Here is a 115,343-nt window from a genome sequence, read left to right as displayed (position 1 = left end):
ACCACCGTAACCGCCTTCTGCTCACCGCGCCGCGCCAGGCGGTTGTTCAGCGCCTGTTGGATCAGATAGCCGATCCCGCCCTGCGTATCGGCGACGCAGTTTGCCAGCGGGGTGAGCGGCAACCCTTCACGCTCATGCGCGATTTCCGCACGCCGTAGATCCAGCCCCACCTGCGGCCCGTTTCCGTGCGTCAGCACAATGTTGTAGTCCGATGCCAACATCTCCAGCACCGTATCCGCCACCGCTTTCACCGCTTCAGCCTGGTGCTCAATCGACTGGCTGGCGTTATCTTTGATAATACTGTTGCCGCCAATGGCAACGACCACAAGTTCTTTCATAGTGTTATCTTCCGCTTACAGGCGATTCAGGTCGTTTTCGTCGGTTCCTGCTCAGGCGCAGTCACCGCTTCACGGCTATCAAGAACATGCTTGAGGACAAACATGCCGCTCATCATCAGGTAGGCCACAACAAACATCATCGAACTGCCTTCTGCAAAGCCAACCGCCGGAGAGTGGATCACACCAAACAGCGATAACAGCGCGCCAAAAGCTGCGGCAATCGCCCCACGCAGCGGCTTATTCATAATGGCGAAGATAGCGACGCAGCCCCACAGCATACTGGCCAGCGGCGCGCCGCTTCCCAGATGCACCAGCCCATCGTAATAGACACCTTTGCTGTGCAGCAGGTCGCTGCCCAGTTTCCCCGCGGATGTTCCGGCGGCGCCCATCACGCTGTTGACGATGGTCAACGCCCAGTTAGCGATCCACGGGAACAAGCAGATAAAGATAACGGGAACCTCGACTTTGGGCGTCTCTCGCACCACCTGGTTGGCGGTCACCACGCCGATAAACACCAGAATCGGCACTATCGCAGTCATCGGAATAATCGCGAGCATAAACGCCCCCAGCCCAAACAGCGGTACCAGGAACATGGTGATGCCTGAAGCGAGGGTATAACCGATGCTGGCCCCCATCGCTTTCCAGCCCGCATGCCCAACATATACGGTCACCGGGAATGGGTTGCCCAGCATGCAGCCGAGCATGGAGGCAAAACCGTTCGCCATCATGACCTTACGGGTGTTGTACTCATCACCCGCCGCATGCGCACTTTCAATGTTCTCAAGGTCAAAAATGTAGTTCGCCAGACCCAGAGGAACCGCAGAAGCCAGGTACGGCAGCGCGTGCGGCAACCCCTGCAGGAAGCTGTCGACATGGATTTCCGGCGGATTGAAGCCAAAGGAAGACATCGAAGATTTAATGGCTTCCGGGCTTTGCAAACCGGAGATCCACGCCAACGCTGTACCGGCAATCAGCAGCAGCAAACCGGTGGGGATGCGGGCAAAAATCGGCTTCTTACCGAACCAGTTAATGAAGATCAACAACAAGACGATGAAAGAGACGGTCGGCGCTTCAAATGCCTGCAGCATCGGGTTCATCGCCAGCAGCAACAGTCCCAGACCGGACAGACAAGAAAGTAATACCGTACGCGGGATCATCTTGCGGATGGTCTCGCCCAAGAAGGAGCCGCCGACCAGGATCAACGCTTCCACAAAGCACCACACCAGGGCTATCTGGATAGCAAAGTTGGCATCTTTGGTTTGCTGATATACCGGCATTAGCACCAGGAAGGTCACGGTAAAAATTGACGGTGCGCTCGGCCCGGACGGCAGCGCCGTCACGTCTTTACGCCCGGTGTGCTTTGCCATCTGCAGGCCAAACCAGGCGTAGCAGACGCTGGCCACCAGCACCGCCAGACCAAAGGCAGGCGCAATGCGACCATAGACAATTTCGGTAGGGATCCCGACGACAAAAATGAGCAGCCCCATCATTGTCAGCAGGTTAGTCAGGTTGTTGGTCATCAGCCCAAAGTAAGCAGCCCAGTCACCACGTTTCCATTCTAGTTTTATGCTGTTCATGGAATATCCTTAACAGGTTAAGCATCGTTTGCGATCCCGGGGATCGCCCAGCCCTGCAGGTAAGCAACGTTTTTTGCTTCGCTACTGTGGGGCTAACAGCGTTAGCCCCGATTGTTGTTATTGGCAGTAGCGGTCGCGCCAGTTGAGGATCGCCTTTTCAAAACAGGCGAACGGCGGATGGACTATTCCGGCGCCGATCATGCCGATCCCCGCATCTTTGTGCGCAATTGCGGTGTTAATCACCGGCAGAATGCCGGTGCTACCCACGCGCGTAATGTCGATAGCGGTCGGTACGCCCATAAAACCAAGTAACGGAATAGTAACGTTGGGGTTTTCGCCGAGAGTGATTTCACGCATCTGGCGAGAGAAATCGACCGCCTCTTCAACCGTACCGCCCACCAGCGCCACGATGGCCGGTGCCGTGGCCATGGCAAAACCGCCGATGCCGTAGGTTTCGGTAATTGCGCTATCACCGATATCACGTCCGGAATCTTCGGGCTTATAGCCCGCAAACATTGGGCCAATCACCTGCTGCGCCGGACCGGTAAACCACTGACCCGGTAAGCCGCTGATGCGCAGACCGAATTCAACGCCGTTACGCGCCATCGTCGTGACTACGGTGCTGTATTCGATCCCGTGTGCGACGTCCATTGCGGCTTTACACATCGCCATCCAGGTCGGTCCGGAGAAGTAATCGCTGCTGAGGACGAACTCGAATACCTCACGCTGCTGCTCAACCGGATAGCCGGTCTGAATAATCCACGGCGTCAGTGCCTGTATCAGTAGCGCCGTCCCGGCGTTATTGCGGTTATGACACTCATCGCCCATGTGCAGCGCCTGCGCCAGCATCAGGCGCAGATCGATTTCGCCCGCCAGCTTCATGGCGTCGCGCAGCATCGGTCCCATCACATCGCGCATCCAGTTCAGGCGATCGATAACGCTCTGATCGTTCGCGCCCATGCGCAGGATCTTCGCCATCTGCTCGCTCATATTGGTATATGCGCGGTTGCCGTAGGTTTTGTTCTCGACGATGTGCATAAACATCGACGCCGACGTCACACCCGCCATCGAACCGACACAGTCATGCTCGTGGCACGGTGAGAAGATGATTTCACCCGAGGCGGCCAGGTCGGCGGCTTCATCCAGATCTTTTGCCAGCCCTTCAAACACCAAAGCCCCGGTGACCGCGCCCTTCATTGCGCCGCACATTTTTTCCCAGCAGATGGGCGGTCCGGCGTGCAGGATGGTGTGGCGGGTCATGCCCGGCACGACGTTGATCGCCTGGTCATAGCCAATCAGCACCGGATGCGACTGGATAATGCGTTCCAGCGCCTGCTGGTTAGCGGCAGCGATTTTGTCAGCCAGCGGCGAATCGGCAATTTCGTCCAGTGCGGCCACGACCTGCATGTTGCCCTGGCCCGGCGGCGTCCAGTCGAGCTGGGTCACGGGAACATTCTGCTTTTTCAGGTCATCGCTGAACATCGCGATGCCGACGTTAATCACGTTCAGCGGCTGGTTAAACAGTGTCTGGCTCATCAGGCTTCCTCCCCTTTACAGATAAATTCACGCGCCAGCAATCCGGTATTGGTGCTACTGCTCGCCCAGATCACGCCTGCATCGGTCAGCATCTGGCACTGTTTTTCCAGCGACGGCGTATCGAGATCGGTTCCCAGCACGTAGCCGAGGATCTCAAGCGGACGCCCCTCTGCGGCGGCGATCGCTTTGGCTTCGACGATCGCCTCGATCATCACGCCAACCGGATCTTCATGTGATCCATATCCAAGAACGAAGTCCATAACGATCACGCCGACTTCAGGATCGCGTGCTTCCTGCAACAGACGACTAATGCGGTTGGTTGGATCGATCATCGGGTGCGGTTTACCGTTGGTAAAATCGTCATCTCCGAAATCAAGGAAGGTATGTCCCACGCTGCGGTTGAGATCTGTCAGGCGAAAAGCCGGATCCGGATGAATGTTGCTGTAAACTTCTGCATGTTTTTCCATGGCAGCAAACATCGCCTCATCGCACAGCGTGCCGCCACAGAACAAGCCGCGAATGTACTTTTGCTGCGGGGTCAGGCGGGCGCGGACCTCTTCAATCAGCGGCCAGTTGAGCGGATGCAGATCCAGACTCTCTTTTTTCACGCCAGTCAGCAGTACCGCTTTCAGCGCCGCCTCTTTAGTGCCGCGTGCAAACAGCAGACCGTTTTCATCCGCAGGCGCGGCTTCACGTCCGAGGAAACACACCACGACGGGCTTATGGCAGGCGCGCGCACGTTCCAGCACCTTGCGCGCCACTGTTGGCGCAGGAGGTTTGGAGATAAGCGCGATGATCTCGGTTTGCGGATCGGCCTCCAGCATACCAATCGCGTCAAGCATCATCAGGCCGCCAATCTTTTCGCTCAGATCGCGTCCACCGGTGCCAATCAGTTGGGAAATCCCGCCGCCAAACTCGTGAATGCGTACGCTCAGCTCCTGGCTACCGGTACCGGAGGCGCCAACAATTCCGATGTTGCCGCGACGCACCGCATTGCCAAAACACAGCGCCGCGCCGTTAATAATGGCGGTTCCGCAATCGGGCCCCATCATCAGCAGCCCTTTTTCATGCGCCAGCTGCTTGAGCGCCAGTTCGTCTTCAAGAGAGACGTTGTCAGAGAACAGCATCACGTTGAGGTTATTTTGCAGCGCCTGACGCGCTTCACGCGCGGCAAACAGACCATTGACCGAGATCACCGCCAGGTTGCTGTCAGGAACATGCTTCTTCGCACTGGCAAGCGTGGCATAGCGCGCTTCATGCTGCCCCCCCTGCTCTTTATGCGTAAACAAGTCTTCAATCGCCACCAGCGTCTGATCGTTCGCCGCCTCGCTGGCACCTTTAATGACAATCATCAGGTCGCCACTTTTCGCCTCTTCAAGTTCAGGCGTGAGCAGACCGAGATTCTTCAGTACGCCCTTATTCATTTCTGTCGCCATAGCCACGAACGCCTGCTCAACGCCATCGAGCTTATTTGCGCGTGTGGAGATAGACATCAGTGAGACAGAATCAAAATACGTGTTCTTTTTAACAACTATCCTGATCGACATAATTCCCTCCGGACCTGTGGCTCAGGGCGCAGGCATCCGCCATGCCATACAGCATGTCGCAGCCAGAACTTGAGCCGATATTTTTAATGTCAGTAATATATTGCGTAGAAACGGGTTGTTGCTCAGTAATAATATGGTTCAGCAGCCGTCCGACGCTTTCCCGATAACGTTGATGAAAGGCTTCCTCTAGCGTTATTTTGCTGAGTAGCGTGGTATTATTTCCGGCACGTTGTAAGGCTGCTAAAAAATCATCACGATATTTCCCCAGCGGATGTCCAGGAATAAATAAAATAGTGCTTAAACCCACTAAATAGTCATCAGATGAGGGCGTCAGACCAATCCCCAGACCAATTAAATGGCTGACCGCTGTAGAGATATTTTCTCCTGTATGCAACGCCGCCAGTAATGTTTGTCGGCGATTAAGTAATTGGCGGGTGATTTCCAGATAAAACGGGTTATCCCCCTGGTACAGAAATAATGTGTCAGCGCTTCTTAGCTGTTGGCGGATAACCTCTTCCCAGCGCAGCCAGCGGATTGCAGCAAGGCTTATTGCATCAAGCCTCCACCGTGGTATGCGCCACGGCAGACAACCGGAAGTTTCTATCCATTTATCGTTGCCAACGGCTATCCCCGATTCGGTAAAACTGACTCTCTCACCGGGGTGAAACAGTTCTTCACAATGCGTCAGCGCCAGCCGACAGCTGTTAGGCGCGTTATCACAACCTTCACTCAGTAACGTCAGCAACCGCTGCTGTTCAGGTATCAACAGGTTTACCGCGCGGGAAAAAACCTGTTCAACCCGTCCCGTTCCCCGGAAAGCGAGAAACGCGCCGTCTGCGGTTAGCGCCCGTACGCATCGCCGTGATGGCGTGGCGATAGTGGCGCTCCTCTGTCAGGCTCCGGCCGCAATCAGCAGCTCGGCAATTTCGTGGTATCCTTTCTCCCGCGCCAGCTCCAGCGGGGTTTTACCGTATTTATCCGTCATGTGCGGGTTTGCGCCATACTCGAGCAGCAGCTTGACGATTTCCTGCTGTTTCGCGCCGCCGTCATTAAGCACGATGGCTTCCAGTAACGGCGTCCAGCCGACAAAGTTGGTATGATTAACATTGATATCGGTACGCAGCAGCAGTTCGCGCACGATCTCTACATGACCTTTTTCGCTGGCTGGCGTAATACCGACGCCGCCAAAACGGCTCAGGCAATTAAGATCGGGATTGGCCGGTAATACGGTACGCAGCAGCGTTAAATCGTTAGTCAGACAGCTAATCAGGAATGGATTAAAACAGGTTTGATCCTGTTTATTAATATCGGCACCGGCAGCAATCAATAAAGAAACACAGTCATAATGTTTATTCAGGCTGGCAATAATTATGGCAGTGCGCCCCTGGCGGTTAGTGGCATTAATATCCACATTTTTTGCCAGGCAGGATTTTAATCCATCGGCATCACCCTGCTCTGCCGCCAGCAGAAATTCAGTAATGAGTTCTTTCTCTGACATAATCGCTCTCCTGCAGTTTTTTAGACTTTTTAAATATCCGATAAGTTGAGAATAGCAACAGAGTGCAGAGAATAATATCCGCTTAAATTTCATTCATCGTAAGCGTGTCGATTATTGAATCAAATTTAACAATGAGAACAAAACGTGCTGTAGTGCAATCTTTTCCTTATGACAGAGCCGCTTTTAGCCATTAATCAGTTGTCAGGAAAATCAGGCGTGATGCTACACGGATAGCGGCCTGCAATTAATATACAGAAGTGTGATTGCCTTCAAATCAATTGTAAAACTAGTGTTAAATTCTGTTCAAAACTGATTGCTCTGCATAAGGATTACAAATACATTCAACAATCATCGCGTCGCGGATGTGCGTTTGTCGCCGGAGGGGAGGAAGATGAATTCAATTTTTACCGAGGAAAACCTGCTGGCATTTACGATGGCAGCCCGCTACAGCAGCTTCAGCAAGGCGGCTGAGGAACTTGGCTTAACCACATCAGCAATTAGTTACACCATTAAGCGCATGGAGCTGGGGCTCGACGTGGTGCTGTTTACCCGCAGTACACGCAGCATTGAGCTGACTGAGTCCGGACGCTATCTGTTTCGCAAGGCGACCGACCTGCTCAACGATTTCCACGCCATCAAGCGCAGTATTGATACCATTGCTCAGGGCATTGAAGCCCGGGTACGCATCTGTATTAATCAACTGTTGTATACCCCTCAACATACGGCACGACTGCTGCAGGTACTCAAGAAACAGTTTCCAACCTGCCAGATAACCGTCACCACCGAGGTGTATAACGGCGTCTGGGATTCGATCATTAACAACCTCGCCAACATCGCTATCGGCGCGCCGGATACGTTACTGGACGGCGGGGGGATTGATTACACCGAGATCGGCGCGATCCGTTGGTCGTTTGCGATTGCCCCGGATCATCCGCTGGCTTTTATGCCTGAACCAATTTCTGAGAGCCAGCTGCGCCTGTACCCGAACATCATGGTGGAAGACACCGCGCACACCATCAACAAGAAGGTTGGCTGGCTGTTACACGGACAGGAGTCGATTCTGGTTCCTGATTTTAATACCAAATGCCAGTGCCAGATCCTGGGTGAGGGCATCGGTTTTCTGCCGGACTATATGGTACGCGAGGCGATGGAAAAGTCGTTGCTGGTCACGCGGCAGATCCACAACCCGCGTCAGGATTCAAGGATGCTGCTGGCGACCCAGCATTCGGCCACCGGTCGTGTAACCCAATGGATTAAAAAAGAGTTTGGCCCACAAGGTGTATTGACGGGAATTTATCAGGATTTGCTGCATCGGGAGTGATGCGCCGGACGGCGGTCATGCCTTCCGGCGTACGTAAGATTATCAGGCGCGAATATCGTCATACTCGCGGGTTTTATCAAACTCATGTTTGGCAAACGGGCACAGCGGAATAACTTTGCGGTTTTCGGCGCGCATTTTCTCCACCACCTTCGCCACCAGCAGTTTACCGACTCCCTGGCCTTTCAGGCTGGGGTCGACATCGGTATGTTCAATGATGCTCAGATGCTCACCCGTCGGCACGAAGACAATCTCGGCAACCTGATTGCCTTCGGCATCGTTAACATAAAATTTGTTGTGGCCTGCAAGAATTTCCATGGTCCCCTCACTCATTTCTGGCGATATTTCAGCGCACCGCTCGGACAGGTATCAATTACTTTAATGACCGTCGCGACATCCACTTCATCCGGAATGATCCACGGTTTACGTTTCAGGTTAAAAAGCGCTGCGCTTCCCCGTACGCAGTTGCCCGAATGTTGACATATCGCCGTATTGAAGTAGACGTCAATCTTCTCGCCGGTATAGGCCCGGTAACCGGCATCCAGTAGTTCCTTATCCACGACATTGCCTCGCATTTTTTTATTGTCTGGGTCTAATCATAGACCTGTGCGAGGCTGAAGGAAGCAGCTGAAAGTAGAAATATCACTCAGGCCTTTTCTGCCACGACGGCTGCGGCTCAGGCGGCAAATACTCCAGCATCGCAGGCGTCGGCGGCGGTAGACGGTTATCGGCGATGTCCCTGTCCACATCGATATGACTGATTTCACCACTTTCATGATGGTGAACCGTCAGCACCCGCGCTTTGTTCAGCTCTGTCACCAGTTCCCGGGTAATACGTAAACTTTCCGCCAGCTCATGATCTTCCAGTCCGGGCCTGCGACTGCGACGTTCCACCCGAAAACGAAACTGGTTGTACTTCGCCCAACCAATCAGCACCAGTCCGTTGACCAGCGCGACAAGGATGTAAAACGTGACCGTATCCAGCGTGGTGAAAAAGGGTCGCACGCCTATATAAGGTGAGTGCGCCAGAGCGGTGATCAGCCCTTTATAGATCAAATATAAAAAGCCAACCCAGGCAAAAAGCGTTAACAGCACGTCAATGATGCGCGGCAGCAAACGCTGCTCCGTAAAGATCAGCGGCTGGCTCATGATTCGATCCTCCCAATTCCACGATCGGGACTCACCCAACGCGCCCTGCCGCGTTTGCGTTTGAGCATTACTTTCGGGAAAGCGACCAGCGTGGTGAACAGGCTTAACATCCAGTACACCACCGGGAACCAGATAATCCAGAACAACGACGCGCCAATGCCTTTTTCATAGCGCCGCTCAATCATCAGACTCACCGCAAACTGCAGCAAGCACACCACGCCGAGGATTAGCCCAGTAAAGGCCGGCGGGAACAGATGTTGTACATACAGCGAGTCCGGCATCGGGATCATCAGCCCTAACAGGAACAGCACGATACTGATCGCATAGGCAAACGCCCAGGTGGTAGAAAAACAGAACTCAAAAAACAGCGGCCACATACGGCGATATTCCCATGACCACAGGCGGCGCATGTTCACGATAAACACCTCCGCACCGCCTTGCGCCCAGCGCAGTCGTTGTTTCCATAACCCTCTTAACGTTTCAGGCATCAGGATCCAGCACAGTGCGCGCGGCTCAAAGAATATCGACCAGTGGCGCAATTGCAGCTTCCAACTGATATCGATGTCTTCGGTGATCATGTCCGGGCTCCAGTAACCGACCTCGGCCAGCGCGCGACGACGAAACGCAGCAACCACGCCGGAAACGGTAAAGATCTGCCCATAAACTCGCTGAGTGCGCTTAATCAAGCCGATAATGGAAGAAAACTCCCCGACCTGCACCCGACCGATTAAGGTGGAGCGGGTTCGAATACGTGGGTTCCCGGTCACCGCACCGACGCGCGGGAACTGGATCAGCGGCGCCACAATATAGGCAACGGCATCACGGTCCAGTAACGCATCGCCATCAATACACACCAGGTAATCACTGCGCGCCGCTGCTGCCCCGGTCTTGAGCGCCAGCGCTTTGCCCTGGTTTTCAGCCAGATGAATCACCCGCAGACTGGGGTATTCCACCGCCAGTTGTTCCAGCACGTCGTGGGTGTCATCCGTTGAACCATCGTTGATGGCAATCACTTCAATATTTTTATATCGCTGCGCCAGCGCGGCCTCAATGGTTTCGCGCGCATTGATCCCTTCGTTAAAACAGGGGATCAGAATGGAAACCAGCGGATTCCCCTCCAGCGTCGGTGGCGGTGTGTCATCTCCCCATTTCCAGTGACGCTCACGGTAGAACCAGAAATAGACCCCGCCGCTTATCCACAAAGCAGACATAAACAAAGGCCAGAAGAAGACGAAGTTCAACATCACTTCACCTGTAAAGATGACCGCCACGCCAAACGGCAGGCTGAACATCAGGCAAAGTATCAGGAAAGCAATTATGCGATCGGTCATTTTTGCGGGTACCAGTATGAGGAGAACGTCGAGCGAATCTCTGACATCTCAGGTTTGTCGCTGATGAAATCATCCGGGTAATAGCCGTAGTTACCTGCACCGCTTAATTTCAGCTGGCGCATCCATTCGGCTATTTGTTTTCCGCTGATTTCAGCCTCGTCCCCGGATTTACGCCAGTCTCGTGCCTGTAGTTCAAACACGGTTTTGTCCAGCGCGCCGGGCGTTTGTGCAACGGCATTCACTAATCTGTCGAGCCAGGCGTTGGCATCATTAGCCGGGATCTGCTCCATGAAAGGCATCGCCATCGGTGCTGTCCAGTCATAGGTATTGAGGAAATCATTCAGGTTCTGCGCAAACCAGGCTTCACTCTCCGGCTCTAGTACCGGCATCGCGTAAATATTGCGCGCCGTTTGCACCTGCGGACCGCGAATATTACGCACCGCCTGAGTCAGTTGTTTGGTGAAGTCGATCAGCACCTTACTTTTCAGTCGCGTCCAGCGCTCGAACGCCTGTGGATTGCTACGGATTTGCTCAATGCTTCCGGGAAGCCCTGCGGCGCGGTAGGCAGCCAACGCCTCCGGTGACGCGTCTTCAAAGTCCGTCAGGAAAGCATCGTCATGGAACAAAATCCCTTTGAAGCTGGCGTGTTTGGCCAGGTCTTCATAGATTTCAGTGATGCGCTGACGCGCTTCGCTGCTCCAGGGGGACAGACGGACATAGTTCTCGCGGTTGATCGCTGTACGTCCCGTTTTCGGATCCCAGGCGGTTACGCGTGGGATGGAAGCGTCGAGATCGAAAGCCAGAACCGGCATCCAGGCATACACCGTCACCCCTGCCCGCGTTTGTAACTGCCAGGAGATATAGTTAAAGAGGTCGGCACGCATCGGCAGCCAGCGGTTAGGGAAATAGAGCTCGCGAATATTTCCGTCACCCTGCGGATCGGCGTAGGCCTGCAGGAAGACATGAGAAATACGCATGTCATAAACGCGCTGGATAAGCTTGTCGATGTTTCGCTTCTGCTGAGCAGGGTCCTTGTCATACACGTAATCCAGATCGACATGCATCACGCGCATCGTCTGCGGTTCACGTACCTGAGCGACCTGGCTGGCAAAGCGCTTAAGAGAGGGGTTATCAGAGATTAGCACGCGCGGGATGTCATCAAGAAACGCGGCATTCGCCAACCCTTCGTTGAGCGTGAAGGCCATCTTATAGCCATGCTCTTTAGCCAGGTTTAACGTTGTGCCGTTGGCTGCCCCGTAAGGCCAGACCCACGCGCGCGGTGATTTCCCGGTCACCGATTTGATCTTGTTGGTGATGAGAGAGATATCCGCGTTTATACGGCGCGTGTACTGTTCATCCGTTTCGTAAGTGCCGGTTTTCTTATCATACAGGCGGTTCGCCACCGCCGGTTCTTTACTTCCCTGCGGGTTGGCTTGTGCACCGAAATGCGAATTCCAGGTGTGCGCACCGACTTCCACCAACGGTGATTTGCCCATCTCTTCGACCATTTTCCAGGTGGCGAATTTATCTCGCGCCGTCATTAAGCCGCCAAAATCGACTTTTTTGTTGGCGGGAGCATCAACCCAACTCCCCACCGGCGCCCAGAGCGCAGGCCAGTTATAGGCTTTCAGCAGCGGCCAGACGCGGGTATAAAAACTGCTATATCCGTCATCAAAGGTGAGTAATACCGCTTTTTCCGGCAACACGATTTTACCGTCATGGGCGTCCAGGATTTGCTGCACGCTGATCGGGTTATAGCCATTATCACGCAGCCAGGCCATTTGGTCGCTCAACGCGCTGGTGCGCACAGAAAGATAGCGTTGGTCGGCGGCACCATCCTCGACATCGTGGTAGCCGAGCACCAGGAAGCTATTTTTCGGCCACGGATGATCCGCCGTCAGCGGCGTTCTCTCTGCGGGAGGAACGTAGCGAGGCGTTGTATTGTGCGCGCTACTGCACGCGGTAATCATCAACCAGCCAGCGATTAATGCGCTAAGCCACAGGCATCTTTTCAGCATGAACAATCCTTAAAACCTGACATTTAAATCGAAAGCGAGGGAGATATTCCGCTCACGTTTACCGTCGTAGGGGCGTTTATCCCAAATCAGCATCACCCCGCCATCTACGACGTTGTTCCATTTGAGCCGTTGTCCGTATCCCACCTGAACGATGGCACCAGCGTCCTGGCCTTGCTGCCAATAGCCACCTACGCCAGCCAGACCTTGCTGCGTCCACACGGTGTCATAATGGCGGTAAAGAACCTGCTCCGCGCTCAGACCCGGTACCACGGAAAAATCACTCTTCGGGTTGTAATACGGCACATTCTCTTTGGTGTTGGTGCTCCCGCCGATGCCCGGGGTAAAGTCCAGGGTGAAGCGCGGCGTTGTCCACATGCGCTCTTTTCCGCTGAGTCCGTATTCGATGCGATCGTTACCATCTGAGAAATGTGATGCGGCAAACGACAGTTGATATTCACGTCGTTCGTTTTGATACCAGCGAACAAACATATCGCCGCCGTTGGCATACACGCCGCTACGCAGCGCGCGCAGTGGCGTATTACGCGACAAGCGCTCGGCCGAACCGCCTACGCGCCAGTTGTCATTGAAGTCATGCCAGCCGGAAAGACGACCGCCAATTTTCTGACCATCGCCATAATTTCGGCCAGAGACTTCCATTTCTGCCCAGTAGTCGCGGGAAGTCCATTCCGCCCCCGCCGCCAGATCGCGGCTGATGCCTTTACCTTCCTCAAATTCGCCAGTAGCAAAGTTGAATCCAGTAAACAATCGCCAGTTGTCGTTAATTGGCGGACTGTAAATGGCAGTATTGATGTTGAAGTCATTCTTACCGCTGACCGGGCTATCGGACGAGATCCCTTGTGTGCCGCTAATGCGCACTTCCGACATTTTGTGGACATCACGAATACGCGCGAGGCGCAGCGTCGCTTCATCATCCGGGCTACGAGCGATGACATCATCCGTCAGTTCATCGGCCTGCCTCCATTCCTGGAGATCCAACGCAACATAAGCCTGCTGACGTTCCAGTTCCAGGTTACTTGGCTCAATCACTTCCGCCAGCTTCAGCTCTTTCTCCGCCGCATGCGGCAAGCCACGTGCTTCAAGAACGGAGGCATAAGATATGCGCAGCCCCTGGTTACCTGAACCTGTTCGCGCCAGATGCTCTGCGAGCTTTTCAGCCTCAGGTAGTTCATTGGCAGCAATATAATATTGCGTCAGCATCGACTGTCCGAGCAGCCAGTTATCGTTAGGCTGCGGCGTTGGCGAACCATAGATGCGTCGCAGGTACGGACTCTCTTTGATTAAGTTTTCGGCCTGTTTTTTAGCGGCATCAAAGTTTTCATTATCGATATGCGCGTAGAACAGATCCTGTTGATCCTCAGGGCCAAGCGGCGTAACGGGAATCGGTCCATTCGGGTAGTAGATGCTCATCAGCATCGCTTCGGTTTTTTCTGGCTGGCGTTCGCTTAACCATGCCGATGCTACCCAGCGTTTTGCGTAGTTTGGCACTTCGCCGCTCGCAGAAAGCGATTCGTATTCCTTAATCACTTCAGACGTTCGCTTACGAACCAGCAAAGCCCCCATGCGGTCAATTCTCGCCCGACGGACATCATTCTGCGCGGACGGCTCATCCTTCCAGGCAGCCAGCAACTGGTCATAGCGGGCCAGCGCTTTATCCGCCACGATAAACCGCTCTTCTTCATTACGTGCGGACGTATAGGAGGAACGTACCATTTCGGCGGCCGCATCAAGCTCAAGGCGGCGCTTCACAGGATCTGCCGTAGGCACTACCTCCGCCATATTTAAGGCGGGCCCGGAAACACGGTTTGCTGACAGAGCAGACAGCAGCGTAGATTTTGCATTTTTGTTGCCAGGATCAACGTCATCCGCCTGGCTGGCAACCAACAGCGCGTCCCAGTTTTTTCCCTGAGAATGATATACGTAGGCAAGTAGTGCATCGGAGTCAGCACCCGGATGTGCCTGTGCCCATTTATTCGCTTCAGTAAGGGCTTGCTGATTGTAGCGAGCATCTGCCAACGTCATTATCCAGCCGGTGCGTACGTCAACGTTGTCAGGCTCTTCCTGTAAAACGCTTTCCCATACCGCCAATGAATCATTCCAGTTTTTCTGGTTACGGTACGCACGTGCAGCGGCGACTTTGCCGCGTGCAGGCACATCCATCTGCCCACGATAGCGCTGCCAGATTTCAATAGTGGCTTTATCGTTGTTATCAACCCAACTGGAAACTTGCAGCCAGTCGGCAACCTGATTTGGCGTTAGCGCGCTTTGCTTTCCCTGATCCTCTAGATAACGCAATAACGGTGCACTATTACCACCCCGCGCTTCAATAACCAAAGCGTCATAATCTGATGTCGCTGCAGAGATTTGCATAGGGAAAAGAACGCTTGCCGTAAATAAACAGCTTAAAGACTTAAAACGTTTAATGAAGTTGGCATGTCGACGCATACTTAACATATCTGCCCTTATAACTTACATCAGAGTAAAAATAAGCGTTTTCAATATATTACAGTCGGTTACTAACGATACCCGACCATGTAAGATGCACTGCCGCTTATTTTGCAATAGGGTTATGAAGCAATTAACTCTTTCGTCTTATTGACTACCCGCGCCTCGCCCTCTAATCGTGGGAAAGCAGGCGTAAACTCGAAAATTTTATCACTCAGCGTAGTTCGTGGCTATGCGATACGAAAACTCTTAGACAAAAAAGTATTTTAGACTAAATAATCCTAATACTCTTGGGATTGAATTCTGGATTTAGATTAAGTTTGCATGACGAAACCTTGTGACGATGATAACTATTGCTGGTTGGCATAGCTACACCGCGCAACTGTTTGCATGGTAACTATTGTGTGCGGATAGAGAAAGTTCTGATAATAATGCCCCTGATAACAACAAAGCTCACAATGTAAATAATATAACCTAATTTTAAGTTTCGAACAGGGTCGATAAAATGAAATTAAAGGTACAGTCATAAGCAGAACTAAGTACAGTAAAAACTCAATAAAATCAAATGACTTCTTGACCTATCCTTGAAATCTACCAAAATTGGTATTTTGGTATCCGCCATAATACGTGCGCGAAGAATTGTGCATTGCTCAACTCGCTAATGTATTTACCAACCTTGCGTATTATTGACAGTATCAACCCCACTCACTTTACCCTTACAATTTGAAAGCTTATTTGCATTGAAAATAATTTATATACCCTAAATAATTCGAGTTACATGAAGGCGGCAAGTGAGTAAATCCCCAGGAGCATAGCGAACTATGTGACTGAAGTGAGCTAGCGTAGCCAACGCACATGCTTCTTAAAGAATGACGGGTATAGACGCATAATTTTTTGCACTTACCTTCCCTCCAGCCTTTGAGGTAATTTGGACAAAGATGCCAATGGGAGCTGGTCAATGAAAATCGTTAACGCTGAAAAAAAACACATCCCCGCCATACGCGATATCTACGCCCATCATGTTATTCACGGTACCGGCAGCTTTGAAACTGACCCGCCGGATACCCGCGAGATGCAGGATCGTCTGGAAAAAATCCGCAGTCTGGGACTGCCGTGGGTTGTCGCATTGCAAGAAGATAAGGTCATCGGGTATTGCTATCTCACCCGCTACCGCGAGCGTTATGCCTATCGCTATACCCTCGAAGATTCGATTTATATTGACCCGACGGCACAGCGTCAGGGGGTGGGAAAAGCGTTGCTACGCCATGTAATTGAGTGGGCTGAAACGCAGGGTTATCGGCAGTTGATCGCTATCGTCGGCGACAGCAATAATCAGGGATCGCTGAAAGTCCATCAGCAGGCCGGATTTACGAAAATAGGCACGCTGACGAACATTGGATTCAAGCATGGGCTCTGGCTTGATACGGTATTAATGCAACGCAGCCTGGGTACAGGTAACAGTACGCTACCAGCGGATTTCGATGCCGCTATTTAACATCGCTAAGGGATGACTTCAGGATACTGTCTTCTGGTAGCCCTCAGACAAACAGAACCACAATCAGGTATAACGTAGCTATTATATAATTCTCCGTTTTTCAGCTCGTTAGAACGAAAAAAGCACCCGAACGTTAATGAACGGATGCTTTCTAAATCGAATAACTCAGTTTTACTTAGCGGGCGGCCCCGCCTGGTGCGCCAAAGGCATCGCGGGGCAAACATCTTTTCAGCCCGAAGATGATTCATCCCTGCGCGTGATATTTCGCCAAATCCCCCCCGACAGTCTCAGATTTTCAGGCCCGCTATTCAGGATTTGGGTTACACATTTCAGGTAATTGTCTTTCCAGCGCTCAATAAAAGAAGACTGCCTTTCGAACCTCTGCGGATCGACCATTTTCTCCAAAACAAAATGGATGCGCCCGTCTCGCCACACCGGAACACCAAATACGGTGGGTAAGTGCATTTTCCAGGCAAGTCGAGAGCAAAAGGTGGAGTAGGTAATCTGCTGGCCGAAAAAGTCGATAGTCGGCGCGCTCAAATTCAGCGCGCCGTCGATCGCCACAACAAGCGACTGCCCACTATGTAAGGTCTGTATGCAGGCCCTGACCACGTCCGCTTCGCTTTTGTCACTAACCGAAATCAACCGCTCACCGTAGCCCCCTTTGAGCACGCCAGGCGTGGAAGCCACCCATTTGCTGTTCATTTCCAGCAAGGAGAGGATCATCGGCCCGGCATACATTGCGCCCATATGAGCCGATACAACAATGCAACCACGCTTATCGAGCTGCAGCCGTTGGAAAAACTGCTCGACATGCGATATATCGGCCAACCGATACATCGGTTCGTCGGCTTGCTCTCCACGGCATTCAAGCCAGTCGAGGAGATAATTATCGGCAAGATACCCCCACTTCGCCCGGAGTTCCCATTCATCGCGCTCGATACCGGACTGTCTGCCGGCAACTTCCCATGCCCAGTCAAGGCGCTCAGGCGGTAGATTAACGGCAGATATTTGCCCATCAAGGGCCAGCAGCCCCTCTTCGAATGACTGAGGCAGATGGCTTGCTCTGGCCTGAATATAGTGCTCAAAGACGCTTTCCGCTTCGCTTGTTTTCCCCGCCTGTAACAACGCCGCCGCGGCATAACGGTTCCATTTACTGGTCGCCCCTTTTTCCCTTGCCAGTTGTACAAACTCATCGCTGGCAGCAGCGTATTGCCCAACCTGGCGCAGTGCTCGGGCATACATGGCTCTGACATAAGGAAGATCAGGATGAGTCGCGAGCGACTGCTGCAGTAACGGAATGGCTTTCTCATTCTGACCCGTTCTGATTAAGGCATCGGCATACAGGGTCACGATCCGTAAATTATCAGGATTAAAATCCAGGGCATGACGCCAATGCTCAGCGGCCTGAAGCTTCGCTTCCCGGCTGCGGCCGGATTGATAGTGGGCAAGCCCCAGGCTACGACGCAGCGCCGCACCATCCAACCCACGGCCTAATGCGGACTCCCCAGTCTGAGTGGCTTCCTGATATTTACCGACAGCGCACAGCGTATCAACCGCCAGCCCCGCTGACTCCTGGCTTTCTAACACGAAGAAAGGGAGCAATGCGCGGGCCAGGTCATGATCTTCTGGTAGGCGGCTTTTATTTAAGAAACGGAGGCAGGTCTCAATCATATCTCCCCGCGGGGGAACTTCCTGCGCCTGTGTTCTGGCCAACGAGATTGCCTGTAACTCTTTATCCACCAGCGTCAGGCTGCGCAGATGGAGGGCAAAAATTTTGCTATTGCCCGAAAAAGCGAGCCATGCCCGCTCGGCTAAGTCAGCAACAGTCGCATATTGTTTACTCTTAAGCAGCACGCTTGCGACCAGCAGGACATCCTCCGGCTGGCACACATTCACCGCCAGCAGTTTGTTAACCACCTGTAGTACAGCGTCCCGATGATGTGATGCCAGCGGCGAAATAATCCAGCGTCGCAATAAATCACGGCTATTCTTTGCTGTCAGCACACGGTCGGACAACAAAGTCAGCGCGGCATCTGTTTCATCTTTACGCAAACACGCGATAGCGAAGAGAAGAATGTTTTGCTCATTTCCAGCACTATCTCGCACTTTTTCGGGATGCTGCCCGAAATAGTGACATAGCCCCTCCCAATCCTCTTGTTTGAGCAGGGTGGTTGGCGATTTTTTTTTACATGTAGAGTGCAAGCTCATCGTATTTCCTTACTCCGCCTTATTCACGCATCCGCCTGATAGTTATCAGGAGAGAAGTCACCAGGTACGCGATGCCCAGCAACACGAAGAACAGTAACCACTTTGTTCCATCGGCATAGCGAGTGGTGTCAGACACCACCATCGGTTGAGAAATGATCAGCAAATACCGTCTCTCACGTAACGCTTGAAGCTTCCCTTGCTGTAAGGTCTGTAAGGCAGATTCCCAGCGTGTTTTGGCGATCTCACTCTGCAGGCGAAGATCTTCAAACAGGGACAGACTTTCTGAAGAACCTTGCGACCCTAACTTATTTGACAGGCGGTTACGTTGTTCGCCGATCTGCTTTTCCAGGACCTTGATTTTGGCCGACAGGCGAGGAATAAGGGGGTTCTGATCCAAACCATTAGCCATTAATTGCGCGTATTCCGCTTTCGCCTCCGCCAACTGCGTTTCAAAGCCAGCAATTAATTGATAAATCGCGGTCACGGTTTCCTGCGGTTCAATATCTTTCTGTATATGCTGTATTTTTAGCAATTCAAGCCGAGCGGCCCCCAGATTTTCCTGGGCCGATTTAACATCGTTTTCCAGCCATAAAATCCGTTCCTGCTGCATCCGCGCTGAAACGGTATTAACGTGCTGTTCAGCAAAAGCCAGAATGCGCTGGGCAAAAAACTCAGCCTGTTTCGCACTCCGCGCCTTGACGTTTAAACGCAGCATGCCCTGTTGAATATCGACAGCAACCGAGACTTTCGATAAATAGTAACGATAAGGATCATCATTAATACCCAGCGGTGCGAGGTAGCGGGAAAATAATGCGATATCGTCTTGCGCGAAATAAGATAAAAAACCGAGCTCTTTTTCCATCCGCTCCATCATTTCTTTCGAAAGTATAAACTCGCGAACCTGAAAGCCCTCCGACATCTCATTGCCTGCACCAAAGAAAGCTGTTCCAGAAAAATTATCCTGGCTGGCATCAGTTTGCACAATAAAGGTGGCATCCGCGCTATAAAAACGCGAAGTTAATAGCCACGACATAAGCATAATAACCAGCAGCGGCAAAGCAATATAAAGAAAGAGCCGACGTAGCGATTGTTTGGCTTGCTGAACACGCCGCTCTTTAATAACCAATGACGCTCTACGGACGGAATCAGCATCCGTCGCGGACCACCCGGCGTCTGGGCGATGATGACTTTTCGCATCGGCCGTTTTTTCCGTCTGGCGAAGGGCGCGTTCATCCTCTTTTTGTTGTAGTCGCGAGGCTCGGCTTTCTTCTGCTACCTTCGCCCTTTCCTCTTTCCATTTTTTAATACGTTCTGAATTTTCCACACTCTATCCGTATATTTTCTAATTATATATCAAAGGAATAATCATCAGTTTGAATCGTCGCCTGATTTGACTGATATTGTTCAAAAAGCGCAGATGCTTGTGCTAAATCTTCACACATCGTAATTTTTCCATGCAGCAGTACGCCAAACGCATGACAGTGTTCTTTAATAAGCCGAGGGTTGCGCGTTAGGGAAGGTGCGAATAAGTTCCTGATATGAGATCATCATATTCATCCGGAGCGCATCCCAGAGGGACATCATGAGCCATCAACTCACCTTCGCCGATAGTGAATTCAGCACTAAGCGCCGTCAGACCCGAAAAGAGATTTTCCTCTCCCGCATGGAGCAGATTCTGCCATGGCAGAATATGACCGCTGTCATCGAGCCGTTTTATCCCAAGGCGGGCAATGGCCGACGGCCCTATCCGCTGGAGACCATGCTGCGTATTCACTGCATGCAGCATTGGTACAACCTGAGCGACGGTGCCATGGAAGATGCCCTGTACGAAATCGCCTCCATGCGCCTGTTTGCCCGATTATCCCTGGATAGCGCCCTGCCGGATCGCACCACCATCATGAATTTCCGCCACCTGCTCGAGCAGCATCAACTGGCCCGTCAATTGTTCAAGACCATCAATCGCTGGCTGGCCGAAGCAGGCGTCATGATGACCCAAGGCACTTTGGTGGATGCCACCATCATTGAGGCACCCAGCTCGACCAAGAACAAAGAGCAGCAACGCGATCCGGAGATGCATCAGACCAAGAAAGGCAATCAGTGGCACTTTGGCATGAAGGCCCACATTGGTGTCGATGCCAAGAGTGGCCTGACCCACAGCCTGGTCACCACCGCGGCCAACGAGCATGACCTCAATCAGCTGGGTAATCTGCTTCATGGAGAGGAGCAATTTGTCTCAGCCGATGCCGGCTACCAAGGAGCGCCACAGCGCGAGGAGCTGGCCGAGGTGGATGTGGACTGGCTGATCGCCGAGCGTCCCGGCAAGGTAAAAACCTTGAAGCAGCATCCGCACAAGAACAAAACGGCCATCAACATCGAATACATGAAAGCCAGCATCCGTGCCAGGGTGGAGCACCCGTTTCGCATCATCAAGCGGCAGTTCGGCTTCGTGAAAGCCAGATACAAGGGGCTGCTGAAAAACGATAACCAACTGGCGATGTTATTCACCCTGGCCAACCTGTTTCGGGTGGACCAAATGATACGTCAGTGGGAGAGATCTCAGTAAAAACCGGAAATAACGCCAGAAATGGTGGAAAAAATAGCCTAAATAGGCTGATTCGATGTGTTTACGGGAAAAAAATCGGCCCAGATCCGCGAAATTTTAATCAGCGAGTCAATTTGGGAAGAAATGACCTGCTTATTCGCACCTTCCTTAGCACAATCAACCCTTTCTGTTGCAGCTCATAAGCTAGTGCCGCCTGCATACGCAACTGTGTGGCATTATCCCCGGTGTACAGCTTGTCATCGGCAATATAAAGGCGGCAGGGAAGCAGTAAATTAATGGCAAATGCCAGATGCGCTTTCATCGTGACAGAATATTCACTCACCCTGTCGGTATAGCGCTGTTCAAGCTGGGTCAATTGATAGCAGAAATGTGAAAACTCATCGCCATCCAGGCCATAAAGACTGGCCATCATGCGCGCATTCTCTTCGCCGGTTAACCCCGGCAGAACAAAAGCATTTGCCCCCAGTGGGAGCGCATCACCCCGTAGCCCAATAAAATCCCCTTCATCAGGAGCATCTATACCGCACAGCAATCGGGTTAGCGTCGTTTTGCCTGAACCAGGGGCCGCCAGAATACCGATATGCTCATGGTAATCCATGATAAAATCTGTTTTATCAAGGACCACCCGCGGGCCCTTATCAGACTCAAAATAGCGTGTACAACCTAATAAACCGAACACGAACGCGTCTCTCCTGAAGCTAAAGTCAGTGATTTTCAGTGTCACAAATCAGGTGAAAAATGATGCCCGCGAGGAATAACGTTGCGGAAAATGCCAGAGGGTAAAGAGGCTCAAGGTACAAGGAGTTATACCCCTCAAACATTCCTTCTCTGACTATCTCATTAGCATGAAGTAGAGGGTTCCAGCTGAATATGCTTAATAATGAATAGGGCAATTCATTCGCCGTATAAAAGACAGCTGAAATCAAAAACATCGGTCTTAGCACTACAGGAACGGCTTTGTAGACCAGCGGAAACCGTTCAGACAGTGCGTCACAAAAGTAACCAAACGATAATCCCAGAAGCCATGCGATAACCATCCCTTCAAAAATCAGGATCGGTTTCTGGGCTTCCCAACGGGAGAAGATAAGAAAGTTAATTAATGAAACAATAATATAAATGATAACCGCATTAACAAATTCGACTGCGGCAAGAGCAAAAATCACATGTCTTTTCTTAACCTGCGAGACAACCGCCAACGATGTAAAGAATGAACGGGTGCGCATGGTTGCGGTAATGGTATAACGAAATAACAGATACGGTAATATACCTGCAATAACAAAGCTGATATCGTCAGTGAATATTGGCACGGTGCGATTTAAATATTGAAAAGAAATAACGGTAATGGTTATCCATACCAATGGTACGGCCAGCACCATCATATAGTTTAGCAAATTACCGTTATAGCGTGTTTTGATATCGCGTGACATTAACAAAATGATTAACTCACAGACGGTAATGAGTTTCATAAAATAATAAGAATTATTTTTCAAAATATTCATATGGCGCGTTAGAAAGAATTAGAGCCGCGGATCAAAAAGCTATCGAATGCGGCTTTCACCTTAGCGAAATCAGTCAAGGAGGCGTTCGAGATATAGATAACATCGCCGTCTTCCACCCGCATGGCCTGTGCTAAAAACACCGAGTCAGGTTGGCTCATATCGACATGATAGATATTCAGCTTACGCATCTGCTGTTTCGCTTGCTCCGCTTCGTCATGCTTGTACAGAAAAACCGCCTGCGGATCGGCAAGATTGTCGTTTAATCCTTTCGCCAGCGCCAAAGCATCCACTACGCTGGAATGACGCTGAACCAGAGCATGTTTTCCCTGAACACCCGCCGCGCCGAGCACATTAACATACTCGGTCACTTGACGCAGAGTGATACGGTCATCCGGCTGTAAGACAATATCCAACCCGGGATACTGATAAATATCTGACAGTCGCGCATTGAAATAATGCTGCTGGCGCGTCACGTGAACTTCCATCATATCTGCGCTGGTATTTTCTACTGCCACCGCCGTTGCCAAAAAATGACTAAGACGATTCATACTCTGTTCGAGAGGGTAACGACCTGTTTTCCCGCTGCCCTCGACCGTCACCATGGCTCCGGTGCGGGCGGTAAGCGTCACCAGCACCTGAGGATTCAGGACAACGCGCGAAAGTCGCTTTCTGATCTCTTCAGCCAGTTGTGTCACATCCAGCCCGGTAACCGGGATTATCCCGGCATAAGGCACCTGAACGATATTACCGTCAGTCACAAGAATATTTTCAAAATCCGCCCGGTCGCCGCTCGCGTTATTGGATAAATACCCCGCTCCCCCCGAGGATAAAATAGTGATATGCAGCACATCGCCTTTAGCCAAAGATGTCCAGTGCCAGTTATTTTCGGCAAAGACCGGATCGACAATAGTTTTCGGCACAGTATCGGCATCACTCAGTTTTAATGTCGGCGTGACTTCGACCAGATGATAATGAGGATCGTCCTGATTAATCAGGCTGGATTTAAATACCGCCCTGGGAATAGTGCATCCCGAAAGCAGAAAAAACGTCGTTAATAATATAATAATTTTTTTCATAACTTATTTTATAAATGAAATAGCTGAAAAAATGCTGCCCATTAATTAACGAGGCTGAGAGGCAATGGTTTGTACAAACGTTCCCACCATATGTTCCACGGTGAAGCGTTCTTGTAAAAATGACTGCGTCTGTTGGCAAATACCGGTTCTGCTGCGCCATAAATTGACCAACTGTTCTGCATAGCGGCAAGCCTGGTCAAGATTGACCGTCTGTGCATCATCAAGAATGAAACCCGAAACACCCTCAATAAAGCATTCTGCCGATCCACCTGCAGGGGTTGAAATCACCGGCACCCCGACCATTTGTGCTTCAATGAGCACATTAGGTAGCCCTTCATAACGCGAAAACAAAATGAATACGTCCATTTTTTGCAGCCAATACCCCACGTCACGCGAGACGCCAACGAATAGTATTCTCTCCAGAATCCCCAACTGTTCGGCGCGTTTCTGCGCTTCAGCGCGCAAATCACCATCGCCTACCAGCACAAAGCGTGTGGCGGGGTGGTGCTGTAAATAGCGTGCTGCAAAATCAATCCATGCAAAAGGGTTCTTATCGCCTACAAAGCGGAAAACGCCACCAATAGTCGTGTCCGCATCCTGTGTTTTTTGCGTAAACTGCTGCCAGATTTTATGTGGCACCTCAGAAGAGGGTTCGGTAGATGGCGGTAAGACGCCGTTATATACAACCTGGAAGTGCTTCGCCTCCAACTTTAGCCAGTCGGCATAATGGCGGGTCACACAATGGTTGTTACTCATAAAATCAACGCCAGGCACGACCGCCAGCGCCTGGTAGAGAGGCTCATATTCCGGCTTGAACAGACGCTTTCTCACCACCGGCGGTAAGCCACGTAATCCCAGTTGAATTCTGGGCACGCCAGCAATCAGCGCTGCAAGCGCAATCATCAGACAAGCGCCATCCTGCCAAACGGAGAGATAATCCAGCTTGCGCTCGCATAAGTGGGGGACCAGATGCTTGATACCGTAGTTACACACCGGCGGCAGATGAGAGAGCAATAAGCGCAACTCCGGAGATTCTATTGTCGCATCGTCAAAGAAGTTTCCGGTAATCTTCGCGATTTCAAGCACCTCGACCTGTTCTTCCAGCACTTCTTTCAGGAAAAAGTCTTGCCTGAGTTCCGGTGCCAGGGAGCGAATAATGAGCTCTACCGGCTCTTCTACTTTCAGGCCGCCAATTTTCCCCTGTTGCCGATATTTTCTGGCGATCTCAATAGCCAGCCTGGAAATCTGACGCTCTGCACCGCCGCTACCTAGCGAGCCTGTACAGAGCGCAAGGCGACCAAAAGATCCGACGGGAAGCTGCCGCGGCTGACGATTTCGATAGAACAAGATGGCATGCTTCATTGCAATAATACGGGTGTTGGTTCCCACAGGGATCGCTTCCCCTTCAAGGCGTTCAAGCAAATCGCAGATCTTATTTATTTTGCCTAAATAATTGTTATATTTTTTCTGCACGCCGGTGCTAACCTTTTTAAGAATTAGCTGCGCATCTTTGGCTAGCCCCGTATTATATAAACGACGCGCATACTCATAACGAGCTTCATCATTGTTTTGTGCAATCAGCGTTTCGTAGAGCGCGTATGCACGCGCCGTTTCATTGAAATCATGAAGAAATTCTGCTTTTTTTAGCATCGCTAATGAAGTTAAAGCCTCAGCCGGTAATTGACTGTCAATTAACGCAACAGCTTGCGCAAGCTTCTTCTCTTTTTTCAATGTTAAAAGCGTTTTCCCTAGCGCAGCTAAATTTTCTTCCTGCGTAATCATTACGACTTCCCTGATGTATTTTTTTGTAATGCGGTTATGCAGGTCGAGATCTGCCTTGTCACCGGCTCCGTTGGTCCATTCACTTTCTCCAGTCGCTGCCAATACTGCAAAGCCTGGGTGTAGTCGCGTAAATGCATGGCGTTTAATGCGGCATATTTCAAGGCATAGGCATTTTCGCTATCAAAAACGAGTAATTTTTTCGCATAATCTAGATGTTCATAAGACGCGATAGTGCTACCGCCATCCTTCAGTGACTCATTAAATAATCTGATAATTTGCTTATATTCACGCATCAGGCGAGAAACATCAGGATCAATTCGTTTCAGGCTAATCAATACAGACAATGCTTCATCCAGACGCCCTTCAGTTTTCTTCTGGCGTACATATTTAAGGGCTCTGGTTGCAACATTGCGACACTCTTTCTCAAACAACTCGTTCATCGAGGCATTCTGGAATGATGGAGAAATGCTCATGACGTTAGCAATCAAATCAATGAGGAACGGAATGTCGTTAATATGACGTATACTGCGTAACATAATCGACTGCAGGCTGGTAATATTCGAATTACGAATCAAGGTCATATGGGCCAACGTGCACGCGTCTTTCCAGGCACCAAGATTCACCAGCGTTCTTGCACAATATACGGTGCTAACGGGATCGAACTCCAGAAGCGGCCACACTATTTTCGCCCCTGCCAGGATATTTTCATAATCCTCACGCTCATACATTTCTCTTAATTTCTCGCGCCATGCCATTTTAACTTCATTATTAAAGCGAGAAATACGTGCATGGGGATAAACCATAAATGCAGAGTAGCTGTAGACCAGCGAAGTACTCAGTGAGACAAAATCATCAACCGAATGTAGCGACAGCGCGGTATTGTTCCATGCCTCAAAAACGTCGTGGAGTTTATCTTTATACGAGGTGCTAAGCGCCTGATGATAGCTCATATTCTTGATGCAGAAAGCCGTGCGGATAACGAGACCGGTATCATGAATCGTCGACAATACCGTCAGCGCAAATTCTGACTCATGGCGGAGTAGCTGCTCGAGTGCATGCATGAAAATCAATTCATCACTGAATTTGATTGCCAAAGATAACGCTGTTTCCATAAACGCATCATTTAGGCGCTGCGATTGAATGCCGGCATGGAAAGCTTCGGAAAATGCGTTGCCATCATTGAAATATTGCGTGCTGCTCAGGAAATTAACCCATCCGCTTTGGGTTTCAGGATTCAATAACAGTACACGTTTCCAGTATTGATATGACTTATCAAACAGCTGTAAAGCATCGGCTGAGCCGGCGGCAACGGTAAGGACTTCTTCATCTTCAATTTCATTGGAAAGCATCATCTCGGCCGTCGATAAGGCTTCCCGCCAACGCGCTAATCCATGTAGAGACCTCAGCCGACAACGTAATGTACTGTCTGTCGTACCGATAATTTTCTCAACATCACTAATATCCTGATAAGCCTGTTCATAATAACCTAAACGGCTGAAGATTACGGACCGAAGTTGGATTAGAACAGGCTCTTGCTGCTGATTTCTTAATGCGGCAAAAAGTTGCTGTGATGCAGTAATAATGTCGCCATCGGCAAGCAGCTTAGTGATCGATAGGGTAATCTCACGTATTTGGTCCTGTTTCTCTTGTCGCCCCTCATCAAGATGATGATTAGTCTTATTGATCACTCCCTTAAAAATAGCCGCAACGATCGCGTCACCAAACATGTCGGTATAATGAGTAAGATCGTCGCCATTTTTTTCCAGGGCTCTTTTCTGTCCCCACTTTTCCATCAAATTTGTCGGATTAACGCAGGGAATATCCATCCTGGTGGCGATGGTCTCGACATTTTTAATCAATCGACTGCGGGACTGAATGACGGTTCCAGCACGAGTCACGGCATCAACATGGGTCATAAACATAACGCGATCGCGACCAAGCAGCTGAACGATTTCCATCATGTCCTGTTCGATAGCATGCTCATCCATCTGCTCAACATTGATATTGCTTAATAAGGCACGATCGTCTTCCGACATTCCGGCAAAACAGGGATCGTCTTTGAGATAGGCCAGCAGTTTGTGTTGATTTCCTTGCGTGGCCAGCGACCAGTACACACGCGCCCGCTCTGTTTGGCTAAAAAACTCATAGAAATGACGAGTTAAATAATTTATTTGTAAGCAGAACCCATAGGCCATAATCTTCTTCTGACTTGAAATCTCAACGATATAGAAATCAGAACGACTATGAACGTCGGTGTTTGAATAATTTACGGCAGGTCTAAAAATAAAAGGCCGGACCTTTTCAGGAATATCTATCAAGCCTAAAATAAAACGAACCTGCTGTAATGCCTCGCTGCTCGTATGCGTAAAACCATATATCCTTTTAAAATTAGCCTTGAAATTAAAATAAGGCTGAGCTCGTTTTACCGGACTCACAATACGGCAACTACCAATGGCTGTAAGCGTAAACATCCCTGACGATTTCATTAAATTCATCCACGTGAAAGGAAAGTGAGTAGTTTTACTCAGGAATACAAAGCAGTCTTTTTATCGATATACCATTTTAGAGTCTGCTTAAGTCCTTCTTTGATATCAAACTCAGGCTCATATGAAAGAAATTTTTTTATTCTGGTAATATCTGCCTGACTATGCTTAACGTCACCGTCACGAAAATCTTTATAAATTGGTTCAGCACTAATTTGTTCGTCCCGCCATAAATTCAACCCATCGCGGATGAGATAATAAAGCTCATTTAGCGAAGTTCTGTCTCCAACAGCCACATTATAGACTTTATTTTTTGAGGTTAAATCATTAGTCGTTGCTGATAATAAATTGGCCTGAATCACATTTTCTATATAGCAAAAATCGCGGCTTGTTGAACCATCGCCATTGATATAAATTGGTTCATCTTTAAGAAGCGATAGTATCCAGCGAGGAATGACTGCAGAGTATGCTCCGTTAGGGTTTTGGCGGCGGCCAAATACATTAAAGTAGCGCAGGCCAATAGTGTTAAAATCATAGCTGCGAGCAAACACCTCGGCGTACAATTCATTGACGTATTTTGTAACCGCATACGGGCTTAATGGCCGGCCGATCCGGTCCTCAATTTTAGGTAAATCGGGATGGTCACCATAAGTACTACTGCTTGCGGCATAGGTGAAACCAGATACATGTGCATCTCTCGCCGCCGTCAACATATTTAAAAAACCATCAATGTTAGCGCTATTTGTCGTGATAGGATCCTGCAAGGAACGTGGTACGCTTCCCAGAGCGGCCTGATGTAAAACGTAATCGACATTCTCACAAACAGCCTGACAATCGGCAAACGACCGGATATCCCCATGAACAAAGGTAAACCGCGACCATTGTTCTTCACTGACAGCGGCACGCACATCCTCTAAATTATGTTGATAGCCAGTTGAAAAGTTATCCAACCCAATTACTGTTTGATTTAAATAGAGTAGTTCTTCTAATAATCCGGAGCCGATAAAACCTGCTACGCCAGTAATAAGCCAACGTTTTGGTTCAAGAACGAGTTGTATTTTTAATTCATCATAGGCTGTCATGATTATAACCTCACATCTGACTGCTCAGGCGAAAGGATATACTTCAAATCATAAAGCACATGTTTATCTTTTCCAAAGCCACGAATATCAGTACTCCCCATCTTCTTAAACTGCTCATGGCCAACGGCAACAATAATGGCATCATAAGAAGCAGCCTTGATTTCCGATACAGGTATAATCCCATATTCCTCTTCGACTTCCTCAGCATCCACCCAAGGGTCAAAAATATCAACATTACAGCTGTAATTGCCCAACTCTTTTACAACATCGATAATGCGGGTATTCCTGATATCCGGGCAGTTTTCTTTAAAGGTGAACCCCAGAATCAGAACGTTAGAACCCTCAACATTAATTCCTTTTTTGATCATGGCTTTGATCAACTGTCCCGAAACATAGTTACCCATATTATCGTTCAGTCGACGACCCGCGAGGATAATTTCCGGATAGTAACCGATGCCCTGAGATTTATGAGTGAGATAATAGGGATCGACGCCAATGCAGTGACCACCAACCAGTCCCGGACGGAATGGCAGGAAGTTCCATTTACTTCCCGCTGCTCGCAGCACGGCTTCAGTGTCAATCTCTAATCGGTTAAAGATAATCGCCAATTCATTTACCAGCGCGATATTGAGATCGCGTTGGGTATTTTCAATCACCTTTGCCGCTTCCGCGATCTTAATGCTTTCCGTTTTGTACGTTCCTGCCGTGATGATCTGTCGATAGATCTCATCAACCAGACAGGCCGTTTCTGCAGTTGAACCTGAGGTAATTTTCTTGATAGTTGTCAGACGATATTTTTTATCGCCGGGATTGATGCGCTCTGGGCTATATCCGACAAAGAAGTCTTTGTTAAATGTCATCGCTGACATACGCTCAAGGATCGGCACGCATTCTTCTTCAGTACACCCTGGATATACCGTAGATTCATACACCACGATATCCCCCGGCCTCAGTACTTTGCCAACAGTTTCACTTGCCATAATCAAAGGGGTGAGATCTGGTTGCTTATAATCGTTGATCGGCGTCGGGACGGTAATGATGTAAAAATTGCATTCTCTGATTTCATCAATTGATGAGGTAAACGTCAGATGGCGAGCATCACGTAGCTCTTCTTCTGTGGTTTCGAGATTGACATCGATCCCTTCTTTTAGCTCGAGTATACGTTTATGATTAACATCAAAACCAACCACCTGACGAATTTTCCCAAATTCAGCAGCCAATGGTAAGCCAACATACCCGAGTCCAATAATGGCAATTTTTACATCATCTTTGCTGATCATTACTGATAAGTCCCTTATTTAATAATTATTAACTTTAAATAAATCCCAGATGTTTTCTGGAACGCTACCGCCCCTGACGTTCTTAGCCAGCGTATCTATTCTTATCGAAATCACGACAGTTTCTAGTCTAAGCAAGGCTAGAAATTTTATATTTCCTAATTTTAGTTAAATGGAAGTCGTATGCAGTATCCGTTCTAAAACAACAATTAAAGATCGGATCTTTAATTGTAATTCTTAATGAGAAAACGCATAGCATTTTATTCTGGCAATAGAAGATATCGAGGGTCTCGCACGCCAAATTTAAGGGCAATCTCTTTTCTCCAACGATACAATGTTGACGGCGAGTTCATAAATCTATCCTGAAGCTCCTCCATACCGCTTTCGGTTAAGAAGTACTTCATCTTCATGATATCTTTGTTGCTAATCTTAAAGTTACATTCCCTTCGCCCTGCCGTTATCTTGTCACCATTTCGTCGATATAGGCTTATTTTCTTAATCATCTCCGACACAGATGTTGAGGTATCGAAAACAGCAATAACATTTTTGATATTATCCAGCCAAAAAAGAGCCAAAGGCATCAACCGTGAGCTGGAAATGATGATTATGATTTTATTGATATTTTTATTCCGTGAGAAAAAAACCAAGGTGCTACGTAAGCTATATTGATTAAGATTCACGAATAAATAATTTCTTTCGTTTGTAATCAGTGACATTTCATCAATAACACTAGCGACACCACCCCCAAAGTAAATATCATTAGGTGGCCAGAAATGTTGATACTTCATGAAGCCTCCATAACCTCAAAAAACTCTATTTCATCCATGGAAAGGTAAGTGTGTACTTTTAAGCACACCGACCCTCTAAAAAATACCTAACAATCGAGTAATTGATTTTATTAATATTGCTAAATACATGAGATGAACTTTTACACAACAAGGATGTGATATCAACCCCTCGCCATTCATAGCTAAAAGCTATCAATCACTCATTCTTAGATTTGAATTACTAATGGATACCGGCATTTCAATACGATTATTGGTTGTATTATTAGCACCACCTGTGAAACCGCACTTTCATCTTTTATTCAAAATGAGAAAATTCTCAAAACACAATGAAACATTTTCTTACAAATTACCAGCATACATACTGTGGTTAAAGGTAGCCTGACTGAATTGTCACCCATATATCTACCTTTAAATTCGTAGCTATACCGTGTGAGATTTTAATCAGTACAACTGAAGTCTATCTAACTATATTTGCTATATTTTTCAACAACAATGACAGAATATACACAAGGCTAACGAGCCCCCGGCATAGCAAGCATTCAAAATGGTACAAAGTACTAAACTAACTCGTATATTTTTGTGTATCTACATAATTTCGTGACCGGATAATGAGAACAAAACTAGTCACCTTAAGAAATTATTACTAATGATAAAACTACTGAAGATATTTTTAACAAAATAGATGTCCACCATGTTTATCCAGGTAAGATCCTACCAAGTCTAAACCATTTAAAACCTGTTACTACCGATTAGAGAAAATTGACCTACAAAAAGAATACATTACTTATTTATGAAGAATGACCAATCTTATATCGTGTTCAATAAAGATAACTTTGGAATTATAATCTAACAATTAACTACGTGACCTGTATTAACGTTGATATATTTTCAGACAGATAATCAAACATACTCCTTAAAATTTCTTAAATAAATTCAATTGATTGATAGTTGATTTTTTGTACCACGGGAGAAATGCGATATTTAAGACACCAGTATCGCGAATTGAAAGGATTAACCAGCATATACAAAGCTCTACTATCCGAGAGCGTCAAAGATTTCTCTTTGGCCCCTGTGGATAGTTAGTTTCATATGAGGTATCTCCCGCCAGGGGGGGGCCTATCGTCTCCCACAATCGCTTTAGCCTGCATAGTCGTGCATTGAGTCTGTCTGACCGTTAAACAAAGAAACACATTGAGATTACGAAGGATAATTGATTCAGGAGAGTCTGTGAGAAGTAAGTCGTGGAGCGGGCGAAGGGAATCGAACCCTCGTATAGAGCTTGGGAAGCTCTCGTTCTACCATTGAACTACGCCCGCATTGGAGTGCGTAAGGGATTATAAACCTTACGCTCTTCTTGGCAAGGGACTAACTGACTGACTGGCGATTAATTCACCGTCAGCATTTTGGCTTACTGCCCTGCGGTGGCAAATAACGCAGCGGATCGATAGCCGTCGCCCGATAGCGGATCTGGAAATGCAGCCGCACCGTGGTCGCATCCGAGCTGCCCATCGTCGCGATCTTCTGCCCGGCTTTCACGTTTTGACCGTTGTTCACCAACATCGTGTCATTATGCGCATACGCAGTGATGTAGTCCTCACTGTGCTTAATCATAATGAGATTACCGTAACCCCGCAGCTGATTACCGACATAAACCACCTTCCCGGCTCCGGCGGCATAAATCGGCGTACCGCGCGCAGCTGAGATATCAATGCCTTTATTGCCGCCGTCCGCGGTTGAATAAGGCAGAATCACTTTACCGCTGGCAGGCCACTGCCAGCAGCGCTGCCCTACCGGAGGCCAGGAGGATTGCGGTACGGACGAAGATGGTCTGACCGCCGCCGTTTTGGTTGAGGATTTCGTCGTTGTTTTGCCAGAGCCTGAACTGGTTTTCGCGCCGCCGCTGACCTTCAGCTTTTGCCCCACTTCAATGGTATAGGGCGGTGAAATATTATTCAGGCGTGCAAGCTCTTTTACGCTGGTCCCGGTGGCGCGCGAAATACGGTATAGCGTATCTCCCCGCTTCACGGTATACACGGAGCCGGAATAACTTCCTGTATCAGACGACTTGCTCCCGGAACAGCCTGCTAACAGCAGACCGACACACAGCAGCATCGCGATACTCAGGCCATTTTTCTTCAGGCGTCCTGCACTCAAAACAATACCTCGCAACATTTTCAGACGCTTTATCATAGCAGCCAGAAACCGGATGCCAAATCATATCGCGCAACGAAGCGTCGACTCTGGCATTTCACACCCTCTGTTAATCATTCTGACTTAATACAGCATATAATGTGAATGCTTAAGATTGATGGTGGACGCTATGCGACAGGAACATGTCATTTTATTGAATGAGCAGGGCCAGCCCTGTGGAACACTGGAAAAGTATGCGGCGCATACCGCCACAACCCCCCTGCACTCTGCTTTCTCATGCTGGATATTTAACGAGCAGGGTCAACTGCTGGTCACCCGCCGTTCGCTGCACAAAAAAGCCTGGCCAGGCGTCTGGACCAACTCTGTCTGCGGTCACCCGCAGTTGGGTGAAACCACCGAAGCCGCTATTATCCGTCGGGCTAGCTTCGAGCTGGGTGCAGACATCGACTCGCTCAGCCCCGTGTATGCTGATTTTCGTTATTGCGCCACGGATCCGAGTGGAATAGTGGAAAACGAAGTATGCCCGGTTTATGCCGCACATATCGTCAGTGAGCTACAGCTAAACCCAGATGAAGTGATGGATTCCCAGTGGAGCAATCTTGAGGATGTTTTAAGCGGGATTGACGCGACGCCGTGGGCTTTTAGCCCGTGGATGGTAATGCAGGTTTCAGATGTTAAGGCACGAGAGTTACTGCGCAAGTTTGCCAACGGGAATTGATTGCCTGACGGGGCTACGCCCATCAGGCCTACATAACGCATTGTAGGCCTGATAAGGCATCAGCCGCCATCCGGCATTTCACATCTTACTTAACCGGGCGCATTGCCGGGAACAGGATTACGTCGCGGATAGTATGGCTGTTTGTGAACAGCATAACCATACGGTCGATACCAATGCCCAGGCCCGCAGTCGGCGGCAGACCATGTTCCAGAGCGGTAACATAGTCTTCGTCGTAGAACATCGCTTCGTCGTCACCTGCATCTTTGGCGTTAACCTGATCCTGGAAACGCTGCGCCTGATCTTCTGCATCGTTCAGCTCGCTGAAGCCGTTACCGATTTCACGTCCGCCAATGAAGAATTCGAAGCGATCGGTGATTTCCGGATTTTCATCATTACGACGCGCCAGCGGAGAAACTTCTGCCGGGTACTCGGTAATGAAGGTCGGTTGAATCAGGTGCGCTTCTGCAACTTCTTCAAAGATCTCGGTCACGATACGACCCAGACCCCAGCTCTTCTCAACTTTGATGCCGATAGATTCCGCAATCGCTTTTGCAGAATCGAAGTTATCCAGATCGGCCATGTTGGTTTCCGGACGGTATTTCTGAATCGCTTCGCGCATCGTCAGTTTTTCGAACGGCTTACCAAAGTCAAAGACTTCTTCGCCGTAAGGCACTTCAGTCGTTCCCAGAACGTTCTGCGCCAGCGTACGGAACAGCGATTCGGTCAGTTCGATCAGATCTTTGTAGTCCGCATAAGCCATGTAGAGTTCCATCATAGTGAACTCTGGATTATGGCGAACAGAGATGCCTTCGTTACGGAAGTTACGGTTAATTTCGAATACGCGTTCGAAGCCGCCAACCACCAGGCGCTTGAGGTACAGTTCCGGTGCGATACGCAGGTACATGTCCAGATCCAGCGCGTTATGATGGGTGATAAACGGACGCGCTGCCGCCCCGCCAGGGATCACCTGCATCATCGGGGTTTCTACTTCCATAAAACCACGACCAACCATGAACTGGCGGATACCAGCCATAATCTGTGAACGCACTTTAAAGGTATTGCGGGATTCATCGTTAGAGATGAGGTCCAGGTAGCGTTGACGATAGCGCGCTTCCTGATCCTGCAGACCGTGGAATTTATCCGGCAATGGGCGCAACGCTTTCGTCAGCAGACGCAGCTCGGTGCAGTGGATAGACAGCTCACCGGTCTTGGTCTTGAACAACTTACCTTTCGCGCCGAGGATATCGCCCAGATCCCATTTTTTGAACTGCTCGTTGTAGACGCCTTCCGGCAGATCGTCGCGAGCAACGTACAGCTGAATACGGCCGCCAACATCCTGCAGCGTAACGAATGATGCTTTACCCATAATACGGCGAGTCATCATACGGCCAGCAACGGAAACCTCAATGTTCAGCGCTTCCAGCTCTTCGTTTTCTTTCGCGTCGAAGTCAGCATGCAGTTGGTCTGAGGTATGATCGCGACGGAAATCGTTCGGGAAGGGGATCCCCTGCTCGCGCAGGCTCGCCAGCTTCTCACGGCGCGTTTTCAGTTCATTGTTAAGGTCGGCTACCGCGTCAGCGCCCTGTACGTGTTGTTCAGACATGTTGGTTCCTCATAACCCTGCTTTCAAACTTGCTTCGATAAATTGATCCAGGCTGCCATCCAGCACCGCCTGCGTGTTGCGGGTTTCAACCCCGGTACGCAGATCTTTGATGCGGGAGTCATCAAGGACATAAGAACGAATCTGGCTACCCCAGCCGATATCTGATTTAGTATCTTCCATCGCCTGTTTCTCGGCATTCTTCTTCTGCATTTCCAGTTCATAAAGCTTCGCTTTCATCTGCTTCATGGCCTGGTCTTTGTTCTTGTGCTGGGAACGGTCGTTCTGACACTGCGTCACAATCCCGGTCGGGATGTGGGTGATACGCACCGCAGATTCGGTACGGTTAACGTGCTGACCGCCCGCACCAGAAGCGCGGTAAACGTCAATACGCAGGTCCGCCGGGTTGATATCGATATCAATATCATCGTCAACTTCCGGGTAGACAAACGCAGAGCTGAACGACGTATGGCGACGACCGCCGGAGTCGAATGGGCTTTTACGCACCAGGCGATGTACACCGGTTTCGGTACGCAACCAACCGTAAGCATATTCGCCAGCAATTCTGATGGTCACGGATTTAATACCCGCCACTTCACCTTCAGATTCTTCAATAATTTCAGTCTTAAAGCCGCGCGCTTCAGCCCAACGCAGGTACATACGCATCAGCATGCTTGCCCAGTCCTGTGCTTCCGTACCGCCTGAGCCAGCCTGAATATCGAGATAGCAATCTGCGCTATCATATTCACCGGAGAACATACGACGGAATTCCAGCTGGGCCAGCTTATCTTCCAGCGTATCAAGTTCTGCTACGGCTTCGTTAAAGGTTTCTTCGTCGTCGGCTTCTACAGCCAGTTCCAGCAGGCCGGAGACATCTTCCAGGCCCTGGCTCATCTGATCGAGCGTATCGACGATGGCCTCAAGGGAGGAACGCTCTTTACCCAGCGCCTGCGCGCGTTCGGGTTCGTTCCATACGTCCGGCTGTTCCAGCTCGGCGTTTACTTCTTCCAGACGCTCTTTCTTGGCATCATAGTCAAAGATACCCCCTAAGAACGTTAGAGCGCTCCGTGAGGTCCTGAATGCGGTTATTTACCGGATTAATTTCAAACATTGTCTGATTTCTTTTATTGGACTAGTCAAAATGCGGTTATAAGAGCGGGATTGTAACGAATCCACACCCTTTTTTATAGCGAATATACACATCATCCTTCAAGCTGCCTCTTTGTTGGCTGCGCGATTTCTCCCCGGTCACGTACTACTCGTACGCTCATGGAGACTCATCCACTTGCCGCCTCGATGCAGCTTGAATGATTTTATGTAAAGTGACGCTAAAGTGGCCAGATATTATCGATTATAATCTGCAGGCTGCGGTTGCCGCGAAACTCATTAATATCCAGTTTGTAGGCAAGCTGAACTTCGCGAACACCGTTATCCGGCCAGCAGGTGGTATCAACGTTAAACGCAATACCGTCCAGCAACGGTCCACCACCGACGGGCTCCACCATCACCTTCAGATGACGCTCACCGACCAGACGCTGCTGGAGCAGACGGAAATGCCCGTCAAACAGCGGTTCCGGGAACATTTGTCCCCACGGTCCGGCATCACGCAGCATTTGCGCGACCTCCATGGTCATCTCCGCCGCGCTCAGAGCACCGTCTGACACCACTTCGCCCTGCAGTAAGGCGGGGTCCAGCCACTCGGTTACCAGTTCGCCGAAACGCTGCTGGAAACGCTCAAACTGCGCCTCTTCCAGCGACAAACCCGCCGCCATAGCGTGACCGCCAAACTTGAGGATCATACCTGGATGAAGAGTGTCCAGCCGCTCCAGCGCATCGCGCATGTGCAGCCCCTGAATCGAGCGCCCGGAGCCTTTCAGCGTACCGTCACCGGCCGGGGCAAACGCAATTACCGGACGGTGAAAGCGCTCTTTAATACGCGATGCCAGAATCCCCACCACTCCTTGATGCCACTCGGGATGGTACATCGCCAGACCGCCCGGTAGCGTATCGCTACTGCGCTCCAGCTTTTCACACAGAGTCAGCGCTTCCGCCTGCATACCCTGCTCGATCTCTTTACGCGCCTGGTTGAGTGCGTCCAGCTCATTGGCCAGCACGCGTGCTTCACCAATGTTGTCGCACAGCAACAGCGCCACACCAACGGACATATCGTCCAGACGCCCCGCTGCATTCAGCCGTGGCCCGAGGGCAAAACCTAAATCACTGGCAGCCAATTTGAGTGGGTCGCGATTGGAAATCTCCAGCAGCGCTTTTATACCAGGGCGGCACTTTCCGGCACGAATACGGCTTAAGCCTTGCCACGTCAGAATGCGGTTATTGGCATCCAGCGGGACCACGTCGGCCACCGTACCAAGCGCAACCAGATCGAGCAAATCCGCCAGGTTCGGCGGCGCAATTCCTCGTTCATCAAACCAGCCTTTGTCACGCAGGAAGGTGCGCAGCGCCAGCATCAGATAGAAGGCCACGCCAACGCCAGCCAGCGATTTAGACGGGAATTCACAATCGTGCAGGTTAGGATTGATGATCGCTTCAGCACCCGGCAGCGTGTCCCCAGGCAGATGGTGATCGGTCACAACGACCGGGATCCCCAGCGTTCTGGCATGTTCAACACCCGCGTGTGACGAGATGCCGTTGTCGACGGTGACAATCAACTGAGCGCCCCGGGCATGGGCCTGATCAACGACTTCCGGGCTTAAGCCATAACCGTCTTCAAAACGATTAGGCACCAGGTAGTCCACGTTACTGCAGCCCAACGCGCGCATCGCCAGAATGCTGAGCGCGGTGCTGGTCGCGCCATCGGCGTCAAAATCGCCGACCACGATGATTCGGGTTCCTTCGCGAAAAGCGTTATAGAGGATTTCAACCGCTTTTTCGACACCGTTCAAATGCTGCCACGGCAGCATGCCTTTCACACTACGCTCAAGCTCCTGCGCGCTGCGCACGCCGCGGCTGGCGTATAAACGGCGCAGCAATGGCGGCAAGTCGGCAGGTAGCTCGGCGGTCTCGTCGGCTTCACGCCGACGAAGTTGTATCTGTTGTTTCACGCGAATTATTTACCGCTGGTTTGTTTTGCATGTGCGTCGAGGAATTCTTTCATCTCTTTCGGGCCCTGATAGCCAGGCACTACATAGCCATTGCTCAGCACAATCGCCGGCGTACCGCTGACGCCAAACTGTACGCCCAGCGCGTAGTGGTTAGCGATGTCCACATTACAGGTCGCAGGCTTCACATCTTTGCCAGCCATGGCGTCGTCAAAGGCTTTGTTTTTGTCCTTCGCACACCAGATAGATTTCATATCCTGCTCGGCCTGGCTTTCCAGTCCCTGACGAGGGAAGGCCAGATAGCGTACGGTAATCCCTAACGCATTGTAGTCTTTCATCTCTTCATGCAGCTTGTGGCAGTAGCCACAGGTGATGTCGGTGAAAACGGTAATGACGTGTTTTTCCTGCGGCGCTTTGTAGACGATCATCTCGTTTTCCAGCGCGTTCAAATGCTTCATCAGCAGTTGATTGGTGACGTTTACCGGGCTTGCACCGCTCACGTCATACATCGGTCCCTGAATAATATGTTTACCGTCTTCGGTAACGTACAACACGCCGCTATTGGTCAGTACAGTTTTCATGCCCGCAACCGGAGCAGACTGAATCTCGGTACTCTGAACACCCAGCTTCGCTAATGACTGGCGAATCGCCGCATCGTCTGCATGTACCATGCCGGAAAACGCCGTCGCCAGCAGGGTGAACATCATAAAACGTTTTTTCATAACCTATCCTTTCCTGTCAGCACTCACGCTCGCGGGTGATGCTGTTGATGTAGTTGCCGCAAGCGCTCCGTTGCGACATGAGTATAAATCTGCGTTGTCGAGAGGTCGCTATGCCCCAGTAGCATCTGCACCACGCGCAGATCAGCGCCATGGTTGAGCAGATGCGTGGCAAACGCATGCCGCAGGACGTGCGGGGACAGCTTTTCGCTGTCGATTCCAGCCAACACAGCATAGTGTTTGATACGATGCCAGAAGGTTTGACGAGTCATCTGTTGCGCCCGCTGGCTGGGAAACAGCACATCTATTGATACACCGTTGAGCAACCACGGACGCCCATGCTCCAGGTACGTTTCCAGCCAGTACACCGCCTCCTCACCTAACGGGACAAGGCGCTCTTTATTACCTTTACCGATCACCCGAACCACGCCCTGACGCAGGCTGACGTCACTCATCGTCAGCCCCACCAGTTCAGACACGCGCAGGCCTGTGGCATACAATACTTCCAGCATGGCTTTGTCGCGAAGTTCCAGCGGTTGTTCTATCAGCGGCGCCTGCAGAAGTCGTTCGACCTGTGCTTCGCTGAGATCTTTGGGCAGACGCTGCGGAAGTTTAGGTGATGCAAGCGAGGCGCTGGGGTCATCTTCGCGATATTTTTCACGGTACAGATGCTGAAAAAAACGCCGCATTGCACTGAGCAAGCGTGCGGAACTGGTGGCTTTATATCCCCCATCCATCCGCTCAGCCAGCAATGCTTGCAGGTCATCACTCTGCGCGGTCGCAAGCGAGGCGCCGCGGTGATGTAGCCATTCGACAAGCATGATCAGATCGCGACGATACGCACTTAGCGTGTTTTCCGCCAGATTTCGTTCCAGCCACAGGGCATCAAGAAACTGCTCGATGCGTGCCAGATCCTGTTCCACTCGCGCCCCTTATTTCACTCTCATTTTTGATGCATTATGCCTCATTGTGCCGAGAATGCGGCGATTCTGTTACACTACCCGCAACGCTACAGCAGAATTGAGATGTTTACGTCATGAACATGGGTCTTTTTTACGGTTCCAGCACCTGCTATACCGAAATGGCAGCAGAAAAAATCCGCGATATCCTGGGTCCCGAACTGGTGACACTGCACAACCTCAAAGATGATTCCCCGACCTTAATGGAGCAGTATGACGTGCTCATTTTAGGCATCCCAACCTGGGATTTCGGTGAAATCCAAGAGGACTGGGAAGCGGTCTGGGAGCAACTGGACGACCTCAACCTGGAAGGCAAAATTGTTGCGCTTTACGGTATGGGCGATCAGTTGGGATACGGTGAATGGTTCCTGGATGCGCTGGGTATGCTGCACGATAAACTGGTCACCAAAGGCGTAAAATTTGTTGGTTACTGGCCAACCGAAGGGTATGAATTTACCAGCGATAAGCCCGTCATTGCCGATGGACAGCTGTTTGTTGGCCTGGCGCTGGATGAAACAAACCAGTACGATCTCAGCGATGAACGCATTCAGGCCTGGTGCGAGCAAATCCTTGGTGAAATGGCCGAACACTGGTCCTGATAACCATTTTGCCGGATGTAGGCGTAAACGCCATATCCGGCCTACATGTCGCACCGAACCGTAGACCTTAACGCTGCACGCCATCAGGCATTCATCAGCATTATCCCTGCTTCGCCTGTTGCAGTATTAACCGCCGCAAATCCCGCCACTCCGCGTCATCCATACTGTCTGCCGCCAGCCACAAATGCTGACGTTTTCCGGCATCGGAACGTAAACGCAACATCATGCCTGTTTTGACCATCCAGGGTGCGCTAGCAATAGTCCACTCTTGCCCTTGCCAGCGCAGACGACCGTCCATCAACAGCCGAATCTCGCCCTGACAGGCATTGATTCGGCGCTGGCTACGGACGCTATCGAACACCACCAGAGAGAGCAGAACCAGCCATAATGGGGTGTAGCTCAATGGCCAGGGCATCAATAAAATAAATACCGCGACCAGCCCATGAATGAGCAACGAAAGCCATTGCGCGCGCCATGAAACGCGTAAATCAGATTGCCACTGGACCACGTTCCCGATTCCGTGTCTGGATAAGTCGCACCATCTGCTCTAGCTGAGCATCAGCCGGTTTCCCATGATTCATCAACCAGTTAAATAAGTCTGGATCATCACATTCTAGCAGACGGATAAAGATACGTTTTTCTTCATCACTTAAGCTGTCATATTCATGTTCGAAAAACGGCATGATCGAGATGTCCAGCTCACGCATACCGCGACGGCATGCCCAATGAATACGTGCTTTGTTGTTAATATCCATGTTCTTCTTCCTGTCTCGCGAAAACGAAGTATCCCGCTATTGTAACGTGTTTTTCCCTCATATTTACGGGAATATCAGCAAACGGAAGCGTGCTCGCTAAATAAAACCACATTAAGTTAAAGGATTCAGCATTTTTGGATGTCTCCTCGCAAAGCTTAATATATGGCACAAATAGCCTGTTTAAACCGCTTGCAATGGGCCATAGCTCTTTTACCATTAGTCATTATCACTGCGTTAAGCAAATCAGGACATTAATTATGGCTTTTATATCTTTTCCTCCTCGCCAGCCTTTCGCGTCAACGCGCTTGCCTCTGACGCTAATGACGCTCGATGAATGGGCGCTCGCCACCATCACCGGTGTCGACAGTGAGAAGTATATTCAGGGTCAGGTCACAGCGGATGTCAGCCAGATGACCGAGCATCAGCACGTGTTGGCAGCACATTGTGACGCCAAAGGTAAAATGTGGAGCAACCTGCGTCTGTTCCGCCAGGGTGACGGTTTTGCATGGATTGAGCGCCGTAGTCTGCGCGATGCGCAGCTCACCGAACTGAAAAAATATGCGGTCTTCTCGAAAGTGGCGATTGCCCCGGACGACGAGCGCGTACTGCTGGGCGTCGCGGGATTCCAGGCGCGCGCAGCGCTGGCCAATATCTTTAGCGAATTACCAAACAGCGATAAGCAGGTCATTACTGAAGGTTCTTCCACCATATTGTGGTTCGAACATCCCGCTGAGCGTTTCCTGCTGCTCGTTGATATTGCAACGGCGGAAATCCTGGTAGAGAAGCTGCGCGGTGAAGCGGAGTTAAATAACAGCCAACAGTGGCTGGCGCTGGATATCGAAGCAGGTATTCCGGTGATTGATACTGCCAACAGCGCACAGTTTATTCCGCAAGCCACCAATCTGCAGGCTCTGGGCGGGATCAGCTTTAAAAAAGGCTGCTATACCGGTCAGGAAATGGTTGCTCGCGCAAAATTCCGCGGAGCCAACAAACGTGCCATGTGGACGCTGGCAGGTGCGGCCAGTCGGGTACCGGAAGCAGGTGAAGACCTGGAGCTGAAAATGGGTGAGAACTGGCGTCGTACCGGCACCGTACTCGCCGCAGTGCAACTGGCGGATGGACAGGTACTGGTGCAGGTTGTGATGAATAACGACATGGAAGCCGACAGCGTGTTCCGCGTTCGTGACGACGCGAAAACGCTGCATATCGTACCGCTGCCGTATTCGCTGGAAGAGTAAATCGCCCGGTGGTGACTTTATCTTACCGGGTCGCGCGTTTTAAAGACCCGGTAAGCACAGCACTGCTGGGTAATGATAATTACGCCTGCCCCACGTACAGGTAGATCGCCAGGAAATGGCAAACGCTGCCACCCAGCACAAAGCCGTGCCAGATCGCATGGTTGTATGGAATGCGCTTACAGACGTAGAAAATAACGCCCAGCGAATACACCACACCACCAACTGCCAGCAACGTCACACCACCCACCGCCAGCTTAACCGCCAGTTGATACACCACAATCAGCGATAGCCAGCCCATCGCCAGGTAGGTTACCAGCGACAGGACCTTAAACCGGTGCGCAATGGTCAGTTTGAATAAAATACCGAGCAGCGCCAGGCTCCAGATAACAATCATCAGTCCACGTGCCAGCGGCGAATCCAGCCCCACCAGCAGAAATGGCGTGTAGGTCCCGGCAATCAGCAGATAAATCGCGCAGTGGTCGAACTTTTTCAGCCAGACTTTCGCTCTTTGATGGGGGATCGCGTGATATAAAGTTGAGGCGAGGAACAGCAGGATCATGCTGCCGCCATACAGGCTATAGCTGGTTATCGCCATGGCGCTGGCGTTGGTATCCACTGCCTGAACCAGCAACAATACCAGTCCGACAATCCCAAACACCAGCCCGATACCGTGACTGATGCTATTGGCTATTTCCTCTGCCAGCGAATATCCCTGCGCAATTAATGGCTTCTGAACCATATTTTACTCCCGAGAAACGAACACTATCGTGATTGCTCCTCTAGCGTAACTGAGAATGGTTCCAGTGAACACCTGTTAGCTAAAATATTTGCCAACTAAATAATAATCAATAAAAATCATGACATTATATTTTAATATTCAGCTAACAGGCGTACCGTTAAAATCAAAGACATTTAAAATCAATCACATAAAATTGTGTTTGATCCGGGTAAATCTCGGCAATCACGTGTTTAAGTTCTTCTAGCGTCATATTTTCCTGGCGAGCATGTTTCTCCGTCAGCGTATCCAGCGTGACGGTTGAGGTGCCAACAACCTCAATCGTGCAGAAGTACCCCTCATCTTCGAAGCGCCCAACCCGTAGAATGTCACCGGCTTTGAAGTGTGATTCGGACTCGTCACGAATCGTAATGGTTTTGCGTCCGGCCAGAATGTCATCCTGGAAACGCTGAAAAAAAGTGATGTCATTTGGCTGCATGTTATTATTCCCTGTAGATGAAGTCTGATGAGTGAGTTTTGCCATTGTGAGTATGTTCTCCCACGCTGCCATCGCCAGTCTCAACAATCTTGAGATGCTGGTCTACAACTATGTCATCAAAAACCGTGACAAAGTCATGTACATGACCATTCGCGAACTGGCGGATGCCGTGGGCGTTTCCACCACCACCGTACTGCGCTTTTGCCGCAAGCTTAAGTGTGAAGGTTACTCAGAATTTCGCGTACGCTTCAAATTATATTTAGAGCAGAATGAACCGCAACAGGCTAATTTCGGTGCCAGCGAAATTATCAGCTTCTTTAAAGGCGTCAATAACGACGAGTTCGACAAATTACTCGATCAGGCTGTTGATATTATATTATCTTCCGAGCGTATTATATTCGTCGGGGCGGGAACATCCGGAGCTCTGGCAAAATATGGCGCTCGTTTTTTCTCAAACGTCGGAAAATTCAGTAACCACATCGATGACCCTTATTTCCCGGTAACTAATGATATGGCCAGAAACGCGCTGGCGATCGTGCTTTCCGTTTCTGGAGAAACCGAAGAGATCCTACGCTTTGCCAGCCAGTTCAGTCTGCATAACTGTAAGGTTCTGTCGGTCACCAGCCATGAACATTCGCGCCTCGCGAAACTTGCCGACTTTAATCTCTCCTGGCACGTTCCACAGACACGCATTGCCGGGGTATACGATATAACCACGCAGATCCCCGTTATTTATATTCTGGAATCACTCGGTCGCAAGCTGGCGAAAAGAATAGCGTAAAAAAACAATCTGTTTTTTTGATGTAACAAATCACATTAACGCTATTTTGTTATATCGTGACATTTATCTTTCCTTTGTTAGACTCAAAATCAGATTGTATTAATTTGAGACTGAGCGCAGATGAAAAAACTTACCTTACCAAACGATTTTTTATGGGGCGGCGCGGTTGCGGCGCATCAGGTTGAAGGCGGCTGGAATAAAGGTGGCAAAGGGCCCAGCATTTGCGACGTACTGACCGGGGGGGCACACGGCGTTCCGCGAGAAATCACTCAGGACGTCGTGCCAGGTAAGTACTACCCCAACCACGAAGCCGTCGATTTTTACGGTCATTACAAAGAAGACATTAAGCTGTTTGCCGAGATGGGCTTCAAATGCTTCCGTACGTCAATTGCCTGGACCCGTATCTTCCCTAAAGGGGACGAAACCCAGCCAAACGAAGAAGGGCTAAAATTCTACGACGACATGTTTGATGAACTGCTGAAGTACAATATCGAACCGGTCATCACCCTTTCCCACTTCGAAATGCCGCTACACCTGGTTCAACAGTACGGTAGCTGGACCAATCGTAAAGTCGTCGATTTCTTTGTCCGTTTTGCTGAAGTGGTCTTTGAGCGCTACAAGCACAAGGTCAAATACTGGATGACCTTCAACGAGATTAACAACCAGCGTAACTGGCGTGCACCGCTGTTTGGCTATTGCTGCTCCGGCGTGGTGTATACCGAGCATGAAAATCCGGAAGAGACTATGTACCAGGTGCTGCACCACCAGTTCGTGGCCAGCGCTCTGGCGGTGAAAGCCGCACGTCGCATCAACCCTGAAATGAAAGTCGGCTGCATGCTGGCAATGGTCCCGCTATACCCGTACTCCTGTAAGCCTGAAGATGTGATGTTCGCGCAGGAATCGATGCGTGAACGCTATGTATTCACCGACGTTCAACTGCGCGGCTACTATCCATCTTATGTACTGAACGAGTGGGAGCGCCGCGAATTCAATATTCGAATGGAAGCTGGCGATGAAAAAATCCTGCGTGAAGGTACATGCGACTATCTCGGGTTTAGTTACTACATGACCAACGCGGTAAAAGCGGAAGGCGGTAGCGGCGATGCCATCTCCGGTTTTGAGGGCAGCGTGCCGAACCCGCACGTCAAAGCATCCGACTGGGGCTGGCAGATTGATCCGGTCGGCCTGCGTTACGCCTTATGCGAACTGTACGAGCGTTATCAGAAGCCATTGTTTATCGTTGAAAACGGATTTGGCGCTTACGACAAAGTGGAAGAAGACGGCAGCATCCACGATGACTACCGCATCGACTATCTGCGCGCCCACGTCGAAGAGATGATGAAAGCGGTAACGTATGACGGCGTAGATCTGATGGGCTACACGCCGTGGGGCTGCATCGACTGCGTCTCGTTCACCACCGGCCAGTACAGCAAACGCTACGGTTTTATCTACGTGAACAAACACGACGACGGCACCGGCGATATGTCGCGATCGCGTAAGAAAAGTTTTGAGTGGTATAAAGCGGTGATTTCCAGCAACGGCGAGAATCTGTAATTTTTTGCCGGATGGCGCTGCGCTTATCCGGTTTACGGGAACTGAACCTGTAGACCAGAGCAGACATTTACGCCGCCATCCGGCAAGCAACGCATTACTTCCCGCCGGCCAGCTCCAAAAAACTGCCCGTGACGTAAGACGCCTTTTCACTCAGCAGCCAGGTAATCGCCTGCGCGACCTCTTCCGGCTGTCCGCCGCGCTGCATAGGCAACATGGATTTCACGCGATCGACCCTTCCCGGCTCACCGCCTGACGCATGCATTTCCGTGTAGATAAGACCGGGTCGCACGCAGTTCACGCGTATCCCCTGCGCCGCAACCTCCAGCGCGAGGCCGGTGGTGAGCGTGTCCACCGCACCTTTTGAGGCTGCATAATCAACATATTCGAACGGGGCGCCAAGCCGTGACGCCGCCGAAGAGACATTCACAATCGCCCCGCCCTGACCGCCGTGCTTAAACGACATACGCTTTACCGCTTCCCGACAACACAGAAAATAGCCGGTAACATTAGTCGCCAGGACGCGATTAATACGCTCAGCGGTTAGGCTTTCCACCGTGCTCTGTTCAAACAAAATCCCGGCATTGTTCACCAGCGCAGTCAGCGGCTCGCCCTCGCGGTCAATGGACTCAAACATCGCCCCGACCTGGCTTTCATCGCTGATATCTGCCCGCAGAGCAAACGCCTTTCCTCCCGCAGCGGCGATATTGTTCACCACCTCCGTTGCCGCACGAATATTGTGATGAAAGTTAACGGCGACCGTGTAACCCTCTAGCGCTAACTGCAGCGCGGTTGCCCGACCAATACCGCGACTGCCCCCCGTAACCAGTGCTATAGCCATCACTATTCTCCCCAAAAATAAAGGCGCCGAAGCGCCTTTAAAAGATAGCTGAATCAGTCGATTACTGATAATCGCTCAGCGGCACGCAGGAGCAGAACAGGTTACGGTCACCGTAAACGTCATCAAGGCGTTTCACGGTCGGCCAGTATTTGTTCGCTACGCCCGCCGGGAAGACGGCGATTTCGCGGCTGTAACCGTGATTCCACTCCGCGACCAGCTCATTTTGCGTGTGCGGGGAGTTAACCAGCGGGTTATCTGTAAGCGACCATTCACCGGCTTTCACGCGATCGATCTCAGCGCGAATTGCCAGCATCGCATTGATAAAGCGATCCAGTTCCACTTTGCTTTCCGATTCAGTCGGTTCCACCATCAGCGTACCCGCTACCGGGAACGACATGGTCGGCGCATGGAAACCGTAATCGATCAGACGCTTGGCAATATCCAGTTCGCTGATGCCGGTCTCTTCTTTCAGTGGGCGAATGTCGAGAATACATTCATGTGCCACGCGACCATCGCGACCGGTATACAGCACCGGATAGGCATCTTTCAGACGGCTGGCAATGTAGTTAGCGTTCAGGATCGCCACCTGGCTTGCCTGCTTCAGACCTTCTGCGCCCATCATACGGATGTACATCCAGCTGATCGGCAGAATGGATGCGCTACCGAACGGTGCTGCAGAAACCGCGCCCTGACGGGTGAGCATCCCTTCAATCTGTACTACGCTATGACCCGGTACGAACGGCGCCAGATGCGATTTAACACCGATTGGACCCATACCTGGGCCGCCGCCGCCGTGCGGAATGCAGAATGTTTTATGCAGGTTAAGGTGTGAGACATCGGCACCGATAAAGCCCGGTGTGGTGATCCCAACCTGAGCATTCATGTTCGCGCCATCAAGATAAACCTGGCCGCCAAACTGGTGCACAACGTCGCACACTTCACGGATCGTTTCTTCATACACGCCGTGAGTAGAGGGATAGGTCACCATGATGCAGGAGAGATTTTCACCCGCCTGCGCCGCTTTTTCACGCAGATCGCCAAGATCGATGTTGCCATTCTTATCACAGGCGACAACCACTACCTGCATACCCGCCATCTGTGCGGAGGCCGGGTTGGTACCGTGGGCAGAGGCCGGGATCAGACAGATATCGCGATGGCCTTCGTTACGGCTTTCGTGATAATGGCGAATCGCCAGCAGACCCGCATACTCGCCCTGTGCGCCGGAGTTCGGCTGCATGCAGACTGCGTCATAACCGGTCAGTTTTACCAGCCATTCGGAAAGCTGGCCGATCATCTGGTGATAACCTTCTGCCTGCTCTGGCGGGCAGAACGGATGCAGTTCAGCGAATTCCGGCCAAGTGATAGGGATCATCTCGGCGGCAGCGTTCAGCTTCATGGTGCAAGATCCCAGCGGGATCATTGCCTGGTTCAGGGCCAGATCTTTGCGCTCCAGCGAGTGCATGTAACGCATCATCTCGGTTTCGCTGTGATAGCGATTAAACACTGGATGGCTGAGGATCGCATCGTCACGCAGCATGCTGTCCTGAATGGAACGGCTGTCGAGCGCCACGTCTTTGTCCAGCGTTTCGATGTTCAGACCGTGGCTGTCTCCCAGCAGAACATTGAACAACTGCACCACGTTTTCACGGGTGGTGGTTTCATCGAGCGTAATACCTACCGCGTTATGGATATCGCTACGCAGGTTGATTTCTGCCGCTTCAGCACGCGCCAGTACCGCAGCCTTATCGGCCACTTCAACACACAAAGTGTCAAAGTAGTGCGCATGACGCAGCTTTAATCCTTTTTGTTGCAGACCGGCTGCCAGAATATCGGTCAGACGATGGATGCGATTAGCGATGCGTTTCAGGCCAACCGGGCCATGATAAACGGCATACAGGCTGGCGATGTTGGCCAGCAGAACCTGCGAGGTACAAATGTTGGAGTTCGCTTTCTCGCGGCGGATATGCTGTTCGCGAGTCTGCATCGCCATGCGCAGGGCGGTATTACCCGCTGCATCTTTGGAGACGCCGATAATACGGCCTGGCATGGAGCGTTTGAATTCGTCTTTAGCGGCAAAGAATGCCGCGTGCGGGCCGCCGTAGCCCATCGGTACGCCGAAGCGTTGCGCAGAGCCGAAAACGATATCCGCGCCCTGTTTGCCCGGTGCAGTCAGCAGCACCAGCGCCATAAAGTCGGCAGCGACGCTGACCACTATTTTACGGGATTTCAGCTCAGCCATCAGGGCGCTGTAGTCGTGCACTTCACCGGTGGTGCCAACCTGCTGCAACAGCACGCCGAACACATCCTGATGATCCAATGCTTTTGCCGCGTCATCAACAATGACGTCAAAACCAAAAGTTTGCGCACGAGTACGCACTACGTCCAGCGTTTGCGGATGAACATCAGCCGCCACAAAGAAACGGTTAGCGTTTTTCAGTTTGCTGACGCGTTTGGCCATCGCCATGGCTTCAGCTGCAGCAGTAGCTTCATCCAGAAGAGAAGCGGAAGCCATGTCCAGGCCGGTCAGATCCAGCGTCACCTGCTGGAAGTTCAGCAGTGCTTCCAGACGGCCCTGGGAGACTTCCGGTTGATACGGGGTGTAGGCGGTGTACCAACCCGGGTTTTCCAGCATGTTACGCAGGATAACCGGTGGCAGCTGCACGGCGGTGTAGCCCATGCCAATGTAGGACGTGAAGCGCTTGTTACGCCCGGCGATGGCTTTTAATTCAGCCAGCGCAGCGTATTCGGTCGCCGCCTCGCCCACCTGTGGCGGGGTTGCGAGCTGAATGTCTTTCGGCACAATCTGGCCGATCAGCGCGTTTAACGACTCGGCGCCAACCGCATTCAGCATCTCTTGCTGCTGCGCGGCGTCCGGTCCGATGTGGCGTTCAATGAAAGCGCCGCTATTTTCAAGCTGGCTTAACGTCTGTGTCATGGGCGATGGTTCCTGAAACGTGCAGTGAATCGTAGGTGTCTCTACTTACCTGAATACGCAAAAAATTCGCGTTGCAGGAAGGCGGCGACGCAGCACATCCCCAGGAACTTACATCAGTAAGTAACTGAGGTGTGCAAGAAAGCCAACACACCTGCAACGTGAAGAATGAAGCGTATTTATTCGTCTTCTAACAAAGCTTCATATGCAGTCGCATCCAGCAGCGATTCAATTTCGCTTTCATCGCTGGCTTTGATTTTGAAGATCCAGCCCCCTGCATACGGCTCGCTGTTGACCAGTTCCGGGGAGTCGCTGAGCGCGTCGTTAACCGCAACAATCTCACCGCCTACTGGCGCATAAATATCGGATGCCGCTTTTACGGATTCCGCAACGGCGCAGTCATCGCCCGCGCTGACGGTTGCGCCAACTTCGGGCAGGTCAACGAAAACCATGTCACCTAACAGCTCCTGAGCATGTTCGGTGATCCCAACGGTGTAAGAGCCGTCAGCTTCTTTGCGCAGCCATTCGTGTTCTTTGCTGTATTTCAGTTCTGCAGGTACGTTGCTCATCAATCAATCTCCAAAAAAGGATGAATTACGCGACGGCTTTGCCGTTACGCACAAAAACAGGTTTAGTCACTTTTACCGGCATTTCGCGGTTACGGATCTGTACGATCGCGTTCTCACCAATACCCGCAGGGACACGCGCCAGCGCGATGCTGTAACCCAGGGTTGGGGAGAATGTCCCGCTGGTGATAATGCCTTCCTGCTGATTGCCGGAAGCATCGGTGAAACGCACCGGCAGTTCATTACGCAGTACGCCTTTCTCGGTCATCACCAGTCCAACCAACTGTTCGTGGCCTTTTTCACGCTGCATTTCCAGCGCTTCCCGACCGATAAAGTCGCGGTCACTCGGTTCCCACGCGATGGTCCAGCCCATGTTGGCCGCCAGCGGAGAAATGGCTTCGTCCATCTCCTGACCGTACAGGTTCATGCCGGCCTCCAGACGCAGCGTGTCGCGCGCGCCAAGACCGCAAGGTTTGACACCTGCTTGTACCAGCGCACGCCAGAAGTCTGCCGCCTTTTCACTCGGCATGGCAATTTCATAGCCTGCTTCGCCGGTATAACCGGTGGTTGCGATAAACAAATCACCCGCCTGAACGCCGAAGAACGGCTTCATGCCTTCTACCGCCTGGCGCTGCTCGTCAGTAAACAATGTGGCTGCTTTTTCCTGCGCGTTTGGGCCCTGCACCGCAATCAGCGACAGATCGTCTCGAACGGTGATGTCGATGGCGTAAGGTTCAGCGTGTTGGGTAATCCAGGAGAGGTCTTTTTCGCGGGTGGCGGAGTTTACAACGAGGCGGAAGAAATCTTCAGTGAAGTAGTAGACAATCAGGTCATCTATCACGCCGCCCGAAGCGTTGAGCATACCGGAATAGAGGGCTTTACCCGTCTTCGTTAGCTTCGCGACGTCGTTTGCCAGCAGATAACGCAAGAACTCCCGGGTGCGGCTACCGCGCAGGTCGACGATGGTCATATGTGACACATCAAACATTCCGGCATCGGTGCGAACAGCATGGTGTTCATCAAGCTGAGAACCGTAATGCAGTGGCATCATCCAGCCATGGAAATCTACCATGCGCGCGCCACATAGCGTGTGTTGTTCGTACAAAGGAGTCTGTTGAGCCATCTTTTCCTCGTTGAATAAGCGGGGCTACCAACTCTTTCGCGGTGAAATTTTCGCCACGAAACCCAGCACCGCAGCCGCTCCAGGGGCCACGACGCAAACGTTCTCTTTGCCCTGAACTTACCACCGAAACAGACGCTAAACCATAAGGCAAAATTAACCATCACATTAGCTTATGGCCAAAAACAGCAAAATCACCGGCAGAACAAAACCCCATCCATATGGCAAATAATCAGAACAAAAAATAAATACAAGCTGGAATTAACAGCACCAACCAACATTAAATGTGGAAAAATTGTCAAAAATGGCGTTATGAAAAAAACGTAATATTAAAAAAACTAATGCGAAAAAAGGCGTGAAATTAGATTATTTCAAATGAGAGAAGCACCCCGGCGCGCAGGCCGGGAGTGGAAAGTGTGACGGGTCTCAAACTCTTAAGATTGTCCTTACGGACGCTAGCGTAACCACTCAGGAAGATCGTTCAGTCCCATCGCCTGGCGGATGAGCTGTGGTTTTACGCCTGGCAGGGTATCGGCCAGTTTCAGACCAATATCACGCAGCAGTTTTTTCGCCGGATTCTCGCCTGCAAACAGTTCACGAAAGCCCTGCATACCGGCCAGCATCATCGCTGCGCTGTGCTTACGGCTGCGCTCGTAGCGGCGCAAATAGAGATACTGACCAATATCTTTGCCCTGACGCTGTAGCCGCTTCAGCTCATCGATCAGCTCCGCCGCATCCATAAAGCCAAGGTTAACCCCCTGACCCGCCAGCGGGTGGATGGTATGCGCCGCATCCCCCACCAGCGCCAGACGATGAGCAGCGAACTGACGGGCATAGCGTCCCGTCAGCGGAAACGCCTGACGCTCGCTTTCAAGGCTGCACAGCCCCAGGCGATTATCAAAAGCGATATTCAGCGCCTGATTAAACTCGTCAACGCTTGCCTGCTGCATGCGTTCTGCTTCCTGCGGCGAAAGCGACCAGACGATAGAGCACAGGTGCGGGTCACTGAGCGGCAGGAACGCCAGGATCCCCTCACCGTGAAACGCCTGCCGCGCAACCGCGCCGTGAGCTTCCTGCGTACGGATAGTCGCCACCAGCGCATGATGACGGTAATCCCAGAAAGTGAGCGGAATATCCGCTTTGTTGCGCAGCCAGGAGTTAGCGCCATCGGCGCCGACCACCAGGCGAGCTGTCAGCATTGCGCCATCTTTCAGGGACAGAAATGCCTCATTCTCACCCCAGGCTACCTGCTGTAACTCAGCGGGCGCCATCAGCGTAATGTCCGCTGAACGCTGCGCTTTTTGCCAGAGTGCGTAATGGATCTCTGAGTTTTCAACGATGTGGCCTAAATGGCTGTAGCCCATGCTCTGGTCATCAAACGCAATACGCCCAAAGCTGTCTTTGTCCCAGACTTCCATGCCGTGGTAGCAACAAGCGCGACGGGCAACAATGTCGGACCAGACGCCCAGTCGGCTAAGCAGTTTTTCACTGGCGGCATTAATGGCCGATACGCGAAGCTGAGGAGGTGCATCCGCCGCCAAAGGCTGCGGAACATGTTGTTCTAACACTGCAACGCGCAACCCACTGCCCTGCAAGCCGCAGGCAACCGCCAGTCCCACCATGCCGCCACCAACAATTGCTACATCAACACTTTGCACTGTTTGCTCCTGAAAATAGGACAATCAAAAACCGTAGGCCGGATAAGGCAAAGCCGCCATCCGGCATTACTTCCGCGACATTGCCTGATGGCGCTGCGCTAATCAGGCCTGCTTCTTTAATTCGGCCTACAGGTTATATCTATCGCGCAACCCAACCGAGGGTCCGCTCCGCCAGCGCATCGCGAGCAGGCGTGAATAATTCCATCGCCATCAGCCCGACATTACGCCCAACGACCAGCGGGGCCCAGCGATTGGCAAACAAATACACCAAATTGTTGGTCACACCAATCGTCGTTTCGCGATCGCGTTCGCGGCGCTGCTGATAGTGTGCCAGCACCGCATAATCACCGATATCTTCCGCGCAATTTTGCGCCTGCGTCAACGTCTCAGCCAGGCTCATCACGTCGCGCAGACCAAGGTTGAAACCTTGTCCGGCAATGGGATGCAGCGTCTGTGCTGCGTTCCCCACCAGCACAGTACGATGGGTAATGGCTTTTTGCGCCGAGGTTAATGAAAGCGGATAGGCGTTGCGTTTACCGGCCTGGGTAATACGCCCCAACCGCCAGCCAAACGCAGTTTGCAGTTCGCGGCAAAATTGTTCGTCGGACCAGGCCATAATCTCATCACGCCGCTCCAGCGGATGGCACCACACCAGCGAGCAGCGACCATCAGACATCGGTAGCATTGCCAGCGGACCATATTGTGTGAAACGTTCAAACGCTCGCCCGTCATGCGCAACGGAGGTCGTGACGTTGGCAATCACCGCCAGTTGTTCATAGGGTTGTTGCTGCCAGTCAACGCCGCAGGCGGTAGCCAGTGCGGAGCGCGTGCCATCGGCGGCCACCAACAGGCGCCCATTGATCATCTCGCCATTTTCCAGCGTAACCTCAACGCGTTCCTGCGTGCGTGACACGCTGGCTACACGGTCGGGGCAGTGCAGCGTGATGCCCGGCGCTTTACGCAACAGCGCAAACAAACGCAGCCCGACATCGTGCAGTTCTACCACCTGGCCCAGCGCCGGAATACGGTATTCCTGCGCATCCAGCGTCACAAATCCGGCATGGCCGCGATCGCTGACGTGAACCGTTTTGATCGCCGTTGCGCAATCGGCAATCGCCTGCCATACGCCAATTCGCGCCAGCTGTTGGCAGGTACCTGCCGCCAGCGCGATCGCCCGGGCGTCAAACCCTGGATGGCGGTCAGTTTCAGGTTCACTCGCTTCTATCAGGTGAACAGGCAGAGTCCCGTGGCTGAGCTGAGAAATGGCCAGCGCCAGCGTCGCACCGACCATACCACCGCCAACGATAATCACGCTCATTGCAGCCGCGCCGCAGCCATTAAGGCTTCAATGTCATCCGCTTTCTTCACCACGCTGGCGGTCAGGTTCTCATTGCCGTCCTCGGTGATGAGGATGTCATCTTCAATACGAATGCCGATACCACGATAAGCAGGCGGCACATCCGCGTCCGGCGCGATATACAGCCCCGGTTCGACGGTGAGCACCATTCCTGGCTCGAGAATACGTGAGCGGTCCTGACCATAAACGCCAACGTCGTGCACATCCAGTCCCAGCCAATGGCTAAGACCATGCATAAAGAATGGGCGATGCGCATTTTCGGTAATCAGTTGGTCGATCTCGCCGTGCAAAATGCCAAGCTTCACCAGACCCGTAATCATGATGCGCACCACTTCGCCGGTGACTTCCTGGATGGACGTCCCCGGGCGATACAGGCGCAGGCTGGTCTCTAATGACTCCAGTACGATGTCGTAGATTTCACGCTGAGCAGGGGAAAATTTGCCGTTTACCGGGAAGGTACGCGTAATGTCGCCCGCATAACCTTTGTATTCACACCCGGCGTCAATTAACACCAGATCGCCATCGCGCATTGCACTTTCATTTTCGGTGTAATGGAGAATACAGCCGTTTTCGCCGCTGCCGACAATCGTGTTATAGGATGGGTAACGCGCGCCATGGCGAGTAAACTCGTGGTGAATCTCCCCTTCCAACTGGTATTCAAACATTCCCGGACGGCATTTTTCCATCGCGCGGATATGCGCCAGCGCACTGATCTCTCCGGCACGGCGCATGACCGCAATTTCTTCTGGTGATTTGAACAGGCGCATTTCATGGACCATTGGACGCCAGTCGATGATCGCGGCGGGTGCGTGCAGATTTTGTCTGGAGCCTTTACGCAGTTTATCCAACGCCGTGCACACAATCTCGTCTGCCCAGGCATATTCGCCCTGTGCGTGGTACACCGCGTCCAGGCCATTGAGCAACAGGTGCAGCTGTTGGTTGATTTCACTGAAGGCCAGCGCCCGGTCAACGCCGAGTTTTGCCGGTGCGGCATCCTGGCCCAGACGGCGGCCAAACCAGATCTCCGCCGTCAGATCGCGAACCCGATTAAACAAAACGCTGTGGTTATGAGTGTCATCACTTTTAATCAGCACCAGCACGGCTTCCGGTTCGTTAAAACCGGTGAAGTACCAGAAATCACTGCTTTGGCGGTACGGGTATTCACTGTCCGCGCTGCGCGTCGCTTCAGGCGCGGCAAAAATCAGCGCGGCGCTGCCGGGCTGCATTTGTGCCAGTAAAGCCTGGCGACGACGCTGGAATTCTTGCTGAGATATCTCGCTCATCACACTCTCCTTTGCGTTTCGTTCTTAGTGCAGAGTCGGTTTACGGACTTCCGGCGCGGTCGGCTGCTGACGCGTAAACGTGTCATGACACAGCAAGGCGGCTACGCGCACGTATTCGATAATCTCTTCGAGCGACATTTCCAGCTCTTCCTGATCTTCGTCTTCGTCATATCCCAACTGAGCGATATTGCGCAGGTCGTCAATCGCTTCACCGGTTTCACCGGTCACTTTGTCGAGCTTTGGCTGCGTAACGCCAAGGCCCAGCAAAAAGTGGTTTACCCACCCCGCCAGCGCATCGGCACGATCAAACACGCTAACGTCGTCGCCTTCAGGCAGATAAAGCTGAAAAAGGAAGCCGTCGTCCTCGAGGGCATCGCTGGTGGCAGAGTGCATTTTCATCAGTGCCTGAGCCAGCTCGTGACCGAAGGCCAAACCTTCGTTCGTCAGGTCGTGCAGCAGCGGCTGCCATGAGCTGTCGTTGTTGCCGCCGCAAATCATCCCGCTGATCAAGCCGTGCATTTCGGCCGGGGTTAATCCAGCCCCTTGTTGGTTCAAAAACTGGCTAACGTCGTTGTAGCCAGGCATTTCGTTCTGTATAGACATAAGCATTCGTCATCAAAGGGAGGAATATTCATGGTATGCTACCACTTTGGGCCCTGGTGGACCAGAAAAGGGCTTGTATCTTGATACCAGGGTAGCTATAGTGTCGCCCCTTCGCGGACCCAAGGTCTGGAGACGAAGGCAGCGCAGTCAATCAGCAGGAAGGTGGCATGTCTGCACAACCCGTCGATATCCAAATATTTGGCCGTTCACTGCGAGTGAATTGCCCGCCTGAACAAAGGGATGCGTTGAATCAGGCTGCGGACGATCTCAATCAGCGATTGCAAGATCTGAAAGTTCGCACTAGAGTCACAAATACTGAGCAGTTGGTTTTCATCGCCGCGTTGAACATCAGCTATGAATTAACTCAGGAAAAAGCGAAGACGCGTGAGTACGCGGCGAGCATGGAACAACGTATTCGGATGCTACAACAGACCATCGAACAGGCGTTGCTTGATCAGGGTCGCATAACCGAAAAAACGGGCCAAAACTTTGAATAACACTTTTCGGTTTACTGTGGTAGAGTGACCGTGAAGACAAAATTTCTCTGAGATGTTTGCAAGCGGGCCAGTCCCCTGAGCCGATATTTCATACCACAAGAATGTGGCGCTCCATGGTTGGTGAGCATGCTCGGCCCGTCCGAGAAGCCTTAAAACTGTGACGACGCATTCACCTTGAACCAAGGGTTCAAGGGTTACAGCCTGCGGCGGCATCTCGGAGATTCCCTTCTACCTGGCAACAGCCATGACACTACTTTCTGAACTCCCTTTATCCCGGCAAGAAATTCGTCAACTGATTCGACAGCATCGTCGCGCGCTGACCTCTGAACAGCAACGACAATACGGTCAGCAAGCCGCGACCCGAATGCTCAGTTTTCCCCCTGTTGTACTCGCGCATACTGTGGCGGTATTTCTCTCGTTCGATGGTGAACTCGATACCCAGCCGCTGATAGATCAGCTGTGGCGAGCGGGCAAGCGCGTTTACCTTCCGGTTCTTCATCCCTTCAGTTCCGGTAATTTACTGTTCCTGCACTATCATCCGCGCAGCGACCTGGTGACCAATCGCTTAAAGATCCAGGAACCACGGCTTGATGTACGCGACGTATTGCCACTGTCAAAGCTGGACGTACTGATTACGCCGTTAGTGGCATTTGATAAGGACGGTCAACGCCTGGGCATGGGCGGTGGATTTTACGACCGCACGCTACAAAACTGGCAGCAGCATAAGATCCAACCCGTGGGCTACGCGCATGACTGCCAGTTGGTAGAAAAATTGCCGGTTGAAGAGTGGGATATCCCGCTGCCAGCGGTGGTGACGCCGTCCAAAATCTGGGGGTGGTAGCCGTTTTTTGCCGATTGACAGCGCCGTTTTTTTGACCTAAATTCCTCGGTGAAGGGTGAGGGAGGCGAACCTCCCTCCTGCGTACTCTCTGTTAATATGCTGGGCAAGCGATGATTAACAGGATCAGCAGCATGATGACGTATCTCATCATCGTCCCTTTCCTTTTTAGAGCCCCTGCTTCGGTAGGGGCTTTCCCGTTTCAGCGCTATGCTGCGCCCCTATCGTAAATTCCTTTTATTGCTGTACAACACGCAACGCTGCCTTTAGTTGCCAACTGCGGCAAAGCTCGAAAACAGAATGTATGCGTTACAGAAAGAGATTTTGAGGCAGGGAAATCAGAGGAAAGATGGGCAGGTCAACCGCCTGCCCATGTAGAGGAAATCAGTACAGCAGACGAGCGCGAATGGTTCCCGGAAGGGCTTTCATCGCCAGCAGCGCTTTCTCCGCCACATCTTCATCCGCTTCAATATCGATAACCACATAACCTACCTGCGCGGAAGTTTGCAGATACTGCGCGGCAATGTTGACGCCCTGCTCGGCAAAAATCTGGTTCAGTGCCGTCAGTACGCCCGGACGGTTTTCGTGAATGTGCATCAGACGACGACCACCGTGCAGCGGCAGCGAAACTTCCGGGAAGTTTACCGCAGACAGCGTAGACCCGTTGTCGGAATACTTGGTCAGTTTCCCAGCTACTTCCAGACCGATGTTTTCCTGCGCTTCCAGCGTTGAACCACCAATGTGCGGCGTCAGGATCACGTTATCGAAATCACACAGCGGCGAAGTGAAAGGATCGCTGTTAGTTGCCGGCTCGGTTGGGAATACGTCGATTGCAGCCCCCGCCAGATGTTTAGTCGCTAACGCGTCGCACAACGCAGGAATATCAACAACCGTACCGCGTGCGGCGTTAATCAGCAGCGCACCCGGTTTCATCAGCGAAATCTCACGCGCGCCCATCAGGTTTTTGGTGGAGGCATTTTCCGGCACGTGCAGACTCACCACGTCGCTCATATTGAGCAGGTCGGAAAGATGCTGTACCTGCGTGGCATTGCCAAGCGGGAGTTTATTTTCAATATCATAGAAAAAGACATGCATCCCGAGCGATTCCGCCAGAATGCCCAACTGAGTACCAATGTGGCCGTAGCCGATGATCCCCAGTTTTTTACCACGCGCTTCAAAAGAGCCGGTAGCCAGTTTATTCCACACGCCGCGGTGCGCTTTGGCGTTCGCTTCGGGTACGCCACGTAGCAGTAGCAGCAGTTCGCCAATCACCAGCTCAGCAACGGAACGTGTGTTAGAGAATGGTGCGTTAAACACAGGGATCCCGCGCTTTGCCGCTGCACTTAGATCAACCTGGTTGGTGCCAATGCAGAAGCAGCCAATCGCGACCAGTTTCTCTGCGGCGTCAATCACATCTTCAGTCAGATGGGTACGGGATCGCAGGCCAATGAAGTGGGCATCACGGATGGACTCTTTCAGTTGTTCAGTGTCCAGAGCACCTTTGTGAAACTCGATGTTGGTATAACCTGCTGCACGAAGGCTTTCGAGTGCTTTTTGGTGCACGCCTTCAACCAGCAGAAATTTAATCTTATCTTTCTCCAGTGATACCTTTGCCATTTCCCCGACCCTGTCTTTTTTGTTCAAACTGATGTGTTGTGTGTGGGATTTTCATCCGTCTCTTCAACATATCAAAAAATAATATTGCGGCAATATGAACGTTTGCGTCGCCGTGCTGAAGAAATGTCATTCAACGGGAAATGTCAGAGGAAAATACTGGCGATAACTTTTTCTTTGGAGAGATCGGCAGGACAATATTATAAACGTGACACAAGTCACCAAATTTGCCCTGCCAAAATTTTTTTAACGGGAGAAGACGCTCCCGTCAGATCATTTTACGATAGTTTTCACGCCGTCAGGCGTACCGATCAGCGCGACATCCGCACCACGGTTGGCAAACAGGCCGACGGTTACCACACCTGGAATCGCATTGATGGCATTCTCCAGCGCGATGGCGTCGAGGATCTCCAGACCGTGCACATCGAGGATCACGTTGCCGTTGTCCGTCACGACGCCCTGACGGTATTCAGGACGACCGCCCAGCTTCACCAACTGGCGAGCCACAGCGCTGCGCGCCATTGGGATCACTTCGACCGGCAGCGGGAAGTTACCGAGAATATCGACTTCTTTAGACGCATCCGCGATGCAGATAAATTTCTTCGCCACGGAAGCAATGATTTTTTCACGGGTCAACGCTGCGCCGCCGCCCTTGATCATCTGCATGTGACCGTTGATTTCATCCGCGCCGTCAACGTATACGCCGAGGCTGTCCACTTCGTTAAGATCGAACACGTGGATGCCAAGGCTTTTGAGTTTTTCAGTCGATGCGTCCGAACTGGATACCGCACCTTCAATCTGACCTTTCATTGTGCCCAGCGCATCAATAAAGTGTGCGGCTGTTGAACCTGTACCTACGCCCACAATGGTGCCGGGCTGTACATACTGAAGTGCCGCCCATCCTACTGCTTTTTTCAGTTCATCCTGCGTCATGATCGTTTCGCCTGTGGTGTGAATATGGTGGGAAAATTCACGCGCATTATAGAACATTGTGCAGAAAAATGTCCCCACACCCGCTCGCAAGCGGCGGATTTCGTCTTTACCCAATCAAAAATTGTGTCATAGTGCAGAACAAGCAAAAATTTCAGGAGTGCGTCAAAGCAATGAAACGTCCGGACTACAGAACACTACAAGCACTGGATGCGGTTATTCGTGAACGAGGATTTGAGCGCGCGGCGCAAAAGCTGTGCATCACGCAATCCGCGGTTTCACAGCGCATAAAACAGCTTGAGAATATGTTCGGACAACCGCTGCTGGTGCGCACCGTACCGCCGCGCCCAACGGAACAGGGACAGAAACTACTGGCGCTTCTGCGCCAGGTTGAACTGCTGGAAGATGAGTGGCTGGGCGATGAACAAACCGGCTCGACGCCGCTTCTGCTTTCGCTGGCGGTGAACGCCGACAGTCTGGCGACCTGGTTACTTCCGGCGCTGGCCCCAGTACTGGCTAATTCACCGATTCGACTGAACCTGCAGGTTGAAGATGAAACCCGAACCCAGGAACGTCTGCGTCGTGGTGAAGTAGTCGGTGCGGTGAGTATTCAACATCAGGCGCTGCCAAGCTGTCTGGTGGATAAACTGGGCGCGCTGGACTACCTGTTTGTTGGCTCTAAACCTTTCGCCGAGCGTTATTTCCCAAACGGCGTCACCCGTTCCGCCCTGCTGAAAGCCCCGGCGGTCGCGTTTGACCATCTTGATGATATGCACCAGGCGTTCTTGCAACAAAACTTCGACCTGCCGCCGGGCAGCGTACCGTGCCATATCGTTAACTCGTCTGAAGCCTTCGTCCAGTTAGCCCGTCAGGGAACAACCTGCTGCATGATCCCACACTTACAGATTGAGAAAGAGCTGGAAAGCGGTGAGCTTATCGACTTAACGCCAGGCCTGTTCCAGCGTCGAATGCTGTACTGGCACCGCTTTGCACCAGAAAGCCGCATGATGCGCAACGTCACCGACGCGCTGCTGGCCTATGGCCACAACGTACTGCGTCAGGATTAATTCCTCGAACAGAGGCCGGATAGCGGCGTCACGCCTTATCCGGCCTGCAAGCCTTTCCCCTCTTTTCATGCTATTCCCGCCACGTCTTTGAAATACATCACAAAATAAAACACGCCACGCGGCAAAAAACGACGTCCTGTTGGCTATTTTTTGCTGGCGACAAGCCAAATGAAAAAGCACACCGTATTCGCAAAGATTCAACTTATTGCGTAATACGGAGCAAAAAATGGCAAACGTGCAGGAGTGGCAAACACTCGCCAATAAAGAACTCAGTCGACGGGAAAAAACCGTTGAGTCGCTGGAAAGACAAACGGCGGAAGGGATTGCCATCAAGCCGCTGTACACAGAAGCGGACCTCGATAATCTGGAAGTCACGGGCACCCTGCCCGGCCTGCCGCCTTACGTGCGTGGCCCGCGCGCCACTATGTATACCGCGCAGCCGTGGACGATTCGCCAATACGCCGGTTTCTCTACCGCCAAAGAGTCCAACGCCTTTTACCGCCGTAACCTCGCCGCTGGGCAAAAAGGGCTTTCCGTCGCCTTTGACCTTGCCACTCATCGTGGCTATGACTCAGACAACCCGCGCGTAGCGGGCGACGTCGGCAAAGCCGGCGTGGCGATCGATACCGTCGAAGATATGAAGGTGCTGTTCGACCAGATCCCGCTGGATAAGATGTCCGTTTCGATGACCATGAACGGCGCGGTGCTGCCGGTACTGGCGTTTTATATCGTCGCGGCGCAGGAGCAAGGCGTGACGCCGGAACAGCTCACCGGGACCATTCAGAACGATATTCTGAAAGAGTACTTGTGCCGCAACACCTACATTTATCCGCCAAAACCCTCCATGCGCATTATCGCCGACATCATCGCCTGGTGCTCAGGCAACATGCCGCGCTTTAACACCATCAGCATCAGCGGCTATCACATGGGTGAAGCCGGGGCAAACTGCGTACAGCAGGTGGCGTTTACGCTGGCAGACGGTATTGAATACATCAAGGCCGCGCTTTCCGCCGGACTGAAAATTGATGACTTCGCCCCGCGCCTGTCATTCTTCTTCGGCATCGGCATGGATCTGTTTATGAACGTCGCCATGCTGCGCGCTGCACGGTATCTGTGGAGCGAAGCGGTCAGCAGTTTTGGCGCGACCAACCCGAAATCTCTCGCTCTGCGTACCCACTGCCAGACCTCAGGCTGGAGCCTGACCGAGCAGGACCCGTACAACAACGTGGTACGAACCACCATTGAGGCGCTCGGCGCTACGCTTGGCGGCACCCAGTCTCTGCATACCAACGCTTTTGATGAAGCGCTCGGTCTGCCCACCGATTTCTCCGCCCGTATTGCGCGTAATACGCAGATCATCATTCAGGAAGAATCAGAGATCTGCCGCACCGTCGATCCGCTGGCCGGATCGTATTACGTCGAATCACTCACCGATCAAATCGTGAAGCAGGCGCGCACGATCATCAAGCAGATTGATGAGGCAGGCGGCATGGCGAAGGCGATTGAAGCCGGACTTCCTAAACGGATGATCGAAGAAGCGTCCGCGCGCGAACAGTCGCTGATCGACCAGGGTAAGCGCGTTATCGTCGGGGTGAACAAATACAAGCTGGATAAAGAAGACGACACGTCGGTGCTGGAGATCGACAACGTGAAGGTGCGCAACGAGCAGATTGCCTCACTGCAGCATATCCGCGCCACCCGCGACAATGATGCGGTTAAAACCGCGCTATCCGCGCTGACCCACGCCGCACAGCAGAATGAAAATCTGCTGGCAGCCGCCGTCAACGCCGCCCGCGTTCGCGCCACGCTCGGCGAAATATCCGATGCGCTCGAGGCCGCCTTTGACCGTTATCTGGTTCCCAGCCAGTGTGTTACTGGGGTGATTGCGCAAAGCTATCACCAGTCCGACAAATCCGCCGATGAGTTCGATGCCATTGTTGCGCAAACCGAACAATTCCTCGCAGAAAATGGCCGCCGCCCGCGTATTCTGATCGCCAAGATGGGTCAGGACGGCCACGATCGCGGCGCAAAAGTGATCGCCAGCGCCTACTCCGATCTCGGCTTTGATGTCGATCTCAGCCCGATGTTCTCCACACCGGAGGAAATTGCCCGTCTGGCGGTAGAAAACGATGTGCATGTCGTTGGCGCATCATCGCTGGCGGCGGGTCATAAGACATTGATCCCGGAGCTGGTCACCGCGCTCAAAGGCTGGGGACGCGAAGACATTTGCGTCGTCGCCGGTGGGGTTATTCCGCCACAGGATTACGCTTTCCTGCACGAGCATGGCGTGGCAGCCATTTATGGCCCAGGCACGCCAATGCTCGACAGCGTCCGCGATGTGTTAACCCGTATCAGTCAGCATCATGATTAACGCCGCCACGCTTGAGGATACCGTCCGCCGCTTGCGACTCGGTGAACGGGCTACGCTCGCCCAGGCGATGACGCTGGTCGAAAGCAATCACCCGCGCCACCAGCCGCTGAGTACGCAATTGCTGGACGCGATTATGCCGTTCACCGGTAACGCCCTGCGTCTGGGGATCACCGGCACGCCGGGCGCGGGTAAAAGCACATTTCTGGAAGCATTCGGCATGCTGTTAATTCGCCGCGGGTTACGGGTAGCGGTGATCGCCGTCGATCCCAGCAGCCCGGTTAGCGGCGGCAGCATTCTTGGTGATAAAACCCGCATGACGGAACTGGCTCGCGCAGAATCTGCGTTTATACGTCCGGTTCCTTCCAGCGGTCATTTAGGCGGCGCCAGCCAGCGCGCCCGCGAATTAATGCTGCTGTGCGAGGCCGCGGGCTTCAACGTGGTGATTGTGGAAACCGTCGGCGTTGGACAGTCAGAAACCGAAGTCGCAGGCATGGTGGATTGCTTTCTCTCACTGCAAATCGCCGGCGGTGGCGACGATTTGCAGGGCATCAAAAAAGGCCTGATGGAGATGGCGGATCTGGTCGTCATCAACAAGGACGACGGTGATAACCGTACCAGCGTTGCCATCGCCCGCCATATGTACGAATCCGCCCTGCATATTCTGCGCCGCAAATATGACGAGTGGCAGCCGCAGGTTCTGACCTGTAGCGCCCTGGAAAAACGCGGCATTGAGGAGGTTTGGCAGGCGATAACCGACTTTAAAACGTGCCTTACCGCCAGCGGTCGACTGGAAAAAGTCCGCCAGCAGCAGGCGGTGGAATGGCTACACAAGCAGGCTGAAGAAGAAGCCCTGCATCTGCTGTTTGCCCGGGCTGATTTCGACCAGTATTTCCAGCAGACGCTGCTGGCCGTCAAAAACAATGATCTTTCGCCGCGCACCGGCCTGCGGCACATCAGCGAATTTATCCAGCATCATTACTTTCAATAAAGAGAACATTATGTCTTATCAATACGTCAACGTGGTCATCATCCAGAAAGTCGCGGTCATTGAGTTCAATTACGCCCGCAAGCTCAATGCCCTGAGCAAAGTGTTTATTGACGATCTGATGCAGGCGCTGAACGACCTCAATCGTCCGGACATTCGCTGCATCATTCTGCGCGCCCCGAGCGGGGCCAAAGTGTTCTCTGCCGGGCATGATATTCATGAACTCCCCACCGGACGTCGCGATCCGCTCTCTTATGACGATCCGCTGCGTCAGATAACTCGTATGATCCAAAAATATCCGAAGCCGGTGATCTCCATGGTTGAAGGCAGCGTCTGGGGCGGCGCGTTTGAGATGATCATGAGTTCCGATCTGATCATCGCAGCCAGTACGTCTACCTTCTCCATGACCCCGGTCAACCTCGGCGTGCCCTATAACCTGGTGGGCATCCACAACCTGACCCGCGACGCTGGTTTTCACATCGTTAAGGAGCTGATTTTTACCGCCTCGCCCATCACAGCTCAACGCGCCATGGCGGTCGGGATCCTCAACCATGTCGTTCCAACCGAGGAACTGGAAGATTTCACCCTGCAAATGGCGCATCACATCTCGGAAAAAGCGCCGCTGGCAATCGCCGTCATCAAAGAAGAACTGCGCGTGTTGGGCGAAGCACACACCATGAACTCTGACGAATTCGAGCGCATTCAGGGCATGCGCCGCGCGGTGTATGACAGCGAGGATTATCAGGAAGGGATGAACGCGTTTATGGAAAAACGTAAACCTAATTTTGTTGGCCATTAATCACGTCCGACGAAGGAGACGGCCATGAAACGGATGAGCGCCGAACAGGCGGCAGAAATTATCCAGCACGATGATATGGTGGCGTTCAGCGGCTTTACCCCCGCGGGTTCGCCAAAAGCGTTACCCACCGCAATTGCCCAACGCGCCTGCGAACGGCATCAGAACGGGCAGCCTTTTCAGATCCGCCTGCTGACCGGGGCGTCAATTGGCGCCGCCGCTGATGATGCACTATCCGCGGCGGATGCCGTTTCCTGGCGTGCGCCTTATCAAACCTCATCTGGCCTGCGCGAGAAAATTAACCAGGGCCAGGTGAGGTTTGTCGATCTCCATTTGAGCGAAGTCGCGCAGATGGTTAATTACGGCTTTTTTGGCGATATCGATGTTGCCGTCATTGAAGCTTCCGCCATTGCGCCGGATGGCCGGATTTGGCTTTCCAGCGGTATTGGCAATGCACCCACCTGGCTGCTGCGGGCGAAAAAGGTGATTATCGAGTTGAATCATTACCATAATCCACGCGTGGCTGAGTTTGCCGACATCGTAATACCCGGCGCACCGCCGCGGCGTAACAGCGTGCCCATATTTCATACCATGGATCGCGTGGGCAGTCAGTGCGTGCAGATAGACCCCAGGAAAGTGGTCGCGGTGGTGGATACCGAGCTGCCCGATGCCGGGAATGTGTCGGATAAAACCAATCCGGTCAGCCAACAAATTGCCGATAACGTCGTCACTTTCCTACTGGCAGAAATGGCGCACAAACGCATTCCAGCAGAGTTTCTGCCCTTACAAAGCGGCGTGGGCAATATCAATAACGCGGTAATGGCGCGACTGGGAGAGAATCCAGATATCCCGCCCTTTATGATGTATTCAGAGGTGTTACAGGAATCGGTGGTGCATCTGCTGGAAACGGGCAAGATCACCGGTGCCAGCGCCTCCAGCCTGACCATCTCAGCCCCGTCGCTACAGAAGATTTACGACAATATGGACTTCTTCGCCAGCCGAATTGTGCTGCGCCCGCAGGAGATCTCCAATAACCCGGAAATCATCCGTCGGCTGGGGGTAATTGCGCTCAACGTTGGGCTTGAGTTTGATATCTACGGCCATGCCAATTCCACGCACGTTGCGGGCGTGAACCTGATGAACGGGATCGGCGGCAGCGGGGACTTCGAGCGCAACGCCTACCTGTCTATCTTTATGGCGCCGTCGATTGCCAAAGGCGGGAAAATCTCAACCATCGTGCCGATGTGCAGCCATGTCGACCACAGCGAACATAGCGTTAAAGTGATCGTGACCGAACAAGGGATTGCCGATCTGCGTGGGTTATCTCCGATGCAGCGGGCGCACACGATTATCGATAACTGTGCGCATCCCCTTTACCGGGACTACCTGCACCGCTATCTGGAAAAAGCGCCCGGCGGGCATATCCATCACGATCTCAGCCATGCGTTCGATCTGCATCGCAACCTTCTCGAGACAGGATCGATGCTCGGTTAACTTGCCGTACCGTCACGATCTTCAGCAATATGCTGGAGCATGGTGCCGGTATAGCGATGATTTTTCAGAGAATAGAGAAACTCCTGCATATACATGGGGCTGCCGGGCGCGTCGAAATACTTTAGCGTCGACGGATTCACCAGCCGCCAGGCAAAATGAGGGATCACCGTCAAAAACTGCCCGCGCTCCACCGCGCTAATCTTGGCCATAAAGCTGTACGGACGGTAGATAATCGTCGGATTGATCCCACAGGGCCGCATATAAGCATCCAGCATCGCCTCAAAGTTGGCGCGATTCTGGAAGCGCATTTGCAGCCAGGGTAGCTCGCGCAGCAGATCCTGCGGCTGTTTCTCTTCGTAGCGCCGGGAAACGAGAAACCCCAGACGTAGCGGAGGCAGTTCGCTGATCGCCAGATTTTCCAACTCCTGTACGCGGGGAGAAACGTGCTGCGGCGAGATAATGAAATCAAGTTTGCGGTCGAACAGATTATCAATCACCCCATTCTCACTGAATTCAACGGCCTGGGCCGTAACGCCGTCATATTTATCGCCAAGGCTAATCAACTGGTCAAAAATAATCGTTGGATAAGTATTATCGATACCGATGACGATTTCCCGCGAGCGACAAGAGGCGTTATGGATTTCATTATCAATGGCAGAGAGGCGCTGGTAGACGGGAAACAGCTTCTGATACAGCTCCTGTCCGGCTTTATTCAGGCTGATGTTGTTATCTTTACGGGTAAACAGCGTATAGCCGATTTGATCTTCCAGTGCAGCAATGCTTTTACCGAAAGGCGATGCGGTCATATGTATTTTTTCTGCCGCTCTGGCGATGTTATTGGTTTGCGCCAGCAGAATGAAATTACGCATCTTTTTCGAGATAAAAATATCCATAGCGTCCCCTTAAAAATCGCTATGGCCTATCCTCATTACCACGAAAAAAAAGACTGAATGTGAGGTCTCATTTTTACAGTTGCTCACAGAAAAACCGGCTGGAATATTTTGTCGGCCTGATGAGACGCGTAAGCATCGCCATCAGGCTAAAAACTTGCCGGATGGCGACTTACGCCTATATCAAGACTACTTATTGGTTACTGTAGGCTCAATCTGGAAGACGACATCAACCTGATCGTCAAACTGAATAACCGGCTGTTCGTAGGTTTCCTGAGCGGAGGTTGCAGGCGCTGCATCTGCTTTCATCATCCGTACCATCGGGCTCGGTTGATAATTGGAAACGTGGTAACGCACACTGTAAACGGGACCCAGTTTGCTATTAAAGCCCGCGGCCAGCTGTTCAGCCTGATGAACAGCATCATCAATCGCCGCTTTACGCGCCTTGTCTTTGTAAGCATCCGGCTGGGCAACGCCCAGCGATACCGAACGAATCTCATTCAGACCGGCCTTCAGCGCGCCATCAAGCAGAGCGTTGAGTTTGTCCAACTGACGCAGCGTGACTTCAACGGTGCGCACTGCACGATAACCTTTGAGGATGCTTTTGCCGTTCTGGTAGTCGTAGTCCGGCTGCGTACGCAAGTTTGCAGCGCTAATGTCTTTCTTCGCTATCTGGTTCTGTTCAAGGAAAGACAGATATTGCGCCACGCGCTCATCGGCCTGCTTCTTCGCGGAAGCCGCATCCTTTGCAGCAACGTTCACTTCAATCGCCAGGGTGGCGATGTCTGGTGTTGCATCTACGCTTGCCGTTCCGGAAGTCACGATGTGCGGTCCATTTGGCAACTCATTTGCCTGTACCGATAGTGCGCTGAATCCGACTAATGCCGCCAGGGCCATTATTTTGAACTTCACGGTCGTTCCTCCATGTTTCATTAATTACCCCAAAACTCAGGGCACATGCAGGCAAGCTTAGCCGATCTCGCTGCGTTGTCCATCAGACAACACTTAGTTGAACAGCGCTTGAACGTGCGCAACACCTTCTTTTGCCAACTGAAAAGCGATAAACCACATCACTAATCCTACCAGCGTATTGATGATGCGCTGTGCTTTCGCAGTTCGCAGACACGGTGCCAGCCAGGCCGCCAGCAATGCCAGACCGAAGAACCACAGGAACGAAGCGCTGACGGTTCCCAGTGCAAACCAGCGTTTAGGCTCAACGTCCAGTTGTCCCCCCAGACTCCCGAGCACCACAAAGGTATCCAGGTAAACATGTGGGTTGAGCCATGTCACCGCCAGCATAGTGGCGATGATTTTCCAGCGCCCCTGCTTCATCACCTCGGCGCTGGCCAGTTCCAGATTACTGCTCATCGCCGTTTTTAGCGCACCGAATCCGTACCAGAGTAAAAATGCGACCCCGCCCCAGGTGACCAGCGCCATCAGCCATGGCGACTGCATCAGCAAGGCGCTACCGCCGAAGATACCCGCGCAAATCAGCACTAAATCGCTGATGGCGCAGAGTAAAGCAATCATGATGTGATACTGACGACGGATCCCCTGATTCATTACGAAGGCATTTTGTGGACCAAGCGGAAGTATCATGGCTGCACCAAGCGCAAGCCCTTGAAAATAGTAGGATAACATGTAAAACATCTCACATAATTGTCTTGTGGGCAGACTATACTGCGCGGGATTCATTAGAGGAAATGGATAATATTAATCAGTAATTAGCATTATTAATAATACCGCGCACACTCCCCTCCATATTCAGTCTCTGACAATAGCGATTGTGCGTTACCCGGGGTATGCTGAAAGATAAATCTGTCTATACCAAAGGAATGGGTATGAAGCATAACGCGAACATTTTTCTCTTCTGTGCCTCGCTGATAGTTACCAGTTTGTGGCCCACTGTCGCCAGCGCAGACAGAACGCTGCGCTATACCGATCACGAGCCATATGGCAACATGCGTACCCGGCTCATAAAAGAGACTTTTTTTCGTGCGATCGAACAAGAGTCGCTTGGACGTTTGAAAATCGACGCTCACTGGAACGGCGAGCTGTCCACCAGCTATGACGCCTTAAAAACGATCGGCCAGGGCAGCGTGGCGGATATGGGGATCGTGGTCCCTGAGTACACGCCCGAACAACTGCCGCGACACCAGATTTTTAAGAGCTTCCCCCTCGGACCGGGTCGTGGTGAAGCGCAGGTTAACGCCTTTCAGCGGATTTTCCGCGAGTATCGCCAGTTTGGTCGCGAGCTGGAAAACAACAATCTGGTGAATCTTCAGTTTTTCCTCGGCTATCCGGTTGGATTTTTTACTACCAAGCCGAACGTCGATTTGGCACAGCTGAATGCAAGCCAATGGCGGACCGCCAGCTTTTGGCATCAATCATTTTTACGCAACGCAGGCGGCGTGCCGGTCAGCATGCCATGGAATGAAAAAATTACCGATGCGCTTCAAACCGGACAGCTTGACGGCCTGATGGTTAACCTCGACAGCGGAGATGATATCCATGCCCAGCGGGCGGCCCCCTATATTCAGCTCTCCCCTTCGCTCTGGCTCGGACACGTTTATCTTCTGGTGATGAATAAAGACGTCTGGGATAGCCTGGACGTGAAAGATCGCGCAGCCATCAATCGGGCCGCCGCCATGACGCAAAAACGTATTGGCGCAGTGCAGGACGCAAGCCTGACCGCAATGGCGAAAAAGATGGCAAAAGAGGGCGCACACGTTCACTACCTGAGCAACAGCGAGCTGAATGCGTGGCAAGCCGCTACCGGTTATCAGCACGTTCAGGCCGAATGGATTGCCCAACAGGAAAGTAAAGGAATAAACGATGTTGGCGAGCTGATGCAGGGTGTCAGCGCAATTCTTAACAAGACGAGATAAATCAACGCCCGCCTCTCTCTGGCGGGCGTTTTTAGCTGAAGTTACTCGGTCGCGTTCTCTTTCACGCGTTTAAAGTTCACATCCATCTGCGGGTACGGGAAGCTGATACCGTTGGCGTCAAACTCGCGCTTAATACGCTCCAGTACATCCCAGTAGACGCTTTGCAGATCGCTGCTGTTACTCCAGACACGTACGACGAAATTAATCGAGGAAGCGCCCAACTCATTCAGGCGTACCGTCATTTCACGGTCTTTTAGGATGCGATCTTCAGACTGGATGATATCAGTGAGGATTTTTTTCACCAGATCGATATCGGAGTCGTAGGCCACGCCGATAATAAATTCGTTACGACGGACCGGCTCGCGAGAGAAATTAATGATGTTCCCGGCAATGATTTTACCGTTTGGGATCACCACAATCTTACCGTCTACGGTACGCATAGTTGTGGAGAAAATCTGCACGTTAAGCACGGTTCCCGCAACGCCGCCAAGGTCTACATATTCACCCGCGCGGAACGGACGGAACATCACCAGCAGCACGCCTGCGGCGAGGTTGGACAGCGACCCTTGCAGTGCCAGACCGACAGCTAAACCTGCGGCACCGAGAACGGCGATCACGGAGGCAGTTTGCACCCCAACGCGACCCAGCGCGGCAATCAGCGTGAAAGCGATAATACCGTAGCGCACCAGTGCAGAAAGGAAGTCGGCAACGGTGGCATCAATTTTACGCGCCAGCATCAGGCGGTTAACGGTGTTTGATACGATACGCGCCACGATCATACCGATAATGACAATCGCGATGGCCGCAACGATGTTGACGGCATAGCTCAACAGTAGCTCCTGATTGCGGACCAGCCAGGTGCCCGCACCGTTTATGCTGTCGACAACATTCAAATCTTCCATTCAATATTCCTTGAGCATGTCAAAAAAATTACGAGATCAATCTCACGAAAACACCCTATTAAAGGTAAACAAAAAAGACCGAATCTGCCATTTTTTCAACATGATCCCTTAAAAAACCGCCGTAAACTCAGTTCTCCGCCGGTCGATCGACCATCCGCAGGAACCCACTCACCAGCGAATCTTTTTGCTTAAAAATGTCCGCAATTTCACTGACCACCTTTCCGCTGCCCGCATTCTTCCAGGCAATCGAGAGCGGCGATGGCTGGCGCGGATTAATCACCTCACGGGCAACCAGTGCCCCGGATTCAACATAAGGACGACACATCCGCTCGGGTAAAAAGCCGACGCCAAGCCCGCTTAAATGACAGGCCAGCTTAGTGCTGAGATCCGGCACTTTGATCTCCTTTTGCCCGCTAAGCAGCCAGGCGACGCGGCGCGTAAGCGTACGCGAGGTATCTTCAATATTGATAGCCGGATAGCGGCGCAGCATATCGTCTGACAGTACCGGCACTGGATGGCTGGCCAGCGGGTGATTTTGCGCTACCACAAACCGCCAACTGATATCTCCCAGCGGCAACAGAGAGATATTATTGGAGAGCGATTCCGATCCGGTGACGCCAATCGCCAATTGGAAATCGTCATACAGTAGCGAATCCCACACGCCCATATAGACCTGTCGGGAAATTTGAAATCGGGTGAAGGGAAATTGTTGGTGCAGCCAGGTCAGTAAATCTGCCGTGGTCTGCGGCTGGTACAGCAGATTGTTGATAACGATGTTCACCTGCCGTTCAACGCCCGCGTTGATCTGCTGAAGCTCGTCCGGCATTGCATCCAGCCAGTTAAGCCACTGTCGACAATGCTCAAGCAGATGTTGTCCGGCTAGCGTCAGACTGACGGAGCGGGTTGTACGTAAAAAGAGCTGCGTCCCCACCTGCTCTTCCAGCGTTTTAATGCGATAGCTAATCGCCGCGGGCGTTTTATGCAGGGAGCTGGCCGCGCGGGAAAAACTCTCCGTCTGTGCAACCCGAATAAAAGTGCGTATTGTTTCCTGATCGAGCATGCGTTCCCCTTGAGTCGACCACCTGTAACCACCGTTGCGCTATCGCGATTCCCAGCAATATGTCCGCCCCCGAGGAGTGCCCGACAGCAAGCAGGCGTCTGATTGCAGAATGCGGATCGCGTCCGGACTGTAAACCACGTATCACCTTCTGTAGCGGCGTTGAAAATTCGCCCACTCTGGCGCTGTTCAGATAGCTACAGCTTACTGACGTGGTGAGCGGCACAAGTTGCTCCGTCGGGGGTAAAAAATAGCGCAATTTGGCAGAAAGCCCCGCAGCATACAGCACAGCCAGCATCCCCGTCAGCATATCATCGCCGCTGGGCGTCAGTCCTGGGCCGTATCCGATCAGCCAGCGCCAGTCAGGCGTCACGCCACGATGCCAGCACTCAAGTTGCTCAATGATTTCAGGGTAGTGCAACATCGTATTGAGTGGCTGATTCAGCGCTCCGGAAAGACCACTGTGTTGAGTGCAAAAAGAGAGATCGACAGGGGCAAGTACGGCAGGATCCAGCGACATCCGGAGTGTGCGACGCGAGCAAAGCGCTATACCCTGTCCCCGCAGGATGCTCCCCTGTTTGATAAGTCGTTCAATATGCGCCACGCGGGAAAACTGTGTGGTGCTCAGCAGCATGCCCGTCGGTCCCATCCCCTTTCCGTAGCGAAACAGCGTCAACAGCTCGCCGTCAGGACGGCAAAAATTAATCGCCTGCGAGAAGCGGCTGTGCAACCTCCATTCGCCATCGGGAAGTCGATAAAAACCCGCGTTGGCTAATGCCTTAATCGTCACCATCGATACACTCCAGGACACTGGATGGCAGGGAGAGCGCCCGAGCCGGCCTACGGAATGAACTCATTCGCAGGCCGGATAAAACGCAACTGCGTCGCCTTCCGGCAACGTTGTTATGCCGTGATGTGATGCAGTTCCGCCAACGCTTCAAGCGCTTTTTCAAAACAGAGCAGCGGTGCGCGAACGGTGCCTGCCCCCACCTGGCCGATCCCCGCATCCTTGTGAGCAATACCGGTGTTAATCAGCGGCGTAATCCCCGTTTCCACGACGCGACGGATATCCAGCCCCAGACATGCCCCTTTGAAATCCCATGACGGGATCTGGAACAGCGGACTGTTGGCAAGATAGATCTCCGCCATCTCTTCCGATGTCTCCAGCGCAGCCCCCATGCCACCCGCGCCAACGAAGCGCGTTACGCCCGGTGCGGCGATCATCGCAGCACCGCCAATCCCCAGCGTTTCCGTGATGGCACTGTCGCCGATATCCGGATTGGCATCAGTCTGGCTATAGCCGGTAAAGAACAGCCCCTGCGGCGTGTTCACCGGCGCGGTAAACCAACGATCGCCTGTGCCGCTCACGCGAATACCGAAATCACGGCCGTTACGCGTCATGGCGGTCACCACAGAACCTGCTTTAATTTCCGCCGCCGCATCCATAACGGCTTTACTGTAGGCCATTGCCAGGTTAAGGAAGAACTGGTCGGTGACGCTCAGGAATTGCAACACCTCAATGATTTCCGCCTTCGGACGCGCCAGTCCGGCAATCACCGGAGAAAGCGTGCGTAGCAGCAGAGAAGAGGCCGCAATATTACGTTGGTGGAACTCATCGCCCATCGTGATAGCCTGCGCCATCAGTGCCGTCAGATCGACGCCGTTTTCCATCTGCGAGAGCGCTTCCTGCAATACCGGCGCCAGCGTATCACGCATCCAGCGCAGACGTTTCTGCACGTCATCGCCGTAAGCGCCAAAGCGCATCACTTTGCCGATCCCCTCATTGAGGTTGCAGCAGGCCTGATTGCCGTGGACGATATCACGCACGACCAGCACCGGCATATTGGCGGACGTAATACCACCCATCGGACCGACCGCGCCAACGTGGTGGCAAGGAATAAACTCGACCTCTCCCTGCTCCAGCATCCGCAGGGCATCTTCCTCCGTGACCGCCCAGCCTTCAAACAGCGATGCGCCAATACAGGCTCCGCGCATTGGGCCAGTCATCTCTCCCCAGGCAATCGGCGGACCAGCGTGCAGTAATTTGCGTCCAGAAGATAATTCGGCCACCGCTTCTTTTGCAGGACGCACGGCAACCCAGTGGGGGCGTGCAGCTTTAATTCGTTCGATAATGGCTTCGTTGGCCTGTGCAATAGATGAATACATATCCGTACCTCTGAACTTAATGTAACTGTTTGAGTAAGCTGGCAAGACGGGCGTTGCCACCGGCAACAGGCGCCCACTGATAATGCACAACCGGCGTACCGCTACTTTGCAGATCCAGCGCGAAGCTGCGCAATCCGGCGTTGATAACCTGTACGCCCGCAAGAAGCGCGCTATGCGTCTGTGGAATATTGTGATTCTGGTGATGCGTCAGGCTAACGGCGAGCAGTACCGCCTCTTCGAGGGTTTCTACCACGGCAACCCCGGCTTCACGGAGTTTCTCTTCCTGCTCGCTGCGGCCCTGCGGATCGCCCTCGGTTCCGGTCAGAGTAGCAATCACCACCAGCGGCGCAGTGCGTTTGGCGCGCACTTGATCTACCGCCTCAACAACCGCCCCCGCTGGATCGGCGCAGGCGCCATAGCCCAGTACGACATCCAGCAGCAGTACCCCTACATCCGGAAACGCGGCCAGTTTTTCGATTTCAATGCTGCGGGTGGTTGGGTCAATCATCGGATGCGGTCTGCCCAGGGTGTAGCTGTCGTCCCCGAGGTCGACAATACGATGACCACCGGCGTCCAGCATCACGCCCTGGTCGTGGCTTTCACTCACGGGAACCCCCAGCCCCGCTGAGAGCAGCATGGCGGCTTCCGCGGCCAGCGTCCCCCCGGCATACAGACCGTAAATCCCTTTGCCTGCCACTTCCGGCTGAGCCCGTCTCTGCTGCGCCACGCGCATCAGCAGCACCGCCAGCCGCGCGGCATCAGAAAGTGAATTCGCCAGCCAGACGTTTCCTTCGCGACGCTGCTCCGGCTTGCTGCCCAGAAACAGCGCGACAACCGGTTTCCCCACCTTTTGCATCGCAGCAATAATGCGGGTTCGCACCTGCGGAGACGGCGGCTTGGAGACAAAAGCCATTACCCGCGTGGCATCATCCGCAGCCAGCATCTCCAGCGCGGTCAATGCGCTGATACCGCCCACGTCAGCGCTCAGGTCACGTCCCCCCAGGCCAATCGCATGGCTAATGCCCTGCTGATGCAGCGCAATCTGCGAGGTAATTTCCTGAATACCGGTGCCTGACGCGCCAATCACGCCAATCCCGCCTTCAGGCAGGACGTTGGCAAAAGCTAATGGGCTTCCGGCAATCATCGCCGTACCGCAGTCTGGCCCCATGACGATCAGCCCGCGCTCGCGTGCCATGGTTTTCAGCTCAACTTCCTGCTCCAGCGGTACGTTATCGGAAAACAACATGACGTTTTTATTGGCCTGCAACCCCTCTCTGGCAACAGATGCGGCATATTCTCCGGCGACGGAGACCAGCAGAAGATTGGCCTGAGGTAATTTCTGGCACGCGCTTTCGAAGCGGCGAGCTTTCACCAGATGATGTGAACTCCCCGACGCGTTGGCGATCGCGCTTAGCTCTTTCTCCAGTTGCTCACGAATCAAATCCAGGATCTCAGGCTGCTCACCTTCGGTTCTGACCGCCACACAAATATCATTTGGCGTGGCATCGGCAAAGTCGTCGTGCCAGAACCCTGTGGAATCCAGCATCGATTTATTGGCTGGTGTTCCCATCATGACCGAAACCTGATCAACTTCCGGGCGCTCACTGAGTTTTCGGGAAATGATCATCAGGCTGACGGAATCCTGAAAACTTCCCTTTTTAATAAAGGCGTAAATCATTACCACTACCTCTTTATGTGCGTTGTTCTTTTAAAAACAGCATTGCGAATAAACCAATAGCCAGCAGTACGGCTGAAACATAGAAACTGGAAGCCAGGCTTCCGGTCATATCACGTGCAGCCCCGGCAATAATCGGTGCCAGAATGGATGAACTCATGCCAATAAAATTAAATAAGCCAAATGCGGTGCTGTAATTATTTTCATCCACGCTGTCGGCTACCAAGGCAACCAGTACCGGATCCAGCGCCAGTTTACCCACCAGACCATAGACACACAGCGCAGTGATAACACCTGTCATATTCGGCATCCAAATAATTGACAACATGCTGATAATCGCGACCGGCACCAGGAACATAATTAAAGGTTTACGCTTGCCTAATTTGTCAGACAGGCTGGAGAATAGCAGCGCCCCAGGAATGGAAATCCAGGCCACCAGCGAAGAGATAAATCCGGTTTCGCTGCCAGCGATACCCCGTTCATTTTGCAGATAATAGGGAAGCCAGGTCAGGATAACGAAGAAACCGAACAGGCTACAGAACACCATAATATAGGTGATAATTAAATTACGGTTTTTCAGCAGATCGCTGAATTTACCCTTTTTAACCGGCGCGCCATCGGCGTCGGCAGTACGTTTCTTCTCTTTCACAAATAGCCAGATAGCCACCCCAACCAGCACGGATGGAACCGCCATCGCATAGAATGGCATCCGCCATGAATATCCCTGATCGTATACCAGCCAGCTTGAGGTCATCAGCCCCAGCGCAATACCAAAAGCCATACCGCTGTTGATGATTGCGCTGCCAAGAGAGCGGTACTTCTTCGGGATCTGCTCAGAGGAAAGACCGTATTGCGGACCATAATAGGTTCCTTCACCCGCCCCCGTCACCACGCGGGCAAACAGCAGGGTGTACCAACTTTTTGCCCAGCCGGTTACCGCGGTGAAAACACCAAAAAGAATAAACCCCGGAACCAGCACCTTTTTCTTACCAATTTTGTCACCCAGAATTCCGGCAGGTACCTGAAGTAATGCGTAAGAAAAATAGAACACAGAATTAAGAATACCCAATTGTGTGCCGCTTAAGCCAAATTCTTTTTCTAATTCGCCCATCACCGGATTGAGCACCGTGCGGTCGGCATACATAAAAATCCATCCCAGCCAGAACAGAAAAACGGTGACCCACCAGGCCGGTATTCCTCTTTTCTTTGTGGCCTCAGCCACTTCATATGAACCAGACATAATTAATCTCCCGGTAATCATTACCGCTGAATACCTCATGTTATCTGACAGGATACGTGAGGTTTGATGTTTTAACTGCGTCTACCATATCGGGGTAAAAATTCATTTCATTTGAACAAAATCACACAAAATCCATTGTTATAAATTCCTGGGAACTGGCCGCAACATTATTAAAAAAAGTCTAATAATCACTTTCAAAGCAATTTAAATAAAGAGACAGAAAACATCATTAATTATCGAGATATTTTTACAGGTATTTGAGTTGTCGACCTTATCACATAATAAAAGCGATAAAACGCTATGTTGACCACGAGATATTTTTCACAATGAGGTCATTAATGAAAAAGAAGATTGTCATTGCGCTTGGCGGCAATGCCTTATTACAGCGCGGAGAAATTTTGAGTGCAGAAAACCAGCAGCGTAGTATTCAGGTATTTGCCGAAATGGCATCCGAATTAGCCCGTGATTATCAACTGGTCATTGTTCATGGCAACGGTCCTCAGGTTGGTCTGCTGGCGCTACAGAACGCGGCTTACAAAGAGTCCCCGGCCTGGCCGCTGGACATTCTGGTTGCGGAAAGTCAGGGGATGATCGGTTTTGCCATTGCCCAGGCGCTGGCGTCATCCACGGGTAACGCGCCCGTGACGACGCTGATGACCCGCGTTGAGGTCGATCCGCAGGATGACGCTTTCTCAACCCCCGGTAAATATATCGGCCCCGTCTACCAGCCGGATCAACAGACAGAGCTGGAAGAACGCTATGGCTGGCAGATGAAAGCGGATGGGCAATATATTCGCCGCGTGGTTCCCTCCCCGACACCGCTAAAAATTCTCGACAGTGATGCCATCTGCACGTTGATGGATGCGGGACACATGGTGATTTGCTGTGGCGGTGGTGGTATTCCGGTCATTGCGCAAGGCGATGGCTATCAGGGAACCGAAGCCGTCATTGATAAGGATTTGACCGCTGCCGTGCTGGCGCAATCCATTAACGCTGACCACCTGCTGATCCTGACGGACGCCGATGCCGTGTATGAAAACTGGGGAACCCCCCAGGCGCGTGCGCTACGACATGTCACACCAGAAGAGCTGGCGCCGTTTGCCGCGCCTGACGGTGCAATGGGCCCGAAAGCGGCGGCGGTGATACAGTTTGTCAAACAGACCGGAAACGCAGCATTTATCGGCGCCCTGAAGGATGCGCCGCAGGTCCTGGCGGGTGAAAAAGGAACCTGCGTTATGCAGTAAAAAAAATGGCTTCCCAAAGGAAGCCATTTTTACTGTCCGCAGACGGAATTACAGAACGTCAACCGCGTTCAGTTCTTTGAAAGCCTGTTCCAGACGGGTGATCATGGTTGCCTGACCAGCACGCAGCCATACGCGCGGATCGTAGTATTTCTTGTTCGGCTGATCTTCGCCTTTCGGGTTGCCCAACTGACCCTGCAGGTAAGCTTCGTTTGCTTTGTAGTAGTTCAGAACGCCTTCCCAGGTAGCCCATTGGGTATCGGTGTCGATGTTCATTTTCACTACGCCGTAGCTTACGGAATCTTTGATTTCCTGAGCAGTAGAACCGGAACCGCCGTGGAAGACGAAGTTCAGGCTGTTATGCGGCAGGTTATGTTTCTTAGAAACATAGTCCTGAGAGTCGCGCAGGATGGTCGGGGTCAGAACTACGTTACCCGGCTTGTAAACGCCGTGTACGTTACCGAAGGACGCTGCGATGGTGAAACGCGGGCTGATTTTGCTCAGCTCGGTGTATGCGTAGTCAACGTCTTCCGGTTGGGTGTACAGTGCAGAAGCGTCCATGTGGCTGTTGTCCACGCCGTCTTCTTCGCCACCGGTGCAACCCAGTTCGATTTCCAGAGTCATGCCCATTTTGGACATGCGCGCCAGGTATTTGGAGCAGATTTCGATGTTCTCTTCCAGAGACTCTTCAGACAGGTCGATCATGTGAGAAGAGAACAGCGGTTTGCCTGTTGCTGCGAAGTGTTTTTCACCCGCGTCCAGCAGACCGTCGATCCACGGCAGCAGTTTCTTCGCGCAGTGGTCAGTGTGCAGGATAACCGGAACACCATAGTGTTCAGCCATCTGGTGAACGTGATGCGCACCAGAGATCGCACCCAGGATTGCAGCGCCCTGAGGAACGTCAGACTTCACGCCTTTACCCGCGATGAAAGAAGCACCACCGTTGGAGAACTGGACGATTACCGGCGCTTTAACTTTTGCAGCGGTTTCCAGAACGGCGTTGATGGAGTCGGTACCAACGCAGTTAACAGCTGGCAGAGCAAAGTTGTTTTCTTTAGCTACCTGGAAAACTTTCTGTACGTCATCACCAGTGATTACGCCTGGTTTTACGAAATCAAAAATTTTAGACATGTTGCGAGTCCTGTATCTTCGGCCTTGGAAAGAGGGCGCGCTCGACAGCGCGCTAATAATTGGGCAGGTTTCCCTGCCCATCAATGTCTTACTTTTTAGCACGCTCTTCGAGCATGGCTACTGCTGGCAGTACTTTGCCTTCCACGAATTCGAGGAATGCGCCGCCGCCAGTAGAGATGTAGGAGATTTTGTCAGCAATGCCGAACAGGTCGATTGCTGCCAGGGTATCACCGCCGCCTGCGATAGAGAATGCTTCGCTGTCTGCGATAGCATTAGCAACGATTTCAGTACCTTTGCGGAAGTTCGGGAATTCGAACACGCCAACCGGGCCGTTCCACAGAATGGTTTTCGCATTCTTCAGAATGTCAGCCAGCTGCTGTGCAGAAGCGTCGCCGATATCCAGGATCTGCTCGTCTTCTTTTACATCGCTAACGGATTTAAGCGTAGCCGGTGCAGTTTCAGAGAATTCAGTCGCTACGCGAACGTCAGTCGGGACCGGGATATCGCAAGTCGTCAGCAGACGCTTAGCTTCATCAACCAGGTCAGCTTCGTACAGGGATTTGCCGACGTTGTGGCCTTGAGCAGCAACGAAGGTGTTCGCGATACCACCACCAACGATCAGCTGGTCAGCGATTTTTGACAGAGAGTCCAGAACGGTCAGTTTGGTAGAAACTTTAGAACCACCAACGATAGCCACCATCGGACGAGCAGGTTCTTTCAGCGCTTTACCCAGCGCGTCCAGCTCAGCAGCCAGCAGCGGACCAGCGCAAGCTACGTCGGCGAATTTACCGATACCGTGGGTAGAAGCCTGCGCACGGTGAGCGGTACCGAAAGCGTCCATTACGAATACGTCGCACAGCGCAGCGTATTTTTTGGACAGTGCTTCGTCGTCTTTCTTCTCGCCTTTGTTGAAGCGAACGTTTTCCAGAACAACCAGTTCACCGGCAGCGACTTCAACGCCGTCCAGGTAATCTTTTACCAGGCGAACCGGAGCAGACAGTTTGTCTTTCAGGTAGTTAACAACCGGCAGCAGAGAGAATTCTTCGTTGTACTCGCCTTCGGTAGGACGACCCAGGTGGGAAGTTACCATCACTTTAGCACCCTGTTTCAGGGCCAGTTCGATGGTCGGCAGGGAAGCACGGATACGCGCATCGCTGGTTACTTTCCCTTCTTTAACTGGTACGTTCAGGTCCGCACGGATAAAAACGCGTTTACCAGCCAGATCCAGATCGGTCATCTTAATTACAGACATGGTGAATCCTCTCGTTGATTCATAAAGTTTTGTCGACGCTCAAGCGTCGAGCCTGAAACCAATAGCAGCCATCGCTAACGTTGTGTCGAGCATACGGTTAGCAAAGCCCCATTCATTATCACACCAGACCAGCGTTTTGATCAGGTGAGCGCCACTCACGCGCGTTTGCGTACCATCAACGATGGCGCTGTGCGGGTCGTGGTTAAAATCTACAGAGACCAACGGTAATTCCGTATAGTCAACTATACCATGAAATGCACCTTGTGCTGCTTTTTGCAGCAACTGGTTGACTTCACTGGCTTTTACTGTTTTTTTCACCGTCACGCTTAAGTCGATCGCCGTCACATTTATGGTCGGTACACGCACCGCAATCGCTTCAAAACGATCGTTAAACTGCGGGAAAATTCGCGTGATGCCCGCCGCCAGTTTGGTATCAACCGGAATAATAGACTGGCTGGCCGCTCGCGTGCGACGCAGGTCAGGATGATAGGCATCAATAACCTGCTGATCGTGCATCGCGGAGTGGATCGTGGTGACGGTACCAGACTCAATGCCGTAAGCATCATCCAGCAATTTAATGACGGGTATTATGCAATTCGTGGTGCAGGAGGCGTTGGAAACGATCCGGTGTTCAGCGCGCAGCTGATCCTGATTAACGCCATACACAACGGTTGCGTCGATGTCGTGACTACCAGGATGTGAAAAGAGCACTTTTTTTGCACCAGCGGCAATATGCGCCTCGCCGTGTTCGCGGTTGCCGAAAACCCCCGTACAGTCCAGCACCACGTCGACACTCAGTTCGCGCCAGGGAAGCGCATCGAGCGTTCGCTCATGCAGAATGCGGATCGCGTCATCGCCAACGATGAGCTGGTCACGTTCCTGACGAACATCCCAGGCAAAACGTCCATGGCTGGTGTCATATTTCAACAAATGCGCCATGCCTGCAGCATCCGCCAGTTCGTTGATTGCCACCACGGTGATTTCCGCCCGACGCCCGGATTCATACAAAGCACGAACCACGTTGCGTCCGATGCGACCGAAACCATTAATCGCTACGCGTACGGTCATAGGTCTCCTGCAAGGATTTCTCAGAAACGATGTGGCAGACAGAGTAATGCAGCAAATCGCTCAGGGAAACCTTACCTGTCGCAAACTGCGACTAATTGGTTAATTGTCGAACATTTAATCGACTGAAACGCTTCAGCTAGAATAAGCGAAACGCGGAATAAAAGGAATGATTGTCCAGCCAAAGAAAACAGTTATCTGACGTACATCACATTTTTCCCGCTGAGACCGGGGGAAATTATTCCAGTAAGCCGTAATAATCATTACGGCTTAACAGGAATAATTGGCCTTCACGCAATCCGATATTCACCAGATTCCAGCATCTCCAGCGTCAGGTCACCAGGCAGACTCGCTTCCAGTACCCGACGAACATTCGGTCCGTCGGTACGCTCATAAAACGCCTCAGCGTCAGCTTGTGATAGTCCGCCCGCCAGTTTACGGCCTACCAATCGTGTACGGAGCGCGTTGGCAGGAGCACGAATAAACAGCGAATAATCACAAAACTCAGCTAACGCCCGCCACCTTTCATCATCGCGTAATAACCAGTTTCCTTCCACAATCACAATCGGCGCGATCACTGTTATAGCCGCTTCTACCGGATCGTGTTTTTGCCGGTCGTACTGTGGCCAGGAGCCCTCCCCTTCCCTTATCAGACGTAGATTCTGTGTAAGTTTATCCACATCAAAGGTTTCCGGCGCACCTTTGTATGCTCGCAGGTTATGAGCATCCAGCCAGGTGTTGTAGTGATGGAAGCCATCCATCGGCAGCGTCTGGATCTCCGGCAGGCCAGGATCCTGACGGGAGAGATATTCCCAGAAGGTGGTCAGCGTCGATTTACCCGTACCAGGCGGTGCGCTGAGAAAAACGATCGTTCGTCGCTGCGGGTGAGTGGCGTGTATTTTTGCCAGCTGTTGTAATAACGGTTTGTGGACGTTCTCTATCTCATCATCACGGTAATGTGCTTCAACCTGTAGCCCATTCACCGTTAGTTTGATTTTCACGGCGTTAATTCCTTTAAAATCGCCGTCACTGCCAGCGTCATTGCCGTCTTGACCATTGCGCTAAAGCGCACTTCGGACCACGCAGCAAAGTCGGCAAATTTCATCGACTCCAGCGCACCGTAGAGCGTTGCGTTGCGGGTGATACTGTTCACGTTGCTGACAAAATCCCAGGTAATGTCATCGGCAAAATCGGGGATATTATCCTGCTCGTTCAGGTACTGATAAAACTGAGAGAAATGGGTGATGTCGGCATAAAGCCATTTATCCATTTTTCCCAACGCATAAATCAGACGTAACGCAACGTCGATATCGTCAAGCGGTCCACTCTGGGCGAGTAACGGCTTCACTGCATATTCCACAATCTCTTCATCGTTATTAACGAACAGCGACGGTAGAAAGCGCTTAATGCCCTGGAGCAAAATGTTATGTGCCGTCGTCATAAACGAGAGTAAATTATTTTGAGCATCCAGTTGCTCAAGCACATCGTCTTCTGTCAGCGTCGTCATTCGTTTCTCGATAAATCACCATGAATGCAGAGAGTCTATTATATTACACGTTCGATCCGCGCCGCCGATCAGTAAAGTTTGCGTGCGCACACCATTCGCAACCTGTTGGATCCCTTTCACAAGATCGCCGCCCGTGACTCCTGTCGCGCTGAAGAGGATCTTATTTCCCCCTACCAGTTCGTCCAGCGCGTAGATCCGGTTGATCTCAACGCCCATTTCCGCGCAGCGCTGATGTTCCTGTGCTGCAATCAGACGATTATCTGCGTTATTTCCTTTCGCTTCGCAAAAATCAATCAGTTCAGCCTGCATATCACCCCCCAGCGCTTTAACCGCACAGGCTGAAATAACCCCTTCAGGCGCGCCGCCAATGGTATACATCAGATCATAAGGATTCTCCTGCATACAGGCCAGCACGCTGGCGGCCACGTCGCCGTCGGGTAGAGCAAAGACCTTGACGCCAAGCCGTGTCGCCTCGGCAATCGCTGGTTGAAGGCGCGGTTTATCCAGCGTCACCATCCGCAGTCGCTCCAGCGGTTTACCCAACGCCTCTGCCACATTACGCAGATTATCTGCCAACGGCAGCGCCAGATTAATCGCCCCTTTCGCAAACCGATTAACAACCAGTTTTTTCATGTACATATCAGGGGCGTGTAACAAACTACCGCGAGGGGCAAACGCCATGACGGCCAGCGCATTGCTTTGCCCCATAGCCACCATTCGGGTTCCTTCGATAGGATCAACGGCGATATCTACCTCAGGTCCGGTGCCGGTTCCCACTTCCTCACCAATCCACAGCATCGGGGCTTGATCAATCTCCCCTTCGCCAATAACGATGCGTCCGCGAATGGCAATACTGTTCAATGCTTCCCGCATTGCCGTCACAGCCAGACCATCAATCTTGTTTTTATCGCCGCACCCGGTTTGCGGCCAGGCTGCCAGTGCAGCCTGCTCCGTGATACGAAATAGCGGCCATGCCAGCGACATCATATCGCAGCCTCCCCGATATCAACGCCAAAGTGTGCCAAAAGGTATTTTTCTGCCTTTTCATTCCAGATACCGTGCGTCTCCTCCACCAGCAGCGCCAGTTCTTTGAATAATGGGTCAGTTTTCCCTTTCTCGGCAAAATCAGCAATGGCGGTTAGTGGCATGGTAACGCCGTTGTAGATAAGCTTCTTACCGCCGGGGATCGCCGGTAAATTCAATACAGTTTCCGGAACTGCATCAAGGCCGCCAATGTGCGTCACCATAAACGACGGTTGCAGTTGGCCAGTTGCACTGAGCGCAATGGCCTCTTTCATATCATCCGTTGAACCACCGGATGTCCCGACAACGTGAGTGCTGTTGTAGTGCACGTTATAAAAATTAAACGGCACTTTGAAGTTACTGTCCGTAGGACCGGCAAAAAAATTCAGGCAACCATCTTCCGCGAGTAAATCATCAGCCATCTCAACAACTGCAGGCACTGCCGCATACACAAAAACATCATCAAAACCTGCGTCATGAGTTAACGCTCGCAGCATCGCTGTCGGAGAATCCATGCCAGTAGTATTCACATAGATGAGCTCAATCCCCTTTTCTGCCGCCAGCTCAACGGGCAACAGTTTTTTAGCCTGAGCCAGTCGTGCTTCATCAATGTCGACCACCACCACGCGCGACGGCTGAATATTCCCGTTAATGGCATAATCTATTGCACCAATACCCATCGGCCCGGCGCAGGCCAGAAGCGCAATGTTCCCCCCTGGCTTAATCCCCATGCGATGCTCATAAACGTAAGGCGTGGTATGAAAATTCGCGTTATACGCGCCAATAATGCAGCACATCGGTTCTGCCAATGAGGCGGCGGCAAAATAAGAGCCGTGGTAAGGCAAAACGCATCCCAGGTTAATCGCCACTTCCGGGATAATCATATATGTCGCATTGCCGCCAAAATATTCGTAGCTGTATCCCGCTGAATATCCACTAGGCAATCCCATCGCGGGTTGCAACACAAAACGCTGACCTTTCTTATATTTATCCGTCAGGTTTTTTCCCACCTCAACAATGATACCTGCACATTCATGCCCGGTAATAACCGGATGATTTTCCAGATCGTCCGGTACGCGTTTATGATCGCTCCCCAATGCTGCTGCTTTCCAGGTGGACAAACAAACGCTATCGGATATTACGCTTACTAACAATTCATTATCTGTAATTGCAGGCAGTTCAAATTCGCGGATACGAATATCCTGCTTGCCATATATGGCAGCAACTTTCGTTTTCATATTCACTCCAAAAATATAAGAAGGCTAGTTCGCAGTAATGCGTTTAAATAAATCATCCAACAATGGGTCACCAATATAGTTCTTAATCAGCACTAATGGCTTTTCACTTACACGTTTAACACGACCTTCAAGACTGGCATGGGTGACAATAATATCGGCATCTTGCGGAACGTTTTCGATAGCATAATGCGTCACAGTAATATTCAATCCCGCTTTCTCCAGACGCTTACGAAACGTGGTTGCCCCCATAGCACTGGAACCCATTCCTGCATCACAGACAAAAGCGACACGTTTAATGTTTTTATAAGAGAATTTCCCTTCCTGCTTCATCGCTTTGACGGTTCTGGCTGATTCAGCAAAGTCATCTTCACTTTCTGTTTCAACGTTCTTTTCCATTTTCAGGATGACAGAGGTAATAACAAAAGTAACAACGGTTCCCGCGGTGACTCCTGCAATGGTCGCGAGGAAAGAACCTTTCGGCGTTAATGCCAGATAGGCGAATATGGATCCTGGGCTTGGCCCCGCAACTAACCCACCGTCCAGCAGGTGGAATACCCACGTCCCGGTCATTCCCCCGGCAATCATCGCGATCAGGGTCAGAGGCTTCATCAGCACATACGGGAAATACAGTTCATGAATACCACCGAGGAAGTGGATAATCATGGCGCCTGGCGCAGACTTTTTACTCATCCCTTTGCCAAAGATAGCAAAGCCGAGTAACAAACCTAATCCCGGCCCTGGGTTAGATGCCACCATGAAGAAAATTGATTTTCCCGTTTCAGAAGCTTGCTGCATCCCCAGCGGATAATACACCCCCTGATCGATGGCATTGTTCAGAAAGAGGATTTTTGCCGGCTCATTGATTACGGATAGCAACGGCAGATAGCCCGCATGAACCAACGCTTCAATACACTCCTTCACGAAATTATTGGCAATGAGAACCGCCGGGCCGATAACTTCAAACCCCAGCAAGCATAAGAGCATTCCCGCAATACCAAGAGAGAAATTATTGATAACCATCTCGAAGCCTGCAGGAATGCGTTTTTCCAGCAGACGGTCGATATGCTTAATCACCCAACCGCCAAGCGGCCCCATTACCATCGCGCCAAGGAACATCGGGATATCCGCGCCCACAATAACGCCAATAGAACCAATGCCCCCCATTACCGCACCGCGTTTCCCGCCAACCAGATGTCCCCCTGTGGAGCCAATCATGACGGGCAGTAAATAGGTAATCATCGGACCGACAATTTTAGCGAAATGCTCATTCGGCATCCAACCAGTAGGAATAAATAATGCGGTAATAAAACCCCAGGCAATAAACGCACCGATGTTGGGAATGACCATTGCAGTCAAAAACCCACCAAAAGCCTGGACTTTGGCACGAGCAGACTTGTTTTCCATAATAATATCCTGAAAGGAAACCGTTAATTATGCTTGAGCGATAATATCCGCCAATTGTTTTTCTGATTTAGCCGCTAACAAAGCGGTTAGTGCTTCCTCTTCACATAATAATTCGCTTAAGGCCTGAATAGCGCCAATGTGTGAATCAGCATTAGCCGCCGACAATCCGATTAATAATCTGATACCTTCATCATCTTCGGCAAATTTCACTTCCTGTTTGAGAAGCGTTAATGACATACCGGTTTTTAACGCGCCACACTCCGGTCGAGCGTGCGGCATGGCGACACCTGGTGCTAAAATATAATAAGGACCATTGTTAATCGTTGAGTCTTTAATGGCCTGAATATAATCTGAATTGACATAATGGTTGGCAAGTAAGGATGACATAGAAAAGTCAATTGCCTCCTGCCAGTTCTTTGCTGAATTTTTTATTGAGATAGATGATTCGGGAAAGTAATCAATCAGCCGCATACATTTTCCTTATTTTATTTTTAGGGTACGAGTTAGCGTTAAAAATAAAATACGCGCACGGCGAAATGAAATCAATCGAGGAGAAAACTACATACAGCGCAGAATGTTTTTTGGCGATGCCTTTAAAAACAATGGATTGAGAAAAGAAATATAAAAATCAACAGCAATAATGTGATTCAAGCTGCAAATATAAAACATCGCTAAATATCATATTTGTGATGAACATCTACATTTTTGGGTTGCACACAACCAAATAAATTTACTTACTTTAAAAAAACGGGCCGCATAAGCGACCCGTTTTCACCTGTAATCAAAATTACAGCAGTTCTTTTGCTTTCGCGACAACGTTGTCGACAGTGAAGCCAAACTCTTCAAACAGCAGCTCAGCCGGTGCAGACTCACCAAAGGTAGTCATACCAACGATAGCGCCGTTCAGGCCCACGTATTTGAACCAGTAGTCTGCGATACCCGCTTCCACTGCAACACGTGCGGAAACAGCTTTCGGCAGTACGGACTCGCGATAAGCGGCATCCTGTTTGTCGAACGCGTCGGTAGACGGCATGGAAACCACGCGCGCTTTAACGCCTTCAGCGGTCAGTTTGTCCCAGGCAGCCACAGCCAGCTCAACTTCAGAACCGGTAGCGATGAAGATCAGTTCCGGCTGACCGGCGCAATCTTTCAGCACGTAACCACCGCGCGCGATGTTCGCCAGCTGCTCTTCGGTACGTTCCTGCTGTGCCAGGTTCTGGCGGGAGAGGATCAGCGCGGTCGGACCGTCCTGACGCTCTACACCGTATTTCCATGCAACGGCAGATTCAACCTGGTCACACGGACGCCAGGTGCTCATGTTCGGGGTCACACGCAGCGAAGCTACCTGCTCTACCGGCTGGTGAGTCGGGCCATCTTCGCCCAGACCGATGGAGTCGTGGGTATAGACCATCACCTGACGCTGTTTCATCAGCGCAGCCATACGCACCGCGTTACGGGCATATTCCACAAACATCAGGAAGGTGGAGGTGTACGGTAGGAAACCACCGTGCAGAGAGATACCGTTAGCGATAGCGGTCATACCGAATTCACGTACACCGTAATGGATGTAGTTACCGGCAGTATCTTCGTTGATAGCTTTAGAACCAGACCACAGAGTCAGGTTACTTGGTGCCAGGTCAGCGGAGCCACCGAGGAATTCAGGCAGCAGAGGACCAAACGCTTCAATCGCGTTCTGAGACGCTTTACGGCTGGCGATTTTCGCCGGGTTAGCCTGCAGCTTAGCGATGAACTCGTTCGCTTTTGCGTCGAAGTCAGACGGCATTTCACCTTTCATACGACGGGTGAATTCAGCGGCTTCCTGCGGGAAGGCTTTCGCATAAGCAGCGAACTTCTCGTTCCATGCAGCTTCTTTTGCCTGGCCTGCTTCTTTCGCATCCCACTGCGCGTAGATTTCAGACGGAATTTCAAACGGCGCGTATTTCCAGCCCAGCTGTTCGCGGGTCAGTGCGATTTCTGCATCACCCAGCGGCGCACCGTGAGAGTCGTGGGTACCAGCTTTATTCGGGGAACCGAAACCGATGATGGTTTTGCACATCAGCAGGGACGGTTTGTCGGTCACAGCGCGAGCTTCTTCAACTGCGCGCTTAATCGCGTCAGCATCGTGACCATCAACGCCACGAACCACGTGCCAGCCGTAGGCTTCGAAACGCTTAGCGGTGTCATCGGTGAACCAGCCTTCAACGTGGCCATCGATAGAGATGCCGTTGTCATCGTAGAACGCTACCAGTTTACCCAGCTTCAGCGTACCGGCCAGGGAACATACCTCGTGAGAGATACCTTCCATCATGCAGCCGTCGCCCATGAAAGCATAGGTGAAGTGGTCAACGATGTCGTGACCAGGACGGTTAAACTGCGCCGCCAGCGTTTTTTCGGCGATAGCCATACCCACAGCATTCGCAATGCCCTGACCCAGAGGACCGGTAGTGGTTTCAACACCCGCGGTGTAACCCACTTCCGGATGACCCGGCGTTTTGGAATGCAGCTGACGGAAGTTCTGCAGCTCAGACATCGGCAGATCGTAGCCGGTGAGGTGCAGCAGGCTGTAAATCAGCATGGAGCCGTGGCCGTTGGACAGCACGAAGCGGTCACGGTCAGCCCAGGACGGGTTAGTCGGGTTGTGGTTCAGGAAATCACGCCACAGGACTTCGGCAATGTCAGCCATACCCATCGGGGCACCCGGGTGACCGGATTTGGCTTTCTGTACTGCGTCCATGCTCAGCGCACGAATAGCATTGGCAAGCTCTTTACGTGAGGACATTTTGACTCCAGATCGGATAATGAAGGCTGAGCCCTTAACGACTTGACGACAGCGCGTTTTGGGCTACGCCGGAAAAAAGTGCCAACAATGTAACCCAAGCCGCGTGTCATGTACATGGAGCATCCTTTTACCGCTTCAGAAATCTCTGGATCATGCGCGCAAGTTGCGCAATCTTCTCGCCCGCTGAATGTTCTTTTCTTTATACTAAGGCCGAGCGTCGGTTTACCTGCAAACGACGCATTTTTTAGAAAAATCCTGACTTTGTGCGGAAGAGAAAAAATGAAAATTCGCGCTTTACTGCTTGCTACGAGCATGGCGGCGGCATTGACCGGCTGCCAGAACATGGACTCAAACGGACTGCTTTCTTCTGGCGCAGAGGCTTTTCAGGCCTATAGTCTGAGCGATACTCAGGTAAAAGCGCTGAGCGATCAGGCCTGTAAAGATATGGACAGCAAGGCTACTATCGCCCCTGCCAGCAGCGAGTACACAACGCGTCTTGGCAAAATCGCCGCCGCGCTTGGCGACAACATTAACGGCCAGCCGGTGAACTACAAAGTCTATATGGCGAAAGATGTGAATGCCTTTGCCATGGCGAACGGTTGTATCCGCGTGTACAGCGGCCTGATGGACATGATGACCGATAACGAAGTCGAAGCGGTGATCGGCCACGAAATGGGCCACGTCGCGCTGGGTCACGTGAAAAAAGGCATGCAGGTCGCGCTGGGCACTAACGCCGTACGTGCAGCAGCGGCTTCCGCTGGCGGCATTGTCGGCAGCCTGTCACAGTCGCAATTGGGCGATCTTGGCGAGAAACTGGTGAACTCGCAGTTCTCCCAGCGTCAGGAATCCGAAGCAGATGATTACTCGTATGATTTGTTGCGCAAACGTGGGATCAATCCGGCAGGACTGGCCACCAGCTTTGAGAAACTGGCTAAACTGGACGCAGGACGCCAAAGCTCAATGTTTGACGATCACCCGGCATCTGCAGAACGTGCGCAACACATTCGCGATCGCATGAGCGCAGACGGGATAAAATAATCCTCGAACAGTGCCGGATGGTGGCGTGAACGCCTTATCCGGCCTACAAATTCAGCAATAATGTAGGCCGGACTAGCGTCAGCGACATCCGGCAAAATAGTCCAAAACCCGTTATTCGCCTTTCTTCGCCGCCTGGATATACAGCATTTCCAGTGCCAGCGTAGCCGCCGCCAGCGCGGTGATCTCTGACTGATCGTAGGCCGGAGCTACTTCCACCACATCCATCCCGACGATATTCAGATCTTTCAGACCACGTACCAGCTTGATCGCGCGATCGGAAGTCAGACCGCCGATCACGGGCGTACCGGTTCCTGGAGCAAACGCCGGATCGAGGCAGTCGATATCAAAGGTCAGATACACCGGCATATCACCAACAATCTGCTTAACCTGGGCGATGATGTCATCTACGCCGCGATCGTTCACCTGGCAAGCATCCAGCACGGTAAAGCCGTTATCTTTGTCGAACTCGGTACGAATACCGATCTGCACAGAGTGATTCGGATCGATCAGACCTTCGTTCGGCGCAGTGTAGAACATGGTACCGTGGTCGAATTCACAGCCGTTAGCGTAGGTGTCGGTGTGGGCATCAAAGTGCACCAGCGCCATTTTACCAAAGTGTTTAGCATGCGCGCGCAGGAGCGGCAGCGTGACGAAGTGGTCGCCGCCGAAAGAGAGCATGCGCTTACCGGCAGAAAGCAACTTCTCAGCATGCGCCTGCAGTTTTTCACTCATTTCACGGGCATCACCGAACGCATAAACCAAATCGCCGCAGTCCACCACGTTCAGACGCTCGCGCATATCGAAGTCCCACGGGAAGCGATTGTGTTCCCACGCCAGGTTAGTGGAAACCTGACGGATCGCAGCCGGACCATGACGACCGCCCGCGCGGCCAGACGTTGCCATATCAAACGGTACGCCGGTGATCACCCAATCGGCGTCGCTGTCGTACGGCATGAAGTTCATCGGCAGACGCAAAAAACCAAAGGCGTTAGAAACTAGGGAGTTGTCGTATTGATGACCTAAGGTGCTCATGTACTGACCTCTTTTAAAATCGGTGAAAAAAAATCCCCTCCGCGTCGTTAAGCCCGACGAGGAAGGGATTGATTTACGTGACTACTTGTATAGGCGAATTATCGCCGTTAATTTGCTCAGGTTCAAGCGAACCCCAACAGCATTACTCGTCTTCGAGATAGGTATATCCGTACAGACCTGCCTCAAACTCTTCGAGGAACTGCTGCTGCAACTCGGTATCCAGATCGGTGTTTTTCACCTGGTCACGGAACTGAGTTAGCAGGGTGTTCGGATCCAACTGCACGTATTGCAGCATATCCGCCACGGTATCCCCTTCGTCAGACAGCTCAACTTCCACGCTGCCGTCAGGGAAGACGAACACGTCAACCGCTTCAGTATCACCGAACAGGTTGTGCATGTTGCCAAGGATCTCCTGGTACGCACCCACCATAAAGAAGCCCAGCATCGGCGGGTTCTCCGGGTCGTATTCCGGCATCGGCATGGTGGTCGCAATGCCGTCACCATCAACATAGTGGTCGATAGCGCCATCAGAGTCACAGGTGATATCCAGCAGCACCGCACGGCGCTCAGGAGCCTTGTTCAGCCCTTCCAGCGGCATCACCGGGAACAGCTGATCGATCCCCCACGCATCCGGCATCGACTGGAACAGTGAGAAGTTGACGTAAATCTTATCCGCCATACGCTCCTGCAACTCGTCGATAATCGGACGGTGCGCGCGGTTGCTCGGGTCGAGTTGTTTTTGCACATCGTGACACATGTTCAGATAGAGCTGTTCTGCCCACGCGCGTTCCTGCAGGCTAAAGGTGCCTGAAGAGTACCCAACGTGAATATCGTGCAGATCCATCTGGCTGTCGTGCAGCCATTCACGCAGCGAACGACGGGTTCCCGGCTCATGCATCTCTTGCCAGGTTTCCCACATGCTTTGCAGGGCACGCGGCGCATCGTCAGCCGGAGGCGTTGCTTCGGTATGCTCGCTACGCTCAACGCCGATAATGTTAGACACCAGCACGGTATGATGCGCGGTAACAGCCCGACCGGATTCGGTAATTACCGTCGGGTGCGGCAGACCGTGCTCTTCACAGGCGTCGCCAATGGCCCAGATGATGTTGTTCGCGTATTCGTTCAGGCCGTAGTTTACGGAGCAGTCAGACTGCGAACGGGTACCTTCGTAGTCCACGCCCAGGCCACCGCCCACGTCGAAGCACTGGATATTTACGCCAAGCTTGTGCAGCTCAACGTAGAAACGCGCCGACTCACGTACGCCGGTGGCAATATCACGAATGTTCGCCATCTGTGAGCCGAGGTGGAAGTGCAGCAACTGAATACTGTCCAGACGACCGCGCTCGCGCAGCATTTCTACCAGTTGCAGCACCTGGTTTGCCGCCAGGCCGAATTTCGATTTCTCTCCGCCGGAGGACTGCCATTTGCCGGACCCTTGCGACGCCAGACGCGCACGCACGCCCAGACGCGGAACAACATTCAGTCGTTCAGCTTCATCCAGCACGATAGCGATTTCAGACATCTTCTCGATGACCAGATAGATCTTATGGCCCATCTTTTCGCCAATTAGCGCCAGGCGGATGTATTCGCGGTCTTTATAGCCGTTACACACGATCACGCTGCGGGTCATTCCGGCATGAGCCAGAACGGCCATCAGTTCAGCTTTAGAACCGGCTTCCAGCCCCAGCGGTTCGCCGGAGTGGATCAGCGATTCAATCACGCGACGGTGCTGGTTAACCTTGATCGGGTAAACGAGGAAATAGTCACCGTTGTAGCCGTAAGACTCACGGGCGCGCTTAAACGCGGCGTTAATCGAACGCAGACGGTGTTGCAGGATCTGCGGGAAGCAGAACAATGCAGGCAAACGCTGGCCCTGCGCTTCACGGGCTTTCACCAACTCAGCAAGGTCAACGCGCGCTTCTGGTACGTCGGGATCCGGGCACACGCTGATGTGGCCCAGTTCATTGACGTCATAGTAGTTATTACCCCACCAGGCAATATTGTAAGTACGCAGCATCTTGCTGGCTTCCTGGGAACTCATTGCAACCTCCTGCATGGAGCGTAGTACACCGTGTTCGCCTGCTGACGAAGGCGAACCCAAAGAAATGTCGTCAGACATAGCGAACCTCAAATTTTATTAACAAGTGTAAAACAGTTGACTACTATCGCAATCCGAAGACGCGATAACAACCCAAATACAGGCAGAATTTCCAGCAGATAGTGCTGACGCTCCGACTGTGCGACCGGTTTCTTTTTCATATCAATGTAAACACGTAACCGAACTTAATGCTGACGGTTCGGCGAAACCACGAGAAAACTCTTGTTTACCAAGAGCGCCCTTGTTCAGTTCTTAGTGACCGTTGCCGGCCCTGGAGTCCTGAGAAGCGCCGAGATGGGTATAACATCGGCAGGTATGCAAGATGCAGATTGCGGGGGACATATGTACACCAGAACGGTGCGACAGATTCAGCAGAATACAACGGTTCATTATCTCGTATCACCTCCACGGTTGCTCCTGACGGAACGAACCCACAAGCCAAAGCTAAAGTTTTAACCCGGCTGGAAGTGGCAACACGATGAAAACGTCGTGTGCTTTTTTGTCTATCCTCAATAAATCGAGTTGCGGGAAGGCGGCAACGCAGTGAATCCCCGGGCGCTTACAGGAGTAAGTGACTGGGCGAGTATTGCCAACGCACATGCAACTTGAAGTATGACGGATATGAGCCGCGCGCCGCGTTTTATACCGACAACAGTACGAAAAAGCAAAAGATAAATACGCGCATTGCCAGCACCGTCAGGAAAAATTTCCAGTTACATTTTCAGTACAATGCGAGCTCAATCAAAAAAAGCTGGAAATCAGGCGCAGAACCGCCTTAAAATAGCCGTCCAGATGTTAATCCATCTATACCGATTAACACTCAGACTGCCAGTGTCCGTCATCTGCAGACTCATGGTAGAATCTTCTACACATGGCTATTCCACTCGACAGTTTGAGCTAACTACATTCTCCTTAGGTGAAATTAAATATGGCAAAACACCTTTTTACGTCCGAGTCCGTATCAGAAGGGCATCCTGACAAAATCGCTGACCAAATCTCTGATGCCGTGCTGGATGCAATCCTGGAGCAGGATCCGAAAGCACGCGTTGCCTGCGAAACCTACGTCAAAACCGGTATGGTTTTAGTTGGCGGTGAGATCACCACCAGCGCATGGGTTGATATCGAAGAGATCACCCGTAACACGGTTCGCGAAATTGGCTATGTGCATTCCGACATGGGCTTTGATGCCAACTCTTGTGCGGTACTGAGCGCGATTGGTAAACAGTCTCCGGACATCAACCAGGGTGTTGACCGTGCGGATCCGCTGGAACAGGGCGCAGGCGACCAGGGTCTGATGTTTGGTTATGCAACCAACGAAACCGACGTGCTGATGCCAGCCCCGATTACCTATGCTCACCGTCTGGTGCAGCGTCAGGCTGAAGTGCGTAAAAACGGCACCTTATCCTGGCTGCGCCCGGATGCAAAAAGCCAGGTAACCTTCCAGTATGACGACGGTAAAATCGTCGGTATCGATGCGGTTGTTCTGTCGACTCAGCACTCTGAAGATATCGATCAGAAATCGCTGCAAGAAGCCGTTATGGAAGAGATCATCAAGCCGGTACTGCCGACTGAATGGCTGACAGCTTCAACCAAGTTCTTCATCAACCCAACTGGTCGTTTCGTTATCGGCGGTCCAATGGGTGACTGCGGTCTGACGGGTCGTAAAATCATCGTTGATACCTACGGCGGCATGGCCCGTCACGGCGGCGGCGCATTCTCTGGTAAGGATCCGTCTAAAGTTGACCGTTCCGCAGCTTATGCAGCCCGCTACGTAGCGAAAAACATCGTTGCCGCTGGCCTGGCTGACCGTTGTGAGATTCAGGTTTCCTACGCAATCGGCGTGGCTGAACCGACCTCTATCATGGTGGAAACGTTCGGTACTGAAAAAGTGCCTTCAGAACAGCTGACCCTGCTGGTGCGTGAGTTCTTCGACCTGCGCCCGTATGGCCTGATTCAGATGCTGGATCTGCTGCACCCAATTTACAAAGAAACCGCCGCTTACGGTCACTTTGGTCGCGAACATTTCCCATGGGAAAAAACCGACAAAGCCGCCCTGCTGCGTGAAGCTGCCGGTCTGAAGTAATTCCCCGACGGCTCAATGCTTATGAAGACCAGCCTCATGCTGGTCTTTTTTATGTCATTTGCTCTCCCATCCCCCATCGCTATAACCACGCTAATTTCATTTGCTTCAATAACAAATGAAAGCGATTACATAGCACAGTATTTCTATCTACCTTGAATTCACATCTCTTCGTTACCAGCATTGCATCACTGTTACATCATATTTCAGCAATGTCTTAAAATCAGCCAATCAACTTTATTCTATAATAATAAATAATGTTAACTTTCAACTCATTAAACAATAATCCACATGAATGCCAGTGTAACCGATTACACTAATGTGATGTGATTCGCATTTTTTTACCCCGTACTCACCTACCCTTAACATCAACAAAACTAGCTACCCAACGGAGGGCATCATGCCTGACAATAAAAAAACGGGGCATTCCAACAAAGCCATGACATTTTTTGTCTGCTTCCTGGCAGCCCTGGCTGGATTACTTTTTGGCCTGGATATCGGTGTTATTGCCGGTGCTTTACCATTCATCACCGACGAGTTCCAAATTACCCCACACACTCAGGAATGGGTGGTGAGTTCCATGATGTTTGGTGCGGCAGTGGGCGCCGTCGGCAGCGGTTGGCTCTCCTTTAAGCTGGGGCGTAAAAAAAGCCTGATGATCGGCGCAATCCTGTTTGTTGCCGGTTCGCTGTTCTCCGCCGCAGCGCCAAACGTTGAAGTGCTGCTGGTTTCCCGCGTGCTGCTCGGCCTGGCAGTCGGCGTTGCGTCTTATACCGCACCGTTGTACTTGTCCGAAATCGCCCCGGAAAAAATTCGCGGCAGCATGATTTCTATGTATCAGTTAATGATCACCATCGGTATTTTAGGTGCGTATCTTTCCGATACGGCATTTAGCTACAGCGGCGCATGGCGCTGGATGCTGGGCGTGATCATCATCCCTGCCCTGTTACTGCTGGTTGGCGTCATCTTCCTGCCGGACAGCCCGCGTTGGTTTGCGGCTAAACGTCGTTTTGTCGATGCCGAACGCGTTCTGTTGCGTCTGCGTGACACCAGCGCTGAAGCCAAACGCGAGCTGGATGAAATTCGTGAAAGCCTGCAAGTGAAGCAGAGCGGCTGGGCGCTGTTTAAAGAAAACAGCAACTTCCGCCGCGCAGTTTTCCTTGGCGTTCTATTACAGGTGATGCAGCAGTTCACCGGGATGAACGTCATTATGTATTACGCGCCAAAAATCTTTGAGCTGGCGGGTTACACCAACACCACCGAACAGATGTGGGGGACCGTTATTGTCGGTCTGACCAACGTGCTGGCAACCTTTATCGCCATTGGCCTGGTTGACCGCTGGGGCCGAAAACCTACGCTGATCCTCGGCTTTATCGTCATGGCCGTCGGTATGGGCGTGCTGGGTACAATGATGCACGTGGGTATTCACTCGCCAGCCGCACAATACTTCGCAGTGCTGATGCTGCTAATGTTTATCGTTGGCTTTGCGATGAGCGCCGGTCCGCTGATTTGGGTACTGTGCTCTGAAATCCAGCCGCTGAAAGGTCGCGATTTCGGCATCACCTGCTCTACCGCAACTAACTGGATTGCCAACATGATTGTCGGCGCAACCTTCCTGACGATGCTGAACTCGCTGGGCAGCGCCAACACCTTCTGGGTCTACGGTGGCCTGAACGTACTGTTCATCTTCCTGACCCTGTGGCTGATCCCTGAAACTAAAAACGTCTCTCTGGAACACATTGAACGTAACCTGATGAAAGGTCGTAAACTGCGCGAAATTGGCGCACACGACTAATCTCGTGAGGCTCCCTCCCAAGCGGGAGGGAGCCTTCCTCTTGCAGTCCCTTCCCTGTCGCACTATCCTCTGGCGTTATGAAAACCTCCCGTCTCCCGATCGCCATCCAGCAAGCCGTTATGCGCAGCCTGCGGGAAAAACTCGCACAGGCCAATCTCAAGCTCGAACGCCAATACCCGGAACCAAAGCTGGTTTACCAACAGCGCGGAACCGCCGCGGGTACCGCGTGGCTACAAACCTACGAAATTCGTCTTAATCCAGTTTTGCTGATGGAGAATGTTGACGCGTTCGTTAACGAAGTGGTGCCCCATGAACTGGCGCATCTACTGGTGTGGAAACACTTTGGCCGCGTACCGCCGCACGGGAAAGAGTGGAAATGGATGATGGAGAGCGTGCTGGGCGTACCGGCCCGGCGCACGCATCAGTTTGAGCTGCAATCCGTGCAGCGTAAGACCTTTACATACCGCTGTAAGTGTCAGGAACACCAACTGACCGTCCGCCGCCATAACCGCGTTGTACGCGGCGAAGCCACCTACCGCTGCGTTCACTGCGGTGAACCGCTGGTTGCAGAATAATCTTCAGAATTATCAGGAACTTTTCTGATCTAACTGATTGCATACAGGAATGACTTTCGCTACGTTGCGGGCTCGTTTTGACACGGAGTTCGTGATGTACCGTAATCTTTCTTTTGCTGCGGCCCTGTTAGCCGCTGCGTTTTCAGGCTCGGTTTTAGCCGAAGGCATCAACAGTTTTTCTCAGGCAAAAGCAGCGGGCGTTAAAGTTAACGCCGATGCGCCAGGCGATTTCTATTGCGGATGTAAAATTAATTGGCAAGGAAAAAAAGGGGTCGTTGACCTCGAATCCTGCGGCTATAAAGTGCGAAAAAATGAAAACCGCGCCAGTCGAATTGAATGGGAACACGTTGTCCCCGCCTGGCAATTTGGTCATCAGCGCCAGTGCTGGCAGGACGGAGGGCGTAAAAACTGCGCTAAAGATCCGGTCTATCGCAAAATGGAAAGCGATATGCATAACCTGCAGCCCGCGGTGGGTGAGGTCAATGGCGATCGCGCAAACTTTATGTACAGCCAGTGGAACGGTGGTGAAGGCCAATATGGACAATGCACCATGAAGGTTGACTTCAAAGAGAAAGTTGCCGAGCCTCCAGCCCGCGCCCGTGGCGCCATCGCGCGTACCTATTTTTACATGCGCGACCAATACAACCTGACGCTCTCCCGCCAGCAAACTCAGCTTTTTAATGCCTGGAATAAGCAGTATCCGGTCACCGATTGGGAGTGTGAGCGCGACGAACGCATTGCGAAGGTTCAGGGGAACCATAACCCCTATGTGCAACACGCTTGCCAGGCGCAAAAGAGCTAACCTACACTAGCAGCAATATTTTTTAACCATGCCCTGCCTTTTGCAGCCCAGGGCCATGACGCGGATGTTTAACTATGCGCATTCCTCGCATTTATCACCCTGAGCCACTCACTTCCGGCAGCCAAATTTCACTGTGTGAAGATGCAGCCAACCATATCGGCCGCGTGCTGCGTATGGGACCAGGCCAGGCGCTACAGCTGTTTGATGGCAGCAATCAGGTATTCGACGCCGAAATCACCCACGCCAGTAAGAAAAGCGTGGACGTGAAGGTGCTTAACGCTGAACTCGACGATCGAGAATCGCCGCTGCACATCCACCTGGGCCAGGTGATGTCGCGGGGTGAAAAAATGGAATTTACTATCCAAAAATCGATTGAACTGGGTGTAAGCCTCATTACGCCACTTTTTTCTGAGCGCTGCGGCGTTAAACTGGACAGCGAACGCCTGAACAAGAAGCTCCAGCAGTGGCAGAAAATCGCCATTGCCGCCTGCGAACAGTGCGGTCGTAATCGGGTGCCTGAAATTCGCCCGGCGATGGATCTGGAAGCGTGGTGCGCCGAACAGGATGAAGGTCTGAAACTGAACCTGCATCCCCGCGCCAGCGCCAGCATCAATACGCTGCCGCTCCCGGTGGAACGCATCCGCTTGCTGATTGGCCCCGAAGGTGGGCTGTCGGCAGATGAAATTGCCATGACCGCACGGTATCAGTTTACTGATATTCTGTTAGGACCTCGCGTTCTGCGTACTGAGACAACTGCGCTCACCGCCATCACCGCGCTACAGGTGCGTTTTGGCGATCTGGGCTAACGGAGAAGAACAATGATCAAGCTCGGCATCGTGATGGATCCCATCGCAAGCATCAACATCAAGAAAGATTCCAGCTTCGCTATGCTGCTGGAAGCGCAACGTCGCGGTTACGAAATTCATTATATGGAAATGGCCGATCTCTATCTGATCAACGGTGAAGCCCGCGCCCGTACGCGTACCCTGAGCGTAGAGCAGAACTACGACAAATGGTATGAGTTCAAAAGCGAGCAGGATCTCCCGCTGGCAGATCTGGACGTCATTCTGATGCGTAAGGATCCGCCTTTTGATACCGAGTTCATCTATGCAACCTATATTCTGGAACGTGCAGAGGAGAAAGGGACGCTAATCGTCAACAAACCGCAGAGCCTGCGCGATTGTAACGAGAAGCTGTTCACTGCATGGTTTGCCGACCTGACACCGGAAACGCTGGTCACGCGTAACAAAGCGCAGCTGAAAGCCTTCTGGCAAAAACACAGCGACATCATTCTCAAACCGCTGGACGGCATGGGCGGCGCATCTATTTTCCGCGTCAAGGAAGGCGATCCGAACCTTGGCGTCATTGCCGAAACACTGACCGAGCACGGTACCCGTTATTGCATGGCGCAGAACTATCTGCCGGCAATTAAAGACGGCGATAAACGCGTGCTGGTGGTCGATGGCGAACCCGTTCCGTACTGCCTGGCGCGTATTCCACAAGGCGGCGAAACCCGTGGCAACCTGGCAGCCGGCGGTCGTGGCGAGCCGCGTCCATTAACCGACAGCGACTGGGAAATTGCACGTCGCATTGGGCCAACGCTGAAAGCAAAAGGTTTGATTTTTGTCGGTCTGGATATCATTGGCGACCGTCTGACGGAAATTAACGTCACCAGCCCAACCTGTATTCGTGAAATTGAAGCGGAGTTCCCGGTTTCGATTACCGGTATGCTGATGGACGCCATCGAGGCACGTTTGCAGAAATAAATAAGTTGCCGGATGGCGATGCCTTCGCGTCTTATCCGGCCTACATTTGCACCCCGTAGGCCGGATAAGGCAAAGCTGCCATCCGGCAAAGCTATCTTCAGAGGGTGACATCTTCGCGCTTTGCCCACATACTGGGCTCTGTTGCTTTTTTGAACCAGGAAACAGAACCTCTGACAATGAATTTACAGCATCACTTTCTAATTGCCATGCCTGCTCTCCAGGATCCGATTTTCCGCCGTTCCGTGGTGTATATCTGTGAACACAATGAGAACGGAGCAATGGGGATTATCGTCAATAAGCCTCTGGAAAACTTACAAATTGAAGGGATTCTGGAAAAGCTAAAGATTACTCCAGAAGCACGCGATCCTGCCATTCGTCTGGACAAACCGGTGATGCTCGGCGGCCCGCTGGCGGAAGACCGTGGATTTATTCTACACACCCCGCCGTCACGCTTTGCCTCCAGTATTCGCATTTCAGATAACACTATCATCACCACCTCCCGCGATGTACTTGAAACCCTGGGTACGCAGGAGCAGCCATCCGAAGTGCTGGTTGCGCTGGGCTATTCATCATGGGAAAAAGGTCAACTGGAACAAGAGCTATTGGATAACGCCTGGCTCACTGCTCCCGCAGACCTGAACATCTTATTTAAAACGCCGATTGCCGACCGCTGGCGCGATGCGGCGAAGCTTATCGGGATTGATATTCAGACCATGCCTGGCGTGGCGGGACACGCCTGATGAGCGGAACATTACTCTCTTTTGATTTTGGTACGAAAAGTATCGGCGTCGCGGTTGGTCAACGCATTACCGGTACGGCGAGACCCTTGCCCGCCATCAAAGCACAGGACGGCACGCCAGACTGGAGTTTGATTGAACGTCTGCTAAAAGAGTGGCAGCCGGACGAAATCATTGTCGGCCTGCCGCTCAACATGGATGGCACCGAACAACCCCTTACTGCGCGCGCGCGCAAATTCGCTAACCGCATTCACGGTCGCTTTGGCGTAACCGTAACGCTGCACGATGAACGTTTGAGCACCGTCGAAGCCCGCTCAGGTCTGTTTGAGCAAGGCGGATACCGGGCGTTGAATAAAGGCAAAGTAGATTCCGCTTCTGCCGTTATTATCCTTGAAAGCTATTTCGAGCAGGGCTACTAAAGTCGCCCCTGCGCCTGGCGCTGCTGCTGACTTTGTGCAAACGTCTGCATACCTGTCTGCTGCCCGGTTTGAATCACACCGGGTAGCTGATGCGTTTTCCCTTCGCGGATCAAATTGCCCACGGCGGGCGTGTTGACGAGCAGTTCGAATAACGCCACGCGTCCTCCCTGCTTATCTTCCTCCAACTTTTGCGAAAGTACCGCCCGCAGGCTGTCTGCCAGCTGGTTACGCACCGGATCTTTCTCCTGAGCGGGAAAGGTGTCCACCAGCCGCGCGATGGCCTGCGCCGCCCCTCGCGTATGTAAGGTTGCCAACACCAGATGCCCGGTCTCCGCTGCCGTTAAGGCCAAACGAATAGTTTCCACGTCGCGCAGCTCGCCCAACAAAATGACGTCGGGATCTTCGCGTAACGCGCCGCGCAAACCGGCAGCAAAAGAAGCGCAGTGTACGCCCACCTCCCGCTGTTGAATAAGACAACGCTGGCTGGTGTAGCGATATTCAATCGGATCTTCCAGCGTCAGAATATGCCCCGCAATATGTTGATTAAGGTACTCCACCATCGCCGCCAGGGTGGTTGATTTACCGCTGCCGGTGGCTCCAGTGACCAGAACTAATCCATTTTCACCGTGCAGCAGTTCAGGTATGGCCTCGGGGGTCTGAAGATCGTCTAAACGAGGACATTCAAGCGGTAGCAATCTTAGCGCCAGCGAGGTGCCCTGCTGATGAGCAAATGCGCTGGCGCGTAGACGCCGGGAGTCCGCCAGCGTAAGGGCAAAATCAATTTGCCCCTGTTCCCGCCACTGTACCTGTTGTTGCTCACTGAGCCAGCACATCAGCAGATTCTCCACGTCAGGGGGAGTAAATGGTGCTATTTCGACTTTTCCACCTATGCGCCAGCGCGCAGGCCATGCATTGCACAGGTGTAGATCCGACACGTTATGCTTTACACTAAGGGCCACTATTTCTTCCATATTCATATGAACATCCTCGGAAAATGAACGATATCGCGCATAACCTGGCACATGTCCGGGACAAAATCTCAGCCGCCGCGACGCGTTGCGGGCGGTCTTCAGAAGAAGTTATGTTGCTTGCAGTTAGCAAAACCAAACCTGCGAGCGCCATCGAAGAAGCCATGACCGCAGGGCAGCGTGCCTTCGGTGAAAACTATGTCCAGGAAGGGGTGGATAAGATCCGCTACTTTCAGGAAAAAGGCGTTAACGATCTGCAGTGGCACTTTATCGGCCCGCTGCAGTCGAACAAAAGTCGTCTGGTCGCTGAACATTTTGACTGGTGCCATACAATTGATCGTCTGCGTATCGCTGCCCGTCTGAGCGAACAGCGCCCTGCGGAACTGCCGCCGCTCAATGTGTTGATTCAGATTAATATCAGCGATGAGAACAGTAAGTCAGGTATTCCGCTTGCAGAGCTTGACGCACTGGCCGCTGAAGTCGCCGCGCTGCCACGGATTACCCTGCGTGGTCTGATGGCGATTCCGGCGCCAGAGTCAGATTATGTAAGGCAGTTTGAAGTTGCACAGCAAATGGCGGTAGCATTTGCCGGGTTGAAAACACGCTACCCAAGTATCGACACGCTCTCACTGGGGATGTCTGATGATATGGATGCCGCCATTGCGGCGGGTAGCACGATGGTGCGCATCGGCACTGCCATTTTTGGTGCTCGTGATTACACTAAAAAATAAGGAAAACTAAGGAACACCATGAATACGTTGACCTTCCTGCTCTCAACGGTAATTGAGCTGTATACCATGGCGCTGCTGCTGCGCGTGTGGATGCAATGGTCTCGCTGCGATTTCTACAACCCGTTCTCGCAGTTTATTGTGAAAATCACTCAGCCCATTATTGGGCCGTTACGCCGTATCATTCCCCCGATGGGGCCAATTGACAGCGCATCGGCATTAGTTGCGCTCGTTCTGAGCTTTATCAAGGCCATCGTGCTGTTTAAGGTGGTTACGTTCCAGCCGATCATCTGGATCGCCGCCATGCTGATTGTCCTGAAGACTATCGGACTGCTGATTTTCTGGGTTCTGCTGGTGATGGCGATTATGAGCTGGGTCAGCCAGGGCCGCAGCCCTGTGGAGTACGTGCTGATTCAACTGGCGGATCCGCTGCTGCGTCCTATTCGTCGCTTACTTCCAGGCATGGGCGGGATCGATTTCTCGCCAATGATCCTGGTTCTGCTGCTGTATGTCATTAATATGGGCATCGCAGAAGTATTACAGGCGACAGGTAACATGCTGCTGCCGGGGCTGTGGATGGCGCTATGAGTGCCGTTACCCCCTGCGATGACGGTCTGGTTTTACGGCTCTACATTCAGCCTAAAGCCAGCCGTGACAGTATTGTAGGTTTACATGGCGACGAACTAAAAGTCGCCATTACCGCCCCACCGGTTGATGGGCAAGCCAATAGTCATCTGGTGAAGTTTCTCGGCAAACAGTTCCGTGTGGCAAAAAGCCAGGTCGTCATTGAGAAGGGCGAGCTTGGTCGTCACAAACAGGTTAAAATCATTCATCCGCAACAGATCCCGCCCGAAATTGCGGCGCTAACTGATTAGGTATCCCATGCAAAAAGTTGTCCTCGCGACCGGCAACGCCGGTAAAGTGCGTGAACTCGCCTCTCTTCTGAGTGATTTCGGTCTTGATGTTGTTGCCCAAACGGATCTGGGTGTTGATTCTGCAGAAGAGACCGGGCTGACGTTTATTGAGAACGCCATTCTGAAGGCACGTCATGCCGCGCAAATTACCGGTTTACCCGCCATTGCTGATGACTCTGGTCTGGCGGTAAATGCCCTTGGCGGCGCGCCGGGCATCTATTCAGCCCGCTATTCCGGCGAAGATGCAACCGATCAGCAGAACCTGGAAAAACTGCTCCACACCCTGCAGGATGTTCCTGATGACAAGCGCCAGGCACAATTCCACTGCGTGCTGGTATATATGCGCCATGCAGACGATCCAACACCTGTGGTTTGCCACGGACGCTGGCCGGGCGTTATTGCCCGTGAACCTGCCGGAAGCGGTGGTTTTGGCTACGACCCAATCTTCTTTGTGCCGTCTGAAGGGAAAACCGCCGCCGAACTGACCCGCGAAGAAAAGAGTGCGATTTCTCACCGCGGACAAGCACTGAAGCTGCTGTTGGATGCCCTGCGTAATGGTTAAGCTTCCGCCGTTAAGTCTTTACATACACATCCCGTGGTGCGTGCAGAAATGCCCGTACTGCGACTTCAACTCGCATGCGCTTAAAGGCGAAGTCCCTCATGACGACTATGTGCAGCATCTGCTGAGCGATCTGGATTCTGAGGTGGCCCACGCCCAGGGCCGCGAGGTAAAGACGATTTTTATCGGTGGTGGTACGCCGAGCCTGCTTTCTGGCCCGGCAATGCAAACGCTGCTCGACGGCGTGCGCGCACGGCTGAATCTCGCCGCAGATGCAGAAATCACGATGGAGGCGAATCCCGGTACGGTGGAAGCCGATCGCTTTGTGGATTATCAACGTGCTGGCGTAAACCGTATCTCCATTGGTGTACAGAGCTTTAGCTCCGCCAAACTCGAACGTCTGGGACGTATTCACGGGCCGGAAGAAGCCAAACGTGCAGCGCACCTGGCGAGCGGTCTGGGACTACGCAGCTTTAACCTCGACCTGATGCACGGTTTACCGGATCAGACGCTGGAAGAGGCGCTGAGCGATTTACAGCAGGCCATCGCGCTCAACCCGCCGCATCTTTCCTGGTATCAGTTGACCATCGAGCCGAATACGCTGTTCGGGTCCCGACCACCGGTATTACCGGACGACGACGCGCTGTGGGATATTTTTGAGCAAGGCCACCAGTTGCTGACCGCCGCGGGGTATCAGCAGTACGAAACCTCAGCCTACGCCAGACCGGGTTATCAGTGTCAGCACAACCTAAATTACTGGCGTTTTGGCGACTACTTAGGCATTGGTTGCGGCGCGCACGGCAAAGTCACTTTCCCAGACGGTCGCATCCTGCGCACTACCAAAACGCGACATCCGCGCGGATACATGCAAGGACGTTATCTGGAAAGCCAGCGAGATGTCGCCGAGGCCGATAAGCCGTTTGAGTTCTTTATGAACCGTTTCCGGCTGCTGGAAGCCGCGCCTCGCGCGGAGTTCACGCAATATACCGGGCTTACCGAAGACGTTATTCGTCGACAGATCGATGAGGCCATTGCCCAGGGCTATCTGAGTGAATGCGATGAATACTGGCAGATTACCCAACACGGTAAGCTATTTTTGAATTCTCTGCTGGAGCTGTTTCTGGCGGAGTAATCTCTGTGCGCCTGTCGGCGCATTTTCTTCTACAAATTCCTCTAAATATTGTACTCGGAAAAACCGAGTACAATGCACGTCATTTATTGACAATAACCATATTAATTATTTTATTCATTTTAAATAGCCTCTTCACCAACATAAATATATTGAACACAGCGCACAAAATAAGATCAAACTGCTGCCATGCAAAAGGTATGTGATCTATATAGTGGATAGATGTCTGACAACTATATTAATTTATCATACAGAAAAAGGTGAACCATCATCAGATGTCAACCAATTACTGTACCTTAAAGCACGGAGCTTACTTATGAAAATCAAAACCTTTTCCCGCTCGCTAGTCTGTGCGTCCTTGTTGGCGCTACTTAGCACTGGCGCAAATGCTGCCGAAAAAGTGACTCTCAAACTGGCACACAACCTTGAACGTAGCCATGTGGTTCACCAGGCTTTCGAAGAAATGGCCAAAGAGGTAAAACAACTCTCCGACGGTAAAATGATTGTACGTATATATCCCAGTAGCCAAATGGGTAATGCCAGAGAAACGATGGAGTTGTTACAAAATGGCGCGTTGGATATGACAAAAGGTTCTGCCAGTGATTTAGAGTCATTTGATAATATTTATGCCATTTATAATTTACCTTTCTTATTTAAAGATCAAAACCATTTCAATAACGTTGTATTTGGTGAGGTAGGTAAAGACATTATGGAATCCACAAAAGAAAAGGGATTCTTTGCGTTATCTGCTTACGTTGCCGGCACGCGTAGTTTTTATGCCAAAAAACCTATTACCAAACCAGAGGATCTGAAAGGTCTGAAAGTCCGCGTTCAACCCAGCCCAACAACCATTAAAATGGTTGAACTGATGGGCGGATCGCCGACCCCTATTTCCTTCGGTGAGGTTTATACCGCTATGCAACAAGGTGTAGTGGATGGCGCAGAGAATAACGTTCCATCGTGGGTGCAAACACGTCATATCGAAATAGCTAAAGTCTTCTCCGAAGATGAGCACGCCTCTATTCCAGATTTTCTCGTTATCTCAACCAAAACATGGAATAAGCTGACCCCGGAGCAACAACAGATCCTTCGTCAAGCGGCTAAAAATTCCGAGGCTTATCAACAAAAGTTGTGGGATAAAATCGATGCTGATACCCGCGCTCAAGCAAAAGCTATGGGTGGCGAGATTATCAAAGTTGATAAAACCCCTTTCCGCGCCGCTGTTCAACCGCTGTTTGATGACTTCAAAAAAGACCCAAAACATGCAGCTCTGCTGGCGAAGTTTGAAGACGCAGTACAATAACCCTTTGGGCCATTGATTGGCCCTGTTTCACCAGGAAACTCACCATGATATTTAACCGCCTTAAGCTTGCGGTAGACCGCGTCATTGCCGCATTTTCGGTCATCGTAATGATTGCGCTGGTAGTGTGCGTAGTCTGGCAAGTTTTTAGCCGCTACGTGCTCAATCAGCCCAGCACCTTAACTGACGAACTGGCACGCTTCTTAATGATCTGGGTCGGATTATTAGGTGCAGCCTATACCGTAGGCGCCCAGCGCCACCTGTCTATCGATCTACTGTACATGTCGATTAATAAACGTAAACAGGCGTTATTGAGCTTATTCATTAATCTGCTGATTTTTGGCTTTGCAGGTTCAGTCATCGTTACCGGCGGTATCAAGCTGATTAATAAAACGCTGGCAACGGTGCAAGTTTCCGCGGCCATGCAAATTCCAATGGGTTACGTGTATATCATCCTGCCGCTCAGCGGCGCAGTCATGATGTTCTATGCCCTGTGGTTTATTCACCAAAATATTCAGCAACTGAAACAATCTTCGCAGGGAGTAATTTGATGGAAGGCTATATCGCACTAACCCTGTTTGGCTGCTTCTTTGTCCTGGTGTTCATTGGCGTACCTATTTCGTTCTCCATCGGTATCGCCACTGTAGCCTCAATGCTGCTGATGTTTCCTTGGGATGTTGCCGTTATCACTGTCTCTCAACGTCTGGCAAACGGATTAGATAATTTTGCCCTATTGGCGATCCCGTTTTTCATTTTCGCAGGTACGCTGATGAACAGCGGTGGGATCGCCATCCGACTAATTAACCTGGCGCAGGTGATGGTTGGGCGAGTTCCCGGCTCACTTGGTCATGTCAACGTGCTGGCAAACATGATGTTTGGTTCAATATCCGGCTCTGCCGTTGCCGCAGCTGCAGCCGTTGGCGGTACGCTTAATCCTATTCAGACAAAGCAAGGATACGACCCAACCTTCTCGACAGCCGTTAACGTTTCCTCCTGTATTACCGGGCTGTTAATTCCACCATCAAATGTGTTAATTGTGTTTTCTCTTACTGCTGGCGGTGTTTCAGTTGCTTCATTGTTTATGGCGGGTTATTTACCAGGGCTCCTGATGGGGCTTTCGATCATGGTGGTATGCGCCATTATCGCCAAACGCCGTGGTTATCCCCTGTCGGAAAGACCAACCTGCGCACAGGCAGTAAAAGCACTTCTGGATGCGCTACCGAGTCTGTTGCTGGTCATCATTGTGATGGGGGGTATTTTAGGTGGGATCTTTACCGCAACAGAAGCCTCAGCGATTGCGGTCGTCTACACCTTCATTCTCTCGGTGCTGATTTACCGGGAAGTAAAATGGCGCGATTTACCAAAGCTGATCCTGGAATCAGTCGTGATGACCTCTATCGTACTGTTACTGATCGGCTTTTCTGTCGGCATGTCCTGGGCGATGACCAATGCCGATATTCCCTACATGATCAGTGACACATTAATGGGTATTTCCGATAATCCACTGATCATCCTACTGTTAATCAATATTGTACTACTGGTTGTTGGGATTTTTATGGATATGACACCGGCAGTCCTGATCTTTACCCCCATTTTCTTGCCAATCGCTCAAGAGTTAGGTATGGATCCGGTACATTTCGGCATCATGATGGTCGCCAACCTGTGCATTGGTCTGCTGACACCGCCGGTAGGAAGTGCATTGTTTGTAGGCTGTTCGATTTCTGGCGTGAAGATCCAGCAATTGATCAAACCCCTGCTGCCGTTTTACGCCGCATTGCTGGTCGCACTCATGATGATCGTATACATTCCACAGATCTCTCTGTTTATTCCACAGATGCTGGGGTTGATGTAAATACGAAGAGTAACTGCCTCTGGAGAATGCCCCAACGCTACGGTAGGGGCATTTTTTATGCCATTAATACTGATTAAACATTTCCTGGATCTGCTTAGGATCCTTGGTTTGGGTCAGAGCCAGTTGCAGCAGAACACGCGCTTTTTGCGGGTTCAGAGAGCCTGAAGCCACAAATCCGTATTTCGCATCATCAACTTCAGCATCCTGGGTGGTAGCGCCCGTTGGTACACGGGATGAACGCACCACAACGGTACCTTTATGCGCGGCAGTGGCCAGCGTATCGAAAATGGTTTTATACAGATTACCGTTACCTACACCCGCACTGACGATCCCGGCGTAACCCGCGTCTACCAATGCTTTAGCTGGCAGATCGGAGGCGTTAGCGTAGTTGTAAACAATCCCAACTTTCGGCAGCTCGGTCAGCTTAGATACATCGAACGGCGTGGATGTGGTGTGTTTTCGCGCAGGCGTACGCTGGTAGTCGATTTTACCGTTATGGATATAACCCAGCGGACCATAGTTAACGGATTTGAAAGTAGCGACATCCGTAGTGTTAGTTTTGGTCACGTCGCGACCATCCATAACGGTGTCGTTCATGACCACCAGCACACCACGGTTGGCAGAGGCTTTGTCTGCGGCGGTTACCACGGCGTTATACAGGTTGAACGGGCCATCAGCGCTCATACCCGTAGACGGACGCATTGCGCCGACCAGCACCACCGGCTTGTTGCACTTGACGGTGAGATCGAGGAAATAGGCGGTTTCTTCCATGGTATCCGTACCATGTGTTACCACGAAGCCGTCAGTTTTATCACACTCGGTATTAATCTTTTTCGCCAGCGTTAGCCAGACTTCGTCATTCATATCCTGGGAGCCGATGTTTACCACCTGCTCGCCTTTCACAACGGCGATATCTTTCAACTGAGGTACGGCATCAACCAAATTTTCTACGCCGACTTTGCCTGCCGTGTAGTTAGATTTTGTTGCGGAGTCACCACCGCCGGCAATCGTCCCGCCGGTAGCTAAAATAGTGATGTTTGGCAGTGCAAGCGCCGCGCCGCTGAAACCCATAACCAGTGCGGCAAGTGCCGTTCTCTTGAAAAACTCCATGTTATTTCTCCAGTTACTTGAATTTGCAGCATTATGTCTATCTTACAGATGAATAATGTGACGCCATCCAATTAACCAGATTTATATCTCCATCAAATTGTTATTCTTAGAGATGGATATCAAAAAAACAGAAAAATACAAAATAAAACGGCACAGAATGTTTCTGTGCCGTTAAAAAGAGGTGAAGATTATTTCAGAGTGCTAACCAGCGTTTTACGATCGTTTTCCAGCGTCACGACGCGGGCACAAACATCTTTGCCAAACTGCTGGAAGTCTTGTTCCTGATTCTTCCATTCGTTCTGAATTGAGGTTTGCAAACCTCCGAGGCTTCCGAGCACGCCCTGCAGCGGATTACCACCGCCTTTGAGCACGGCTTTCGCCCCCATCTCGTTGATGCTGTCCTGCAAAATACCGCCCATCGCCTGATTGACCAGCTGTTGTCCATCCGCGCGGACCTGATCAATCGCCTTATAATGGAAGGTCAGGCCGTCAGTGCGATGCTCAATAATGCGGTTCATCTGCTCTTTCAATTGCGCATCCAGCTTAGTTAAGCGGCCACGCATGTTGCTGCTTTCGCCGACCTCTTTGGCGATGATTTTATCCAGCGCCACGCGACCTTTCTCCACGCGCGCTCTGGCACCTTCATCAATCCACGGCAGGCTGCTACGCAACGCCGCCTGATAATCTTTGGCCTGTTCACGCTGCGCGGCGTTCAGGTTGTACTGTTTACCGTTAAAGGTGACATCACCGGCCTGGGTTATGACAAGGTTGCCGTTCTCACCCTTCACCTGTACCGTTTGTGGACTCAAAATCACATCGTCACGCGGGGTGACGCTGCACTGATAATCAGCATGTGCGGCCATCGCCGTGAACGTTAGGACTGCCGCCAGCAGCGTTTTGCGCATCATATCTTTCCCTCAATACAAATTGGGCCGGCATTTGCCGACCCTTTGCTACTTAGTCCCACCAAATATCGAAAAGTTCGCTGGTGCGCACTTCTTCGAGTTTGCGCTCTTCCAGCCACTTACGCACGATAGCCTGATGTTCTTCGGTGCATTTGCCGATTTCCTGCAGACAGATCAGACCTTCCCAGGCCAGATAGCCGCTGCCGTCAAAGGCCAGCTTGTTCGGTTCGATAACTTCATTGATAAAATCATCAACGATTTGATCGACCTGCTCTCCAGATGTACCTTCCGGGAAACGCCATGCAACCGAAAATCCTACTTCCTGGAATTCGTCGATGTGCATTTTTTTACGCAGACGACGGCTACGGTTCTTTGCCATTATTTCACCCTCTCGAACATTAAGTCCCATACGCCGTGGCCAAGACGATGACCACGTTGTTCAAATTTGGTTACCGGGCGCGATTCCGGGCGCGGTACATAATCGTTACTCTCTGACTGGTTTTTATACCCTTCAATCGAGGACATCACTTCAAGCATGTGCTCCGCATAGGCTTCCCAGTCGGTTGCCATGTGGAACACGCCGCCCAGCTTCAGCTTGCTTAAGATATGCTCAGCAAACGGTACCTGAACGATACGGCGTTTATTATGACGTGCTTTATGCCACGGGTCAGGGAAAAACAGCTGAACCATAGATAAAGAATTGTCAGGAATCATTTTATGCAGGACTTCGACGGCATCATGGCACATGACACGCAGGTTCTCGACGCCCTCTTCATGAGCTGAAGCCAGACACGCGCCAACGCCCGGTGAGTGAACCTCAATGCCGAGGAAATTTTGCTCCGGACGCGCTTTCGCCATCGCCACCAGCGAAGCCCCCATACCAAAACCAATTTCAAGCGTGACTGGCGCATCGCGACCAAACAGCGCAGCGAAATCCACAGGTTCTTCGCTGAACTCAACGCCCATCACCGGCCAGTAGTTTTCCAGCGCGTGTTCCTGCCCTTTCGTCAGTCGCCCCTGGCGACGAACAAAACTACGAATCCGGCGCAACGGGCGGCCGTTTTCATCAAATTCCGGTGAAATGACGTCGTTCTTCATAAAAGTTTAGTCTGCTGTGTTTGAGTTCTGAAAACGGGCATTATCCAAAGTTAGTTGCCGGATGCAAGTAAAGGAAGAAAGTGAGCAGCGGAAAGTTCCGGTTTACACCCCGTTGCCGCTGTGCTGCAATCTTGCCCCCGGCAATAATGAAACGGTAATCATGCAAGCGTCTCAATTCTCGGCTCAGATTTTGAGCTGGTACGACAAATACGGGCGGAAAACGCTGCCCTGGCAAATTGATAAGACGCCTTACAAAGTATGGCTCTCTGAGGTGATGCTGCAACAAACTCAGGTTGCGACCGTTATCCCCTACTTTGAGCGCTTTATGGCGCGCTTCCCAACGGTAACGGATTTAGCCCATGCGCCGCTGGATGAAGTCCTGCATTTATGGACCGGGCTGGGCTATTACGCTCGAGCGCGTAATCTGCATAAAGCCGCGCAACAGGTTGTGACGCTGCACGGCGGCTCATTCCCGCAAACCTTTGATGAAGTGGCCGCCCTGCCAGGCGTCGGACGTTCAACTGCAGGCGCGATCCTTTCGCTCTCCCTGGGTCAGCATTTTCCGATTCTTGACGGTAACGTCAAACGTGTGCTGGCTCGCTGTTATGCTGTAAGCGGCTGGCCGGGTAAAAAAGAGGTCGAAAAGAAACTGTGGGAGTTGAGCGAGCAGGTTACGCCAGCCCATGGGGTTGAACGGTTTAATCAGGCGATGATGGATTTAGGCGCCATGGTCTGTACGCGCTCAAAACCCAAATGTTCCCTGTGTCCGTTGGAAAATGGCTGTGTGGCGAGCGCCAATGCAAGCTGGGCGCTGTACCCGGGTAAAAAGCCCAAACAGACATTACCAGAACGGACGGGGTATTTTTTACTGATGCAGCATGAAAACGAGGTGTTGCTCACGCAGCGACCACCCAGCGGCTTATGGGGTGGCTTATACTGTTTTCCGCAGTTTGATGATGAGGATGGGCTACGCGACTGGCTGGCGCAACGGCAAATTAACGCAGATAATCTGACCCAACTTAATGCGTTTCGCCATACCTTTAGCCATTTCCACTTAGATATTGTGCCTATGTGGCTTCCCGTGTCCTCATTCACCTCATGCATGGATGAAGGCAACGCGCTCTGGTATAACTTAGCGCAACCGCCGTCGGTCGGACTGGCGGCCCCCGTGGAGCGTTTGTTACAGCAATTACGTGCCGGCACACAGGTTTAACGTACCGGTCGATAAAGAGGATTTTTTATGAGCAGAACAATTTTTTGCACTTTCCTGCAACGCGAAGCAGAAGGACAGGATTTTCAGCTGTACCCGGGCGATCTGGGAAAACGCATCTATAACGAGATTTCTAAAGAAGCATGGGCGCAATGGCAACATAAACAAACCATGCTAATTAACGAGAAGAAACTCAATATGATGAACGTTGAACACCGTAAGCTACTGGAACAGGAGATGATTAACTTCCTGTTTGAAGGTAAGGATGTGCATATTGAAGGCTATACGCCTGAAGAAAAAAAATAAGCATCGCTTGCTGGCAATCTCGTAGGCCGGATAGGGTGCTTGCACCGCCATCCGGCAAAACGATACAACAACAAACACAACACGCACTCCCGGAATGATGAAAAAATTTCTCGCGCTTGCCGTTATCGCGCCGTTGC

At 51.8% G+C, this 115,343-nt stretch carries 107 protein-coding genes, 1 tRNA gene, 1 other RNA gene and 2 pseudogenes (2 of these 111 running past the window's edge); 39 read left to right on the top strand and 72 right to left on the bottom strand.

Annotation, left to right across the window (positions count from 1 at the left end; genetic code table 11):
• The 6 genes from HV243_RS04685 to HV243_RS04660 form a co-directional block, all read right to left on the bottom strand.
• Nucleotides 1-338, bottom strand: partial view of a carbamate kinase family protein gene (locus HV243_RS04685; protein ID WP_016154295.1) — the 5' end (the start) only. It extends 613 nt beyond the left edge of the window; 338 of the gene's 951 nt are visible here — the first part of the coding sequence; it begins with the start codon at nt 336-338; its stop codon lies off the left edge, out of view.
• A 26-nt stretch (nt 339-364) separates the two neighbouring features.
• Entirely contained in the window at nt 365-1,915 is a 1,551-nt protein-coding gene (locus HV243_RS04680) for a hypothetical protein (RefSeq protein ID WP_016154296.1), read from the bottom strand.
• A gap of 117 nt (nt 1,916-2,032) precedes the next feature.
• Nucleotides 2,033-3,451, bottom strand: coding sequence for a DUF1116 domain-containing protein (locus HV243_RS04675; protein ID WP_053389726.1), 1,419 nt, complete (start codon nt 3,449-3,451; stop codon nt 2,033-2,035).
• Nucleotides 3,451-4,998, bottom strand: coding sequence for an acyl-CoA synthetase FdrA (gene fdrA, locus HV243_RS04670; RefSeq protein ID WP_016157393.1), 1,548 nt, complete (start codon nt 4,996-4,998; stop codon nt 3,451-3,453). The genes HV243_RS04675 and fdrA overlap by 1 nt, the downstream gene beginning before the upstream one ends.
• The gene (locus HV243_RS04665) at nt 4,976-5,764 is read right to left on the bottom strand and encodes a DUF2877 domain-containing protein (protein ID WP_047414397.1); all 789 of its coding nucleotides are present in this window, start codon (nt 5,762-5,764) and stop codon (nt 4,976-4,978) included. The genes fdrA and HV243_RS04665 overlap by 23 nt, the downstream gene beginning before the upstream one ends.
• A gap of 126 nt (nt 5,765-5,890) precedes the next feature.
• Nucleotides 5,891-6,496, bottom strand: a complete 606-nt coding sequence (locus HV243_RS04660) for an ankyrin repeat domain-containing protein (RefSeq protein ID WP_053390191.1) — start codon at nt 6,494-6,496, stop codon at nt 5,891-5,893.
• A gap of 391 nt (nt 6,497-6,887) precedes the next feature.
• Between HV243_RS04660 and HV243_RS04655 the strand changes: the two genes are divergently transcribed.
• Nucleotides 6,888-7,817, top strand: a complete 930-nt coding sequence (locus HV243_RS04655; protein ID WP_016154301.1) for a LysR substrate-binding domain-containing protein — start codon at nt 6,888-6,890, stop codon at nt 7,815-7,817.
• A 42-nt stretch (nt 7,818-7,859) separates the two neighbouring features.
• Here HV243_RS04655 and HV243_RS04650 read toward each other — a convergent pair whose 3' ends face one another.
• From HV243_RS04650 to pgaA, 6 genes are all read right to left on the bottom strand, one after another.
• Complete coding sequence (locus tag HV243_RS04650; protein WP_016157396.1) at nt 7,860-8,132, bottom strand: GNAT family N-acetyltransferase; 273 nt, start codon at nt 8,130-8,132, stop codon at nt 7,860-7,862.
• Between the two features lie 11 nt (nt 8,133-8,143).
• A complete protein-coding gene (yjdI, locus tag HV243_RS04645) occupies nt 8,144-8,374 on the bottom strand; it encodes a 4Fe-4S mono-cluster protein YjdI (protein ID WP_016154303.1) in 231 nt (76 codons plus the stop codon).
• Nucleotides 8,375-8,456: 82 nt separating this feature from the next.
• Complete coding sequence (gene pgaD, locus HV243_RS04640) at nt 8,457-8,963, bottom strand: poly-beta-1,6-N-acetyl-D-glucosamine biosynthesis protein PgaD (RefSeq protein ID WP_049041934.1); 507 nt, start codon at nt 8,961-8,963, stop codon at nt 8,457-8,459.
• Complete coding sequence (gene pgaC / locus HV243_RS04635) at nt 8,960-10,294, bottom strand: poly-beta-1,6-N-acetyl-D-glucosamine synthase (RefSeq protein WP_016154305.1); 1,335 nt, start codon at nt 10,292-10,294, stop codon at nt 8,960-8,962. The genes pgaD and pgaC overlap by 4 nt, the downstream gene beginning before the upstream one ends.
• On the bottom strand, nt 10,291-12,312 hold the full coding sequence (pgaB, locus tag HV243_RS04630; RefSeq protein ID WP_016157399.1) for a poly-beta-1,6-N-acetyl-D-glucosamine N-deacetylase PgaB: 2,022 nt from the start codon (nt 12,310-12,312) through the stop codon (nt 10,291-10,293). Before pgaB ends, pgaC begins: the two co-directional genes overlap by 4 nt.
• 9 nt (nt 12,313-12,321) lie before the next feature.
• Nucleotides 12,322-14,784: a poly-beta-1,6 N-acetyl-D-glucosamine export porin PgaA gene (gene pgaA, locus HV243_RS04625; protein WP_016154307.1), complete on the bottom strand. Its 2,463-nt coding sequence runs from the start codon at nt 14,782-14,784 to the stop codon at nt 12,322-12,324.
• Between the two features lie 949 nt (nt 14,785-15,733).
• Here pgaA and HV243_RS04620 point away from each other — a divergent pair.
• Entirely contained in the window at nt 15,734-16,270 is a 537-nt protein-coding gene (locus HV243_RS04620) for a GNAT family N-acetyltransferase (protein WP_047414402.1), read from the top strand.
• A gap of 228 nt (nt 16,271-16,498) precedes the next feature.
• On the opposite strand, the gene vexE is transcribed toward HV243_RS04620, so the two are convergent.
• The 3 genes and pseudogenes from vexE to HV243_RS04605 form a co-directional block, all read right to left on the bottom strand.
• The gene (gene vexE, locus HV243_RS04615) at nt 16,499-18,481 is read right to left on the bottom strand and encodes a Vi polysaccharide transport protein VexE (protein ID WP_053389480.1); all 1,983 of its coding nucleotides are present in this window, start codon (nt 18,479-18,481) and stop codon (nt 16,499-16,501) included.
• A 19-nt stretch (nt 18,482-18,500) separates the two neighbouring features.
• Nucleotides 18,501-19,805: a Vi polysaccharide ABC transporter inner membrane protein VexD gene (vexD, locus tag HV243_RS04610; RefSeq protein ID WP_149330253.1), complete on the bottom strand. Its 1,305-nt coding sequence runs from the start codon at nt 19,803-19,805 to the stop codon at nt 18,501-18,503.
• Nucleotides 19,806-19,827: 22 nt separating this feature from the next.
• Nucleotides 19,828-19,995, bottom strand: a pseudogene (locus HV243_RS04605) (Vi polysaccharide ABC transporter ATP-binding protein VexC); the annotation flags it as partial.
• 68 nt (nt 19,996-20,063) lie between these two features.
• On the opposite strand from HV243_RS04605, the gene HV243_RS04600 reads away from it, so the two are divergent.
• A complete protein-coding gene (locus HV243_RS04600) occupies nt 20,064-21,044 on the top strand; it encodes an IS5-like element ISKpn26 family transposase (RefSeq protein WP_125086350.1) in 981 nt (326 codons plus the stop codon).
• A complete protein-coding gene (locus HV243_RS25690; protein ID WP_346342842.1) occupies nt 21,026-21,226 on the top strand; it encodes a hypothetical protein in 201 nt (66 codons plus the stop codon). Before HV243_RS04600 ends, HV243_RS25690 begins: the two co-directional genes overlap by 19 nt.
• Here HV243_RS25690 and vexC read toward each other — a convergent pair.
• The 10 genes and pseudogenes from vexC to actS all read right to left on the bottom strand — a co-directional run.
• Nucleotides 21,193-21,723, bottom strand: a pseudogene (vexC, locus tag HV243_RS04595) (Vi polysaccharide ABC transporter ATP-binding protein VexC); the annotation flags it as partial. The gene HV243_RS25690 and the pseudogene vexC overlap by 34 nt on opposite strands.
• A 25-nt stretch (nt 21,724-21,748) precedes the next feature.
• Complete coding sequence (vexB, locus tag HV243_RS04590) at nt 21,749-22,543, bottom strand: Vi polysaccharide ABC transporter inner membrane protein VexB (RefSeq protein WP_053389482.1); 795 nt, start codon at nt 22,541-22,543, stop codon at nt 21,749-21,751.
• A gap of 8 nt (nt 22,544-22,551) precedes the next feature.
• Nucleotides 22,552-23,619 carry a Vi polysaccharide ABC transporter protein VexA gene (gene vexA / locus HV243_RS04585; RefSeq protein WP_053389483.1) on the bottom strand — a complete coding sequence of 356 codons (1,068 nt, stop codon included), beginning with the start codon at nt 23,617-23,619 and terminating at the stop codon, nt 22,552-22,554.
• Nucleotides 23,620-23,664: 45 nt separating this feature from the next.
• Complete coding sequence (gene tviE, locus HV243_RS04580; protein ID WP_053389484.1) at nt 23,665-25,401, bottom strand: Vi polysaccharide biosynthesis glycosyltransferase TviE; 1,737 nt, start codon at nt 25,399-25,401, stop codon at nt 23,665-23,667.
• A complete protein-coding gene (tviD, locus tag HV243_RS04575) occupies nt 25,401-27,896 on the bottom strand; it encodes a Vi polysaccharide biosynthesis protein TviD (protein WP_095716010.1) in 2,496 nt (831 codons plus the stop codon). The genes tviE and tviD overlap by 1 nt, the downstream gene beginning before the upstream one ends.
• Nucleotides 27,897-27,925: 29 nt before the next feature.
• The gene (gene tviC / locus HV243_RS04570; protein WP_053389486.1) at nt 27,926-28,966 is read right to left on the bottom strand and encodes a Vi polysaccharide biosynthesis UDP-N-acetylglucosaminuronic acid C-4 epimerase TviC; all 1,041 of its coding nucleotides are present in this window, start codon (nt 28,964-28,966) and stop codon (nt 27,926-27,928) included.
• A 2-nt stretch (nt 28,967-28,968) separates the two neighbouring features.
• Nucleotides 28,969-30,246, bottom strand: coding sequence for a Vi polysaccharide biosynthesis UDP-N-acetylglucosamine C-6 dehydrogenase TviB (tviB, locus tag HV243_RS04565; protein ID WP_016157409.1), 1,278 nt, complete (start codon nt 30,244-30,246; stop codon nt 28,969-28,971).
• Between the two features lie 257 nt (nt 30,247-30,503).
• Complete coding sequence (locus tag HV243_RS04560; RefSeq protein WP_046274927.1) at nt 30,504-31,031, bottom strand: Vi polysaccharide biosynthesis protein TviA; 528 nt, start codon at nt 31,029-31,031, stop codon at nt 30,504-30,506.
• Nucleotides 31,032-32,273: 1,242 nt separating this feature from the next.
• Nucleotides 32,274-32,347, bottom strand: a tRNA-Gly gene (locus HV243_RS04555).
• 79 nt (nt 32,348-32,426) lie between these two features.
• Nucleotides 32,427-33,185: an amidase activator ActS gene (gene actS, locus HV243_RS04550; protein WP_016157411.1), complete on the bottom strand. Its 759-nt coding sequence runs from the start codon at nt 33,183-33,185 to the stop codon at nt 32,427-32,429.
• Nucleotides 33,186-33,351: 166 nt separating this feature from the next.
• On the opposite strand from actS, the gene idi reads away from it, so the two are divergent.
• Nucleotides 33,352-33,900, top strand: coding sequence for an isopentenyl-diphosphate Delta-isomerase (gene idi / locus HV243_RS04545; RefSeq protein WP_053389487.1), 549 nt, complete (start codon nt 33,352-33,354; stop codon nt 33,898-33,900).
• An 85-nt stretch (nt 33,901-33,985) separates the two neighbouring features.
• Here the strand turns inward: idi and lysS are convergent, their stop codons facing one another.
• From lysS to xerD, 5 genes are all read right to left on the bottom strand, one after another.
• Nucleotides 33,986-35,503 (bottom strand): lysine--tRNA ligase, encoded by a 1,518-nt coding sequence (gene lysS / locus HV243_RS04540; RefSeq protein ID WP_005123357.1) that lies wholly within the window; start codon nt 35,501-35,503, stop codon nt 33,986-33,988.
• A 9-nt stretch (nt 35,504-35,512) separates the two neighbouring features.
• A protein-coding gene (prfB, locus tag HV243_RS04535) for a peptide chain release factor 2 (protein WP_100250065.1) occupies nt 35,513-36,611 on the bottom strand; the annotation gives its coding sequence in 2 pieces (ribosomal slippage) (nt 35,513-36,535 and nt 36,537-36,611; 1,098 coding nt in all).
• Nucleotides 36,612-36,828: 217 nt separating this feature from the next.
• Nucleotides 36,829-38,562: a single-stranded-DNA-specific exonuclease RecJ gene (gene recJ, locus HV243_RS04530; RefSeq protein WP_053389488.1), complete on the bottom strand. Its 1,734-nt coding sequence runs from the start codon at nt 38,560-38,562 to the stop codon at nt 36,829-36,831.
• A gap of 5 nt (nt 38,563-38,567) precedes the next feature.
• Nucleotides 38,568-39,281, bottom strand: a complete 714-nt coding sequence (dsbC, locus tag HV243_RS04525; protein ID WP_016154345.1) for a bifunctional protein-disulfide isomerase/oxidoreductase DsbC — start codon at nt 39,279-39,281, stop codon at nt 38,568-38,570.
• A gap of 23 nt (nt 39,282-39,304) precedes the next feature.
• Nucleotides 39,305-40,201, bottom strand: a complete 897-nt coding sequence (gene xerD, locus HV243_RS04520; RefSeq protein WP_046274931.1) for a site-specific tyrosine recombinase XerD — start codon at nt 40,199-40,201, stop codon at nt 39,305-39,307.
• Between the two features lie 113 nt (nt 40,202-40,314).
• Here xerD and fldB point away from each other — a divergent pair, with 113 nt between their 5' ends.
• Nucleotides 40,315-40,836: a flavodoxin FldB gene (fldB, locus tag HV243_RS04515; protein ID WP_016154347.1), complete on the top strand. Its 522-nt coding sequence runs from the start codon at nt 40,315-40,317 to the stop codon at nt 40,834-40,836.
• 100 nt (nt 40,837-40,936) lie between these two features.
• On the opposite strand, the gene HV243_RS04510 is transcribed toward fldB, so the two are convergent.
• Nucleotides 40,937-41,344 (bottom strand): protein YgfX, encoded by a 408-nt coding sequence (locus HV243_RS04510; RefSeq protein WP_016154348.1) that lies wholly within the window; start codon nt 41,342-41,344, stop codon nt 40,937-40,939.
• Nucleotides 41,325-41,591, bottom strand: a complete 267-nt coding sequence (gene sdhE / locus HV243_RS04505) for an FAD assembly factor SdhE (protein ID WP_016154349.1) — start codon at nt 41,589-41,591, stop codon at nt 41,325-41,327. The genes HV243_RS04510 and sdhE overlap by 20 nt, the downstream gene beginning before the upstream one ends.
• Nucleotides 41,592-41,848: 257 nt before the next feature.
• Between sdhE and ygfZ the strand changes: the two genes are divergently transcribed.
• Nucleotides 41,849-42,829, top strand: coding sequence for a tRNA-modifying protein YgfZ (ygfZ, locus tag HV243_RS04500; RefSeq protein WP_053389491.1), 981 nt, complete (start codon nt 41,849-41,851; stop codon nt 42,827-42,829).
• Between the two features lie 79 nt (nt 42,830-42,908).
• On the opposite strand, the gene HV243_RS04495 is transcribed toward ygfZ, so the two are convergent.
• Together HV243_RS04495 and yqfB are read right to left on the bottom strand one after the other, a co-directional pair.
• Nucleotides 42,909-43,568, bottom strand: a complete 660-nt coding sequence (locus HV243_RS04495; protein WP_016154351.1) for a hemolysin III family protein — start codon at nt 43,566-43,568, stop codon at nt 42,909-42,911.
• A 163-nt stretch (nt 43,569-43,731) separates the two neighbouring features.
• Complete coding sequence (gene yqfB, locus HV243_RS04490; protein ID WP_016154352.1) at nt 43,732-44,043, bottom strand: N(4)-acetylcytidine aminohydrolase; 312 nt, start codon at nt 44,041-44,043, stop codon at nt 43,732-43,734.
• A gap of 52 nt (nt 44,044-44,095) precedes the next feature.
• On the opposite strand from yqfB, the gene HV243_RS04485 reads away from it, so the two are divergent.
• Together HV243_RS04485 and bglA are read left to right on the top strand one after the other, a co-directional pair.
• Nucleotides 44,096-44,824 (top strand): MurR/RpiR family transcriptional regulator, encoded by a 729-nt coding sequence (locus tag HV243_RS04485; RefSeq protein ID WP_003838265.1) that lies wholly within the window; start codon nt 44,096-44,098, stop codon nt 44,822-44,824.
• Nucleotides 44,825-44,944: 120 nt separating this feature from the next.
• Nucleotides 44,945-46,378 (top strand): 6-phospho-beta-glucosidase BglA, encoded by a 1,434-nt coding sequence (gene bglA / locus HV243_RS04480; protein WP_053389494.1) that lies wholly within the window; start codon nt 44,945-44,947, stop codon nt 46,376-46,378.
• A 94-nt stretch (nt 46,379-46,472) separates the two neighbouring features.
• Here bglA and HV243_RS04475 read toward each other — a convergent pair whose 3' ends face one another.
• From HV243_RS04475 to HV243_RS04440, 8 genes are all read right to left on the bottom strand, one after another.
• Nucleotides 46,473-47,216, bottom strand: a complete 744-nt coding sequence (locus HV243_RS04475; protein ID WP_016154354.1) for an SDR family oxidoreductase — start codon at nt 47,214-47,216, stop codon at nt 46,473-46,475.
• Between the two features lie 61 nt (nt 47,217-47,277).
• Nucleotides 47,278-50,151 (bottom strand): aminomethyl-transferring glycine dehydrogenase, encoded by a 2,874-nt coding sequence (gene gcvP / locus HV243_RS04470; RefSeq protein WP_019077632.1) that lies wholly within the window; start codon nt 50,149-50,151, stop codon nt 47,278-47,280.
• A gap of 176 nt (nt 50,152-50,327) precedes the next feature.
• Nucleotides 50,328-50,717, bottom strand: coding sequence for a glycine cleavage system protein GcvH (gene gcvH / locus HV243_RS04465; protein WP_003026965.1), 390 nt, complete (start codon nt 50,715-50,717; stop codon nt 50,328-50,330).
• Between the two features lie 25 nt (nt 50,718-50,742).
• Entirely contained in the window at nt 50,743-51,837 is a 1,095-nt protein-coding gene (gene gcvT / locus HV243_RS04460) for a glycine cleavage system aminomethyltransferase GcvT (protein WP_053389496.1), read from the bottom strand.
• A 452-nt stretch (nt 51,838-52,289) separates the two neighbouring features.
• Nucleotides 52,290-53,492: an FAD-dependent 2-octaprenylphenol hydroxylase gene (gene ubiI, locus HV243_RS04455; protein WP_016154357.1), complete on the bottom strand. Its 1,203-nt coding sequence runs from the start codon at nt 53,490-53,492 to the stop codon at nt 52,290-52,292.
• Between the two features lie 139 nt (nt 53,493-53,631).
• Nucleotides 53,632-54,810, bottom strand: a complete 1,179-nt coding sequence (gene ubiH, locus HV243_RS04450; protein WP_019077635.1) for a 2-octaprenyl-6-methoxyphenyl hydroxylase — start codon at nt 54,808-54,810, stop codon at nt 53,632-53,634.
• Nucleotides 54,807-56,132, bottom strand: coding sequence for a Xaa-Pro aminopeptidase (gene pepP / locus HV243_RS04445; RefSeq protein ID WP_053389497.1), 1,326 nt, complete (start codon nt 56,130-56,132; stop codon nt 54,807-54,809). Before pepP ends, ubiH begins: the two co-directional genes overlap by 4 nt.
• Before the next feature lie 24 nt (nt 56,133-56,156).
• Nucleotides 56,157-56,735: a YecA family protein gene (locus HV243_RS04440; protein ID WP_016157420.1), complete on the bottom strand. Its 579-nt coding sequence runs from the start codon at nt 56,733-56,735 to the stop codon at nt 56,157-56,159.
• Nucleotides 56,736-56,902: 167 nt separating this feature from the next.
• On the opposite strand from HV243_RS04440, the gene zapA reads away from it, so the two are divergent.
• The 3 genes from zapA (at nt 56,903) to HV243_RS04425 (ending at nt 58,073) form a co-directional block, all read left to right on the top strand.
• Nucleotides 56,903-57,232, top strand: coding sequence for a cell division protein ZapA (zapA, locus tag HV243_RS04435; RefSeq protein WP_003026980.1), 330 nt, complete (start codon nt 56,903-56,905; stop codon nt 57,230-57,232).
• Between the two features lie 41 nt (nt 57,233-57,273).
• A non-coding RNA gene (gene ssrS, locus HV243_RS04430) (6S RNA) lies at nt 57,274-57,457 on the top strand.
• A 19-nt stretch (nt 57,458-57,476) separates the two neighbouring features.
• Nucleotides 57,477-58,073: a 5-formyltetrahydrofolate cyclo-ligase gene (locus HV243_RS04425; RefSeq protein ID WP_053389498.1), complete on the top strand. Its 597-nt coding sequence runs from the start codon at nt 57,477-57,479 to the stop codon at nt 58,071-58,073.
• Between the two features lie 381 nt (nt 58,074-58,454).
• Here HV243_RS04425 and serA read toward each other — a convergent pair whose 3' ends face one another.
• Together serA and rpiA are read right to left on the bottom strand one after the other, a co-directional pair.
• Nucleotides 58,455-59,687, bottom strand: a complete 1,233-nt coding sequence (serA, locus tag HV243_RS04420) for a phosphoglycerate dehydrogenase (protein WP_016154363.1) — start codon at nt 59,685-59,687, stop codon at nt 58,455-58,457.
• A gap of 270 nt (nt 59,688-59,957) precedes the next feature.
• Nucleotides 59,958-60,617, bottom strand: coding sequence for a ribose-5-phosphate isomerase RpiA (gene rpiA / locus HV243_RS04415; RefSeq protein WP_016154364.1), 660 nt, complete (start codon nt 60,615-60,617; stop codon nt 59,958-59,960).
• Between the two features lie 170 nt (nt 60,618-60,787).
• Here rpiA and argP point away from each other — a divergent pair, with 170 nt between their 5' ends.
• The 5 genes from argP (at nt 60,788) to HV243_RS04390 (ending at nt 67,327) form a co-directional block, all read left to right on the top strand.
• The gene (argP, locus tag HV243_RS04410; RefSeq protein WP_003825477.1) at nt 60,788-61,681 is read left to right on the top strand and encodes a DNA-binding transcriptional regulator ArgP; all 894 of its coding nucleotides are present in this window, start codon (nt 60,788-60,790) and stop codon (nt 61,679-61,681) included.
• 226 nt (nt 61,682-61,907) lie between these two features.
• Nucleotides 61,908-64,052, top strand: a complete 2,145-nt coding sequence (scpA, locus tag HV243_RS04405; protein ID WP_053389405.1) for a methylmalonyl-CoA mutase — start codon at nt 61,908-61,910, stop codon at nt 64,050-64,052.
• Nucleotides 64,045-65,040 (top strand): methylmalonyl Co-A mutase-associated GTPase MeaB, encoded by a 996-nt coding sequence (gene meaB / locus HV243_RS04400; RefSeq protein ID WP_016154366.1) that lies wholly within the window; start codon nt 64,045-64,047, stop codon nt 65,038-65,040. The genes scpA and meaB overlap by 8 nt, the downstream gene beginning before the upstream one ends.
• 10 nt (nt 65,041-65,050) lie before the next feature.
• The gene (gene scpB, locus HV243_RS04395; protein ID WP_016154367.1) at nt 65,051-65,836 is read left to right on the top strand and encodes a methylmalonyl-CoA decarboxylase; all 786 of its coding nucleotides are present in this window, start codon (nt 65,051-65,053) and stop codon (nt 65,834-65,836) included.
• Between the two features lie 24 nt (nt 65,837-65,860).
• Complete coding sequence (locus HV243_RS04390) at nt 65,861-67,327, top strand: acetyl-CoA hydrolase/transferase family protein (protein WP_053389406.1); 1,467 nt, start codon at nt 65,861-65,863, stop codon at nt 67,325-67,327.
• Here the strand turns inward: HV243_RS04390 and HV243_RS04385 are convergent.
• From HV243_RS04385 to argO, 3 genes are all read right to left on the bottom strand, one after another.
• Nucleotides 67,324-68,220 carry a LysR family transcriptional regulator gene (locus HV243_RS04385; RefSeq protein ID WP_046274941.1) on the bottom strand — a complete coding sequence of 299 codons (897 nt, stop codon included), beginning with the start codon at nt 68,218-68,220 and terminating at the stop codon, nt 67,324-67,326. The two genes, HV243_RS04390 and HV243_RS04385, sit on opposite strands and share 4 nt — an antisense overlap.
• Nucleotides 68,221-68,406: 186 nt before the next feature.
• Nucleotides 68,407-69,129 carry an oxidative stress defense protein gene (locus tag HV243_RS04380; protein WP_029139653.1) on the bottom strand — a complete coding sequence of 241 codons (723 nt, stop codon included), beginning with the start codon at nt 69,127-69,129 and terminating at the stop codon, nt 68,407-68,409.
• Nucleotides 69,130-69,222: 93 nt separating this feature from the next.
• Nucleotides 69,223-69,858: an arginine exporter ArgO gene (gene argO / locus HV243_RS04375; RefSeq protein ID WP_053389416.1), complete on the bottom strand. Its 636-nt coding sequence runs from the start codon at nt 69,856-69,858 to the stop codon at nt 69,223-69,225.
• A 200-nt stretch (nt 69,859-70,058) separates the two neighbouring features.
• Between argO and dctP the strand changes: the two genes are divergently transcribed.
• The gene (gene dctP, locus HV243_RS04370; protein WP_053389417.1) at nt 70,059-71,105 is read left to right on the top strand and encodes a TRAP transporter substrate-binding protein DctP; all 1,047 of its coding nucleotides are present in this window, start codon (nt 70,059-70,061) and stop codon (nt 71,103-71,105) included.
• Nucleotides 71,106-71,146: 41 nt separating this feature from the next.
• Here the strand turns inward: dctP and HV243_RS04365 are convergent, their stop codons facing one another.
• The 6 genes from HV243_RS04365 to HV243_RS04340 all read right to left on the bottom strand — a co-directional run bounded on the left by HV243_RS04365 (nt 71,147) and on the right by HV243_RS04340 (nt 78,145).
• Entirely contained in the window at nt 71,147-72,007 is an 861-nt protein-coding gene (locus HV243_RS04365; protein ID WP_053389407.1) for a small-conductance mechanosensitive channel MscS, read from the bottom strand.
• 127 nt (nt 72,008-72,134) lie between these two features.
• Nucleotides 72,135-73,067, bottom strand: a complete 933-nt coding sequence (gene allS, locus HV243_RS04360) for an HTH-type transcriptional activator AllS (RefSeq protein ID WP_032931810.1) — start codon at nt 73,065-73,067, stop codon at nt 72,135-72,137.
• A complete protein-coding gene (locus tag HV243_RS04355; protein ID WP_053389408.1) occupies nt 72,985-73,857 on the bottom strand; it encodes a DUF2877 domain-containing protein in 873 nt (290 codons plus the stop codon). Before HV243_RS04355 ends, allS begins: the two co-directional genes overlap by 83 nt.
• A gap of 110 nt (nt 73,858-73,967) precedes the next feature.
• A complete protein-coding gene (locus tag HV243_RS04350) occupies nt 73,968-75,230 on the bottom strand; it encodes a DUF1116 domain-containing protein (RefSeq protein ID WP_047357831.1) in 1,263 nt (420 codons plus the stop codon).
• A gap of 16 nt (nt 75,231-75,246) precedes the next feature.
• Complete coding sequence (locus tag HV243_RS04345; RefSeq protein ID WP_047357832.1) at nt 75,247-76,908, bottom strand: acyl-CoA synthetase FdrA; 1,662 nt, start codon at nt 76,906-76,908, stop codon at nt 75,247-75,249.
• 13 nt (nt 76,909-76,921) lie between these two features.
• Nucleotides 76,922-78,145: an MFS transporter gene (locus HV243_RS04340; RefSeq protein WP_016157430.1), complete on the bottom strand. Its 1,224-nt coding sequence runs from the start codon at nt 78,143-78,145 to the stop codon at nt 76,922-76,924.
• A gap of 338 nt (nt 78,146-78,483) precedes the next feature.
• On the opposite strand from HV243_RS04340, the gene HV243_RS04335 reads away from it, so the two are divergent.
• A complete protein-coding gene (locus HV243_RS04335; RefSeq protein WP_016154378.1) occupies nt 78,484-79,389 on the top strand; it encodes a carbamate kinase in 906 nt (301 codons plus the stop codon).
• A gap of 48 nt (nt 79,390-79,437) precedes the next feature.
• On the opposite strand, the gene fbaA is transcribed toward HV243_RS04335, so the two are convergent.
• The 10 genes from fbaA to tkt all read right to left on the bottom strand — a co-directional run bounded on the left by fbaA (nt 79,438) and on the right by tkt (nt 90,785).
• Nucleotides 79,438-80,517 carry a class II fructose-bisphosphate aldolase gene (gene fbaA, locus HV243_RS04330; RefSeq protein WP_003027029.1) on the bottom strand — a complete coding sequence of 360 codons (1,080 nt, stop codon included), beginning with the start codon at nt 80,515-80,517 and terminating at the stop codon, nt 79,438-79,440.
• A gap of 88 nt (nt 80,518-80,605) precedes the next feature.
• Complete coding sequence (gene pgk, locus HV243_RS04325; protein ID WP_003027032.1) at nt 80,606-81,769, bottom strand: phosphoglycerate kinase; 1,164 nt, start codon at nt 81,767-81,769, stop codon at nt 80,606-80,608.
• Between the two features lie 39 nt (nt 81,770-81,808).
• Complete coding sequence (gene epd / locus HV243_RS04320; RefSeq protein ID WP_181603932.1) at nt 81,809-82,837, bottom strand: erythrose-4-phosphate dehydrogenase; 1,029 nt, start codon at nt 82,835-82,837, stop codon at nt 81,809-81,811.
• A gap of 287 nt (nt 82,838-83,124) precedes the next feature.
• On the bottom strand, nt 83,125-83,835 hold the full coding sequence (locus tag HV243_RS04315; RefSeq protein ID WP_053389409.1) for a nucleoside/nucleotide kinase family protein: 711 nt from the start codon (nt 83,833-83,835) through the stop codon (nt 83,125-83,127).
• Complete coding sequence (locus tag HV243_RS04310; protein ID WP_047414449.1) at nt 83,832-84,341, bottom strand: MltR family transcriptional regulator; 510 nt, start codon at nt 84,339-84,341, stop codon at nt 83,832-83,834. Before HV243_RS04310 ends, HV243_RS04315 begins: the two co-directional genes overlap by 4 nt.
• A 15-nt stretch (nt 84,342-84,356) precedes the next feature.
• The gene (gene glpX / locus HV243_RS04305; RefSeq protein WP_016154382.1) at nt 84,357-85,328 is read right to left on the bottom strand and encodes a class II fructose-bisphosphatase; all 972 of its coding nucleotides are present in this window, start codon (nt 85,326-85,328) and stop codon (nt 84,357-84,359) included.
• Complete coding sequence (locus HV243_RS04300) at nt 85,325-86,602, bottom strand: zinc-binding dehydrogenase (RefSeq protein WP_016154383.1); 1,278 nt, start codon at nt 86,600-86,602, stop codon at nt 85,325-85,327. The genes glpX and HV243_RS04300 overlap by 4 nt, the downstream gene beginning before the upstream one ends.
• Nucleotides 86,603-86,626: 24 nt before the next feature.
• Nucleotides 86,627-88,006, bottom strand: a complete 1,380-nt coding sequence (locus HV243_RS04295; protein WP_016154384.1) for a PTS mannitol transporter subunit IICB — start codon at nt 88,004-88,006, stop codon at nt 86,627-86,629.
• 27 nt (nt 88,007-88,033) lie between these two features.
• A complete protein-coding gene (gene cmtB / locus HV243_RS04290; protein WP_016157436.1) occupies nt 88,034-88,477 on the bottom strand; it encodes a PTS mannitol transporter subunit IIA in 444 nt (147 codons plus the stop codon).
• 316 nt (nt 88,478-88,793) lie between these two features.
• Nucleotides 88,794-90,785 carry a transketolase gene (tkt, locus tag HV243_RS04285; protein WP_016154386.1) on the bottom strand — a complete coding sequence of 664 codons (1,992 nt, stop codon included), beginning with the start codon at nt 90,783-90,785 and terminating at the stop codon, nt 88,794-88,796.
• 279 nt (nt 90,786-91,064) lie between these two features.
• Between tkt and HV243_RS04280 the strand changes: the two genes are divergently transcribed.
• Entirely contained in the window at nt 91,065-91,823 is a 759-nt protein-coding gene (locus HV243_RS04280; RefSeq protein WP_053389410.1) for a M48 family metallopeptidase, read from the top strand.
• Between the two features lie 111 nt (nt 91,824-91,934).
• Here the strand turns inward: HV243_RS04280 and speB are convergent, their stop codons facing one another.
• From speB to HV243_RS25675, 4 genes are all read right to left on the bottom strand, one after another.
• Nucleotides 91,935-92,855: an agmatinase gene (gene speB / locus HV243_RS04275; protein ID WP_016154388.1), complete on the bottom strand. Its 921-nt coding sequence runs from the start codon at nt 92,853-92,855 to the stop codon at nt 91,935-91,937.
• Nucleotides 92,856-92,997: 142 nt separating this feature from the next.
• Nucleotides 92,998-94,974, bottom strand: coding sequence for a biosynthetic arginine decarboxylase (gene speA, locus HV243_RS04270; RefSeq protein ID WP_016154389.1), 1,977 nt, complete (start codon nt 94,972-94,974; stop codon nt 92,998-93,000).
• Between the two features lie 8 nt (nt 94,975-94,982).
• Entirely contained in the window at nt 94,983-95,114 is a 132-nt protein-coding gene (gene yqgB / locus HV243_RS04265; protein ID WP_049041971.1) for an acid stress response protein YqgB, read from the bottom strand.
• A gap of 91 nt (nt 95,115-95,205) precedes the next feature.
• Nucleotides 95,206-95,343, bottom strand: a complete 138-nt coding sequence (locus HV243_RS25675) for a hypothetical protein (protein ID WP_269149342.1) — start codon at nt 95,341-95,343, stop codon at nt 95,206-95,208.
• A gap of 538 nt (nt 95,344-95,881) precedes the next feature.
• Between HV243_RS25675 and metK the strand changes: the two genes are divergently transcribed.
• The 8 genes from metK (at nt 95,882) to ruvX (ending at nt 103,127) form a co-directional block, all read left to right on the top strand.
• Nucleotides 95,882-97,036 carry a methionine adenosyltransferase gene (gene metK / locus HV243_RS04255; protein ID WP_003027071.1) on the top strand — a complete coding sequence of 385 codons (1,155 nt, stop codon included), beginning with the start codon at nt 95,882-95,884 and terminating at the stop codon, nt 97,034-97,036.
• A 397-nt stretch (nt 97,037-97,433) separates the two neighbouring features.
• Nucleotides 97,434-98,828, top strand: coding sequence for a galactose/proton symporter (galP, locus tag HV243_RS04250; protein ID WP_016154390.1), 1,395 nt, complete (start codon nt 97,434-97,436; stop codon nt 98,826-98,828).
• A 77-nt stretch (nt 98,829-98,905) separates the two neighbouring features.
• Nucleotides 98,906-99,403: a SprT family zinc-dependent metalloprotease gene (locus HV243_RS04245; protein ID WP_016157438.1), complete on the top strand. Its 498-nt coding sequence runs from the start codon at nt 98,906-98,908 to the stop codon at nt 99,401-99,403.
• Nucleotides 99,404-99,497: 94 nt separating this feature from the next.
• Entirely contained in the window at nt 99,498-100,205 is a 708-nt protein-coding gene (endA, locus tag HV243_RS04240) for a deoxyribonuclease I (RefSeq protein ID WP_019077649.1), read from the top strand.
• A 74-nt stretch (nt 100,206-100,279) separates the two neighbouring features.
• Nucleotides 100,280-101,011, top strand: a complete 732-nt coding sequence (rsmE, locus tag HV243_RS04235) for a 16S rRNA (uracil(1498)-N(3))-methyltransferase (protein WP_016154393.1) — start codon at nt 100,280-100,282, stop codon at nt 101,009-101,011.
• A gap of 12 nt (nt 101,012-101,023) precedes the next feature.
• Entirely contained in the window at nt 101,024-101,971 is a 948-nt protein-coding gene (gshB, locus tag HV243_RS04230; RefSeq protein ID WP_047414456.1) for a glutathione synthase, read from the top strand.
• A 176-nt stretch (nt 101,972-102,147) separates the two neighbouring features.
• On the top strand, nt 102,148-102,711 hold the full coding sequence (locus HV243_RS04225) for a YqgE/AlgH family protein (RefSeq protein ID WP_016154395.1): 564 nt from the start codon (nt 102,148-102,150) through the stop codon (nt 102,709-102,711).
• Entirely contained in the window at nt 102,711-103,127 is a 417-nt protein-coding gene (gene ruvX / locus HV243_RS04220; protein ID WP_003825428.1) for a Holliday junction resolvase RuvX, read from the top strand. The genes HV243_RS04225 and ruvX overlap by 1 nt, the downstream gene beginning before the upstream one ends.
• Here ruvX and HV243_RS04215 read toward each other — a convergent pair.
• A complete protein-coding gene (locus HV243_RS04215; RefSeq protein WP_047357838.1) occupies nt 103,124-104,104 on the bottom strand; it encodes a type IV pilus twitching motility protein PilT in 981 nt (326 codons plus the stop codon). The two genes, ruvX and HV243_RS04215, sit on opposite strands and share 4 nt — an antisense overlap.
• Before the next feature lie 17 nt (nt 104,105-104,121).
• Here HV243_RS04215 and HV243_RS04210 point away from each other — a divergent pair, with 17 nt between their 5' ends.
• The 8 genes from HV243_RS04210 (at nt 104,122) to HV243_RS04175 (ending at nt 110,577) form a co-directional block, all read left to right on the top strand.
• Entirely contained in the window at nt 104,122-104,826 is a 705-nt protein-coding gene (locus HV243_RS04210) for a YggS family pyridoxal phosphate-dependent enzyme (RefSeq protein WP_016154400.1), read from the top strand.
• Nucleotides 104,827-104,844: 18 nt separating this feature from the next.
• A complete protein-coding gene (locus tag HV243_RS04205) occupies nt 104,845-105,411 on the top strand; it encodes a YggT family protein (protein ID WP_053389411.1) in 567 nt (188 codons plus the stop codon).
• Nucleotides 105,408-105,698 (top strand): DUF167 family protein YggU, encoded by a 291-nt coding sequence (yggU, locus tag HV243_RS04200; protein WP_005123286.1) that lies wholly within the window; start codon nt 105,408-105,410, stop codon nt 105,696-105,698. Before HV243_RS04205 ends, yggU begins: the two co-directional genes overlap by 4 nt.
• A gap of 7 nt (nt 105,699-105,705) precedes the next feature.
• Nucleotides 105,706-106,299: an XTP/dITP diphosphatase gene (locus HV243_RS04195; RefSeq protein ID WP_053389412.1), complete on the top strand. Its 594-nt coding sequence runs from the start codon at nt 105,706-105,708 to the stop codon at nt 106,297-106,299.
• Entirely contained in the window at nt 106,292-107,428 is a 1,137-nt protein-coding gene (gene hemW / locus HV243_RS04190; protein ID WP_019077663.1) for a radical SAM family heme chaperone HemW, read from the top strand. The genes HV243_RS04195 and hemW overlap by 8 nt, the downstream gene beginning before the upstream one ends.
• A 313-nt stretch (nt 107,429-107,741) precedes the next feature.
• The gene (locus HV243_RS04185) at nt 107,742-108,728 is read left to right on the top strand and encodes a TRAP transporter substrate-binding protein (RefSeq protein ID WP_053389413.1); all 987 of its coding nucleotides are present in this window, start codon (nt 107,742-107,744) and stop codon (nt 108,726-108,728) included.
• Between the two features lie 44 nt (nt 108,729-108,772).
• Complete coding sequence (locus HV243_RS04180) at nt 108,773-109,276, top strand: TRAP transporter small permease (RefSeq protein ID WP_053389414.1); 504 nt, start codon at nt 108,773-108,775, stop codon at nt 109,274-109,276.
• Entirely contained in the window at nt 109,276-110,577 is a 1,302-nt protein-coding gene (locus HV243_RS04175) for a TRAP transporter large permease subunit (RefSeq protein ID WP_053389415.1), read from the top strand. The genes HV243_RS04180 and HV243_RS04175 overlap by 1 nt, the downstream gene beginning before the upstream one ends.
• Nucleotides 110,578-110,640: 63 nt before the next feature.
• Here HV243_RS04175 and ansB read toward each other — a convergent pair whose 3' ends face one another.
• The 4 genes from ansB to trmB form a co-directional block, all read right to left on the bottom strand.
• Nucleotides 110,641-111,687 carry an L-asparaginase 2 gene (gene ansB / locus HV243_RS04170; RefSeq protein WP_016154404.1) on the bottom strand — a complete coding sequence of 349 codons (1,047 nt, stop codon included), beginning with the start codon at nt 111,685-111,687 and terminating at the stop codon, nt 110,641-110,643.
• A gap of 188 nt (nt 111,688-111,875) precedes the next feature.
• Entirely contained in the window at nt 111,876-112,595 is a 720-nt protein-coding gene (locus HV243_RS04165) for a DUF2884 domain-containing protein (protein WP_016157447.1), read from the bottom strand.
• 49 nt (nt 112,596-112,644) lie between these two features.
• On the bottom strand, nt 112,645-112,971 hold the full coding sequence (locus HV243_RS04160; RefSeq protein ID WP_019077661.1) for a YggL family protein: 327 nt from the start codon (nt 112,969-112,971) through the stop codon (nt 112,645-112,647).
• Nucleotides 112,971-113,690 (bottom strand): tRNA (guanosine(46)-N7)-methyltransferase TrmB, encoded by a 720-nt coding sequence (trmB, locus tag HV243_RS04155; RefSeq protein ID WP_047414019.1) that lies wholly within the window; start codon nt 113,688-113,690, stop codon nt 112,971-112,973. The genes HV243_RS04160 and trmB overlap by 1 nt, the downstream gene beginning before the upstream one ends.
• 160 nt (nt 113,691-113,850) lie before the next feature.
• Here trmB and mutY point away from each other — a divergent pair, with 160 nt between their 5' ends.
• From mutY to mltC, 3 genes are all read left to right on the top strand, one after another.
• Nucleotides 113,851-114,903 carry an A/G-specific adenine glycosylase gene (mutY, locus tag HV243_RS04150; RefSeq protein ID WP_053389418.1) on the top strand — a complete coding sequence of 351 codons (1,053 nt, stop codon included), beginning with the start codon at nt 113,851-113,853 and terminating at the stop codon, nt 114,901-114,903.
• Between the two features lie 27 nt (nt 114,904-114,930).
• Nucleotides 114,931-115,206 (top strand): oxidative damage protection protein, encoded by a 276-nt coding sequence (locus HV243_RS04145; protein ID WP_016154409.1) that lies wholly within the window; start codon nt 114,931-114,933, stop codon nt 115,204-115,206.
• Between the two features lie 94 nt (nt 115,207-115,300).
• Nucleotides 115,301-115,343, top strand: the 5' portion of a protein-coding gene (gene mltC / locus HV243_RS04140) for a membrane-bound lytic murein transglycosylase MltC (RefSeq protein ID WP_016154410.1). It continues 1,043 nt past the right edge of the window; 43 of the gene's 1,086 nt are visible here — the first part of the coding sequence; its start codon is at nt 115,301-115,303; the stop codon falls past the right edge of the window.

It is taken from the genome of Citrobacter sp. RHBSTW-00599 (assembly GCF_013784065.1).
Lineage (GTDB): Bacteria > Pseudomonadota > Gammaproteobacteria > Enterobacterales > Enterobacteriaceae > Citrobacter > Citrobacter braakii.
This window is presented reverse-complemented; position numbering and strand designations above follow the sequence as displayed.

Excerpts from the sequence above, each read along its gene's own strand:
- HV243_RS04680 (WP_016154296.1), bottom strand. The coding sequence starts at position 1,915 with ATGAACAGCATAAAACTAGAATGGAAACGTGGTGACTGGGCTGCTTAC.
- HV243_RS04675 (WP_053389726.1), bottom strand. The coding sequence starts at position 3,451 with ATGAGCCAGACACTGTTTAACCAGCCGCTGAACGTGATTAACGTCGGC.
- fdrA (WP_016157393.1), bottom strand. The coding sequence starts at position 4,998 with ATGTCGATCAGGATAGTTGTTAAAAAGAACACGTATTTTGATTCTGTC.
- HV243_RS04660 (WP_053390191.1), bottom strand. The coding sequence starts at position 6,496 with ATGTCAGAGAAAGAACTCATTACTGAATTTCTGCTGGCGGCAGAGCAG.
- HV243_RS04655 (WP_016154301.1), top strand. The coding sequence starts at position 6,888 with ATGAATTCAATTTTTACCGAGGAAAACCTGCTGGCATTTACGATGGCA.
- HV243_RS04650 (WP_016157396.1), bottom strand. The coding sequence starts at position 8,132 with ATGGAAATTCTTGCAGGCCACAACAAATTTTATGTTAACGATGCCGAA.
- pgaD (WP_049041934.1), bottom strand. The coding sequence starts at position 8,963 with ATGAGCCAGCCGCTGATCTTTACGGAGCAGCGTTTGCTGCCGCGCATC.
- pgaC (WP_016154305.1), bottom strand. The coding sequence starts at position 10,294 with ATGACCGATCGCATAATTGCTTTCCTGATACTTTGCCTGATGTTCAGC.
- pgaB (WP_016157399.1), bottom strand. The coding sequence starts at position 12,312 with ATGCTGAAAAGATGCCTGTGGCTTAGCGCATTAATCGCTGGCTGGTTG.
- pgaA (WP_016154307.1), bottom strand. The coding sequence starts at position 14,784 with ATGTTAAGTATGCGTCGACATGCCAACTTCATTAAACGTTTTAAGTCT.
- HV243_RS04620 (WP_047414402.1), top strand. The coding sequence starts at position 15,734 with ATGAAAATCGTTAACGCTGAAAAAAAACACATCCCCGCCATACGCGAT.
- vexE (WP_053389480.1), bottom strand. The coding sequence starts at position 18,481 with ATGAGCTTGCACTCTACATGTAAAAAAAAATCGCCAACCACCCTGCTC.
- HV243_RS04600 (WP_125086350.1), top strand. The coding sequence starts at position 20,064 with ATGAGCCATCAACTCACCTTCGCCGATAGTGAATTCAGCACTAAGCGC.
- vexB (WP_053389482.1), bottom strand. The coding sequence starts at position 22,543 with ATGAATATTTTGAAAAATAATTCTTATTATTTTATGAAACTCATTACC.
- vexA (WP_053389483.1), bottom strand. The coding sequence starts at position 23,619 with ATGAAAAAAATTATTATATTATTAACGACGTTTTTTCTGCTTTCGGGA.
- tviE (WP_053389484.1), bottom strand. The coding sequence starts at position 25,401 with ATGATTACGCAGGAAGAAAATTTAGCTGCGCTAGGGAAAACGCTTTTA.
- tviD (WP_095716010.1), bottom strand. The coding sequence starts at position 27,896 with ATGAATTTAATGAAATCGTCAGGGATGTTTACGCTTACAGCCATTGGT.
- tviC (WP_053389486.1), bottom strand. The coding sequence starts at position 28,966 with ATGACAGCCTATGATGAATTAAAAATACAACTCGTTCTTGAACCAAAA.
- tviB (WP_016157409.1), bottom strand. The coding sequence starts at position 30,246 with ATGATCAGCAAAGATGATGTAAAAATTGCCATTATTGGACTCGGGTAT.
- HV243_RS04560 (WP_046274927.1), bottom strand. The coding sequence starts at position 31,031 with ATGAAGTATCAACATTTCTGGCCACCTAATGATATTTACTTTGGGGGT.
- idi (WP_053389487.1), top strand. The coding sequence starts at position 33,352 with ATGCGACAGGAACATGTCATTTTATTGAATGAGCAGGGCCAGCCCTGT.
- lysS (WP_005123357.1), bottom strand. The coding sequence starts at position 35,503 with ATGTCTGAACAACACGTACAGGGCGCTGACGCGGTAGCCGACCTTAAC.
- dsbC (WP_016154345.1), bottom strand. The coding sequence starts at position 39,281 with ATGAAAAAACGTTTTATGATGTTCACCCTGCTGGCGACGGCGTTTTCC.
- fldB (WP_016154347.1), top strand. The coding sequence starts at position 40,315 with ATGAACATGGGTCTTTTTTACGGTTCCAGCACCTGCTATACCGAAATG.
- sdhE (WP_016154349.1), bottom strand. The coding sequence starts at position 41,591 with ATGGATATTAACAACAAAGCACGTATTCATTGGGCATGCCGTCGCGGT.
- ygfZ (WP_053389491.1), top strand. The coding sequence starts at position 41,849 with ATGGCTTTTATATCTTTTCCTCCTCGCCAGCCTTTCGCGTCAACGCGC.
- HV243_RS04495 (WP_016154351.1), bottom strand. The coding sequence starts at position 43,568 with ATGGTTCAGAAGCCATTAATTGCGCAGGGATATTCGCTGGCAGAGGAA.
- yqfB (WP_016154352.1), bottom strand. The coding sequence starts at position 44,043 with ATGCAGCCAAATGACATCACTTTTTTTCAGCGTTTCCAGGATGACATT.
- HV243_RS04485 (WP_003838265.1), top strand. The coding sequence starts at position 44,096 with ATGTTCTCCCACGCTGCCATCGCCAGTCTCAACAATCTTGAGATGCTG.
- bglA (WP_053389494.1), top strand. The coding sequence starts at position 44,945 with ATGAAAAAACTTACCTTACCAAACGATTTTTTATGGGGCGGCGCGGTT.
- HV243_RS04475 (WP_016154354.1), bottom strand. The coding sequence starts at position 47,216 with ATGGCTATAGCACTGGTTACGGGGGGCAGTCGCGGTATTGGTCGGGCA.
- gcvP (WP_019077632.1), bottom strand. The coding sequence starts at position 50,151 with ATGACACAGACGTTAAGCCAGCTTGAAAATAGCGGCGCTTTCATTGAA.
- gcvH (WP_003026965.1), bottom strand. The coding sequence starts at position 50,717 with ATGAGCAACGTACCTGCAGAACTGAAATACAGCAAAGAACACGAATGG.
- gcvT (WP_053389496.1), bottom strand. The coding sequence starts at position 51,837 with ATGGCTCAACAGACTCCTTTGTACGAACAACACACGCTATGTGGCGCG.
- ubiH (WP_019077635.1), bottom strand. The coding sequence starts at position 54,810 with ATGAGCGTGATTATCGTTGGCGGTGGTATGGTCGGTGCGACGCTGGCG.
- pepP (WP_053389497.1), bottom strand. The coding sequence starts at position 56,132 with ATGAGCGAGATATCTCAGCAAGAATTCCAGCGTCGTCGCCAGGCTTTA.
- HV243_RS04440 (WP_016157420.1), bottom strand. The coding sequence starts at position 56,735 with ATGTCTATACAGAACGAAATGCCTGGCTACAACGACGTTAGCCAGTTT.
- zapA (WP_003026980.1), top strand. The coding sequence starts at position 56,903 with ATGTCTGCACAACCCGTCGATATCCAAATATTTGGCCGTTCACTGCGA.
- HV243_RS04425 (WP_053389498.1), top strand. The coding sequence starts at position 57,477 with ATGACACTACTTTCTGAACTCCCTTTATCCCGGCAAGAAATTCGTCAA.
- serA (WP_016154363.1), bottom strand. The coding sequence starts at position 59,687 with ATGGCAAAGGTATCACTGGAGAAAGATAAGATTAAATTTCTGCTGGTT.
- rpiA (WP_016154364.1), bottom strand. The coding sequence starts at position 60,617 with ATGACGCAGGATGAACTGAAAAAAGCAGTAGGATGGGCGGCACTTCAG.
- argP (WP_003825477.1), top strand. The coding sequence starts at position 60,788 with ATGAAACGTCCGGACTACAGAACACTACAAGCACTGGATGCGGTTATT.
- scpA (WP_053389405.1), top strand. The coding sequence starts at position 61,908 with ATGGCAAACGTGCAGGAGTGGCAAACACTCGCCAATAAAGAACTCAGT.
- meaB (WP_016154366.1), top strand. The coding sequence starts at position 64,045 with ATGATTAACGCCGCCACGCTTGAGGATACCGTCCGCCGCTTGCGACTC.
- scpB (WP_016154367.1), top strand. The coding sequence starts at position 65,051 with ATGTCTTATCAATACGTCAACGTGGTCATCATCCAGAAAGTCGCGGTC.
- HV243_RS04390 (WP_053389406.1), top strand. The coding sequence starts at position 65,861 with ATGAAACGGATGAGCGCCGAACAGGCGGCAGAAATTATCCAGCACGAT.
- HV243_RS04385 (WP_046274941.1), bottom strand. The coding sequence starts at position 68,220 with ATGGATATTTTTATCTCGAAAAAGATGCGTAATTTCATTCTGCTGGCG.
- argO (WP_053389416.1), bottom strand. The coding sequence starts at position 69,858 with ATGTTATCCTACTATTTTCAAGGGCTTGCGCTTGGTGCAGCCATGATA.
- dctP (WP_053389417.1), top strand. The coding sequence starts at position 70,059 with ATGAAGCATAACGCGAACATTTTTCTCTTCTGTGCCTCGCTGATAGTT.
- HV243_RS04365 (WP_053389407.1), bottom strand. The coding sequence starts at position 72,007 with ATGGAAGATTTGAATGTTGTCGACAGCATAAACGGTGCGGGCACCTGG.
- allS (WP_032931810.1), bottom strand. The coding sequence starts at position 73,067 with ATGCTCGATCAGGAAACAATACGCACTTTTATTCGGGTTGCACAGACG.
- HV243_RS04355 (WP_053389408.1), bottom strand. The coding sequence starts at position 73,857 with ATGGTGACGATTAAGGCATTAGCCAACGCGGGTTTTTATCGACTTCCC.
- HV243_RS04350 (WP_047357831.1), bottom strand. The coding sequence starts at position 75,230 with ATGTATTCATCTATTGCACAGGCCAACGAAGCCATTATCGAACGAATT.
- HV243_RS04345 (WP_047357832.1), bottom strand. The coding sequence starts at position 76,908 with ATGATTTACGCCTTTATTAAAAAGGGAAGTTTTCAGGATTCCGTCAGC.
- HV243_RS04340 (WP_016157430.1), bottom strand. The coding sequence starts at position 78,145 with ATGTCTGGTTCATATGAAGTGGCTGAGGCCACAAAGAAAAGAGGAATA.
- HV243_RS04335 (WP_016154378.1), top strand. The coding sequence starts at position 78,484 with ATGAAAAAGAAGATTGTCATTGCGCTTGGCGGCAATGCCTTATTACAG.
- fbaA (WP_003027029.1), bottom strand. The coding sequence starts at position 80,517 with ATGTCTAAAATTTTTGATTTCGTAAAACCAGGCGTAATCACTGGTGAT.
- pgk (WP_003027032.1), bottom strand. The coding sequence starts at position 81,769 with ATGTCTGTAATTAAGATGACCGATCTGGATCTGGCTGGTAAACGCGTT.
- epd (WP_181603932.1), bottom strand. The coding sequence starts at position 82,837 with ATGACCGTACGCGTAGCGATTAATGGTTTCGGTCGCATCGGACGCAAC.
- HV243_RS04310 (WP_047414449.1), bottom strand. The coding sequence starts at position 84,341 with ATGACGACGCTGACAGAAGACGATGTGCTTGAGCAACTGGATGCTCAA.
- glpX (WP_016154382.1), bottom strand. The coding sequence starts at position 85,328 with ATGATGTCGCTGGCATGGCCGCTATTTCGTATCACGGAGCAGGCTGCA.
- HV243_RS04300 (WP_016154383.1), bottom strand. The coding sequence starts at position 86,602 with ATGAAAACGAAAGTTGCTGCCATATATGGCAAGCAGGATATTCGTATC.
- HV243_RS04295 (WP_016154384.1), bottom strand. The coding sequence starts at position 88,006 with ATGGAAAACAAGTCTGCTCGTGCCAAAGTCCAGGCTTTTGGTGGGTTT.
- cmtB (WP_016157436.1), bottom strand. The coding sequence starts at position 88,477 with ATGCGGCTGATTGATTACTTTCCCGAATCATCTATCTCAATAAAAAAT.
- tkt (WP_016154386.1), bottom strand. The coding sequence starts at position 90,785 with ATGTCCTCACGTAAAGAGCTTGCCAATGCTATTCGTGCGCTGAGCATG.
- HV243_RS04280 (WP_053389410.1), top strand. The coding sequence starts at position 91,065 with ATGAAAATTCGCGCTTTACTGCTTGCTACGAGCATGGCGGCGGCATTG.
- speB (WP_016154388.1), bottom strand. The coding sequence starts at position 92,855 with ATGAGCACCTTAGGTCATCAATACGACAACTCCCTAGTTTCTAACGCC.
- speA (WP_016154389.1), bottom strand. The coding sequence starts at position 94,974 with ATGTCTGACGACATTTCTTTGGGTTCGCCTTCGTCAGCAGGCGAACAC.
- yqgB (WP_049041971.1), bottom strand. The coding sequence starts at position 95,114 with ATGAAAAAGAAACCGGTCGCACAGTCGGAGCGTCAGCACTATCTGCTG.
- HV243_RS25675 (WP_269149342.1), bottom strand. The coding sequence starts at position 95,343 with ATGAACCGTTGTATTCTGCTGAATCTGTCGCACCGTTCTGGTGTACAT.
- metK (WP_003027071.1), top strand. The coding sequence starts at position 95,882 with ATGGCAAAACACCTTTTTACGTCCGAGTCCGTATCAGAAGGGCATCCT.
- galP (WP_016154390.1), top strand. The coding sequence starts at position 97,434 with ATGCCTGACAATAAAAAAACGGGGCATTCCAACAAAGCCATGACATTT.
- HV243_RS04245 (WP_016157438.1), top strand. The coding sequence starts at position 98,906 with ATGAAAACCTCCCGTCTCCCGATCGCCATCCAGCAAGCCGTTATGCGC.
- endA (WP_019077649.1), top strand. The coding sequence starts at position 99,498 with ATGTACCGTAATCTTTCTTTTGCTGCGGCCCTGTTAGCCGCTGCGTTT.
- rsmE (WP_016154393.1), top strand. The coding sequence starts at position 100,280 with ATGCGCATTCCTCGCATTTATCACCCTGAGCCACTCACTTCCGGCAGC.
- gshB (WP_047414456.1), top strand. The coding sequence starts at position 101,024 with ATGATCAAGCTCGGCATCGTGATGGATCCCATCGCAAGCATCAACATC.
- HV243_RS04225 (WP_016154395.1), top strand. The coding sequence starts at position 102,148 with ATGAATTTACAGCATCACTTTCTAATTGCCATGCCTGCTCTCCAGGAT.
- ruvX (WP_003825428.1), top strand. The coding sequence starts at position 102,711 with ATGAGCGGAACATTACTCTCTTTTGATTTTGGTACGAAAAGTATCGGC.
- HV243_RS04215 (WP_047357838.1), bottom strand. The coding sequence starts at position 104,104 with ATGAATATGGAAGAAATAGTGGCCCTTAGTGTAAAGCATAACGTGTCG.
- HV243_RS04210 (WP_016154400.1), top strand. The coding sequence starts at position 104,122 with ATGAACGATATCGCGCATAACCTGGCACATGTCCGGGACAAAATCTCA.
- HV243_RS04205 (WP_053389411.1), top strand. The coding sequence starts at position 104,845 with ATGAATACGTTGACCTTCCTGCTCTCAACGGTAATTGAGCTGTATACC.
- yggU (WP_005123286.1), top strand. The coding sequence starts at position 105,408 with ATGAGTGCCGTTACCCCCTGCGATGACGGTCTGGTTTTACGGCTCTAC.
- HV243_RS04195 (WP_053389412.1), top strand. The coding sequence starts at position 105,706 with ATGCAAAAAGTTGTCCTCGCGACCGGCAACGCCGGTAAAGTGCGTGAA.
- hemW (WP_019077663.1), top strand. The coding sequence starts at position 106,292 with ATGGTTAAGCTTCCGCCGTTAAGTCTTTACATACACATCCCGTGGTGC.
- HV243_RS04185 (WP_053389413.1), top strand. The coding sequence starts at position 107,742 with ATGAAAATCAAAACCTTTTCCCGCTCGCTAGTCTGTGCGTCCTTGTTG.
- HV243_RS04180 (WP_053389414.1), top strand. The coding sequence starts at position 108,773 with ATGATATTTAACCGCCTTAAGCTTGCGGTAGACCGCGTCATTGCCGCA.
- HV243_RS04175 (WP_053389415.1), top strand. The coding sequence starts at position 109,276 with ATGGAAGGCTATATCGCACTAACCCTGTTTGGCTGCTTCTTTGTCCTG.
- ansB (WP_016154404.1), bottom strand. The coding sequence starts at position 111,687 with ATGGAGTTTTTCAAGAGAACGGCACTTGCCGCACTGGTTATGGGTTTC.
- HV243_RS04165 (WP_016157447.1), bottom strand. The coding sequence starts at position 112,595 with ATGATGCGCAAAACGCTGCTGGCGGCAGTCCTAACGTTCACGGCGATG.
- HV243_RS04160 (WP_019077661.1), bottom strand. The coding sequence starts at position 112,971 with ATGGCAAAGAACCGTAGCCGTCGTCTGCGTAAAAAAATGCACATCGAC.
- trmB (WP_047414019.1), bottom strand. The coding sequence starts at position 113,690 with ATGAAGAACGACGTCATTTCACCGGAATTTGATGAAAACGGCCGCCCG.
- mutY (WP_053389418.1), top strand. The coding sequence starts at position 113,851 with ATGCAAGCGTCTCAATTCTCGGCTCAGATTTTGAGCTGGTACGACAAA.
- HV243_RS04145 (WP_016154409.1), top strand. The coding sequence starts at position 114,931 with ATGAGCAGAACAATTTTTTGCACTTTCCTGCAACGCGAAGCAGAAGGA.